Origin of the sequence: Anaeromyxobacter sp. SG64 (assembly GCF_022690745.1) — a bacterium.
GTDB lineage: Bacteria > Myxococcota > Myxococcia > Myxococcales > Anaeromyxobacteraceae > Anaeromyxobacter > Anaeromyxobacter soli.
This window is the reverse complement of the sequence record NZ_JALCZB010000003.1, coordinates 1-115,343: the sequence shown is the minus strand read 5'-3', so window position 1 is coordinate 115,343 and position 115,343 is coordinate 1. Positions and strand designations below refer to the sequence as shown.

General features: G+C 72.4%; 80 protein-coding genes and 1 tRNA gene. 54 read left to right on the top strand and 27 right to left on the bottom strand.

Annotated features, from left to right (window positions below):
* Positions 1-88: 88 nt before the first annotated feature.
* From MNZ29_RS01810 to MNZ29_RS01785, 6 genes are read left to right on the top strand one after another with little or no spacing between them, the layout of a single operon-like run.
* Positions 89-1,129: a cytochrome c3 family protein gene (locus MNZ29_RS01810; protein WP_242352496.1), complete on the top strand. Its 1,041-nt coding sequence runs from the start codon at positions 89-91 to the stop codon at positions 1,127-1,129.
* A complete protein-coding gene (locus MNZ29_RS01805) occupies positions 1,126-1,869 on the top strand; it encodes a formate dehydrogenase subunit gamma (RefSeq protein WP_242337888.1) in 744 nt (247 codons plus the stop codon). The genes MNZ29_RS01810 and MNZ29_RS01805 overlap by 4 nt, the downstream gene beginning before the upstream one ends.
* On the top strand, positions 1,847-2,836 hold the full coding sequence (locus MNZ29_RS01800; RefSeq protein ID WP_242352494.1) for a M56 family metallopeptidase: 990 nt from the start codon (positions 1,847-1,849) through the stop codon (positions 2,834-2,836). Before MNZ29_RS01805 ends, MNZ29_RS01800 begins: the two co-directional genes overlap by 23 nt.
* Positions 2,833-3,414, top strand: coding sequence for a hypothetical protein (locus MNZ29_RS01795; RefSeq protein WP_242352492.1), 582 nt, complete (start codon positions 2,833-2,835; stop codon positions 3,412-3,414). The genes MNZ29_RS01800 and MNZ29_RS01795 overlap by 4 nt, the downstream gene beginning before the upstream one ends.
* Entirely contained in the window at positions 3,411-5,312 is a 1,902-nt protein-coding gene (locus tag MNZ29_RS01790) for an ATP-binding protein (RefSeq protein WP_242352490.1), read from the top strand. The genes MNZ29_RS01795 and MNZ29_RS01790 overlap by 4 nt, the downstream gene beginning before the upstream one ends.
* Positions 5,309-5,965: a response regulator transcription factor gene (locus tag MNZ29_RS01785; RefSeq protein WP_242352488.1), complete on the top strand. Its 657-nt coding sequence runs from the start codon at positions 5,309-5,311 to the stop codon at positions 5,963-5,965. Before MNZ29_RS01790 ends, MNZ29_RS01785 begins: the two co-directional genes overlap by 4 nt.
* A 119-nt stretch (positions 5,966-6,084) precedes the next feature.
* Here MNZ29_RS01785 and MNZ29_RS01780 read toward each other — a convergent pair whose 3' ends face one another.
* Positions 6,085-9,216 carry a fused MFS/spermidine synthase gene (locus MNZ29_RS01780; RefSeq protein WP_242352486.1) on the bottom strand — a complete coding sequence of 1,044 codons (3,132 nt, stop codon included), beginning with the start codon at positions 9,214-9,216 and terminating at the stop codon, positions 6,085-6,087.
* Between the two features lie 194 nt (positions 9,217-9,410).
* Between MNZ29_RS01780 and MNZ29_RS01775 the strand changes: the two genes are divergently transcribed.
* Both MNZ29_RS01775 and MNZ29_RS01770 read left to right on the top strand, forming a co-directional pair.
* Positions 9,411-10,208, top strand: coding sequence for a glycosyltransferase family 2 protein (locus MNZ29_RS01775; RefSeq protein WP_242352484.1), 798 nt, complete (start codon positions 9,411-9,413; stop codon positions 10,206-10,208).
* Positions 10,205-11,653, top strand: a complete 1,449-nt coding sequence (locus tag MNZ29_RS01770; protein ID WP_242352482.1) for a hypothetical protein — start codon at positions 10,205-10,207, stop codon at positions 11,651-11,653. Before MNZ29_RS01775 ends, MNZ29_RS01770 begins: the two co-directional genes overlap by 4 nt.
* Positions 11,654-11,846: 193 nt before the next feature.
* On the opposite strand, the gene MNZ29_RS01765 is transcribed toward MNZ29_RS01770, so the two are convergent.
* The 4 genes from MNZ29_RS01765 to MNZ29_RS01750 form a co-directional block, all read right to left on the bottom strand.
* Positions 11,847-12,914 carry a cytochrome c3 family protein gene (locus tag MNZ29_RS01765; RefSeq protein ID WP_242352480.1) on the bottom strand — a complete coding sequence of 356 codons (1,068 nt, stop codon included), beginning with the start codon at positions 12,912-12,914 and terminating at the stop codon, positions 11,847-11,849.
* 242 nt (positions 12,915-13,156) lie between these two features.
* The gene (locus MNZ29_RS01760; protein ID WP_242352478.1) at positions 13,157-15,181 is read right to left on the bottom strand and encodes a CxxxxCH/CxxCH domain-containing protein; all 2,025 of its coding nucleotides are present in this window, start codon (positions 15,179-15,181) and stop codon (positions 13,157-13,159) included.
* A 74-nt stretch (positions 15,182-15,255) separates the two neighbouring features.
* A complete protein-coding gene (locus tag MNZ29_RS01755; protein WP_242352477.1) occupies positions 15,256-21,291 on the bottom strand; it encodes a CxxxxCH/CxxCH domain-containing protein in 6,036 nt (2,011 codons plus the stop codon).
* Positions 21,292-21,550: 259 nt separating this feature from the next.
* Positions 21,551-22,900 carry a cytochrome C gene (locus MNZ29_RS01750; RefSeq protein WP_242352475.1) on the bottom strand — a complete coding sequence of 450 codons (1,350 nt, stop codon included), beginning with the start codon at positions 22,898-22,900 and terminating at the stop codon, positions 21,551-21,553.
* A 421-nt stretch (positions 22,901-23,321) separates the two neighbouring features.
* Here MNZ29_RS01750 and MNZ29_RS01745 point away from each other — a divergent pair, with 421 nt between their 5' ends.
* A complete protein-coding gene (locus tag MNZ29_RS01745) occupies positions 23,322-24,713 on the top strand; it encodes a hypothetical protein (protein WP_242352473.1) in 1,392 nt (463 codons plus the stop codon).
* A gap of 43 nt (positions 24,714-24,756) precedes the next feature.
* Here the strand turns inward: MNZ29_RS01745 and MNZ29_RS01740 are convergent, their stop codons facing one another.
* Together MNZ29_RS01740 and MNZ29_RS01735 are read right to left on the bottom strand one after the other, a co-directional pair.
* Positions 24,757-26,373, bottom strand: a complete 1,617-nt coding sequence (locus MNZ29_RS01740; RefSeq protein WP_242352471.1) for a hypothetical protein — start codon at positions 26,371-26,373, stop codon at positions 24,757-24,759.
* On the bottom strand, positions 26,370-28,040 hold the full coding sequence (locus MNZ29_RS01735; protein WP_242352469.1) for a glycosyltransferase family 39 protein: 1,671 nt from the start codon (positions 28,038-28,040) through the stop codon (positions 26,370-26,372). Before MNZ29_RS01735 ends, MNZ29_RS01740 begins: the two co-directional genes overlap by 4 nt.
* 261 nt (positions 28,041-28,301) lie before the next feature.
* On the opposite strand from MNZ29_RS01735, the gene MNZ29_RS01730 reads away from it, so the two are divergent.
* From MNZ29_RS01730 to MNZ29_RS01670, 13 genes are all read left to right on the top strand, one after another.
* Complete coding sequence (locus MNZ29_RS01730) at positions 28,302-29,996, top strand: tetratricopeptide repeat protein (protein ID WP_242352467.1); 1,695 nt, start codon at positions 28,302-28,304, stop codon at positions 29,994-29,996.
* Between the two features lie 329 nt (positions 29,997-30,325).
* The gene (locus tag MNZ29_RS01725; RefSeq protein ID WP_242352466.1) at positions 30,326-31,252 is read left to right on the top strand and encodes a hypothetical protein; all 927 of its coding nucleotides are present in this window, start codon (positions 30,326-30,328) and stop codon (positions 31,250-31,252) included.
* Between the two features lie 117 nt (positions 31,253-31,369).
* Positions 31,370-32,713, top strand: coding sequence for a cytochrome C (locus tag MNZ29_RS01720; protein WP_242352464.1), 1,344 nt, complete (start codon positions 31,370-31,372; stop codon positions 32,711-32,713).
* A 148-nt stretch (positions 32,714-32,861) separates the two neighbouring features.
* A complete protein-coding gene (locus tag MNZ29_RS01715; RefSeq protein ID WP_242352462.1) occupies positions 32,862-34,277 on the top strand; it encodes a hypothetical protein in 1,416 nt (471 codons plus the stop codon).
* Entirely contained in the window at positions 34,274-36,472 is a 2,199-nt protein-coding gene (locus tag MNZ29_RS01710; RefSeq protein ID WP_242352460.1) for a hypothetical protein, read from the top strand. The genes MNZ29_RS01715 and MNZ29_RS01710 overlap by 4 nt, the downstream gene beginning before the upstream one ends.
* A 32-nt stretch (positions 36,473-36,504) precedes the next feature.
* Positions 36,505-37,089 carry a GNA1162 family protein gene (locus MNZ29_RS01705; protein WP_242352458.1) on the top strand — a complete coding sequence of 195 codons (585 nt, stop codon included), beginning with the start codon at positions 36,505-36,507 and terminating at the stop codon, positions 37,087-37,089.
* On the top strand, positions 37,061-38,353 hold the full coding sequence (locus tag MNZ29_RS01700) for a hypothetical protein (protein ID WP_242352456.1): 1,293 nt from the start codon (positions 37,061-37,063) through the stop codon (positions 38,351-38,353). The genes MNZ29_RS01705 and MNZ29_RS01700 overlap by 29 nt, the downstream gene beginning before the upstream one ends.
* A 267-nt stretch (positions 38,354-38,620) precedes the next feature.
* A complete protein-coding gene (locus MNZ29_RS01695; protein ID WP_242352454.1) occupies positions 38,621-40,450 on the top strand; it encodes a peptidyl-prolyl cis-trans isomerase in 1,830 nt (609 codons plus the stop codon).
* Between the two features lie 32 nt (positions 40,451-40,482).
* Positions 40,483-42,432, top strand: coding sequence for a cytochrome c3 family protein (locus MNZ29_RS01690; RefSeq protein ID WP_242352452.1), 1,950 nt, complete (start codon positions 40,483-40,485; stop codon positions 42,430-42,432).
* A gap of 9 nt (positions 42,433-42,441) precedes the next feature.
* Complete coding sequence (locus MNZ29_RS01685; RefSeq protein ID WP_242352450.1) at positions 42,442-43,710, top strand: cytochrome c3 family protein; 1,269 nt, start codon at positions 42,442-42,444, stop codon at positions 43,708-43,710.
* Positions 43,710-44,624, top strand: a complete 915-nt coding sequence (locus MNZ29_RS01680) for an NHL repeat-containing protein (protein ID WP_242352448.1) — start codon at positions 43,710-43,712, stop codon at positions 44,622-44,624. The genes MNZ29_RS01685 and MNZ29_RS01680 overlap by 1 nt, the downstream gene beginning before the upstream one ends.
* A 236-nt stretch (positions 44,625-44,860) precedes the next feature.
* On the top strand, positions 44,861-46,639 hold the full coding sequence (locus tag MNZ29_RS01675; RefSeq protein WP_242352446.1) for a fibronectin type III domain-containing protein: 1,779 nt from the start codon (positions 44,861-44,863) through the stop codon (positions 46,637-46,639).
* Positions 46,640-46,995: 356 nt separating this feature from the next.
* The gene (locus MNZ29_RS01670; RefSeq protein ID WP_242352444.1) at positions 46,996-49,011 is read left to right on the top strand and encodes a CxxxxCH/CxxCH domain-containing protein; all 2,016 of its coding nucleotides are present in this window, start codon (positions 46,996-46,998) and stop codon (positions 49,009-49,011) included.
* 722 nt (positions 49,012-49,733) lie between these two features.
* On the opposite strand, the gene MNZ29_RS01665 is transcribed toward MNZ29_RS01670, so the two are convergent.
* From MNZ29_RS01665 to MNZ29_RS01640, 6 genes are all read right to left on the bottom strand, one after another.
* Complete coding sequence (locus MNZ29_RS01665) at positions 49,734-52,541, bottom strand: CxxxxCH/CxxCH domain-containing protein (protein ID WP_242352442.1); 2,808 nt, start codon at positions 52,539-52,541, stop codon at positions 49,734-49,736.
* A 170-nt stretch (positions 52,542-52,711) separates the two neighbouring features.
* Positions 52,712-54,625: a tetratricopeptide repeat protein gene (locus MNZ29_RS01660; protein WP_242335395.1), complete on the bottom strand. Its 1,914-nt coding sequence runs from the start codon at positions 54,623-54,625 to the stop codon at positions 52,712-52,714.
* Positions 54,626-54,847: 222 nt separating this feature from the next.
* Positions 54,848-55,270 (bottom strand): hypothetical protein, encoded by a 423-nt coding sequence (locus tag MNZ29_RS01655; protein ID WP_242335392.1) that lies wholly within the window; start codon positions 55,268-55,270, stop codon positions 54,848-54,850.
* A gap of 36 nt (positions 55,271-55,306) precedes the next feature.
* Positions 55,307-55,732: a hypothetical protein gene (locus tag MNZ29_RS01650; RefSeq protein ID WP_242335389.1), complete on the bottom strand. Its 426-nt coding sequence runs from the start codon at positions 55,730-55,732 to the stop codon at positions 55,307-55,309.
* A gap of 318 nt (positions 55,733-56,050) precedes the next feature.
* On the bottom strand, positions 56,051-57,754 hold the full coding sequence (locus tag MNZ29_RS01645) for a tetratricopeptide repeat protein (RefSeq protein WP_242352440.1): 1,704 nt from the start codon (positions 57,752-57,754) through the stop codon (positions 56,051-56,053).
* A gap of 123 nt (positions 57,755-57,877) precedes the next feature.
* The gene (locus MNZ29_RS01640) at positions 57,878-58,300 is read right to left on the bottom strand and encodes a helix-turn-helix domain-containing protein (protein ID WP_242352439.1); all 423 of its coding nucleotides are present in this window, start codon (positions 58,298-58,300) and stop codon (positions 57,878-57,880) included.
* A gap of 351 nt (positions 58,301-58,651) precedes the next feature.
* Here MNZ29_RS01640 and hemA point away from each other — a divergent pair, with 351 nt between their 5' ends.
* From hemA to MNZ29_RS01625, 3 genes are all read left to right on the top strand, one after another.
* On the top strand, positions 58,652-59,923 hold the full coding sequence (gene hemA, locus MNZ29_RS01635; RefSeq protein ID WP_242335381.1) for a glutamyl-tRNA reductase: 1,272 nt from the start codon (positions 58,652-58,654) through the stop codon (positions 59,921-59,923).
* Between the two features lie 80 nt (positions 59,924-60,003).
* Entirely contained in the window at positions 60,004-61,509 is a 1,506-nt protein-coding gene (locus MNZ29_RS01630) for a sensor histidine kinase (RefSeq protein WP_242352437.1), read from the top strand.
* Positions 61,506-62,885, top strand: coding sequence for a sigma-54 dependent transcriptional regulator (locus tag MNZ29_RS01625; RefSeq protein ID WP_242352435.1), 1,380 nt, complete (start codon positions 61,506-61,508; stop codon positions 62,883-62,885). The genes MNZ29_RS01630 and MNZ29_RS01625 overlap by 4 nt, the downstream gene beginning before the upstream one ends.
* Before the next feature lie 27 nt (positions 62,886-62,912).
* On the opposite strand, the gene MNZ29_RS24795 is transcribed toward MNZ29_RS01625, so the two are convergent.
* Together MNZ29_RS24795 and rpoH are read right to left on the bottom strand one after the other, a co-directional pair.
* On the bottom strand, positions 62,913-64,619 hold the full coding sequence (locus tag MNZ29_RS24795; protein ID WP_242352434.1) for a tetratricopeptide repeat protein: 1,707 nt from the start codon (positions 64,617-64,619) through the stop codon (positions 62,913-62,915).
* A 137-nt stretch (positions 64,620-64,756) separates the two neighbouring features.
* On the bottom strand, positions 64,757-65,680 hold the full coding sequence (gene rpoH, locus MNZ29_RS01615; protein WP_242335372.1) for an RNA polymerase sigma factor RpoH: 924 nt from the start codon (positions 65,678-65,680) through the stop codon (positions 64,757-64,759).
* A 300-nt stretch (positions 65,681-65,980) separates the two neighbouring features.
* Between rpoH and MNZ29_RS01610 the strand changes: the two genes are divergently transcribed.
* The 3 genes from MNZ29_RS01610 to rplC all read left to right on the top strand — a co-directional run bounded on the left by MNZ29_RS01610 (position 65,981) and on the right by rplC (position 67,940).
* Positions 65,981-66,703, top strand: a complete 723-nt coding sequence (locus tag MNZ29_RS01610; protein ID WP_242335369.1) for a sensor histidine kinase KdpD — start codon at positions 65,981-65,983, stop codon at positions 66,701-66,703.
* Positions 66,700-67,077 (top strand): response regulator, encoded by a 378-nt coding sequence (locus tag MNZ29_RS01605; RefSeq protein WP_242335366.1) that lies wholly within the window; start codon positions 66,700-66,702, stop codon positions 67,075-67,077. The genes MNZ29_RS01610 and MNZ29_RS01605 overlap by 4 nt, the downstream gene beginning before the upstream one ends.
* Positions 67,078-67,229: 152 nt before the next feature.
* Positions 67,230-67,940, top strand: coding sequence for a 50S ribosomal protein L3 (gene rplC, locus MNZ29_RS01600; RefSeq protein WP_242335363.1), 711 nt, complete (start codon positions 67,230-67,232; stop codon positions 67,938-67,940).
* A gap of 194 nt (positions 67,941-68,134) precedes the next feature.
* Here rplC and typA read toward each other — a convergent pair whose 3' ends face one another.
* Positions 68,135-69,988 carry a translational GTPase TypA gene (gene typA / locus MNZ29_RS01595; RefSeq protein WP_242335361.1) on the bottom strand — a complete coding sequence of 618 codons (1,854 nt, stop codon included), beginning with the start codon at positions 69,986-69,988 and terminating at the stop codon, positions 68,135-68,137.
* A 168-nt stretch (positions 69,989-70,156) separates the two neighbouring features.
* Here typA and MNZ29_RS01590 point away from each other — a divergent pair, with 168 nt between their 5' ends.
* From MNZ29_RS01590 to MNZ29_RS01560, 7 genes are all read left to right on the top strand, one after another.
* Positions 70,157-73,477 (top strand): response regulator, encoded by a 3,321-nt coding sequence (locus MNZ29_RS01590; RefSeq protein WP_242352432.1) that lies wholly within the window; start codon positions 70,157-70,159, stop codon positions 73,475-73,477.
* A complete protein-coding gene (locus tag MNZ29_RS01585; RefSeq protein ID WP_242352430.1) occupies positions 73,474-75,276 on the top strand; it encodes an ATP-binding protein in 1,803 nt (600 codons plus the stop codon). Before MNZ29_RS01590 ends, MNZ29_RS01585 begins: the two co-directional genes overlap by 4 nt.
* A 4-nt stretch (positions 75,277-75,280) precedes the next feature.
* Complete coding sequence (locus tag MNZ29_RS01580; RefSeq protein ID WP_242352428.1) at positions 75,281-76,240, top strand: hypothetical protein; 960 nt, start codon at positions 75,281-75,283, stop codon at positions 76,238-76,240.
* A 140-nt stretch (positions 76,241-76,380) separates the two neighbouring features.
* Entirely contained in the window at positions 76,381-77,973 is a 1,593-nt protein-coding gene (locus tag MNZ29_RS01575; protein ID WP_242352426.1) for a hypothetical protein, read from the top strand.
* 11 nt (positions 77,974-77,984) lie between these two features.
* Positions 77,985-79,763, top strand: coding sequence for a hypothetical protein (locus tag MNZ29_RS01570; protein ID WP_242352424.1), 1,779 nt, complete (start codon positions 77,985-77,987; stop codon positions 79,761-79,763).
* Complete coding sequence (locus MNZ29_RS01565; RefSeq protein ID WP_242352422.1) at positions 79,760-83,194, top strand: hypothetical protein; 3,435 nt, start codon at positions 79,760-79,762, stop codon at positions 83,192-83,194. The genes MNZ29_RS01570 and MNZ29_RS01565 overlap by 4 nt, the downstream gene beginning before the upstream one ends.
* The gene (locus MNZ29_RS01560; protein WP_242352420.1) at positions 83,191-85,506 is read left to right on the top strand and encodes a hypothetical protein; all 2,316 of its coding nucleotides are present in this window, start codon (positions 83,191-83,193) and stop codon (positions 85,504-85,506) included. The genes MNZ29_RS01565 and MNZ29_RS01560 overlap by 4 nt, the downstream gene beginning before the upstream one ends.
* On the opposite strand, the gene MNZ29_RS01555 is transcribed toward MNZ29_RS01560, so the two are convergent.
* On the bottom strand, positions 85,499-86,800 hold the full coding sequence (locus MNZ29_RS01555; protein WP_242335339.1) for a DUF4388 domain-containing protein: 1,302 nt from the start codon (positions 86,798-86,800) through the stop codon (positions 85,499-85,501). The two genes, MNZ29_RS01560 and MNZ29_RS01555, sit on opposite strands and share 8 nt — an antisense overlap.
* A gap of 65 nt (positions 86,801-86,865) precedes the next feature.
* Here MNZ29_RS01555 and MNZ29_RS01550 point away from each other — a divergent pair, with 65 nt between their 5' ends.
* From MNZ29_RS01550 to MNZ29_RS01505, 10 genes are all read left to right on the top strand, one after another.
* Positions 86,866-87,261, top strand: coding sequence for a VOC family protein (locus MNZ29_RS01550; RefSeq protein WP_242335337.1), 396 nt, complete (start codon positions 86,866-86,868; stop codon positions 87,259-87,261).
* Positions 87,262-87,293: 32 nt separating this feature from the next.
* Positions 87,294-88,076: a hydroxyacylglutathione hydrolase C-terminal domain-containing protein gene (locus MNZ29_RS01545; protein ID WP_242335334.1), complete on the top strand. Its 783-nt coding sequence runs from the start codon at positions 87,294-87,296 to the stop codon at positions 88,074-88,076.
* A gap of 26 nt (positions 88,077-88,102) precedes the next feature.
* A complete protein-coding gene (locus MNZ29_RS01540) occupies positions 88,103-88,705 on the top strand; it encodes a CDP-alcohol phosphatidyltransferase family protein (protein ID WP_242335331.1) in 603 nt (200 codons plus the stop codon).
* A gap of 57 nt (positions 88,706-88,762) precedes the next feature.
* Complete coding sequence (locus MNZ29_RS01535; RefSeq protein WP_242335328.1) at positions 88,763-89,839, top strand: metallophosphoesterase; 1,077 nt, start codon at positions 88,763-88,765, stop codon at positions 89,837-89,839.
* Between the two features lie 134 nt (positions 89,840-89,973).
* A tRNA-Val gene (locus tag MNZ29_RS01530) sits at positions 89,974-90,045 on the top strand.
* 327 nt (positions 90,046-90,372) lie between these two features.
* Positions 90,373-90,942, top strand: coding sequence for a hypothetical protein (locus MNZ29_RS01525; protein WP_242352418.1), 570 nt, complete (start codon positions 90,373-90,375; stop codon positions 90,940-90,942).
* A complete protein-coding gene (locus MNZ29_RS01520) occupies positions 90,939-91,193 on the top strand; it encodes a hypothetical protein (protein WP_242352416.1) in 255 nt (84 codons plus the stop codon). The genes MNZ29_RS01525 and MNZ29_RS01520 overlap by 4 nt, the downstream gene beginning before the upstream one ends.
* 92 nt (positions 91,194-91,285) lie before the next feature.
* Positions 91,286-91,855, top strand: a complete 570-nt coding sequence (locus MNZ29_RS01515; RefSeq protein ID WP_242352414.1) for an HGGxSTG domain-containing protein — start codon at positions 91,286-91,288, stop codon at positions 91,853-91,855.
* 37 nt (positions 91,856-91,892) lie between these two features.
* On the top strand, positions 91,893-92,360 hold the full coding sequence (locus MNZ29_RS01510) for a hypothetical protein (RefSeq protein ID WP_242352412.1): 468 nt from the start codon (positions 91,893-91,895) through the stop codon (positions 92,358-92,360).
* Between the two features lie 476 nt (positions 92,361-92,836).
* Positions 92,837-93,829: a hypothetical protein gene (locus tag MNZ29_RS01505; protein WP_242352410.1), complete on the top strand. Its 993-nt coding sequence runs from the start codon at positions 92,837-92,839 to the stop codon at positions 93,827-93,829.
* A 214-nt stretch (positions 93,830-94,043) separates the two neighbouring features.
* Here the strand turns inward: MNZ29_RS01505 and MNZ29_RS01500 are convergent, their stop codons facing one another.
* The 5 genes from MNZ29_RS01500 to MNZ29_RS01480 form a co-directional block, all read right to left on the bottom strand.
* Positions 94,044-94,844, bottom strand: coding sequence for a hypothetical protein (locus MNZ29_RS01500; protein WP_242352408.1), 801 nt, complete (start codon positions 94,842-94,844; stop codon positions 94,044-94,046).
* A 104-nt stretch (positions 94,845-94,948) separates the two neighbouring features.
* Positions 94,949-95,149, bottom strand: a complete 201-nt coding sequence (locus MNZ29_RS01495; RefSeq protein WP_242352406.1) for a hypothetical protein — start codon at positions 95,147-95,149, stop codon at positions 94,949-94,951.
* Positions 95,150-95,339: 190 nt separating this feature from the next.
* Complete coding sequence (locus MNZ29_RS01490) at positions 95,340-95,627, bottom strand: AlpA family transcriptional regulator (RefSeq protein ID WP_242352404.1); 288 nt, start codon at positions 95,625-95,627, stop codon at positions 95,340-95,342.
* Between the two features lie 107 nt (positions 95,628-95,734).
* Complete coding sequence (locus MNZ29_RS01485; protein ID WP_242352402.1) at positions 95,735-96,058, bottom strand: hypothetical protein; 324 nt, start codon at positions 96,056-96,058, stop codon at positions 95,735-95,737.
* Positions 96,059-96,219: 161 nt separating this feature from the next.
* Complete coding sequence (locus MNZ29_RS01480) at positions 96,220-97,656, bottom strand: site-specific integrase (RefSeq protein WP_242352400.1); 1,437 nt, start codon at positions 97,654-97,656, stop codon at positions 96,220-96,222.
* A gap of 711 nt (positions 97,657-98,367) precedes the next feature.
* Here MNZ29_RS01480 and MNZ29_RS01475 point away from each other — a divergent pair.
* Positions 98,368-98,625 (top strand): DUF2917 domain-containing protein, encoded by a 258-nt coding sequence (locus MNZ29_RS01475; RefSeq protein ID WP_242335270.1) that lies wholly within the window; start codon positions 98,368-98,370, stop codon positions 98,623-98,625.
* Between the two features lie 6 nt (positions 98,626-98,631).
* Here the strand turns inward: MNZ29_RS01475 and MNZ29_RS01470 are convergent, their stop codons facing one another.
* The 5 genes from MNZ29_RS01470 to MNZ29_RS01450 form a co-directional block, all read right to left on the bottom strand.
* Entirely contained in the window at positions 98,632-100,932 is a 2,301-nt protein-coding gene (locus MNZ29_RS01470; RefSeq protein WP_242352398.1) for a YfhO family protein, read from the bottom strand.
* Positions 100,929-101,552, bottom strand: a complete 624-nt coding sequence (locus MNZ29_RS01465) for a bifunctional 2-polyprenyl-6-hydroxyphenol methylase/3-demethylubiquinol 3-O-methyltransferase UbiG (protein ID WP_242335264.1) — start codon at positions 101,550-101,552, stop codon at positions 100,929-100,931. The genes MNZ29_RS01470 and MNZ29_RS01465 overlap by 4 nt, the downstream gene beginning before the upstream one ends.
* On the bottom strand, positions 101,549-102,697 hold the full coding sequence (locus MNZ29_RS01460) for a glycosyltransferase family 2 protein (RefSeq protein ID WP_242335261.1): 1,149 nt from the start codon (positions 102,695-102,697) through the stop codon (positions 101,549-101,551). Before MNZ29_RS01460 ends, MNZ29_RS01465 begins: the two co-directional genes overlap by 4 nt.
* 103 nt (positions 102,698-102,800) lie before the next feature.
* Entirely contained in the window at positions 102,801-103,754 is a 954-nt protein-coding gene (locus MNZ29_RS01455) for a glycosyltransferase (protein ID WP_242352396.1), read from the bottom strand.
* On the bottom strand, positions 103,751-104,797 hold the full coding sequence (locus MNZ29_RS01450; protein WP_242352393.1) for a lysylphosphatidylglycerol synthase transmembrane domain-containing protein: 1,047 nt from the start codon (positions 104,795-104,797) through the stop codon (positions 103,751-103,753). Before MNZ29_RS01450 ends, MNZ29_RS01455 begins: the two co-directional genes overlap by 4 nt.
* A 242-nt stretch (positions 104,798-105,039) precedes the next feature.
* Here MNZ29_RS01450 and thrS point away from each other — a divergent pair, with 242 nt between their 5' ends.
* The 8 genes from thrS to infC all read left to right on the top strand — a co-directional run.
* The gene (gene thrS, locus MNZ29_RS01445) at positions 105,040-107,001 is read left to right on the top strand and encodes a threonine--tRNA ligase (RefSeq protein WP_242335251.1); all 1,962 of its coding nucleotides are present in this window, start codon (positions 105,040-105,042) and stop codon (positions 106,999-107,001) included.
* A gap of 528 nt (positions 107,002-107,529) precedes the next feature.
* Positions 107,530-109,095: a 2-isopropylmalate synthase gene (locus MNZ29_RS01440; protein WP_242352392.1), complete on the top strand. Its 1,566-nt coding sequence runs from the start codon at positions 107,530-107,532 to the stop codon at positions 109,093-109,095.
* Positions 109,095-110,534: a 3-isopropylmalate dehydratase large subunit gene (leuC, locus tag MNZ29_RS01435; RefSeq protein WP_242352390.1), complete on the top strand. Its 1,440-nt coding sequence runs from the start codon at positions 109,095-109,097 to the stop codon at positions 110,532-110,534. Before MNZ29_RS01440 ends, leuC begins: the two co-directional genes overlap by 1 nt.
* Before the next feature lie 4 nt (positions 110,535-110,538).
* Positions 110,539-111,111, top strand: coding sequence for a 3-isopropylmalate dehydratase small subunit (leuD, locus tag MNZ29_RS01430; protein ID WP_242335242.1), 573 nt, complete (start codon positions 110,539-110,541; stop codon positions 111,109-111,111).
* 105 nt (positions 111,112-111,216) lie between these two features.
* Entirely contained in the window at positions 111,217-112,929 is a 1,713-nt protein-coding gene (ilvB, locus tag MNZ29_RS01425) for a biosynthetic-type acetolactate synthase large subunit (protein WP_242335239.1), read from the top strand.
* Position 112,930: 1 nt separating this feature from the next.
* Positions 112,931-113,464 (top strand): acetolactate synthase small subunit, encoded by a 534-nt coding sequence (gene ilvN / locus MNZ29_RS01420; RefSeq protein ID WP_242335236.1) that lies wholly within the window; start codon positions 112,931-112,933, stop codon positions 113,462-113,464.
* A gap of 13 nt (positions 113,465-113,477) precedes the next feature.
* Positions 113,478-114,506, top strand: a complete 1,029-nt coding sequence (gene ilvC, locus MNZ29_RS01415; RefSeq protein WP_242335233.1) for a ketol-acid reductoisomerase — start codon at positions 113,478-113,480, stop codon at positions 114,504-114,506.
* A gap of 177 nt (positions 114,507-114,683) precedes the next feature.
* Positions 114,684-115,343: translation initiation factor IF-3 (gene infC / locus MNZ29_RS01410; protein WP_242352388.1), on the top strand; the 660-nt coding region annotated here is incomplete at its 3' end.

Sequence of the window (115,343 nt, the reverse complement as noted above, 5' to 3'; positions counted from 1 at the left end):
CCGTTGGACATCCCCCCGGATTCCCTGGTAGGAATCGCTCGTCCGTTTCGTGCAACGGATTGTGACGACTCCCTCCAGGGTGGGGCCAATGAAGAGATTTCTGCTGCCGCTCCTCGTCGCTTTCGCCGCATCCCCGGCCTGGGCCGGAATCCCGGCGGAGTCCGAGGACTGTCTGGGCTGCCACAGCGACCCGGACCAGACGTACGACCTGCCGAGTGGCGAGAAGCTGTCGCTCTACGTGAACCAGGAAGCGTTCGCCAAGTCGGTGCACGGCGAGATGCTCCGGTGCACCGAATGTCACACCGACAAGACGAGCGACCACGCGACCGGCGAGCTCAAGTTCAAGACGCGTCGCGAGGTCACCCGCGCGTATTACGAGCAGTGCAAGGGCTGCCACTTCGCCAACTACACGAAGACGCTCGACGGCGTGCACTTCGCCGTGATGGCGAAGGGCAACGACAAGGCCGCCCTGTGCGTCGACTGCCACGGCGCTCACGACATCTCCCGGCCCGGGCAGCCTCGGGCGCGCATCTCGCAGATGTGCTCGGGCTGCCACGGCAAGGAGGCCGCCATCTACGCGCGGAGCGTGCACGGCCGCCTGGCCGGCTCGAGCTCCGACGTGCCGGTCTGCACCGACTGTCACCGCGCGCACGACACGACGGATCCGCGCGACGGCGCGCTCGCGGCGCGGACCCCGGAGATCTGCGGCCGCTGCCACACCGACGAGAAGCTCATGAAGCGGTACGGCCTCTCGACGAAGGTCGTCGACACCTACCTCGCCGACTTCCACGGCATGGCCGCGAGCCTGCAGCAGGGCAAGAAGAAGGGCCCGGGCGTGCGCCTCGCCGCCGTCTGCACCGACTGCCACGGCGTGCACGACATCGAGAAGTCCGACAGCCCGAACTCCTCCGTGATGGCGGCGAACCTCCAGAAGACCTGCGCGAAGTGCCACGAGGGGGCGAGCGAGAGCTTCCCGAAGGCGTGGCTCTCGCACTACGAGCCGACGCCCGAGAAGGCGCCGATCGTCTGGGCGGTGCAGCTCTTCTACAAGCTGATGATCCCGTTCATGGTGGGCGGGCTCGTGCTCCAGATCGCGCTGCACCTCTGGCGCGTCGTGGTGAATCGATGAGCAACTACATCGTCCGTTTCAGCCTCAAGCAGCGGATCGAGCACTTCGTCACGATGACGACCTTCGCGGCGCTGTGCCTCACCGGCCTGCCGCAGAAGTTCTACACGACGGGGTGGGCGCACACGTTCGTCGACCTGTTCGGCGGCATCGACAACACGCGCTGGATCCACCGCTTCTTCGGGGTCGTGCTGGCCCTCTCCACGATCGTGCACTTCGCGAGCGGCATCGCGGCGATCCTGTCGCGCAAGATCGGCTTCTCGATGGTCCCGACCAAGCGGGACTTCGAGGACGCGATCCAGCAGCTGCGCTACTACCTGGGGATGACGGATCAGCACCCTCAGTACGATCGCTTCACGTACAAGGAGAAGTTCGAGTACTGGGGCCTCGTCGCCGGGAACGTGATCATGGTCGTCACCGGGTTCATGCTCTTCTTCCCGGTGAAGGCCGCGACGCTCATCCCTGGCCAGATCATCCCGGCCGCGAAGGTGGCCCACTCGAACGAGGGCCTCATGGCCTTCTTCGTCATCACCGTCTGGCACATCTTCAACGCGCACCTCAACCCGGACGTCTTCCCGTTCGACGCGTCGATCTTCACCGGCAAGGTGAGCAGGGAGCGCTACGTGCACGAGCATCCGCTCGAGCTCGCGCGCCTCGAGGGCGGGCTGCCGCCGGACGCGCACGGGCACGCCGGGCACGGGGATGCGCCGCCGGGGCACGGTGGAAAGCGCGTCGTGGGCTGACATCCTGGCGCAAGCCATCTTCCACACCCTCGTCGCCTCGCTGTTCGTCGAGGCGCTGGTGCGGAGCTGGGGCGTGCGCGAACCTCGCCAGCGGATGGCCCTACGCCTCACGGCGCTGGGCTATCCGCTGGTCCTGTTTCCGGCGCTCGTCGCGCTCTTCCCCTCCCGCGGGGAGGAGGGGTTCCGGGAGGACCTCGCGCTCTTCGACGCGCGGAGCTGGGAGACGGTTCGGCTCCTCGGCGTCGGCCTGTTCTGGTGGTGGCTCGCCGCCTTCGCGGCCGCGGGGGCGGGGCTGTTCCTCATGGACCTCTGGCCGGTGCTGCGCGGCCGCGGCCGCCGCGCGCCGGCGGGCGAGCTGCCCGATCCCGCCAGCGCGGCCGTCCTCGCCGCCGAGCTCCCGCGCGCCGCGGCGGCGCTCGGCGTCAGGGAGCCGCCGCTCGTCTTCCTCGGCCGCGACCTGCCGGTGCTCTTCTGCACCGGCGTCCGGCGTCCGGCCCTCGTCGTCTCCGGGGGGACGCTGTCCCGGCTCGATCGCGACGAGCTCGCAGCCGCGCTCGCCCACGAGCTCGCTCACGTGGCGGGTCGCGACCCGCTCAAGAGCTGGGTCCTCATGGGGCTCCGGGCGGTGATGTTCTGGAACCCGGCGTTCCAGGTGGTCTCTCGTGCGCTGGCGCGCGACGCGGAGTGGCTCGCGGACGAGCGCGGCGCCGCCGCGTGTGGCGACCGGCTGGCGCTCGCGAGCGGGCTGCTCAAGCTGCACCGCGCGACGGCCGGCGCGAGCGGGGTGCCGCGCTCGCTGCCCTTCGCCGCGGCGCTCGCCGAGCCGCTCGCGCGGGTCCGCTCGCACGACATCGAGGTCCGGTGCCGGCGGCTGCTCGACGGTGCGCCCGCCCGGCTCCCGTATGCTGGCGTCCGCGTGGCGCTCGCGGGCGGCGCCCTCGCGGCCCTGCTGTTCTTCGTGATATGACCGAGCGTACGGCCATGGGCGCGGTGCGGGCGAGCGGCGCGGGCGTGGAGATCGCCCGGATGCTGGTGACGCTCGCGTACGTGCTGGCGGGGACCGCGGCGGCGATCGTCGGCCTCGGCGCGCTGCCGCGCCTGCTCGCCGGCGACACCGGGCCGCACCGGGCCGCGTCGATCCAGGAGGCGGAGCGCCGCCTCGGCGCGCGCATCCTCCTCCCCGGCTACTACCCCGAGCGCCTGGCCTGGCCGCCCGCGGCGATCCACGTGGCGGGCGGGCGCCACGGCTCGGTGCGCCTCGCCTTCGCCGCACGCGACGGCGGGACCGGCCTCGAGCTCGTCGCCGCCACGGACGCCGGCGTGGACATCGCGCCCGCGCTCCTCTCGGATCGCACCGTGCTCGGCGCCCGTCCCACCGTCGTGGGCGGGCACCCCGCGACGCTCGCGTCGGTGCTCGTCGAGGGCGTGGCGTGGCAGGAGCTGTCGTGGTCGGTGAACGGCCGCGCGGTGGTGCTCCGGTCGCAGGGAGATCTCGACGAGCTCGTGCGGATCGCGCGGAGCCTGCACGGGGTGAGCGGGCGATGAGCACGACGAGCCACGCGGTCGGCGGGATCTCGCTGCGGACGCGGGTGTACCTGCTCATGGCGATCGGGATCTTCTTCCCGATCGTGCTCCTGGCGGCCGCCGGCCTCTACTGGATGCGCGGCTTCGACGAGCGCATCCTGGCGGGCCGCAACGCCGCGGCGACCGCGGTGGCCGCCCACTTCGACGAGGGGCTCACGGCCGACCTCGAGTCGCTGCAGCGGCTCGCCTCGGCGCTCTCGGCGGGGTTCGGCGACGCGGATCTCTCCGACGAGCGGCGCCTCGTCCGCACCGGCCACGAGTCCTTCCGGCACCGCGACACGATCTTCCTGCTCGACCGCGAGCAGAACGTGATCGCCGAGGAGCCGATCGGTGCGGTCACCGAGGTCCCGCTGGCCGCCCAGGCCCTGGTGGAGGAGGTGCTCGCGAGCGGCCGCCCGCGGCTGTCGGGGCTCGTCCTCGAGCCGCGCGGGCAGGTGATCCACGAGCTCGTCCCGGTGCGCAGCTGGAAGGGCGAGGTCGTCGGCGTCATGGGCGGGACCTTCCGGCCCGACCGGCGCGACTTCGGCCGCATGCTCCAGCATCTCCGCCGGGGCCGGACCGGCTTCGCGGATCTCCTCGACGCGGATGGCCACGTGATCGCCTCGAGCGAGCGCGGCCGGGCGGGGCGGGCGGCCGGATGCACGGGCGGCGTCCGAAAGCTGCTCGAGGCGCGCCGGACCACGTCCGTGAGCTGCCGGGAGTGCCACGAGGACGGGAGCACGCCCGCCACCAACGACGAGCTCATGACCTTCGCGCCGCTCGGGAGCGCGCCGTGGGCCGTCGTCGTGCGGCAGCCCATGGCCGAGGCGCTGCCGACCCAGGGCGCGGTGCCGTGGTACATCGTGGGCTTCGGGCTCTTCCTCCAGCTCGCGCTCGTGGGCACGTTCGCGTGGGGGGCCGCGCAGAGCGTCACGCGCCCGGTGGGCGTGCTCACCTTCGAGGCGGAGCGGATCGCCCGGGGCGAGCTCGGCTGGCCCATCCCGGATCTCGGCTCGGACGAGGTCGGCCGGCTCGGCCAGGCGCTGGAGCGGATGCGCGGGGCGCTGCGCGCGACGCTCGCGCAGGTGGCCGAGGTGAACGCGCAGCTCGAGCAGCGCGTGGAGGAGCGCACCCGCGAGCTGAACGACGCGCTCGGGCAGGTCCGCGAGCGCGACGCGGATCGTGGCCAGCTCCTGAGCAAGGTGATCACCGCGCAGGAGGACGAGCGGAAGCGGATCGCCCGGGAGCTGCACGACGAGACGACCCAGAGCCTCGCGGTGCTGGCCATGGGGCTCGAGGCCGCGCAGGACGCCATGCGCGCGGGAAAGACGCCGCGGCTCGACGAGGTGAAGGCGGTCGCGGTGCGCACGCTCGAGGACGTGCACCGGCTCATCCTCGACCTGCGGCCCTCGGTGCTCGACGACCTGGGCCTCTTCTCCGCCATCCGCTGGTACGCGGAGCGGAGCCTCGAGACGCGCGGGATCTCGGTCCGCTGCGAGTTCGGCGAGCTCGACCGCCGCCTGCCGCCCGAGCTGGAGACGGCGCTCTTCCGCATGTGCCAGGAGACGATGAGCAACGTCGCGCGCCACGCCCAGGCGACCGCGGTGCTCGTCCAGGTGGGCGTCGAGGGCGACCAGCTCCAGATCGAGATCGAGGACGACGGGCGCGGCTTCGACGTCGAGGCGGCGGCGCGGCGCGAGGGGCGCCGCCCGTGGGGGCTCCTCGGAATTCGTGAGCGAGCGGAGATCCTCGGGGGCTCGGCCCGGATAGACTCCGCGCCGGGGAAGGGGACGCGGGTGCAGGTGCGCGTCCCGCTGCCACCGGCCGAGCCGCCGCGGCCCGAGGGAGCGAGGGAAGGGCGGGGAGGAGTCGTCGCATGAGCAAGATCCGCGTCGTCATCGTGGACGATCACGCCATCCTGCGCGAGGGCATCCGCGCGCTCCTGCAGCTCCACCCGGACATCGAGGTGGTGGGCGAGGGCGCGAACGGGACGGAGGCCATCGCCGCGGTGGAGCGGCTCGATCCCGACGTCCTCCTCATGGACATCGCCATGCCCGGGCTGGGAGGCATCGAGGCCGCGCTCGAGATCCACAAGCTCGGCCGGCGCACGCGGATCCTCATCCTGTCGCAGTACGAGGATCGCGAGTACGTCCGCAGGCTCCTCAAGGCCGGCGTCGCGGGCTACGTCCTCAAGAAGTCGGCCGGCTCCGAGCTCGCGAACGCGATCCGCGCCGTGAACCGCGGCGGCCTCGTGCTCGATCCCGAGGTGGCGCGCACCGCCATGGCGGACGCCGGGCAGGCGACGACCGGCGGCGCCGCCGATCCCTACGAGGCGCTCACCGACCGCGAGAAGCAGGTCCTGAAGCTCGTCGCCGAGGGACGCAGCAACAAGGAGGTCGCCGACGTGCTCGGCATCAGCGTGAAGACCGCCATGAGCCACCGCGAGCACGTCATGGAGAAGCTCGCCGTGCACAATCGGACCGAGCTCGTGCGCTTCGCGCTGAAGCGGGGCGTCATCCGGGTGGACGAGTGACCGGCGGCCGCGTGGCCTCCGGGCGCCTGGCGCTTCGCCCCGGAGCCTGACGGTCCAGGGCATCCGGAGCCGCGATCGCCCGGCTCCGTCGCCCGCAGCGCTCCGCGCCTCGCGTCACCTCAAGGAGAGGCGCGTCCGGAGTCACGCGCGCCGCCGTCGGCGCGCAGGGCCATCAGCCGTTCGCGGGGCGCTTGCCAGGATGGTGCGAGCCGCGCCGCCGCCTCGTACTCCCGGGCGGCGTCCGGCGGCGAGTCGTCCTCGTACAGGAGGCCGAGGAAGTAGTGGGCGTCGGCGCTCTTCGGCTCCAGCTCGGCTGCCCTCCGCAGGACGGGCTCCGCGACGCCGCGCCTCCCCATCGCGAGCAGCACCTTCCCTGCGCCCACGTAGAAGGACGCGGTCCCTGGCTCGAGCGCGCTCGCGGCCTCGAACTGCTCGAGGGCGACGGGCAGCAGCTCCGGCGCGCGCTCCGAGACCGCGACCGTCATCAGAAGATTACCCAGTCGGTGAAACGCCCAGGCAGGACCGGTGGTCTCGAGGCGCCACGGGCCGACCTCGTGCACGATGCGCCGGCCGAGCGCGTGATCGGCGAGGTAGCGCGCGGTGGAGCGATAGCCCTCGAGCCGCTCGTCTCGCGTCCGCACCCCGTCGAGGAGCCGGGCCGCTTCATCCGGGTTGCCGAGCGCGATGAGCAGGCGCGCGCGCTCGACGAGGATGCCGGGCTCCGAAGCGGCCTGCAGCTGCTGGAGGTGGTCCCGGGCGGCCTCGGGATCGCCGCGCAGCCAGGCGGCGCGTGCAGCGCGCAGCCGTCCCTCCGGGCCGTCGAGCCGCGCCGCCGCCGACGCTCCGACCACGGGCGGAAGGGTCGCGCGCTGGAACGAGCGGAGCGAGCGATCGTTGTCCTCGTCGGTCGAGGCGTACATCGCGCGCGGCGCGGCGAACTCGAGCAGCGGGAGGTCGTCCGTGTTCAGGGACGCGCCCTCCGCGAAGCGGCGCGTGTCGTCCTCGGAGAGCACGAACTGCTGCAGCACGTCCTCGGGGTCGCCCCAGTACCGCGCCAGATCGGCGCGCGCGCCCGGCGATTGGGCGATCCGGCGCGCCGCCGCGTCCAGGTCGACCCGGAGCGGCTTCTTCCCGCCCACGAGCAGGTAGTCGCCTGCGCCGCCGCGCCACACGGTGACGTCCGGGAACACCTCCCGGAACGTCCGGACCACCATGCGGATCTCGCTCGGGAAGATCGCGTACGACTGGAGCCACTGCACCATGACGCCGTCGTCCGAGAGGTGCTCCCGTGCGACGCGGTAGAACTCGCGGGTGAAGAGGTTCGCCACCCCGGCGATCCACGGGTTCGAGGGCTCCGAGACGATGAGGTCGTAGGGCTGCGCCGCGGCGGCGAGGATGTGTCGCCCGTCTCCGGCGATCACCCGGAGCCGCGCATCGCCGAGCACGTCGTGATTCTCGCGCGCGAACAGCCTCGCGGCGTCGACGACCGCCGGCTCGAGCTCCGCGACGTCGATGGCGCGGAGCGGGTACTGCGCGAGCGCGCCGGCCGTGATGCCGCTGCCGAGCCCGATCACGAGCGCGCGGCTCGCGTCGGGCGCGAGCAGCGCGGGGAGGTGACCCAGCAGGAGCTGGGTCCTCATGTCGAGACCGTTCGTGCTCGCGTCGGTCTTGCCGTCCACCGAGAGGAACAGGTGCTCGCCGGTGCGCGTGACCGAGACGGTCGTGGTCAACCCCTCGGCATAGAACAGGAGCTCCTTGGAGGCGGACTTCTCGCGAGGCGACTGCGCCCCTGCGTCCTTGCCCAGGTGGCGGGCGGCGTAGATCGACACGCCGCTCGTCATGAGGAGCCGGTCCCAGCGCGGCACGGCGAACACGGCGATCGCGAACGCCGAGGCGGCCGCGAGCGCGGCCAGCCATCTCCTCGGCCGCGCGTCCAGGGCGAGCAGGAGGCCGAGGCCCGCGGCCAGGTTCGCGGCCGCGGCGGCCACCACCGTGCCGTGGATCCCGATCTGCGGCACGAGCACGAACCCGGCGCCGACCGAGCCGACGATGGTCCCGATGGTGTTCGCGCCGTAGACGCGCCCGACGTCGTCTCCCACGCTCGAGATCCCGCGCGTCAGCCCCGCGAGCACGAGCGGGAACGTCGCGCCGATCGCGGCGGAGGGCACGATCATGACGAGGAAGCTCGCGCCGAACTGCGCGAGGAGGGCGCTCTCGTGCGAGAGCCCCAGCCGCCCGAGGATCTGGAGGACGATCTGCGGCAGCATCCCGAGCACCGGGAGCGTCGCGACGGCCAGCGCCGCGACCGCGCACTCGAGGACGCCGAACGCGGTGAGCCGGAGACGCCACCGCCGGAGCGCCTGCGAGGCGGCGAACGCGCCGCCGGCGAGCCCGACGAGGAAGGTGGCGAGCATCGCGGTGAACGCATAGGTCGAGCTTCCGACCGCGAGGCAGAGGGCCCGCGTCCAGGCGACCTCGTAGGCCATGGAGGCCGCCCCGGAGATCCCGATGGCCGCGAGCGCGACCCGCGCGGCCACGCGGGAGGGGGCGGGCTCGTCTCCGGCGACCGGGGGCGCCTCGGACCTCGATGGCGCCTCGGATGGCGCCGGCACAGGAGGGCGACCGCGGCCGGTGCGCTCGAGCAGCAAGGCGGCGATCCCGACGCCCAGGTTGAGCGCCACGCCGATCCAGACCGTCGCGCGCAGGCCGAAGGTGGGGAGGAGGCCGAACCCGGTGGCGACCACCCCGAGCACGGCGCCCATCGTGTTCACGGCGTAGAGGAGGCCGACCCGGGATCCCGTCGTGCCGGACCGCTCGACCACTGCCCGGCTCAGGAACGGCAGCGTGGCGCCCATGACGGCGGTGGCGGGCACGAGCAGCAGGGCGGAGAGCGAGAACTGGAGCAGCGTCGCGCCGACCGGGCCGGGCTCCAGGACCCGGTGCGCGGCGATGTAGGCGGCGTCCGCCCCAGCGAACAGGAGCGGCGTGGTGAGGCAGTAGAGGCCGATGACGATCTCGGCGAGCCCGTAGACGAGCAGCGGCCTCCGCGAGCCGTCCGCGCGCTTCCCGAGGAGCAGGCTGCCGAGGGCGAGGCCGCCCATGTAGGCGGCGAGCACGGTCGTCACCGCGAAGACCGTGTGGCCGAACGTGAGGGAGAGGAGCCGGAACCAGACAACCTCGTACAGCAGCGCGGCGGCGCCGGAGGCGAAGAAGCACGCCGCCGCGACGCCCGTGGAGAGTCGTGTCTTCATTCCTGTCCCTCTGTCCGAAACGAAACGCCTAGGAACGCCTCCGCGCCCGTCTTTGTCAACCGTCGGGAAGCGCGCGCCGTTCCGCGCTCGGCACTGGAGGTGCGCGTGCGGGGGCGACCCTCGGAAGCGGGCGAGCGTGCGTGCCCGGCGCGGTGCGCGGTATCATGCGCTCCCTTCGAGCCAACGGGAGCGGCATGATCTCCGGGAAGCGCGTGTGCGTCGTGATGCCGGCCTACAACGCCGCGAAGACGTTGCGGCGCACGGTCGACGAGCTCGATCGCACGGTGGTGGACGACGTCATCCTCGTGGACGACGCGAGCCCGGACGAGACCGTGGCCGTCGCTCGCGAGCTCGGGCTCCACCACGTCGTGCACGCGAAGAACCGCGGGTACGGCGGCAACCAGAAGACGTGCTACGCGGAGGCGCTCGCGCGCGGCGCCGAGATCGTGGTGATGCTCCACCCCGACTACCAGTATTCGCCCGCGCTGGTCCCGGCGATGGCGGCGATGGTGGCGAGCGGGCACTTCGACTGCGTCCTCGGCTCCCGCATCCTGGGGGTCGGAGCGCTGCGCGGCGGCATGCCCCTGTGGAAGTACGTGGCGAACCGCTTCCTGACGTTCTTCGAGAACGTGCTGCTCGGCTACAAGCTCGCCGAGTACCACACCGGCTATCGCGCGTTCTCGCGCGAGCTCCTCGAGGCGCTGCCGCTGGAGGAGAACTCCGACGACTTCGTGTTCGACAACCAGTTCCTGGCGCAGGCGCTCTGGTTCGGGTTCGACATCGGCGAGATCTCGTGTCCGGCGCGCTACTTCGAGGAAGCCTCCTCCATCAACTTCCGGAGGAGCGTGAAGTACGGCTTCGGCGTGCTCGGCACGGCCATCGAGTTCCGCCTCGCGAAGATGGGGCTGCGCAGGTCCGCGCGGCTGTCGGACACGGGTCGCAAGCTCGCCGTGGTGCCGGCCCCTGCGGCGTCCCGCGGCGGCGCCGCGTGAGGTCTTCCGTCGCCATTTCGGACGGAGCGCCCGAGGCCGAGCACGAACCCGCCAGGACGGCCCCCGGCTCCGTCCTCGTCGCGGTCGCGGCGCTCTCCCTCGGCTTCGCGCTCGGCGTGTCGGACGGGAACTTCGATCCCTTCGCGCTGCTCCTCGTGACGGGGAGCGCGTTCGCGAGCGTCGCAGCCCTGGTCATGGAGCGCCGGCGCGACCGAGCGATCGGAGCCGGAGCTCCGGGGCGGGACTGGCGCGCTCGCGTCCTCTGCGGCGGCGTCCTGGCGAGCGTCGCGTTCGACGCGCTGCGCCAGCCCGGGATCTTCGTCCCTCCCGACACGCTCGGCTTCTTCCGGCCGGTGCTCGCGGTCGCGGGGGTGGCGGCGCTCACCTATCTGTGGACGGGGGCACCGGCGCTCGTGGCGCGGTTGCGGTTCCCGCTGCTCGTCGCCGCCGCGGCCGTGCTCGCCGGCTTCGTGATCCGCACCACGCCCGGTCCGCCGATCGACGTCTGGTTCTTCCAGCAGATGGGCTCGTTCGCGATGATGCAGGGAGTGGACCCGTACGCCGTCGCGTATCCGAACATCTACGGACCGTTCACCCCCTTCTATTCGCCGGAGGTGTTGAGCCCGGACCAGGCGTACGTGCTCGGGAATCCCTATCCCCCGCTGACGCTGCTCGTGGCGGTTCCCACGACGCTGCTCCACGCCGACGTGCGGTGGACGCACCTCGCGCTCGTGCTGTTCTCGGCCTGGGCCATTCGCCGGCTCGGCAGGGGCTCGCGTGTCGCCGAGCTGGCGGCGGTGTTCGTCCTCTTGCAGCCGAGGACCTTCTTCGTCCTCGAGCAGTCGTGGACCGAGCCCATCGTGCTGGCCTCGGCGCTGCTGGCGCTCGTCGTCGTCGACGCCACGTACCGACGCGACGGCGCCTCGGGAGAGGGCCCGCTCGGCCCCATCGTCACGGGGATCGCGGGGGCGTTGGCGCTGAGCAGCAAGCAGTACGCGCCCGTCCTGCTCGCACCGATCCTCCTCGCGTTGCCTCCGGCGCATCGGTGGAAGAGCGCGGCCACCGCGGTCGCCGGCGCGGCGCTCGTCATGCTGCCGTTCGTGCTGTGGGATGCGCCGGCGCTCTACCGGGGGGTCGTCGCCTTCCAGCTCCAGCAGCCGTTCCGCGCGGACTCGCTCTCCTGGCCCGCGGCCGTGGTGAGGATGGGAGGGCCGGTCCTCTCGCCATGGATCGCGCTCCCGGCCGCGGTCGCGGTGCTGGCGCTCGGCGTGGCGAGACGCGCGTCGCTGGAGCGGGCGGTGCTCACCGGCGCCGCGGCGTGGCTGGCGTTCTTGCTCTTCAGCAAGCAGGCGTTCTGCAACTACTACTGGCTGGTCGCCGGTCTCCTCTGCGCCGCCGTCGCGCTGCGCGCGGGGAGTGACTCCGGCTCGACGCGAATGCCCTGATTCCGCCCTCGTGCTGGAGCCAGTCGGCGCGAGCTTCGTGGCGAAGGGACCTCGACCTGACGCTGGGACGGAATGGGACGGGAAGCGGCACCTTCACCGTCACGTCTGGTGAGGTGGCGCTGTTCGAGTGCGCCGTGGACCGACGAACACGTCCTGCGTGAACGCGGCGCCGCGCGCCTCCGGACTAGCGAGCCTATCGCGGCCCGAGGGGCACGCCCGCCGCGATCGTCGCGAAGAAGGTCGCACCCCCGACCTCCTGGCCGAGCGCGTGGCTGCGCGCCAGGTCGGCCACGCCGGTGAGCGAGAAGTCGATCGTCTCGATGAACCGGTGCCGCACGGACCAGAGCACGCCGATGCGCGCCCCCGCGGCAGGCAGCAGCGTCGCCGTCGAGCTCTCCACGACGTCGATCCCGCCGAGCCCGAGGGCGACCACCTCGACGCCTTCCTGAACGGGAAAGCCCTTCCCGATCCCGAGGAGCCCGAGGCTCCTCGCCTGGCCGCCGCCGACCCGGTCGAAGCTGTGCGACAGGACCATGTGCTCCTGGCGCGAGAGGAGGCGCACCGCGGGTCCGAACCCCGAACCGCCGGCGAAGCCGACCTCGAGCACGCGCCGGAGAGGCACGTCGACGGGGCTCGATTCGGCGCTCGCGACCTCCGCGATCCGCGCGGGCGGCGCCGTACGCGTCGGTCCCGGCGACGTCGCGGCGACGCGGATCGTCGCCGGCGAGGTCGCCGGACCGCGCGAGGCCGCCGTCGGCGAGCTCGCCGGTGCAGCGCTCGCGGCCATCCCTGCCGCGGCGCCGGCCGGCGTCCCGGAGCTGGCGCTTGCGCCCACGACCGCCGGCGTGTCCACTGCGGGTTGCGCCACGAGCGGCTTCTCCGCGGCGGGGGGTAGGGCGTGGCAGCCCCGGCACGTGAGCGGCCCCGCCTGCTGCTCCTTGTGGCAGCCCCGGCAGCGCTCGTGGGCGAGCTTCGGGGTGAACTCGATCTTCTGGATCGGTCCCTCGCCGTGGCAGCTCACGCAGTGCGCCCTGCGCGCGAGGTGCGCGGGGTGGTCCACGGTGACCGTCCCGAAGGTGCGTGTCTTCAGCGCGATCTGCTGAGGCGCCGCCGGGAGCGCCTGCTCCGCGAGCTCGGGCACGAGCCGGGGTCCGGCGCCGAGCATCGCGACCCGCTGGGCGTCCGTGGGCGCGTCGAGCGCCGCGGCGGCGCCGACCGATAGGAGCGCCGCGAGCGCGATGACGAGCAGCCCCCTGGGCATGGCGCGGCAAGGTACACGAACGTGCGGACCGAGACGAGAGAGCGGCCGCCGCGCCGGATCGTACTCAAACGCAGCGCCTCGCGAACGTCCGGCGATCGCGGGACGGGGCCGCGGCGCGCAGGGAGAGAGGCGACCTCACGTGCGCGGCTGGCGAGCCCGCTGCCGTCAGCCGGCGGCGCGACGGGTCCGTCGAGGCGCCTGGCGCCGCGTGCCGCCCCGGCGGACGGCACGCGGCGCTCGCCTCAATGACAGTTGAAGCAGGACGCGTCCCACGCCGGATTCACGTCCACGGCGCCGTTCAGGTGCAAGGCCGGGTTGGTGATGGCCGTGCCGGTCGCGTTGGCGTCCGCATGACACAGGTCGCAGTTGCTCCCGCCCCCGTGGGCACCCAGGTGCCACGAGCCCGTCTGCGGTGGGTTGCCGTGGCACGACCCGCATGTCGCCGGCCCGTCGCTCCAGCGCGGCGCCGCTCGCTTCCCGGCGTAAGGCACGCTGTAGTAGCCGTCGAAGAAGAAGTACGTGAAGGTGCCGGCGTAGTTGCCGTGACAGTACGTCGCGGCGCAGGTGCCGGCCGTGCGGTCCCAGCTCGGCGCGGCGCCGCCGGTCCGCGCCAGCCCGCCCCAGGTCACCGTCACCGTGGAGCCGTCCATGTGACCCGCGTCGAGCGCGTCGGCGGGCTTCACGTGACACTCCGTGCACGCGTAGGCGGCCGCCGTGGCGTTCGCGCTCACGTGCGCCGTGTGCGCCCCCACGCGAAGCGCGTCGGTCTCGTGCCCCCAGGTGCCGGAGGGCGGCGCGCCGGTCGCGTCCGCGACGCCGCCGTGGCACATGAGGCAGCTCGTGCGCCAGCCCGCGCCGTGGCAGGTCGCGCAGGACGTCGTGGCGGAGCCGCCCACGCCGTCGAGGTTCGTCCCGTGGCAGCCCTGGCACCCGGCTATCCCTGCGTTCGCCGAGTACGCGTGGAAGCCCGCGCTCGCGGTGTCCATCCATCCGGCCGGGTGGCCGCCCGACGCCTGCACGAGGCCGTCGAGGTGCTTGCCGCCGGCCGAAGGCGCGATGACGACGCCGCCCGCGTCCATGGTGTCCGGATGACAGGAGGCGCAGCGCGTGAGATCGGCGGCGACCGTCGGGTGCGGCGACGGAGGCGGCAGCCCGTGGCAGGTGCCGCAGGCGGCCTCGCCCAGGCCGACGCGGGTCCAGACGGGCGCGGTCTTCGTGCCGCCTCCCATCGTCCCTCCGTGACAGTAGACGCCGGAGCAGGTCGCGGTCGCGCGATCCCAGGACGGCGCCGCGTTGCGCGCCGTGGCGACGCCGCTGAACGTCAGCTCCGCCGTCCCGCCGTCCACGTGGCCGCCCGCGAGCGCGTCGGCAGGCTTCACGTGGCAGACGCCGCAGTCGTAGGCGGGCGCGATGGCGCTCCCGGCGCCGTGGATGGTGTGGGCGCCCACCCGGACGGTGTCGGCCGCGTTCCCCCACGTCGCCTTCGGCGGCGCGCCCGACGCGGTCTCCGTCCCGCCGTGGCACATGACGCAGCTCACCTTCCAGCTCGCGATGCCGGCGGGCAGCCCGACGTCGTGGCACGTCGCGCACGCCGAGCGCGCGGCCCCGCCGGCGAGGTCGGCGCCATGGCAGTCCTGGCACGCGCCGAGCCCGGCGTTCGCCTGGAACGCGTGGAAGCCGGGGCTCGTCTTGTCCGACCACGCCGTGTCGTGCGCGACGAGCGCGACCGTGCCGCCGAGGTGGTTGCCGAGCGTGTGGCAGCGCTGGCAGTCGGTCCGGGTCGCGTTCGCGGCCACCGCGGGGTGACCGGCGGGGAGCGAGGTCGTCGCGTGGCAGTCGACGCAGGCGAGCGGGCCGGGCGCGTCCCAGGCCACCGACTTCGCCGGCCCGCCCTTCGGGAAGTGGCAGGCGACCGTGCAGGTCGTGGCGGTCGTCGCGGTGTGCAGCGCGATCGTGCCGCCCGCGGTCGTGGTGCCCCCCGGGAACGTGTAAGGCACCTCGAACCCGAACGTCGCGCCCGTCGGGTGACAGGTCGCGCACGCGAACATGTTGAGGTGCCGCGCGTGGACGCTCGTCTCGGGGCAGCTCGTGCCCGACGAGAGCGCGGACGCGTGGGCCGCGCGCGGGCGGAGCGCCGACGCCGACGCAGGCTCGGGCGTGGCTGGCGATCCACCCCGACCGCACGCGCCGAGCGCGACGAGCGCCGCCGCCGCGAGCGCGAGACCCCGCGCTGAACGGAACTCATCCCACCCACGCCTGCGCTTCATGGCGGCCCCTTCGTGGCGCTCCGGAAGCTCTCTCCCGACACGGCTCGGCATCGCGTCCACCCTCGGCATCGACGTCACCATGTCTCGCTCCCGTGGCAGCTCAGGCTGGAGCACGACCGCGTCGAGGCGTTCCAGGTTCCGGTCACGGTACGGCCGCTGTAAGTGCCGCCGAGCTTGACGTTGTCCGCGCCGTTCACGTGGAGCGTCTTGTCCACGAACCCGTTCGACGCGTTCACCACCGCGTTGTGGCAGTTCGTGCAGGGCACGCTCCTGCTCTGGTGCGTCGAGTGCCGGCCGGTGCTCGGCGGGTTGCCGTGGCAGGACGTGCAGCCGACCTGCGTCGTGCTCGTCCACGCCACGGTCGCGCCCGAGCCGGAGTTCACGCCGCCCGAGAAGCGGCCGTGGCAGTACGTCGAGGCGCAGGTCGCGCTCGTCGCGCTCGTCCGTGTGTAGGTCGCCGGCGCGCCGCCCGTCTTGGCGAGCGTGCCGAGGACGACCTCGGCGATCCCGTTGCCGTCCACGTGGGCGGTGTCGGTCCGGACGCTCGCGGTGCGCGCCGGGTGGCACTGCACGCAGGTGAGCGGCGCGGAGATGGTCGTCGTCGCGTGCGCCTCGTGGACGCCCACGCTCACGTTCGTCGTGACGGTCCGGCCCTGGATGTCCACCGGCGGGTTCTGGCGGCCCGTGGTCGTGCTGCCGTGGCAGAACGTGCAGCTCGTGTCCCACGTCGCGAAGCCGGCGCTCGTGTGGCAGGTGCCGCACGAGGTGCTCGCGCCGAGGTCGCCGTGGCAGCTCTTGCAGCCCGCGAGGCCGGTGAGGTTCGCCTGGTAGCCGTGCTGCGCCTTGTCGGCCCAGCCGGGCGCGTGCGGCGAGGCCTGCGCCTCGACGATCCCGTTCACGTGCGTCGCGAGGTTGACGCTCGTCTGCGTGTAGCCCTCGTGGCAGCTCCCGCACGCGGTGTTCGCGCTGTGCGGCGCCGGCGGCGGCGCGCCGTGGCAGGTGCCGCAGGCGGCCTCGGTTCCGTTCACCGTGGTCCAGGACGGCGCGTTGAGCAGGTCCCCGCCGACGAACTGACCGTGGCAGTAGCTCGAGGAGCAGGTGGCCGTGACCGGATCCCAGGCGGGAGCCGCGCCTCCTGTCTTGGCGAGCGTGCCGAAGGCGAGCTGCACCGCGGCGTCGGCGTGGCTCATCGCCGTCGGGACCACGTGGCACTCGGAGCAGGCGATCGGGTTCGAGTAAGCGCCGCCGGCGAGGTGCTGCTGGTGGGCGCCGACCGCGAGGGACGTCGTGAGAGTCTCGCCATCCGTGCCCACCGGCGGAGCCGCGTTCTGCGCGGAGCCGTGGCACGACGTGCAGGAGAGCGGGACCACGTCGAGCGTCCCGTTCACGTGCGTCGCGAGGTTCACGGTCGTGGCCGTGTAGCCGGTGTGGCAGTTGCCGCAGCTCGGGTTCGAGCTGTGCGGCGCGGGCGGCGGCGCGCCGTGGCAGGCGCCGCACGCGGCCTGCGTGCCGTCCACCGCAGTCCACAGCGGCGTGGTGTTCGAGCCGCCTGCCGCGAGCGTCGCGCCGTGGCAGTAGTTCGTGCAGGTGAGGGCCGTCGTGTCGAACGACGTCACCGCGCCACCGGCCGACGCGAGCGGACCCCAGGCGAGCTGGGCCACGCCGTCCTTGTGGTTCATGCCCGTCGGCACCACGTGGCACTCGGCGCAGGCGACCGGGTTCGCGATCGCCCCGCCGGCGAGGTGCTGCTGGTGCGCGCCGACCGCGCGCGCCGTCGTCGCCGTCTCGCCCGCCGTGCCCTGCGGCGGCGCGGCGTTCGAGGCGTTGCCGTGGCAGGAGTTGCAGGCCATGGCGCTGATCTCGACCGTGCCGTTCACGTGCTGCGCGAGGTTCACGCTCGTCGCGGTGTAGCCCTCGTGGCAGCCGCCGCAGCTCGTGTTCTGGGTGTGCGGCAGCGGCGGCGGTGCGCCGTGGCAGGTGCCGCAGGCGGCCTCGGCCGCGCCGCCCGTCCAGGTGGGTGCGTGGCTCGTGCCGCCCGCCCCGAGCGTCGCGCCGTGGCAGTAGGTGGAGGCGCAGGAGACGGCGACCGGATCGAACACCGGCGCGGCGCCCTTCAGCGTCGCGCGCCCGCCGAAGGCGATCAGGACGGCGCCGTTCGCGTGATCCATCGCGGTGGGCACCGGGTGGCACTCCGAGCAGGCGGCGGGCCCGGCGAGCGTGCCGGCGGCCGGGCTCACGTGGGCGAGGTGCGCGCCCACGGCGCGGGTGGTCGGCTCGGTCTCACCGCGCGTCCCGAACGGCGGCGCCGACTTCACGTTCGCGTCTGCGCCCGCGGGAGCTTGCCGGGCCTGATCGCCGTGGCAGGTCTGGCAGCCGTAGGTGCCCACGCCGCCGCCGCCCACCTGGACGTAGCCGTCGTTGTGCGTGCCGTCCGGCACCACCTGGTTGCTCGAATTGACCGTGGTCGGGTGGCAGCCGTAGCAGTTCGAGTCCGCGGGGTGCGTGCCGCCCTTGCGCGTGGCCGTCGGGGGGAAGCCGTGGCAGCTCTGGCAGCCCTGGCCGGAGATGTCGAGCGTACCGTTGTTGTGGGTGTCCGTGAGGACGCCCGACGGCAGCATGCTCGGGTGGCAGCTCTGGCAGGCCGTGTCCTGCGGGTGCGGCGCCGCCGGCGGGAAGCCGTGGCAGTTCGCGCAGTTCGGCGTCACCGGGGAGGGCGTGCCCCAGCGCTGGTAGCCGTGGCAGCCGGTGTTCGAGCAGGTGTGCGTGGTCCGGTCGTAGAACGCGAACGGCACGTCCGCGACGCTGTTCATGTGCGTCGCCGTGTTCGTGGTCGTCGTCGAGTAGCCGGTCCCGTGGCAGCGGCTGCACGCGTACTCGCTGTGCTCGAAGTGCTCGCCGGACGCGGGCGGCACGCCGTGGCACTGGTTGCAGCTCTGCCGCGCGGCCTGGCCGGTGCGGCCCCAGTACTCGCTCCCGTGGCAGCCGATGTTGTTGCACGTGCGGCGCACCGGGTCCCAGCCGGAGAGCGTCACGTCCTGGCGAGCGTTCCGGTGGAGGACCGGGTTCTCGCTCGTCGTCGTGTAGCCCGCGTGGCACCGGTCGCAGGTGATGCGCTCGTGGAGGTGCTCGAGGTGCTCACCCGTCATCGGCGGGATGTCGTGGCAGCTGTTGCAGCCGCTCGGGAAGTCCGAGACCCCGTTCACGTGCGTCGCCTTGCGGACGCTCGTCGAGGTGTAGCCCGGGTGGCAGCGGATGCAGTCGGAGTCCTGCGGGTGCGGCGCCGGCGGCGGCGCGCCGTGGCAGGTCGTGCAGGTCACGGGCGCCGGGTTCGTCCAGTTCGGGCTGTGGTCCGTGCCGCCGCGGCCGAGCGTCGAGCCGTGGCAGTAGGTGTTCGAGCAGGTCTGGCCGTCGAAGGTGGGCGTCGCGCCGTCCATCGTGGCGAGGCTGCCGAACGTGACCTGCGCGACCCCGTTCGCGTGATCGAACGTGGTCGGGACGGCGTGGCAGTAGCGGCACTTGTTCGGGATGGAGAGCCCGTTGCCGCGGTTCACGTGCGCCTGGTGCTGGCCGACCGAGCGCGAGGTGGAGAGCGTCTCGCCGCGCGAGCCGTACGGCGGCGCCGCGATGGCGAGCGGGTCCGCCTGCATGACGAGCACGCGCGAGTTGTCGCCGTGGCAGGAGGAGCAGGTGAGGTTCGTGGCCTCCACCACGCCGTTCACGTGCTTCGTGAGATCGACGCTGGTGATCGTGTAGCCCGGGTGGCAGTTGTCGCAGATCTGCGTGCGCGGGTGCGGCGGGGGCGGAGGCGTGAGGTGGCAGGTGCCGCAGGCCGTCTGCGCCGTGCCGCCCGTCCAGACCGGCGCCTGGTTCGTGCCGCCGCCGCGGAGGAGCGCGCCGTGGCACCAGGTGGAGGAGCAGGTGAGGGTCTGCGGGTCCCAGATCGCCGCCGCGCCGTCGGTCCTGGAGAGGGTGCCGAAGGTGATCTCCGGTGTGCCGTTGGCGTGGTCCATCGAGGCCGGCACGACGTGGCACTCCGCGCAGTCCATCGGGCCGCGGAGCGGGCCGCCCGCGAGGTGCTTCTGGTGCGCGCCGACCGCCCGCTGCGTCTCGAGCGTCTCCCCGTGGGTGCCGGCCGGCGGCGCCGCGTTCGTCGCGGAGCCGTGGCAGGAGTTGCAGGACAGCGCCACCTCGACCGTGCCGTTCACGTGCGTCGCGAGGGCGACGGAGCTCGCCGTGTAGCCGGGGTGGCAGCCCCCGCAGGCCGCGTTCGCCGGGTGGGGCGCGGGAGGCGGCGCGCCGTGGCAGGTCCCGCAGGCCGCCTGCGTCCCGTTCACCGTCGTCCAGGAGGGTGCGTTGAGCGGGTTACCGCCCACGAACTGGCCGTGACAGTACGTCGAGGAGCAGGTCGCGGTCGTGCGATCCCACTGCGGGATTGCGCCGTTCTTCGCCGCGAGGGCGCCCCAGGCGAGCCCCACCCCGCCGTCGGCGTGATCCATCGCCGCCGGCACGAGGTGGCACTCCCCGCAGGCGATCGGGTTCGAGACGAGCCCGCCGGCGAGGTGCTGCTGGTGGGCGCCCACCGCGAGGTCCGTGGTGGCCGTCTCTCCGCGCGTGCCGTAAGGCGGCGCGGCGTTCTGCACCGAGCCGTGGCACGAGGTGCAGGTCATGCTCTTCACGTCGAGCGCGCCGTCGAGGTGCGTCGCGAGGTTGACCGACGTCGCGGTGTAGCCGACGTGGCAGAGCTCGCACGCGGGGTTCTGCGTGTGCGGCGCCGGCGGGGGCGCGCCGTGGCAGCTGCCGCAGGTGACCTGCGTGCCGTCCACCTTGGTCCAGAGCGGCGTCGTGCTCGCGCCGCCGGCGGCGAGCGTCTGGCCATGGCAGTAGTTGGCGCAGGTGAGGGCCACCGGGTCGAAGCCCGGGACCGCGCCGCGCGCGGAGGCGAGGGGACCCCAGGCGAGCTGCACGGGCCCGTCGGCGTGGCTCGTCGCGGTGGGGACGACGTGGCACTCCGCGCAGGCGATCGGGCTCGCGATGGGGCTGCCGGCGAGGTGCATCTGGTGCGCGCCCACCGCGCGCTGCGAGGTGAGCGTCTCACCGCGGGTGCCGCGCGGCGGGGCCGCGTTCGCCGCGGAGCCGTGGCAGGAGGTGCAGGTGACGGTCGCGTCGACCTTGCCGTCCACGTGGAGGGCCGCGTTCACCGTCGCCGCCCCGTAGCCGCTGTGGCACTCGCCGCAGGCGGGGTTCTGCACGTGCGGCGGGGGCGGCGGGGCGCCGTGGCACGCCGAGCACGCGCGCTGCGAGCCGTCGGTGACCGTCCAGATGGGAGTGCGGCTCGCGCCGCCGGCGAGCGTCGCGCCGTGGCAGTAGGTGTTCGCGCAGGTCGCCTGCGCGCGGTCCCACGTGGGCGTCAGGATCACGCCCTGCACGGCGAGGCCGGTGAACGCCACGGTCGCCGTGGTCGCGTCCGCGTGGCCCGCGGAGAGCGCATCCGCGGGGACGGGGTGGCAGATCGCGCAGCCCACCGGGCCCGCGAGCGCGTGCGCCGCGGCGACGTGAGAGGTGTGCGTCCCGATGCGGACCGCGTCCGAGGCATTCCCCCACGTCGCCTTCGGCGGCGCGCCGGTCGTCCCGTCCGTGCCGCCGTGACACAGCGTGCAGGTCGTCTTCCAGGAAGCGCCATGGCACTGCGCGCAGGACACCGTGACCGAGCCGCCGACGCCGTCCAGGTTTGCCCCGTGGCAGGGCTTGCAGCTCGCGAGGTCGCGGTTGGCAGAGGCGGCGTGGAACTCGGGGCTCGCCTGGTCCATCCAGGTGACGCCGTGACCATCCGGCGAGCGGGTGCCGCACGGGTGGCAGGCCTCGCAGCTGAAGCCCTTCGAGGCGTAGAGCTCGTGGGCGGGCGATCCCGCGCCGGCGACGAGCGCCGCGGACTGGGCGCGCGGCGCCGCGCGGTCCGCGGGGCGCTGTGCGCCGGAGTCGCCGCAGGCAACGGAGAGGAGGAGCGTGAGGGCCGCCGCGAGCGGCGGGAGCGAACGAGGCGCGCGTGCGCGGCCGGAGGGCTGGCGCAGCGCGGGGCGCGACGCGCGAGTGCGTCGGGTCGTGTCGGGCACGGCGACCTCTCCCTCACGCGCCGGGGGAGATCTCGGCGTCGTGAAACTGACCACACGTGGAAAGGCCGACCCTACTGAACGGGAGTGAACCCAGAGTTGACCGCGGTCACACGGTCAGTGCGGCCATGCGTCGCATGGCTGGGCGAGCACGACTCCCGAGAGCCGGCGCGAGGGATATGAGGCGGGCGCCCGGGCAGGGAGAGCGGCGGCGACGACCTATGGTCGATGATGCGATTGATTCACTGCCTACAGCACTGGATCAGTCCTTCGCGTGGCACTTGTTGCAGAGCGAGCGCTGGAAGAAGGCGTAGCGCGTCGCCGGGCGGTCGTACATGGCCGCCTTGTACTCGGCCTGCGTCAGGCCCTGGTTGAACTCGCCGTTCGCCATCTCGGTGCCCGCGGCGGCGTCCTTGCCCGGCCACTGGCCGTCGACGGCGACGAAGGGCGCGTTGTTGTTCCAGCGGGAGAGCTGCGGGAACGCAGTGGCGTGCGCACGGTGGCAGGAGAGGCACATCACGTTCTCGTTCCCCGTCACTGGACCATCCTTCACCGAACCGTCGATGACGGCATGCGAAGCCAGCGTGGCGATGTCGGTGGTGCCCTCCTCGAACGGGACCATCGAGTCGTACGAGGAGGTCTGCGTGCCGGTGAGGTCGCCCGAGCCCTTGTACGCGTTGTAGATGGCCGCGATCGTCGTGCCGAGCGGGTTGCCGGCGAGGTCGTTCGCCTGCGCCGTCAGGAGCGCGCCGTTGCCGGCCGGGTGGATGAGCTTCGTGTTACCGGCGTTGACGCCGTTGTTGTGGATCGAGGCGTGGCAGTTCGCGCACCACTCGGACATGCCCGAGCCGTAGGCGACGCGCGTGTCGAACGTCCCCTCGGAGCGGTTGTAGGTCGACGGAGCGACCGCGATGGGCGGGTCGGCCGTGAACGCCGTGGCGGTCGGGACCGACATCGGAACGTAGCCAATGGGGGCGAGGAGGCGGTACACGCCGACGGCCGCGTCAACGGTCGGGGTGGCGCCGTAGGAGCCGGAGCCGTCGATCGGGAGGACCTTCGCGCCGAGCGCGGAGGACGCGATCGTGCCGGCCGCGTCGACGATGCGGGCGCGGCTGTGCGGATCGTGGCAGGAGATGCAGGAGAGCTTCGTCGCGTCGTAGTTGCCGCCCGGCGCCGTCGTCAGCTTCGTGTCGGCGCTGAGGCCGTAGTCGGCCGCGATGACGTTGTGGCCGTGCTTGTCGGCCGCGTTAGTGGGGGGCGCACCACGGATCGGCGTGACGTAGCTCTTCGTCAGGTAAGCGAAGTCGCCGCCGGGGGTCATCTCGACCACGCCGCCGCCCGTCGTCATGACGTGGTAGCTCTTCGGCGCCGTGTCGGCCGCCGCGTGGCAGTTGAGGCACGTCGAGCTCTGGTCGCTACCCTGGAGCAGGTAGGCGAAGCCCTGGAACTGCGTGCTGGCCCCCTTCTTGGCCATCGCAGTGTTGCCCTTCGAGTTGTGCATCGTGTGGCAGCCGTCGCAGGTCGCGACGCCGCCGTCGTGGAACGCGAGCACGGAACATGGCACGGCCAGGGCGAGCGCGACGAGCGCGCCCGCGGTCCTCTTGAAACGCATGGGTGGTCCCCCAGATTGCTGCGAGTTGAGGGCGCGGAAGATACCGGGCGGTCGGACATCCGCGATACGAAAATGTCCCGGCACGCAATTGCACGAGCCATTGACGGTTGCGGCGCTACCGTTGCTCGTCGCCGTCGGATTGCGTTGAGTCCCAGGCCTATCGCGAAGAATAGCCGTGCTCGCAGATGACGGTAAGTGAACAGGCGTGTGCCATCGTCACGGGACTCGAACATTTGACTGTGGTCAGCCTTCGGGCAGGAGCCTCCCGCCCGTGCGCATGGACAAAGCCGGCGAACACGTCCACGCCTCACCGCTGGCTCCGCAGCGCAGATGGCGGACGTCCCGGCTTCCCTCGCCGCTTGACGCTGCCGAGAGGCCCACGCGATAACGGCTGCGTCCCAGGGGGGCGGACGGGAGCGCGATGAAGCTGAATCTGGGTGGGGCCGGGGCTGCGACGGAGCGCCTTGTTCTCGCGGCGGCGGGCGTGGTCGTGTTCGCGCTCGCCATCTCCTTGCTCTCCGCGCACCGCGACCTCGACTACATCGTCTGGGCCTCCCACTACGTCGCGGAGGGACGCTGGAACGTCTACCAGGCCGTCTACGACGGCCCCGCGCGCCCGTTCATCGAGGGGTTCACGTACCCGCCGCTCGCGTATCTGTGGTTCGGCGCGATCGTGGCGGTGGGAAAGCTGTTCGGGCTCTACGGCTACGCGCCCTGGCTCGTGCCGCAGCCGCTCACCGCCGCCGAGTACCTGCTGCCGAGGCTGAGCTACGTGCCGGCGCTCCTCCTCGTCGCGTGGACCGCGCGCCGCTTCTGGGAGCAGTTCCTCCGCAAGGACGGGGAGGACCTGGGAGGCCACGCGTTCCTCGCGGCCCTCACCTCGCCCATCCTGCTCTTCGTCGGCTTCGTGTTCGGGCAGTTCGACCTCTTGCCCTCGGCCGCGACCTTCCTCGGCGCCTACCTCGTCGCGACGCGCCGCCCCTTCGTTGGCGTGCTCGCCCTGTTCTTGGGCATCTGGTTCAAGAACTTCCCGGTCGTGTTCCTCGTCGTCCTCCTGCCGGTGCTCGTGACCGAGTTCGGCTGGCGGCGCGCGCTCGCCCCGCTCGCCGTGGGCGCCGCGGTGAGCGCCGCCATCGTGGCGGCCTTCTGGAGCCCGGGGTTCCGGGAGGGCTACCTCGCGTTCCGCAACCACGGGTACGACGCGATCTTCTGGGACGGTCCGGTGCGCACGACGCTGACGGAGTGGCTGCTCGCCGGGCTCCTCGTCGCGAGCGTCTGGATGAGCCTCTTCCGTGGGTTCGCGCTCTGGCAGAAGGTCGCCATCCTGTACGCCGGCAGCGTGGTGTTCCTGCTCGCGCCGCGCTACTGGTTCCCCCAGTACATGGCGTGGGCCGCGCCGGCGCTCGTCCTCTTCGTGCTGGCGGCGCTGCGGCACCGCTCCGCTTTCTTCCCACTCGCCTACGGCGGCCTGAACGCGCTCTACCTCGCCGCGACGTTCGTGCTCTTCCCGGACAACGTCGACACGAACATGTTCCGCGCGCTCGATCCCGCCGTGCCCGGGCTCACGGCGAGGCTCCACCTCGAGGCGCTCGCGGGTCCGCTCTGGACCGCGATCGCGGTGCTGCTGCTCGCCCTCACCGGGTTCTTCGCCGCCGACGTGGCGCTCGACGATCGCCCGGGCCGCCGCCCCGAGCCGGTGCGCCCGCTTCCGCCGAAGCTCCAGCTCACGGCAGTGGCGGTCGCTTCCATCGCGCTCGTGGCGCTGTACGTCGCCGCCCACGTGGCGAACGTGTTCGCGCCGGTCGCGGGCTGAGCCGCCGGCGTGCCGCCGGTCGCCGGGGGACGTCGCTCGTCCGCTAGGGCCTCGCCCCGTCGCGCTCCGACTCCGCAGCACGCGCGCCGGTGTCGGGCTCCGCGCGCGCTCTCTTCCTGTAGAGCCACCAGGGCCCCTCGCGCGCGGCGAGCTCGAGGGGCTCCGTCGCCTCCCGGAACAGGAACCCGCCGGTGTCCTCGAAGGAGCGCGCGAGGAAGTAGTCGTACCAGCCGTCCGTCGCCCAGGTGAACTGGTCGGGCCGGAGGTTGAGCGTCGGAGTCATGGGGGGCTTCGCGCCGGGCCGGTACCGCACCACCTGCGCCGAGGTCTCGGCGAACGAGTACCCGAGCACGCCGCCACGCCTCGCCTGGATCCACGCCCCGAAGTGCAGGTAATAGGGCGCGCCCGGCAGGGCGTCGCTGTACGAGCGCCACGGCAGCGCGACGAGGCGCGGGGCCGGCGGCACCGCGTCCACGATGCGGTCGAAGCCGCGCGCCTCCGCGTCGAACCTCCGGAAGCGGGCGGTCCACACCGACATGCAGGCGAGCGTGAGGAGCACGAGGCCCGCCCGCGCGAGCGCCGTCCTCCTCCCGGGACGCGCCGGGGCGCTCAGCGCGAGGAGCGCGAAGGGCACCATGAACACGGTCAGCCGCTCGTAGATGAACGAGACCGCGAGCGCGTGGTGGGGCAGCGCGAAGTAGAGCGCGAGCACGAGGGCGAGGGGGGCGAGGCGCCCGAGATCCCGCGGCCGCGGCGCCCGCGCGAGGAGAACTAGCGCGGCGAGGGCGAGCGCGATCGTGACGGAGAGGATCCCGGAGGTCTCGCCGTCCCGCAGCACGTCGGGCGCCGTCCCGAAGATCATCCCGGGGAGATCGGTGATCCGCCTCGCGGTGTCGACCCAGATCGTCGCCTCGTCGGCGTGCCTGGAGGCCGCCGCGAGATCGCCCATCCTCGCGCGCGCGATCCAGATCATGAGCGGGACGGGCGCGGCCAGGGGGAGCGAGCGGAGCAGCGCGAGCCGCCAGCCGGGCGCGCGGTGGACGATGACGGCGAGCGCCGCGCATGCGGCCACGGCGAGCGCCATGGCGTGCGCGAAGAACACGAGCACCGTGAGGAGGCCGAGCTCCAGCGCGCGCCGGGGCGAGGGGCTGGAGGAGCTCCGGATCGCCGCCGCGACCAGCGCGACGGCGAGCGGCGCCGCGACCAGGTACGGGAGGAAGCCCCAGTGGAACGAGAAGCTGAACGCCGCGGGGAACGCCGCGAGCGAGGCCCACGGATCCCCGTCCGCTGCCCGGAGGAGGCGAGCGGCGGCGAGGGGAAGCGCGATCACCGCCAGGCTCACGACGAGGTGCAGCGCCGCCGGGATCCCCGCGAGCTCCGCGAGGGCGCGCACGAGGAGCGGCGAGAGCACGTAGGGCGTCGCGAGGTCGAGCCGGACGCGGTCCGCGAATCCCCACCCCGGGTCGCGCAGGTGCATCCACATCGACGCTCCTGCGGCGTGCTGGGGGAGATCGACCATGGGCAGGTAATCGACCGACCAGATCGGGACCAGCGTCGCGATCGCGCACAGCAGGAAGGCGGCCGGGTAGATCGGCTCGACCCGGATGGCTCGCGGCGCGGGCCGCGCGCCGGCGTCTCCTGCGAGCGGCGGCGTTCTCATGGCCCGGCGCGCAGGCGGCCTCGCACGAGCGCCAGCGCCTCCTCGATCTCCGCGTCCGTCCCGCGCGCGATGCGCGACGCCTCCGCGAGGACGTCCGAGGCCTCGGCGAACCGCCCGGCGCGCGCGAGCGCCGCGCCGAGCCAGTAGCGGTAGTCGACGTTCTCCGGATACCGCCGGACGAGCGGCTCGAGCGCGGCGATCCCCTCCAGCGGCGCGTTGGAGACGGTGAGCATCCGGCCCAGGTCGCGCCGGAACTGGCGGTCGGGCCGGAGGGCGTCGGCGGCGTCGCACTCGGCGACGGCGGCCGCGAACCGGCCGGTGCGGAGGAAGAGCAGGCTCCGGGCGCGGTGTCGGGAGGCGGGACCGCGGACGGTGCGCGACGCCTCCTCCAGGTCCGCCACGGCCTCGGGGAGACGGCCGCGCGCGGCGAGCTCCTCCGAGAGCTGCCAGTGCGCCATGAGGCTCTCCGGTGCTGCGCGCACCGCGGCGGCCCAGAGGGTGAGGTCGTCCTGGAACGCCGCCGCGCGCGTGGCGGTGACGACCGCGAGGAGCGCCGCGACCGCGCCCGCTCCGGCGAGCGTGGCGCGGCGGTGGCTCGCCGCGAGCCTCGCGAGACCCGCCGCGGCGAGCGCGACGGGACCCATCAGCGCGACGTACTGCAGGTGGTTCGAGGCGGGGCCGAAGCGCAGGTACGCGATGTCCACGAGCCCGAGGACGGGCAGGAGCATGAGCGCGTGGAAGCCGAGGGCGAGGAGGACGGGCCGACCCCAGCTCGCGCGGCGCGACCACAGCAGCGCGAAGCCGGCCGCGAGGCCTAGGAGGGGCAGGTAGAACGCGGGCGATCCCGCGGCCACGGGCCACTCGGGGTAGACGAACGCGAGGCGAACGGGGAGGAGCGCCCGCTCGAGATACGACACGAGCGCCCAGCCCGCGCCGCCGAGCCGCTCGCCGAGGCCGCGCTCCGGCAGCCACCCGTCGGTCATCGCCCGGACGCGCTGGAACCAGATCGTCGCGAGCCCGGCCGCGAGGGCCACGGCGAAGAACGGGGCCGTGCGCACGAGGTCGCTTCGATCGATCCGGCCGCGCCGGTACCAGGCGAGGAGGAGGAGCACCACCGGCAGCATGACCACGGACGTCTTCGCGAGGAGCGCGAGCGCGAACAGCAGCAGGGCGACCGCAAGCTCGCGCCGGCGTCCCCTCCGCTCGCCGTGAAGCCACGCGAGCGCGCTCCCGAGGAACAGCGGCGCGGAGAGCGTGTTCTTGAGCTCCGAGAGCCAGGCCACCGACTCGACCGTCACCGGGTGGACCGCGAAGAGGAGCCCAGCGAGCCACGCGCCGGGGATCTCGAGCGCGCGCAGCACGCGCCACAGGAGGATCGCAGTCGCGGCGTGGAGGAGGACGTTCGTGAGGTGGTAGCCGAGCGGTGCGCTGCCGAACAGGCGCGCCTCGACCCAGAGGACCGTGTACGTGAGCGGCCAGTAGTCCTTCGCCGCGGCGCTGAACCAGATGTCCGCGAGCGGCCCGCGGACGATGGGTCCGTCGGGGAGGAACTGGTGGTCGTCGAACACGAACCCGGCGCCGAGCGCGGGGAGGTAGGCGAAGAGCGCCGCGATCGCGATGGCGCCCGCCGCCCAGGCCGCGGCGCTGCGGGTGTTCCTCGGGAGCATGAGGGCGCCGAGTATACCGGCAACGGGACGGGTCGATTTTCTCGGGCGCCGCGCGGAGCGGGCTGCCGCTCGACCGCCGGCGAACCCCCGCGACGCGCCTCCGGTGACCCTGTGCGACTCGGTACGCCGCCGCGAGTCGAGAGCGGATCGCGCTCGGAGGCGAGACGCGCTGCGCCTCGTCCGCCCGGTCGCCACGACCTTGGGGTAAGCTGCGCGCCTTCCAAAGGAAGCTGCGGAGCACGCGCAGCGTTCAGGACGAGGATGGCCCGAACCCAGGAGAGCGCTGGCGGTCGTTCGCCGGCGACCGCCGGCGAGCCGAGCGCCGCGCGACCGCCGCATCGCGCCGACGAGCCCTTCACCGCTTCCGCGGCGCGCCGCTGGGCCGTCCCGGCGCTCCTCGTCCTCGCGATCGCGCTGACGTACGGGAACGCGCTCCGCAACGGCTTCGCGTGGGACGACCGGCAGATCATCGTCGAGAACCCCACCGGCCACTCGCTCTCGAACCTGGGCGCCGTGCTGACCGAGTGCGACACGACCGGCGGCTCGACCCCGTACTACCGCCCCTTGAACCGGGCGCTCTATCTGCTCGATTACCAGCTCTTCGGGCTCGGCGCGTGGGGCTACCACCTCGTGAGCGTGCTCTGGCACGCGGCCGCCGCGCTCCTCCTCTTCGTCGCCGCGCGCCGGCTGTTCAGGGCCGAGCTGCCCGCCGCGCTCGCCGCGCTCCTGCTGGCCGTCCACCCCATCCACGCCGAGCCGGTGAACTTCATCTCCGGGCGGAACAACGTGGTGGCCACCGCGTTGGTGCTGGCGGCGCTCGCCGCGTACCTCCGGGCGCGGGACGAGGGGAGGCGAGCGTGGTACGGCGTCTCGCTCGCTGCGTTCTTCATGGGCCTCCTCTGCAAGGAGCCCGCGATCATGCTCCTGCCGCTGCTTGGCGTTTTGGAGGCGCTCTCGGGAGCTCCCTGGCGCGAGGTGGTGAGGAGGCGGGGCCCCATCCTCTCCGCCTTCGCGGGCGTCGCGGCGCTGTACCTGGGGCTCCGCGCGGTCGTCCTGTCCTCGGCGCTGGGCGCGCAGGTGTCCTACACGCGTCCGGGCGAGGTCCTCTCGAACGTCCTCCACATCGTTCCGAAGTACGCGGCGGTGACGCTGTTCCCGCGCGAGCTCACGGCCGTCTACTCGCGCCCGGGGAGCTATTTCTCCCACCCGCTCGCCCTCCTGCTCGCCTGGCTGCTCCTCGCGATCGGGACGTTCGCAGTCCTGCGCCGCAACAGGCTCGTCACCCGGTTCGGCGTGGCCTGGGCGGTCCTCAGCTTCCTGCCGGTGAGCACGATCGTGTGGTTTCCCAGCGCGGAGCTCGCGGAGCGCTACCTGTACCAGCCGCTCGTGGGCGTGTGGCTCGTCCTGGCGGATCAGGCCTGGCGCCTCTGGCAAGCCCGACCGCAGTTGCGGAGGGCGCTCGGGCTCGCGGCGGTCTTCGTGCTCGTCGCGCTCGCGGCACGCACCGTGGCGAGGAACCCCGACTGGCGCGACGACCGGACGCTCTTCGCGAGCGCCGTGCGGGTGGAGCCGGACAACGCCGACGCTCACTTCGCGCTCGGCGACGCCCACGCGCGCGCGGGCGAGCTGGGGCGCGCGAGACACGAGTGGGACGAGGCGCTCCGCCTCGATCCCAGGAACGTGCTCGCGCTCACGAACTTGGGCACCTACTACGCGCAGCGCGGCGACTCGGCGCGCGCGGAGCAGTACTTCAGGCGCGTGCTCGAGGTGGACGAGCGCGACGACGTCGCCCATTTCAACCTCGCCTTGATCGCGGAGCGGGCCGGGCGGGTCGACGAGGCCGTCGCCCATTACCGGCGTTTCGTGGAGACCGAGCGCAGCGGCCGAGCGGAGCTCGTCGCGAAGGTCCGCGAGCGCATCTCCGCCCTCGAGGGCCGTCCCGCGGCAGACCAATAGGTGCGCAGCGCGCCGACGGCGCCCGGCCGCGTGCCCTCGCGTTCGTTCATGGGTCGCGCGCCCCGGCTCGCGCGGCGACCCCTCCCGACGCGAATGTCCTGTTCTCGGGTCCTCCCAGTGCTCCCGGTGCGTGTGCCGGTCACGTGTACGACATCGCCGCACCTCGTCTTCTGCGGTGGCGCTGGGTGTGGCGCATGCCCCAACCACATGTACCGCTGGGTCAAATGGCGCAGCGCACGCTGTCCCCGAGATGTGGGAGACGCGGATCTGCCTGGATTTTGGTGCTTCCTGGCTCGGTATCGCCCTTGCACAGTGGGCTGCCAACGAACATGGCCCGCCTCTCGACCGCCATCCTCGCCGTCTTCCTCGCCGCCTCCGCCCACGCGGACGCGCCGGCGGGCCTGCGGACCCGGTATGGCTACGACCTGTCGAGCCTGAGCGGCCGGATCGCCTCGAGCTGGGCAGCGCTGTCGTACGACCGCGAGAACCGCGAGCTCTTCATGGTCGACCGCTCGCAGGGGATCGTCCACGTCTTCACCGACCTGGGCATCGAGACCTACAGCTTCGGCGACGAGTCCGACATCGGGACCATCATCGGCGCCGTGCCGCTCGAGAGCGGCGAGCTGCTCGTGCTCACGTCGGTCGGCAGGACGTGGGCGCTGTGGCGCTGCAACTTCCGCGGCGAGCCCATCGCCAAGATCGAGATCAAGGGGCTGCCGGAAGGCTTCGCGAAGGACTTCGCCCCGAACGCGCTCCAGCGCGCGGCCGGTCGGACCTTCCTCGCCGACAAGGGCGGGATGAAGGTGCTGGTGACGGACGACGCGGGCGCGACGGTCGCCACGTACGAGCTGCGCGACCTCCTCCAGTTCGACAAGCGCCACCGCGAGGACGCGATGAGCGGCTTCAACGTCGATCGCGACGGGAGCCTCCTCATCACCGTCTCGCCGATGTTCCAGGCCTTCGTGGTGTCGCCCAAGGGCGAGGTGCGGAGGTTCGGGACGCACGGCAGCGTGCCCGGCAGGTTCAACATCGTCGGAGGAATCGCGACGGACGAGAAGGGCAACTACCTCGTCACCGACCTCCTCCGCGCCGTCGTCATGGTCTTCGATCGCGAGTTCGAGTTCCTGGGCGAGTTCGGGTACCGGGGGGACGACCCGGAGAACCTCCTCGGCCCCATGGACCTCGTCGCCGCGAACGGCAAGGTTTTCGTCGCGCAGTCCGGAAACCGAGGAGTGAAGGTCTTCCGGTACGAGTGACCGAAGGTGTTGCAGCAGGAGTTGCAGTGCAGTGAGCAGAAGTGAGTGCAGGGGAGTGGTACCCGCAGCAGTACGGCCCCGTGAAGTCGCAGAGGGCCACAACACAAAGGGGAAACAATGAAGTTCACCAAGTTTGCCGTTGCAGCGGTCGCCGCGCTGAGCTTCTCCAGCGCGTACGCGTTCCACGACGGTGGCGTCGCGACCTGCGACGGCTGCCACACGATGCACAACTCGAAGGGCAACACTGCGATGGCCAAGAAGGGGGCCAGCACGCAGTTCCAGGGCTTCGCCTACCTGCTCCAGGGTAGCGACCAGAGCTCGACGTGCCTCAACTGCCACGCGGCGGCCGACACGGCGCCGAAGAGCTACCACGTCATGACGACGGGCGGCGGCGTGGTCGAGATGACCCCTGGTGGCGACTTCGCGTACCTGACGAAGAGCTACGTCACGACGATCCGCGGCGCGCCGTACACGAACGCCGCTGACAAGCACGGCCACAACGTCATCGCGGCCGACTACACCCTCGGCGCCGACACGAAGCTGACGACGGCCCCGGGCGGCAACTACGACGCGACGAAGCTCTCCTGCATCTCCTGCCACGATCCGCACAGCCGCGCCCGCATCGTCGACGCGGCCGGCACGATCGCCTCCTCCGCGCTCGGCGCGAAGGTCCTGCCGATCGACGGCTCCGGCTCCTACGGCGCCGCCCCGACCGTTGACGCGGCCGTCGGCGTGTACCGCCTCCTCGCCCCCATTGGCTACGTTCCGATGTCGGTCCCGACCGCCACGGCGTTCACGGCCGACCCGCCCATCGCGGTCGCTCCGTCGACCTACAACCGCTCCGAGGGGACGTTCGACACGCGCGTCGCCTACGGCTCGGGCATGTCCGAGTGGTGCGCGAACTGCCACGCCTCGATCCACAACAACGGCGTCAACGCCGGTAACACGAAGCTCATCCACCCGGCCGGCAACGGCGCGCTCCTGACGGCGCAGGCGAACGACCTCGCCGGCAACCCGCTCGGCACGACGATCGCGGCCATCTACAACGCGTACAAGGGCTCGGGCGACCTCACCGGCACGCAGGCCACCTCGTACGACTCGATGATCCCCTACGAGGAGGGCTCGGCGAACGTTGCTGCGCTCGCCGCGCACGCGGTCATCGACGGCACGCAGCTCGGCGGCCCGACGACCGGCACGGAGAACGTGATGTGCCTCTCCTGCCACCGCGCGCACGCCACGGCGTTCCCGCAGCTCTCCCGCTGGAACAACAACGCGCCCTTCGTCGCGGTCGACGGTCAGTGGCCGGGCAAGGACGCGGCTGCGGGCACGGAGATGGCGAACGGCGAGTTCAACCAGGGCCTGACGCAGGCCGAGTACGCGGCGGCGATGTACAACCGCCCGGCGACGCGCTACGCCTTCTTCCAGCGCTCGCTCTGCAACAAGTGCCACGCGAAGGACTAGTCAGCTCGCGCAGCACGCTGGTGTAGTATGAGGAGGGGCCGCGCGAGCGGCCCCTCCTTTCTTGTCAGGGCGATTCATTTCGTCGCGGGTGCGAATAGGTCGCCAGTCCGGTTGTTCGCCGAGGGAAGCTCGCGAGATCGGAGCGCGCATGCGAACACGAACCGTCCTCCAGGCCGTGGTCCTCGCGTCGGTGCTCCTCGCCTGCGCCGCCCGGCCACGGGTCGCGGCCCGCGAGCCGCTCTCGGGCGAGGGCGACCTCTTCGTCTACGTGCAGCCGTTCTCCCCGGAGGCGGAGAAGCTCGCCGTCACCGTCCGCTCCGTCGCCGTCGTGACGCAGCAGGGCGAGAGCGTCGCGCTCGAGCTCGTCCGTCCCGTGCTCTCCGGCCGCGATGCCCGCCACCAGCGCCTCTTCGCCCACGGGCGGCTGGCGCCGGGGCAGTACGCCGGGCTCCTCGTGGACGTCTCCGACGCCAGCCTGCGTTCCGACGGCGGGATGTCGAACCTGCTCGTGCCGCAGGCGCCCACGCGAATCGATGCGCGGTTCGACGTCCGGAGCGGTGGTGCGCGAGTCCTCCTGCTGTACCTCAAGCCGGCGGAGGCGATCGAGCGCAACTACGGCTTCACCCCCGCCTTCGCCGTGGCCACCCCCGAGATCCCCGTGACCACCCTCGCCGGCGCCTCGGCGAGCACTGCCTTGAACGACGTGTTCGTCCTCGACAAGAAGGCGCGGCAGGTGGTCGCGGCAGTCCCCACCGGCCGCGAACCTCGCGGGATCGCCCTCGACGAGCGCCAGCGCCGCGCCTACGTCGCGCTCGCCGGCGACGACGAGGTCGCCGTCGTGGACCTCGTCTCGGCGGAGACGCTGTCGCGCGTCCGGCTCAGCGCGGGAGATCGGCCGGGTCAGGTGGCGCTCGCGCAGAACGGCCAGGTGCTGATCGTGCTGAACGAGGGCTCCTACACGGTGAGCTTCGTCGACACCGTCAGCTGGACGGAGCTCGGCCGCACCGTCGTCGGTCCGGAGCCCGAGTGGCTCGTCCTCGATCCTTCTGGAAGGCGCGCCTACGTCCTGAGCCGGCGCACGAACACGATCACCGTGGTGGACACCGTCGCGCGCACGACGCTCACCACGGTTCCGACGGAGCCGGAGCCGCTGCGTGCCACCCTCAACTCCGCCGGGAACCGGCTCTACGTCACGAACGCGAGCTCTCCCTACGTCAGCGTGCTCTCCGTCCCGGACCTCGCGACGTCGGATCGGATCTTCGCCGGGCTCGGGGCGGGCGCGATCCTGGTCGATCGACGGACGGACCTGCTCTACGTCGCGATGCGAGGGGAGCCCCGCATCCAGGTGTTCGATCCTTTCTCGCTCCTGCCGGTCGACACGCTGGAGCTCCCCGGCGCCGCCTCGTGGATGGTCATCGACGACGTCGAGAACACGCTGTTCCTCCTCATGCCCGAGTCCCGCGCGATCGCGGTCCTGGATCTCGCGAGCCGCTCCCTCCTGTCCGTCATCGACGTCGGCGACGATCCCTACGGGCTCGCGATCGCGGGGGCGCGTGGGCGATGAGGTGGCTCTCGCGAGCCGCGCTGGGTGTCCTGCTCGCGGCCTGGGCGACGGCAGGCCGTGGGGACGGGTGGTCGGCCGTCATCGAGGAGCAGTACACGAAGACGGAGTCCACGGTGACGGATCAAGGTGCGGAGGCGCGCACCTCGTCCGTCGACACGGTGCTGCAGCGATATCGGCTCGCGCTGGACAAGTCGTTCTTCCCTTCCTTGAGCCTCGCAGGAGGTGGCCAGTACGAGGACGCCAAGACCTGGCAGGGCGGGATCGGCTCGGCCGACACCTCGTACTCGAGGCTCGCGAGCATCTTCGGACGGCTGAACGTCGGCGGCCCGACGCTGAATGGCCGCGGAAGCTACGACCGCCGGCAGGAATGGGCGCGCACGCTCGATGTGCGCTCGCCAGCCCTGGTCCTCGAGACGCTCGCTTTCGACAGCGCCTGGAGACCGCTCGACCTGCCCCTCATCACGTTCCGGGCGAGCCGCCAGAACTCGTTCGACGTCGATCGGGCGTCCCAGGATTCGAGGAACGACGCGTTCCTCCTGACCGCCTCGTACAAGGCCTCGAAGTCGCTGCTGGTCGGCTACTCCGCGCGGTACGACGACAACGAGGACCGCCTCCACGGCGCCGAGCAGACCGCCGTCGGGCAGACCGGGCGGGTCACGTACGAGGACCGCTGGTTCTCGCGGCGCACGCTCGTGCACCTGACCTACGACGTGCAGTCGACGTTCGCGAACACCACGGTCCGCGACACCGGGGCGGAGATCCCGACTGCGCGGATCCCGCTGGCTGGGCTGTCGCTGGTGGAGAGCTTCCCGACGCCCGAGACCGCGACGCTCGTCCCGAACCCCGCGCTCGTCGACGGAAACACCACCGCGGCAGCGGGGCTCGACATCGGGTTCTCTCCCCGGACGAAGGGCGACTCGAACGCACGCGAGATGGGCGTCGAGCTGCCCACCGTCCCGGCGACCCCGGTCAACACGATCCACGTCTGGGTCAACCAGCCGCTCCCCCAGCTCGTCACGAGCGCGTTTCGCTTCAGCGTGTACCAGAGCGACGACAACGAGCGCTGGACGCCGGTCGCGCTCGTCGGCCCGGTGGTGTTCGGGATCTTCGAGAACCGCTTCGAGCTCCGCATCGAGGAGATCACCGCGAGGTACGTGAAGGTGGTCACCTCTCCCCTCGACCCCGCGGTCACCATCGATCCCAAGTACGCGGACATATTCGTGACCGAGCTACAGTTCTTCCAGACGGTCCCGGCCGAGGCCATCCGTGGGCACAGCAGCTCACTGCTCAACTCGGCCAGCGCGAGCGCGAGGACGGTCTTGCTCCAGTCGCCGAACCTGTCACATGATTTCTCGCTCCAGGTCGCTCGCTCGGACACGAGGACCCCTGGGCGCGACACCTCCGAGAGCCGGCTGGCGCTCACGAACGGGCTGTCGCTCGCCCACAAGCTCGCGCAACCTCTTGCGTTGAACGCACGAATTGCGCGTCAGGATTTTTTCGCTGAGGAGACGCACAGCGGCATCCTGACCTACGGCGCCGGTCTCGCGTACACGCCGCTCCCGGCGATGAGCCACGCGATCAACTATTCCGGCGCCTGGCGGCAGGGCACGACCGGAAATTCGCTCTCGAACGCCCTCACGATGTTCAGCAGGGCGGAGCTCTATCGCGGCGTCAGCGTCTCCGGCAATGGGGGCTACACCCTGTCGCTCCTCGAGCGAGGTCAGCGATCGACCGGGCTCATCGGTGGAGCGACGGCGAGCCTCCGACCTCACCGGGTCTTTCAGCTCTCCGGGGGTTATCGCATTGCGAGGAACTCCACCTCGGGCGGTGGAGTGCCAGCGAGCACGACCACGCTGGAGCAGGCCGATGCGAGCGCCTCGTTCAGTCCCACCGAGGCGCTCTACGCGAGCGCGTCGGTGACGCGGATCATTCGTGGGGCGCGTCCCACCACGCTCGCGACCTTCGGGCTCGGATGGTCGCCCCTGCAGGGCGGAGATCTCACGCTGCACGCGACGTACTCGAAGACCCTCGACACGTCGGCCGAGGCGGTGACCCAGCTCGTCTCGCCGTCCGCGCGCTGGACCATCCGCCCCGGCACCTTCCTCGATCTCGTGTACGTCTTGAGCGACTCGAGCGCGCCGGCGCAGGACGCGATCTCGCACCTGTTCACCGCGAACCTGACGGTGACGCTGTGACGGTGGCCTGCATATTGCACTGGAGCCGCGACATGCTGATCCCGCGCAAGAATGCGTGCACCCTGATCGCGACCCTGCTCGCGATCTCGCTCGTGGCGTGCTCGGGCCCAGGCGCGCGCCGACGCTATCAGAACGCGGAGATGGACTTCGGCTCGGTGCACACGGTGCTCGTGATGCCGTTCTCGAACCTGAGCCGCGACTCGATGGCAGGCGAGCGCGTCCGGGACGTGTTCGTCAACATGCTCCTCGCGAGCGGCTCGATCTACGTCCTCCCGCACGGCGAGGTGATCCGCGGCGCGAGCCGGGTGGGCGTCGTGAATGCCTCGGCTCCCAACGTCGAGGAGGCGGTCAAGCTCGGCGGTCTCCTCAAGGCGGACGCCGTGATCACGGGCGTCGTTCGAGAGTACGGCGAGCTGCGATCCGGAACCGCGTCCTCGAACGTCGTATCGCTCAGCCTGCAGCTCATCGAGACGCAGACCGGGAAGGTCGTCTGGTCCGCCTCCACCACCAAGGGAGGGGTCGGCTTCGGCGCGCGGCTGCTGGGCGGAGGCGGCGCTCCGTTGAACGACGTGACGGAGGAAGCCGTCGATGACCTCCTCAACAAGCTGTTCAAGTAAGGTCGCCCTCGCCTTCCTGGCGCTCGCGGTCTCCGTCGCGTGTGCCGGCTCTCGGGCCGCGGCGCCGTCGCCCGGAGCGGCGCGCGCTGCCGTGATGGGGGCAGATTCAGCTGTCCCGCGGGCGGAGCCCGAGAAGCCGCGAGAGCGGCCGCGCCTCGCCGGCCGGCGCATCGCGGTGCTCCCCATCGAGAACCTCAGCGGCGGCGTCGTCCCAGGAAAGCACCTCCTGAAGCTCCTCTCGCTCGCGGCTGCCCGCGCGGGCGCCGACGTGGTCGAGGGGAATCCCGTCGACGAGTTCCTCTCCCGCCACCGCGTCCGCTTCACGGGGGGCATCGACGCCGCCACCGCGAGCGCCGCCCGCGACGAGCTCGAGGTGGACGCGGTGCTCGTCACCTCGGTGCTGCTCTATCACGCGGGAGCGCCCCCGAAGATCGCCGTCACGATGCGGCTCGTCGCGACGGGAGAACGACCCGAGATCCTGTGGATGGACGGCGCGGTGCTGAGCGGCAACGACGAGCCGGGCCTCCTGGATCTCGGGATCATCTCGAAGATCGAGCGGCTCGAGCGAAACGCGCTCGCGCGGCTCACGGGCTCGCTCGCGGGGTTCCTCTCCGGTCAGGGCTCTCCCGTCACGACGTGCCCGGCGGAGCGCCGCTTCGAGCCCAGGGTCAGCTTTCGCTCGCGCCGCTTCGCGCCCGGCGCGGCCTCCGTCGCGGTGCTCCCGTTCGTGAACCAGACGGAGCGAAGAGGGGCAGGCGAGGCCCTCGCGGTGGAGTTCGTCCGGCACCTGTCGTCGCTCGGGACCGTCACGGTCGCCGAGCCCGGCGTCGTGCGCGACGCGCTCATCCGCTACCGGATCGTCCTCGAGGGCTCGCTCTCGCTGCTCGCGGTGCGCACCGCGACGGAGGTGCTCGGGACCGATCTCGTGCTGACCGGCGTCGTCCGCGAGTACGACGACGTGGGCCCCGTGCCGAAGGCGGACTTCACGGTGACCCTCATCGACACCCGCACCGAGGAGGTGGTCTGGGAGGCGACCTCCGACCACCGCGGTGACGACGACGTCGTGCTCTTCGATCGCGGGCGGGTGAACACCGCGACCGCGCTCGCGTGCCGCATGGTCCGCAGCGTGGTGGACGGGATCGCCGCCGCGACGAAGCCCGGCCCGCGTGATCGCTCTCCTGCGCTGGAGCGGCGAACCGTGGAGCGCCCGCCGCATGAGCAGCGCGCCGTCGGCGCCGTCCGCCGCGAGCCGCACGAAGGCTGATCGGGCGGATGTCGCGTGGGGCTCTTCCCGGGGCCGAGGCCGGCAGCGAAAAACGATCGAATCATCGAGGGGCCACGCAACGCTTGCGCAGCACGCTTTGCGTGGAGTGGGACAAATCGGGAGCGAATCCACGGAATTGCAGTGGTTAGAGACGGCCCGGCAGGGGGCACACGCGTTGCAGCCACCGGCACGGCCAAGCGGAGCTGGACGGCGGGGAGAGACCGTCGAACGACGTGGCCGCGCCGGAGCGCGGTCGAGAGGAGCGACATGACGACGCGTGCAGTTCTCGCAGCCGTGCTGGCCTCGTTGCCTGCGTGGGCGTTCTCGGCGGCTCCCGCTGCGGCGACGAAGGTGCCGCCGGCGGCCACCGCGCCGAAGACCGATGCCGCCAAGGGTGACTCGGGCGTGGCGAAGAAGAGCGCTCCGACCGCCCCCGCGAAGAAGACCGCCGAGCCGGAGGGGGCGAGCGCCCTCCTCAAGGTGCCGTTCCTGTCGCCCCGGTTCGCCTCGACGCCGGCGGCGGTGGTCGACGGCGACGTCATCACGATGGGCCAGCTCGTGGACACGCTGGCCCTCGAGCACGCGCCGCGATCGCACGAGGAGGGCGAGGCGGGCGAGGAGGCGGCCCCCGCCGCTCCCGCGAGCCGCAGCGACTTCACGCGAGTGCTCGAGCGGCTCATCGACACCCGCGTCGTCGCCTCCGAGGCGCGCGACATGGGCATCGACGATCTCCCCCAGCTCAAGGAAGAGCTGGCGAAGTACGAGGAGACCGCGCTCCGGAAGGTCTTCGAGCAGACGGTCTCGAAGGACGTGAAGGCCGATCCGGCCGCCGTCGAGAAGATCTTCCAGGACTCGGTCCGCGAGTGGAAGCTCCGCTCGATCGTCCTCGACAAGGAGGAGGACGCGAAGGCGGTGGCGCCCCTCGTCCGGGACGCCAAGGCGTTCGAGGAGACGGCGAAGCGACTCGTCGCCGAGAAGAAGGCGCGCGGCAACGAGGAGCCTGTCTTCGTCCCCGAGTCGAAGCTCCTCCCGCAGATCGAGATGGCGGTCGCGGCGCTCAAGCCAGGTCAGGTGAGCCCCCCCGTCAAGATCCCCTCCGGCTGGACGGTCATCAAGGTGGTGGACGTCCGGTACCCGGAGGATCCCGAGGCGCGGGCGATCGCCGAGGAGCGCTCGCTCGCGGCGAAGCGGCGCGAGGCAGTGCTCAAGGCCTACGAGGCGCTCGCGAAGAAGTACGCGACGGTCGACGAGAAGCTCATCGACCGGCTCGACTACGAGGCGAAGAAGCCCGGCTGGAACGCGCTCTACAAGGACAAGCGGGTGCTGGCGCGGATCCGCGGCGAGGCGCCGATCACCGTCGGCGACCTCGCGGCCGGGATCTCGCTCAAGTTCTTCCACGGCATGGAGGGGCCGATCCGCGCGAACCAGGTGAACGTCGTGAAGCGTCAGACGTTCGAGGGGATGCTGATGCGCCGGCTCTTCAAGAAGGAGGCGCTCGCGCAGAAGCTCGACCAGAGCGAGGAGTACAAGGCGGTCGTCGCCGAGTACGAGACCTCGCTCCTCTTCGGGATGTTCGTGCAGCGCGCGGTGGTCCCCTCGGTGAAGGTCACCGAGGGCGAGCTCATGGACTACTACGAGAAGCACAAGGCGGAGTTCAGCACCCCCGCCTTCTACCGGCTCGACGCCCTCGCGTTCCGCAACGGCAAGGCCGCGCAGGCCGCGCTCGACAAGATCAAGTCGGGCACGGATCTCAAGTGGCTGAAGTCGAACGCGGCGGACCTGGTGCCGGCGGAGGAGCGCGACCTCGACTTCGGCGGCACGATCTACAGCGCGAAGGGGTTGCCCGAGGAGCTCGCGAAGCTGCTCGCTGGCGCCAAGAAGGGTGAGTTCCGGCTCTACTCGTCACACGGGGGCCAGGCCTACGTCGTCCAGCTCCTCGACGTCACGCCCGGGAAGGAGCAGCCGTACAAGGAGAGCCGCGAGACGATCGGCAAGAAGGTGTTCGCCAGCAGCGTCGAGAAGGCGCTCAAGGAGTGGGTGGCGAAGCTCCGCAAGGAGCACGACGTCAAGGTCTACATCACGCGCGTCGACGGGTGAGCGCGGTCCACGACTTCAGCGAGGGCACGGCTGTGACCAGCAAGACCAACCGGTGGACGCTCGCGCTCGCGGCCCTGTCGGCGGCGTTCCTCGCCGCCGCGCCGGGCCGGGCGGAGGCGGCGCGACAGTTCAAGTCCAAGGACTGCATCGACTGCCACAAGCCGTTCGCGGAGAAGTACGACTCGGTGAAGTTCACGCACCCCGCGGTCAAGCAGCGGAAGTGCGAGGACTGCCACCTGCGCCACGGCGTGGTGCCGAAGCTCGTGCTGAAGGAGGCCGGCGCGAACCTCTGCTTCCGGTGCCACAAGCGCGAGTCGATCGGCCTCGACAAGCCGAACGTCCACAAGGTGCTCCGCACCGGCGCGTGCGGCCAGTGCCACGACGTCCACGGCTCGAACGCGCCGCACATGCTGAAGGCGGAGGGCAGCCAGGTCTGCTACGCCTGCCACGACAAGTCGGCGTTCGAGCGCAAGAACGTGCACAAGGTGCTCGCGAAGGACGGGTGCCAGGCGTGCCACGTGGCGCACGCGTCCGACCAGAAGAACCTGCTCGTCGCCGAGGAGGGGAAGCTCTGCTCGAAGTGCCACTCGGCGAGCGCCGGCGGGTTCGTGAAGGCGCACGGCGGCTACCCGGTGGCCACCTGCACCGGCTGCCACGATCCGCACTCCGCTGATCGCGCGAAGCTCCTCAAGGCCTCGCTCCATCCGCCCGTCGCGGAGTCGTCCTGCTCCGACTGCCACGCGCCCGCGAAGTCTGCGAAGCCGTTCGCCGTCCAGGAAGCCGGCGCGAAGCTCTGCGCGAACTGCCACGACTCTGGCAAGCTGCTCGGCGGCGGGACCGTGGTGCACAAGCCCGTGAAGGACGGGCAGTGCGTCGCGTGCCATGATCCGCATGCGTCCGGCGCGCCCAAGCTCACGCACGCCCCCGGCGCGAAGCTCTGCCTCGGGTGCCACCCGCAGATGGGCCAGAAGGTCTCGGTCGCGCACGCGCCGATGTCCTCCCCCGGCGCGTGCGGCTCGTGCCACAAGCCGCACGCCACGAAGGAGAAGAAGCTCCTCGCGAGCAACGTCGCGACGCTCTGCGGCGCGTGCCACAAGAAGACGTTCGAGGAGAAGCGCAAGATCGCGCACCAGCCGTTCGTGGACCGGGACTGCGCTGCCTGCCACGACCCGCACGGCTCCAACCTGCCGGGCATGGTCAAGTCCCGCCTCGACAAGGTCTGCTTCGCCTGCCACGCCGAGGAGGAGACGCGCTTCATCAAGACGCACACCCACAAGCCCGTGCTCGATGGGCGGTGCGGAGCGTGCCACTCCGGGCATGGCTCCGACGAGCCGAAGCTCCTCAAGGCCAGGGGCGCGAAGCTGTGCGAGCCGTGCCACGCCGGGATGATGAAGGCGGACGCGAGCGGGACGACGCACGCGCCGTTCGCGAAGGGTGACTGCCTCACCTGTCACGACGCGCACGGCTCGAACACCGCCGGCATGCTGGTCTCCGAGGAGAAGCAGCTCTGCGCGCGCTGTCACGAGAAGACCGAGAAGGCGGTTCAGGGCGCGACGAGCATCCACGCTGCGTTCAGCGCGGGTGACTGCACGAAGTGCCACAGCCCGCACCAGGCGAAGCTCAAGAAGCTGATGCTCGCGCAGACTCCGGACGTGTGCGTCACCTGCCACACGAAGATGAAGGAGAAGCTCGCGGCGGAGAAGCCTCACCAGCCGGTCGAGGACTGCCTGGCGTGTCATGGCCCGCACTCGGCGAAGCAGCCGAAGCTCGCCGTGCAGCGGGCGGCCGAGCTGTGCGGCCAGTGCCACGACGAGAAGGAGGGCAAGTTCACGAAGGCCCACCTCGGCATCGCGGCGTCCGACATGAGCTGCACGAGCTGCCACGATCCGCACGCCTCCAAGGACCCCAAGATGTTCAAGGACCTGCAGCACGCGCCGTTCGCGTCGCGGGACTGCGGCAACTGCCACGTCGTCGAGAAGTAGAGGACAAAGATGAGCGCGAGACCTTTCATCCTCGTCCTGGCGGTCGCCGCCCTGGCCGGGCCTGCGGCCGCGGCGCCACCTGCCCCGAAGTTCAAGCTGAAGCCGGGGGCGGCCGGGCAGGTCTGCCTCGAGTGCCACCCGGACTTCGCCGACCGGCTCAAGAAGCCGTTCGTCCACACGCCGGTGCGCTCGAAGGACTGCGTCGGGTGCCACAACCCTCACGCCTCGGACCACGGCAAGCTCCTCGCGGCGGACGCGAACGCGATCTGCGCGACGTGCCACAAGGACGTGGTCGCGAAGAACGCCAAGAGCACCCACCCGCCGGCCACGCAGCAGAAGTGCGGCGAGTGCCATGATCCGCACGCCTCGAACGCGAAGGCCAACCTCGTCAAGGCCGGCCCGGACCTCTGCGCGACGTGCCACAAGACCCTCGTCGACGGGGCGAAGGCGTCCAAGTTCAAGCACCGAGCGGTCGAGAACGGCTGCGGGAGCTGCCACGAGGCCCACGCATCGGCCACCGGCCTGAAGCTGCTCAAGGCCGACGTCCCCCAGCTCTGCCTGGGTTGCCACAAGGTGGACGGGCCGATCCTGATGAAGAAGCACATGAACTACCCCGTCGCGAAGGCGAGGTGCACGAGCTGCCACGACCCGCACGGCTCGAACGTGCGCGGCATGCTCTACAACACGGTCCACGCGCCGGTCGCGAAGGGCATGTGCGGCCAGTGCCACGAGGCACCGGGGTCTCCCAGGGGCTTCGAGCCGAAGCAGGCGGGGCTGGCGCTCTGCCGCGGGTGCCACGTCCAGAACATCAACAAGATGATGGACAAGAACCGCCTTCACCGACCGGTCACGGAGGGCGCCGCCTGCCTGTCTTGCCACGGCCCCCACGCGTCCAAGGAGAAGGGCCTCCTCAAGGCGGACATGCGGACGGTCTGCGGGAGCTGCCACGCCGACACCATCAAGCGCGGCGACATGTCGGTGACGAAGCACGAGCCCATCAAGAACTCGGAGTGCACGAGCTGCCACGATCCCCACGGCTCGGACGCCGCGCTCATGCTCGTCAAGGCCGAGTCGCCTGAGCTCTGCGGGAAGTGCCACGACTGGCAGAAGCACTCGTCGCACCCGGTCGGCGCGAAGTACGTCGACCCGCGCAACAAGAACCTGACCCTGCAGTGCCTCAGCTGCCATCGCGCGCACGGCACCGAGTTCAAGTCGATGATGCCCTACGCGACGGTCCCCGAGACGTGCACGAAGTGCCACGAGAAGTTCACGAGGTGATGACCGTGCTGAGAGCCATCGACGCGAGGGTGATCGTCTCGCTCGTCGTCGTCCTCGCCGCGAGCGGGGCACGCGCGCAGAGCGTCGCGTTCAAGCACCAGGCCACGGTGTACAGGGACGCGAAGGACGGCAAGCTGTCCGCGCCCGAGGGCGTGGCCTGCAACGACGCCGGGCTGCTCGTGATCGCCGACACCGGGAACGCACGCCTCCTCACCTACTTCGTGAAGGAGGGGGCCGTGACGCCGGCGGCCGAGGTGAAGGTGCCGCAGCTGAAGCACCCGGTGCGCCTGCAGCTCGACTCGAAGGGCAACATGCTCGTGCTCGACCGCAAGCTGCGGAAGATCGCACGGCTCGATGCCAAGGGCGCGTTCCAGGGGTACGTCGACCTGAAGCCCGCCGGCGTGACGGAGGTCGTCCCGACGAGCTTCAAGGTGGACCGCGGTGACAACCTCTACGTGCTCGACACGGCCGCCGCGAAGGTGTTCGTGGCGGATTCCTCGGGAGCGGTCACGGCGACGCTCCCGCTCCCCGCCGACGCCGGGGCCTTCATGGACGTCGCCGTGGACGCGGGCGGGATCGTCTACGTGCTCGACGCGGTGCGCGCGACGGTGTGGTCCGCCGCCAAGGGCGCGACGGCGTTCTCCCCGCTCGGGAAGAGCTTCAAGGACTACGCGAGCTTCCCGACTTATCTCACCGCGAACAACCGGGGTGTCCTGCTCGCGGTCGACCAGAACGGCGCGGGTCTCGTCCTGCTCGGGCAGGACGGGAGCTACCTGGGGCGCCAGCTCAGCCTCGGCTGGACGGACGGGCTGCTTTACTATCCGTCGCAGATCTGCCTGGACGCTCAGGGGGACGCGTTCGTGGCCGATCGCTCGAACAACCGCGTGCAGATGTTCACGAGCATCGCCCAGTAGACGCCTGGTATCGGATCGAAGGGGCGCGCTCCTGCGGGGCGCGCCCCTTCAGTTTTGACGCGCATCAATGAGAGGATTGCGTTGCATCAATTCAGGCAACGCGACCTCGTGCCGCGGCGAACGCCATCAAGCAAGCGCTCGGACCCATGATACCCTCGTGACCTACCTATTTCACGGTACGTCTTGCTGGCCGCCCGAAGTGGGGCGGCGGCTCGTCCGTGAAGAGGAGGGGAACGATGCGATCTCTCCTGGGGCGTCCGATCGCCCTGGCTGCGCTGTCGACCATCCTGGTCATCGCCTGCGGTGAGGATGAACCATCGAGTGGCGCTCCGGCGCCCGCCTCGGTCCGCCGGACACGCGCCGCAGCGACCGCGACCGCCGATGGCCCGGTCTGCCGCGGCACGGGTGCCCACGACAAGCATGGTCTCGTCGGGTTCCAGTGCGCCACCTGCCACGAGTGCGGCGGGCTCATGCAGTTCTCGAGCACGTACACGCTCCCGACGAGCGGAGCGTCGATCTCGGGGCCGGAAAACGTGGTGACCGTCGGCGCGAACGGAACGACGTGCAGCGTGGCGTGTCATAACGTCGGCGGGCTCGCGACGACGCAGCCCGTCGACTGGAGCGCTCCGGGCCCGCTCGCCTGCAGCTCGTGCCACTCGCAGGGTCAGGCTGGAGCGTTCCCGGTGAGGTCGAGCCACGGCGTGGACAGCTCCAGCGCCACGGCGAACCGCGCCGCCTGCCAGAACTGCCACGACACGAGCAGGCACGTCTCCGGGACCGTGGTCATCCAGGGGGTCGGCGCGCTCGACCCGAATGATCCGGCCCAGGTGGACGGTGCGTGCAAGAAGTGCCACGGCGGACGGGGAACCGCGGTCGCGGGCAAGACGCCGCCGCTCCTCGTCGGCTACGCGTCCGCCGATGGGGACTTCCACGGCGCGCGCGCCGGCACGGGGTTCGGAGGGTCGCTCATCGGGTACGCTCGGGGCGCTGGTCCGCTTCCGTGCGTGACCTGCCACGACGCGCACCAGAGCTCGAACGCGTTCCTGTTCGCGTCGAACGTGAATACGTCGCCGGTGGCGGATGCGACGATCAACCGCGCCGGAGTGGGAGCGGAGGCGCTCTGCGAGCGGTGTCACTCCGGCGCGCGCCACGCGGGGTGCAATGCAGCCGGGTGCCACACGACGGACCCCGTCCCCGGCGGCGCGAACAAGCCCTGCTTCTTCTGCCACGGCCATGAAGGCATCGTGAACTTCAAGCTTCCCACCTGGGCGGACCACCCCGTGCCCGGCGTGGCGATCAGCGACCCGAACGCCTACTGCTGGCACTGCCACACCGCGGGATGGTTCCCCGCGGCGCCGGAGTACGTTGCCCCCACGGTGACGAACGTGGTCGTCACGGAAGTCACGGGGACGAGCGCGAAGGTGTCCTGGACCACGAACGAGAAGGCCACCTCCTACGTCGAATGGGGCGTGGGGACGCCTTCGAACGTCGATGGCAACGGCTTGCTCGTGACCCAGCCCTGCGGGCCAGGCGTGAGCACCCCCTGTCGCGAGGTGACGCTCACCGGTCTCGCTCCGCTCACGCAGTACGCGTACCGGGTCCGCTCGTCGGACGCGATGCGGAACGCGACAGTGTCGCAGATCTACACGTTCACCACGCCCGACCCCAACGCGCCTGGGCAGCCTGCGCTCACGCCGGTGGATGACGGCGCCGTTCCGTACCCCGAGACCGCCGTGCCGGTCACGTTCCAGTGGGCCGCCGTCGCGGATCCCAACGGGGATCCCGTCGAGTACCGCATCCAGATCTCCTCGAACCCCGGCTTCACCGCTCCGCTCGTGTTCGACGGGCCCTGGACCCCCTCGACGACGTACGCGAAGACCTTCACGGCCACCGAGTGGCCGGGCGCGACCTATTACTGGCGCGTCCAGGCGCGGGACGCTGCGCACGATCTCCGTTCGCCGTGGTCGAGCGTCGATGCATTCGGGATCTGGTGGTACGACCCGATGCCTTATTGATCAACGTCAACGTCGTTGGTCCGGAACGGGGCTGCCGCGCAATGCGCGGTGGCCCCCCGTTCTTTGCCGAGCGCGGACGTCGCTGGAGCCCGACGCCTGGTCGCGCCTCGTCTCGAGCATCGGAGCGCGGCGCGAGGACGCAGGGATCGCCACCCAAGCGCGTCGCGGCACCACGCCCCCTCATGTACTGAAGGTTGCTGACACACATCAAAGGGATTGTGCGAGATTGAGATCGGGCGGACTAATGGGTTGCGTCCAACACGTGCACCCGAACGCTCTCTCGTCGTGAGCCATCGAAGTTGCTTTCTTTGGCCGAGGCGGTTCAGTCGTTCGCGACCAGGGTCTGGGGGATCCGCATGCGCTCGTGGCAGCTCGACCGAAGGCTCGGATCGGCGATCGTCGCCGGCATCGCCATGCTGTCGTCGCTGGCGTGCGGGAGCGGAGCGCAGGAGGCAGGGCAGGGTGGCCTCGCGAGGACACCGCGCTCCTCCGCCATCACCGCGACCGCTGCGGTGTGCACCGGCACCGGGTCGCACGACAAGCACGCCGCTTACGGGATCGGCTGCGCGGTCTGCCACCCCTGCGGCGGCGCGTACCAGTTCGACGCCTTCACCTATACCCGCGGGACCTCGACATCGGGCGGCACCATCACGCTCACCGGGACGGATCCGGCGACCTGCTCCGTGGCGTGCCACTTCCCGATGGGCACGCAGCCCCACTCGATCACCTGGGGGACGCCCGGTCCGCTCGACTGCACCTCCTGTCACGCGGTGGCTGCGCTCCCGTCGGTCCACCCGACGCTCGTCGTCCAGAACCCTACGCGCGCGGACTGCGAGGCGTGCCACCGGATGGGCGAGCACACGAAGGGCACCGTCGTGCTCGTGAGCCACGGCGTCGATTGGATGAACTCCGCGAGCTCCGGGTTCCACGCGTACTCCGCCAACGCGCGCATCGCGAGCTGCCAGGCCTGCCACGGCGCCGATCTCACCGGCGGCTCCACCAGCACCGGCTGCCGTGACTGCCACGATCGCAACCTCCCGACCGGCGTCACGAGCTGGCGGACGAACTGCGTGATGTGCCACGGCGACAAGGCGACCGGGCAGTCCTCGCCGCCGAGGGCGACGTGGGGAAACAACGTCCCGAGCGACACCGCGAACGTGCGGATCGGCGCGCACGCAGCCCACCTGACCGGCAGCGCCATCGCGCCGCCCTTCGACTGCGCCGTCTGCCACGTGAAGCCCACGGACGCACTGTCGGACGGCCACGTCGACGAGGCGACCGCGAAGGTCGTGTTCAGCGGCCTCGCCGCGAACCGCGGGGAGCCGGCCGCCGCGTGGAGTCGCGACACCGGGACCTGCAGCAGCACGTATTGCCATGGCGCCACGCTCGGCGGCGGGACGAACAAGTCGCCCACCTGGACGCGCGTCGGCCAGGGCGAGGCCGGGTGTGGCACCTGCCACGGCCTGCCTCCTCCCGCGCCGCACCCCTCGGTCTCCGGCGGCCTCTCCGGGTGCGCCGTGTGCCACTCGGACACCGTCGACTCGAGCGGCGCGCTCATCCCGCCGAGCGCCGGCGGGCTCCACCTCGACGGGTTCGTCGAGGGCGGGCATGACAAGGACTGGATGGACAAGACGAGCACGAAGTTCCACGCGTACTCTGCGAACCGCGGCCTCGGCCCCTGCCAGGCGTGTCACGGCGCGGATCTGAGCGGCGGCGCGACGCAGGTCGGCTGCGCGAAGTGCCACGGGGCCGGCTGGGAGCGGAACTGCACCATGTGCCACGGCGACCCGGCGGACGGCACGGGCGCGCCGCCGCGAACGACGTGGGGCAACTCGGGCGACCCGCTTCGGGTCGGGGCGCACACCGCGCACGTCAAGGGGACCTCGGTCGCGGCACCGCTCGATTGCGACCAGTGCCACGTCGTTCCGGCGGACGCCTTCTCCCCGGGTCACATCGACGACGCAGCCGCCAAGCTCACCTGGGGCTCGCTCGCGACCGTCGGTGGGGCCGCTCCTGCGTGGGACCGGACGGCGGGGACGTGCGCCAGCACGTACTGCCACGGCAACTACGCGGGCACGTTCTCGTACTACTACTGGGACGGCACCTACGATGCGCGGTACGCCGGAAAGCGCGCGACGCCTTCGTGGACGGGATCGCCGACGGCGTGCGACTCGTGCCACGGAAATCCGCCCAGGGAGAACCTCTCCTGGCACGGCTATCACAACGGCGGAAACCAGTGCCAGCTCTGCCACCCGGACGCGATCGGTACCGTGGCCGGGGTGGGCATCGGCATCACCAACCGCGCGCGTCATGCGAACGGCGTCGTCGACGTGGAGCCGCAGTGGGACGCCCAGTGCTTCAATTGCCATTGATGCGCTGAGAGAGCGGTGAAGATCCGGCCGCGCCCCGTCGTCCTCGGGGCGCGGCCTTGATCTGCCGGCCGCGTGCGCGAGCGGAACGAACCTCGGGCCCAGGGGGGGGACGAAGTCCTCGGCCGGCATGCGCACGACGCGGAGCTCGGGGATAGGTAACCCCGCGACCCGCGCTTCCTTACGCTCGAGAACGACGCCCGCGTGATGGGCGCCTCCTCGACGCGGCCCGGCCGCGGTTCCTCCCGGTCGAGCGACGCGGTGCATCGGGCCTGTAGACGAATGATGCGGACGGCTGGCGCAGGCAGATGCTGGACGACGTCGAGGGGCGGAGGGAGCGGTCGCGGCGCGAGGCGTGAGGCGGACTGCGCGAGCCCGCGCGCCGACTGGGAGCGTCGGCGGTACCATGCTGCGAAGAGTTCGGAGCGAACCCGACTCGCCGACGGCGGACTCTGAGCCTCGCGCAGAGTCGAAGGATGTCGCAGCCGGTTGCGGCCTGCTCGCACGCTCACCTTCGAGGTGCGCCGCGCTCACGCCCGTCGGAGCAGCCGGCACGGAGCCCGCCCGTCGACGCGCTGCTGAGTTGCGCGTAGTCCGCGGGTACCGGTCCTCAGCCGTTCCAAACATGGAGCCCCTGGTCGCGAAGGTCGCGACCAGGGGCTTGTATCCAGATCAGCAGTGACCACCTCGACCGCCAACGGCGCGGCCCTCGAGGCGGCCTACGACTACCCCGCGCCGTGACACGCCAGCGTGTCGCAGGAGGGCTGCGACGTCCAGCCGGTGTTGATGACCGTCCCGGTGTAGAGCACGACGTCGCGCCTGCCGTTCACGTGCTGCGTGCTCGTCGTGGCGTGGCAGGCGCCGCAGCCGATGCTCAGGACGTTCACGTGGAAGACGTGCCGATCCAGTCCGCCGTCGTTCGGCGGATCCCCGTGACAGCTGCCGCACGTCGCCTGGCCCTGGCCGACCTTCGTCCAGATCGGGGTGGGGTTCGAGCCGCCGTTCGCGCCATGGCAGTAGGTCGACGCGCAGGTCGCCGTCGTACGGTTCCAGCTCGTGCCCGTCACACCCTGCGTGGCGACGCCGGTGAACGTGACCGTGGCGGTCGCGGCGTCGACGTGGCCGGGCGTGAGCGCGTCCGCGGGCTTCGGGTGGCAGACCGCGCAGTCGATGGGCGCCGAGTTCGCGGTGCCCTTCACGTGCGTCGCGTGCGCGCCGATGCGGACGTTCGTCGTGCCGCTCTGGACGTTGTTCCCCCACGTCGCGCGCGGCGGCGCGGCGAGGCCCGTCGTCTTGTCGCCGTGGCACATGACGCAGCTGTTCCAGGCGGGCCGGTTCACGCCGTCGTGGCAGGACGCGCAGCTCACGCCGGTCGAGCCGCCGGAGAGGTCCGCGCCGTGGCACCACTGGCAGGACGCGAGCCCCTGGTTCGCGGAGTACGCGTGGAACTTCGGGCTCGAGGTGTTCATCCAGTCCGCGTCGTGGCCGCTCGCCGCCTGGATGGTGCCGTCGATGTGCTTGCCGCCGGCGCTCCTGGGCACGATCGCGCCGCTCGCGGAGACGGTGTCGGGGTGGCAGGGGTTGCAGCCGGCGAGGTTGCTCGACACAGGCGGATGGACGTCCGCCGGCGGCGGGACGCCGTGGCAGGTCCCGCAGTCGGCCTGGCCCGTGCCGGTGCTCGTCCAGACGGGGGACGTCTTCGACCCGCCCGACAGCGTGGCGCCGTGACAGTACGTCGAGGCGCAGCCCGCGGTCGCGCGGTCGAAGGTGGGGGTCACGCCGGTCGGCACCGCCACGCCGGCGAACCTCACCGTCGCGGTCTCGCCGTCGATGTGGCCGGGCGTGAGCGCGTCGGCGGGCGTCACGTGGCACACGCTGCAGTCGAAGACGGCGCCGTTCGCTCCCTGCGTGACGTGCGCCGTGTGAGCGCCGGTGCGGACCGGATCGGCCTGGCGTCCCCAGGTCGCCTTGGGCGGCGCGCCCGTCGCGTTGTCCGTCCCGCCGTGGCACATCGTGCAGTTCGTGGCCCACGGCTGCCCGGGGCGATCGTGGCAGCGGCCGCACGAGCCGCCGAATCCGGTGCTGCCGTCGAGGTTCTGCCCGTGGCAGACCTTGCACGACGAGAGGCTGCGGACCGCCGTGTTGGCGTGGAAGTTCGACGAGGTCGTGTCCATCCACGAGGCCTCGTGGCCACCGGAGAACTCGATCGCGCCGTCGAGGTGCTTGCCCCCCGACGACGGCGAGATGAGCGCGCCCGTGGCGGAGATCGTCTGGGGGTGGCAGGCGTTGCAGCCGGCGAGATCGGCGGGAACCACCGGGTGCGGCGCGGGCGGCGGCACGCCGTGGCAGGTCCCGCAGTCCGCCTGGCCCTCGCCGACGCGCGTCCACACCGGCGCGTTCGTCGCGTTGCCGTTCTGGAACGCGCCGTGGCAGTAGGCGGTCGCGCAGCTCGCCGAGGCGGGCGCGAAGCCCGGGTCCTTCGCGGAGGTCTTCCAGACGCCGTCGGCGCCCGTGTAGCCCGTGAGCTCGACCTGGCCGTCGAGGTGCGTGGCGTCGAGCACGGTGCCGGGCTTCGGGTGGCAGAAGCTGCAGTCGAACGCGGGCGCGAGCGCGCTGCCCCGCACGTGCTGCCGGTGCGCGCCGACGCCGAGCGCGGTCGTCGCGGTGTTGCCGGCGAGGTCCTGCGGCGGAGCGCCGGAGGGATCGGTGGCGTCGCCGTGGCAGGTGTTGCAGGTCACCGTCCAGTCCTTGCCTCCCGCGAACGCGTCGTGGCAGCTCGCGCAGACCACGCCCGTCACGTGCGGCTCCCCCTTCACCGCATGGCAGGCGAGGCACGCCCGAACGTCCTGAGCGGCGGCGGCGCCGTGGAGCGACGGCGAGGCCCAGCCCTGCGGGTGCTTCGCCTCGGGGCGCACGTCGACCTGGCCGTTCACGTGCTTCCCCGTCTCGACCCGGATCTTCCCGTCGGAGCCGACCGTCTCTCCGTGGCACGCGGCGCAGGACGTGATGTCCGTCGCCGCTCCGGGGGCGAGGCTCGGGTGCGTCGCCGGCACGGGGTTCCCGGGAGTCCCGTGACAGGCGCCGCACGCCACCGCGGCGCCGTCCAGCGCGGTCCAGACCGGGGACGTGGTGGCGGTTCCGCCGTGGCAATAGACGTTGGAGCAGGTCCCGCTCGAGCGGTCGTAGGCCGGCGAGGCGCCTCCCGCGCGCGCGAGCGCGCCGAACGAGACGTCCACCTTTCCGTTGCCGTGCTGCGACTGGTCCGTGCGCGGGTCGAGGTGGCACTCGGAGCAGGCGAGGGCGCCGGCGAGCGCGCCGGCCTCGACGTGCGCGGAGTGCGCGCCCGCACGCGAGGGGTCGGACCCGATCATGCGGGGCGGCGCGCCGGTCTGGTTCTGCTCGCCGCCGTGACAGCGGGTGCACTGGGCGGTCTCGGCGCTCTTGCTCTCCTCGATCGTGCGAGCCTGACACGCGAGGAGGGTGATGAGAGACGCCCCCAGCAACGGGACGATGAACGGGCGCAGCATGGCCATCTCGAAGCCCTCGGAATTACGCAGGCCGTTTGCACGCACCGGCAGCGCTGCCTTTGCGTGTGACCCGGTGGAGGTCGCCCCAGTGTACCTGCCCCTGAGCGCGGTACAACTGGGGCAAATCGCTTGATCTGTGTCACGCGCAGTGCCGACGCCGACCGCCGGCGCGCGGCTCAGCGGTTCGAGAGCTGAGCGACGTAGGCGGAGAGCTGCCGCGCTCGCTCGGGCGCGAGCCGGCTCAGCGCAGCGGTCTCGCGCTGCGCCGCCGCGTAGTTCCCCACCATCGCGTACGACACGCCGAGGTTGAAGCGCGCCTCGGCGTTCTCGCTCAGCCTGGCCGCGGCGGGCTCCAGCCGCGCGATCGCCTCCGCAGGGCGACCGAGCCGGTTCAGCGCCGCCGCATAGTTCGCGTACGCCGCCGCGTAGTCGGGCCGCAGCGCGATGGCTCGCTCGAAGAGGGCCGCGGCCTCGGCGTAATCCCCCGACCTGTCCATCAGCAGCGAACCCAGGTTGAAGTAGGCGTCGGGGTACTCCGGCGCCTGGCGGATCGCGGCGCGGAACCAGTTCGCGGCCTCCTCGTCCCGGCCCAGCTTCCGCAGCGCGGCCCCGATGTCGCTGTAGACGTCCACGCGGGTGGGGTCGGCGCGGTTCGCGTTCGCGAAGGCCTGGAGCGCCTCCTCGTGCCGACCCGCAGCCGCGAGGGCGAGGCCGAGGTTGTGCGCCGGCCGGACCTTTGCCGGCGACTTGAGCGCCGCGTCGCTCCAGAGGGTGATCTCGTCCTTCCAGACGCGGTTCCGCGCGAGCGTGAGGCCCGCGAGCACGACCGCGACGAGCGCGCCCGCCGTCATGAAGGCCCGCGGCTTCCAGCCGAGCCGGCGCGAGAGGAGCGCGCCCGCGGTCGCGACGGCCGCGAAGGCGCCAGCGGAGGGCAGGTAGACCCGGTGCTCGAACATCACGTCCACGATCGGGATGAGGCTCGACTCCACCGAGAGGGCGAGGAAGAACCAGACGATCCCGAACGCCACCAGGCGCCACGCCGGGTCGAGCGGGCGCGCCGCGGCGCGGGAGGTGCGCCGGAGCAGGAAGGCGGCGAGCGCGACGAGGCCGAGGAGCAGCACGCCGCAGCCGACCACGGGGAGCGAGAGGAAAGAGCGCTCGATCGGAACGTCGTGATCCACGTTCTGGCCGAGCGGCAGCACGAGCAACCGGAGATAGCTCGCGACGACCGGAAGCTGGGTGGCGAGGTAGTCCGACCGGGAGAGCTCCGTCTGCACGCGCGCGACGTCGCCCGCGGCCGAGAGGACGTCCGACAGCGGTGTCCCGACCCCGAGCCGTCCGAGCGGGATGATGGGGAGCGTCGCGAGGAGCGGCGCCAGGAACCTCGCGCGCAGGGCCACCGGCGCGTCGAAGAACACGAGCTCGTAGGCGATCACCGCGAACGGCAGCGTGAACGCGATCTCCTTCGTCTTCATCGCCAGGAGGGTCGCCGCGAGGATGCCGGCCCATGCCGCCACGTTCCGCGCGAGGGGCAGGGGACCCTGATCACGCCGCAGGCGCCAGCGCGCGTACTGGAGCGTCGCGAGGAGGCAGAAGAGCGCCGCGAGCGACGTGAACCGCTGATAGACGTAGGTGACGGCCTGCGTCTGTAGCGGGTGGGCGACGAACGCCGCCGCCGCCACGAACGCGATCGCCCGGGACCAGGAGACCACGAGCGACCCGCGGAGGCGCGGGGTTCCGAACGTCGTCGCGACGAGCGCGTAGACGACGAGCGCGTTGACGGCGTGGATCGCGATGTTGACGAGGTGGTACGCGGCGGCGTCGGCTCCGCCGAGCCGCTCGTTCAGCGCGAACGTGAGGTACCCCACCCACCGGTTCTCGTGGAGGATCCAGCCCGGATCCGCTGCGAACGCCGTGAGGTCCCGCCGCAGGCGCCCGTCCCCGATGATGCCGAGATCGTCGAAGACGAACCCCGCGCCGAACGCGTTGGCATAGGCCGCGAGCGCGAGGACCACGAGCATGACGAGCGGGAGCGCGCGCTGCAGGAGGGTCGCCGCGGCGGAGCCAGACGAGTGGTCGGAGGCGGCCATCGGGGAGCGTCTTTCATCCTGCGGGGAGCCGCCGACGAGGACCGTCGTCGAGCGCGACCCGCGGGGCGACGATAGCATGCGCCGGCGCGCGTCCGGAGGTCACTCGACGAGCGCCGGCCCGCATGTCGGGTGATGGAATGCAGCCTCGCGGGCGGGCGCGAAAAAGGCTCGGGCCGGCGGGATCGCTCCCGCCGGCCCTCGCTGCTTCGGTCCCACCCCCGACTACTTCTTCTCTTCCTTCCGGGCGGCGATCTCCTTCTCGAGGCGCTCGAGCTCCGCCGTCGCCTTCTCCTCGTCCGCGCCCTCCTTCTCGCCGGCCTTGCCGGTCAGGTGCGCCTCACCCGGCGTCCACCCCGGCGAGACGGTCGAGGCGAGCTCGGTCGCGCCGCGCTTCACGCCGCCGGTGAGCTTCTTCACGAGGGCGTTCGCGAAGAGATAGAACCCGATGAACGGCAGGAACATCAGGAACACGAGCCCGGCGAGCGGCACCACGGCGAGCACGAGCAGGAACGGCAGCCTCAGGTACCTCGCCGTCGCGTCGCCCGGAAGCCGTCCGCCCTCGGGCGGCACCACCTCGACTCCCCACCGCCTCGGGCTCCAGTAGTAGCCGCTCTCGACCTTCGAACCGCCGGTGTGCCGCGTCATGATCGCCTCCTCGCGTGCTCGGGAACCGTGTCCGCGCTAGCTCTTCCGCTTGTCGCCGATCTCCTTCTCGAGGGCGTCGAGCCGCGCCTCGGCGCCCGTCGGCCCCTTCTCCTCGGTCCCGGCGCCCTCCGCGGGCTTGCCGGTGAAGTGCGCCTCGCCGGGCTGCCAGCCGGGGCTCACGGTGGACGCCAGCTCGGTCGCGCCGCGGTGGAACATGTTCACGATCGGGCTCACGAGGGCGCGGGCGAAGATGACGAACCCGATCATCGGGAGGAACATGAGGAAGGTGAGGCCGAGGATGGGGATGAGCGCGAGGGCGACGACCGTCGGCACCTTCATCCACTCGCCCTTGCCCTCCGGCAGCCGGTCGCCGTCCTTCGCGATGGGCTCGACGTGCCACTTGATCGCGTTGAAGTAGTAGCCGCCCTTCACTGCGCTTCCGCTCTTGAACTTGTTGGCCATGGTGTTTGGCTCCTTTCGATGCTCAATCTCGCTCAATCACGGCCGAACCGAAATGCGGACGAATGCCCAATCGTGAGGGAAATAGTCCGGTCTGCGGCCGGCGCGTCGCCCGAGAAGAGCAGCGCGCGGCGCCGGAACGGGCCGGTCGCGGAGGCCGGAGCGAGGTGGGGTGGCGAACCGGCGTCTTCCGTCGCCCGATGCCGGAGCGGACACGCTCCGACTCCGGAGGAGACGTGGGGCGAATTCCCGATGCGCGGGAGAGCCGCAGCGGCCGCGGCAAGCTGCCACAACGCGAGGCGTGCGGCTCCCTCGGTGGGGTTACTTCCCCTCGGAGCGCAGCTGCATCCCGAGCTGCATGTGCTGCCGTGCGAGGTCGATGCGACCCTTGCGCCCGTAAGCGAGGCCTAGGTTGTACTGGGCGTTCGCGTCGCTCGGCAGCAGCGCCACCGCGAGCTCGAGGTGCGCGATCGCCTCGTCGACCTGCCCCTTCTCCACGAGGGCCACCCCGAGATTGTTGTGCGCCTCCACGTACTCGGGATCGGCGCGCAGCGCGAGCCGGTACTGCGCGATCGCGGCGTCGACTTCGTGCTTCGCCATCAGCGCCTGGCCGAGGTTGAGGTGCGGCCTGGGCTTGTTCGGAGCCTTCGCCGCCGCGTCGCTCCAGAGGGAGAGCTCGCTCCTCCACACCTCGTTCCGCACGAACGTGGTCACGGCGAGGACGAGGACGATGGCGCCCACGACGGCGAGCGCGATCGCTTGCGCTCGCGCGTTCCCGGCGCGGGCCACGACGAGCGCGCCGCCGGTCGCGAGCGCGGCGAAGAGTCCCACCGACGGCAGGTAGACCCGGTGCTCGAAGAACACGTCGCCGATCGGGATGAAGCTGGACTCGACGGAGAGCGTGAGGAAGAACCACGCGATGCCGAGCGCGACGATCCGGGCGGCGGGATCGAGCGGCGCCGGTGCGCTCGCTCGGGAGCGCCGGAGGAGCCACACCGCGGAGCCCGCCACCAGCGCCAGCAGCGCGGCCGCTCCGATGACGGGCGCCGCGAACGAGCTGGTGAAGAGGGGGAAGTCGTGATCGACGTTCTGCCCCACCGGTACGAGGACGAGCCGCAGGTACGTCGCGACGGCGGGGAGCTGCGTGATGAGGTAGTCCCAGCGCGAATGGTCCGTCTGGTTCGTCACCGCCGCCGCCTGGCCAGCGAGGCTCGCGGATCCCCCCAGATCGATCATCGTGAGCGGGATGATCGGGAGCGTGGCGAGGATCGGTCCGACGTACAGCGCGCGCTTCCTCGCGTCGCCCTGGAACAGGACGGCCTCTAGGAGCGCGACGCTCAGGGGCAGCGTGAACGCGATCTCCTTCGTCTTCATCGCCACGATCGTGGCGAGGAGGATCGGGACGTACCCCGCGACCGCTCGGAGCGCGCCCGGCGGCCGCGCCTCCCGCGCGATGCGCCAGCGCAGGTAGAGGACGACCGCCAGGAGGTAGAAGGTCGTCGCGAGCGACGCCATGCGCTGCGCGACGTACGCGACCGCCTGCGCTTGCAGGGGGTGCGCCACGAAGAGCGCCGCCGCGACGAGCGCTATCCAGTGGCCCGAGTCCGCGAGCGCGGACCGCTTCAGGGCGGTCGTGCGAAAGAGGAGGCACACGAGCGCGTAGGCGAGCGATCCGTTGAGGAGATGGATCGCGATGTTCACGACGTGATAACCGGCGGGATCGAGGCCGCCGACCGCATGGTTCAGCGCGAACGAGGCGAAGGCCACGACGCGGTGCGGGCTCGCGCGGTACCCCGCCGAGCTCGCGAAGTAGTTCGAGAGATCGCGGATGACCGGGTTGTCGACGATGAACTGGAAGTCGTCGAAGACGAAGTCACCCCGGAAGGCGTTCGAGTACGCCAGGAGCCCGAGGGTGACGAGCGCCGTGACGGCGACGAGATGGTGACGGGCCGCAGGGAAAATCTTCGGTCGCGGCGGCGTCGAGCCTGGCGTGGCGGCCTCGGAGGTGGGTCGCGAGAGAGTCATCGGTGCGAGGGAATCTGGTCGCAGGAAACGGCCCAGCATACACCCGGGGTCGGGGCTCCGGACCGGCCCGGCGCCCGCCTGGCGCCGCACGCCGCGAGCGAGTGACCCGACTGCCGCGGCCGCTCACCTGAGCCGCTGTCCGCGTTCGCGCCGCGTCAGCCCGAACTGCGTGAGCGTGCGCTCCACGCTGCGCACCGAGACCTCGTGCCCGAGCCCGGCGAGCTCCTCGGCGATCGCGGCCGCGCTCCGCTCCGGCTCTCGCAGGCGAGCGCGGACGATGTGGCGGACGACCTCGAGCGGGCGCCGCCACGCGCTGCGCGGGCCCGGCGGCCGCGCGATGAGCCCCTCGAGCCCGTTCTCCCGGAAGCGGCGAAGCTTCTCGTAGTAGGCGCTGCGGGATCTGCCGAAGCGGGCCAGCACCTCGTCGAGCGGCGCGCCGCTCGTCTCTCCCTCGATCAGCATGAGCAGATCGAGGGAGGCCCCGTCGCTCGCGGGTAAGGAAAGGATCCCGCCGGGGCCGCGGATGACGTTGCTCTCGGGCTTCATGTAACTGGGGCTCCTCCGGTCCGTCCGGCCGATGCTGGCGGCAAACTGCCGCGGGAAAGCAAGGCGGGTGCCGCACCCAGGGTCACGAGATGTCAAGGGAAATCCCGTAACCGATGCGTGACGATTGGGGATCTCACCCACCGTGTTGGGGCAGGTACCCCAGCCGTGCCCCACGCACGCCCCGCGCGCCGGCTGCCCAGCGCGCATGCAGGGGTTTCGCCTCCCTCGGCCGTGTGGGAGGTAGCGCGCAAGGCTTGCGCAGACCGGCTCGGGACTCCTGGGAAATCTGGCGGGGATACGGGGGGCACGGCGCTTGCTCGCGTGGGCCGGAAGATCGCGAAAGGAGCCGCCGTGCTCGTCGCAGTCGGGCTCAACCAGAAGGGCGCAACCGTGGCGGACCGCGAGGTGCTCGCGCTGTCACCGGACGACCTGCAGCCGGCGCTCGCCAGCTACGCGGCGCTCGACGGCATCGAAGAGGTCGCGGTGATGTCCACGTGCTACCGCGTGGAGATCTTCGCCGCGACGCGCTGTCCCGCGGCCGCGACGCTCGCGCTTCGCCAGGCGCTGAACGCCCGCGCCGGCAGGGAGCTGCCGCTGTTCGAGGTCCAGGGCGAGGAGGCGTTCCGGCACCTCGTGCGCGTGGCCTCGAGCCTCGAGTCCGCCATCCTCGGCGAGCCGCAGATCCTCGGGCAGTTCAAGGACGCGTTCCAGCGCGCCATCGAGCTCGGCGTCGCGGGCAAGGAGCTCACCGCGGTCCTGAACCGGGTGCTGGCCGGGGCGAAGCGCGTCCGCACGGAGACCGCGGTCGGGCGCGCGGGCATCTCCTGGGGGAACGCGGCAGCGACCCTCGCCGAGAAGGTGATCGGCCCGATGCAGGGCCGGCGCGTGGTCGTGGTCGGCGCCGGCGAGATGGCGCGGCTCTCCGCGCAGCACCTCCGGGACCAGGGCGCCCGAATCGTCGTGCTGAACCGCACGCTCGCGAACGGCGAGGCGCTCGCGCAGGAGGTCGGCGGTACCGCTCGGCCCCTCGACGCGCTCGAGGAGGAGCTCGCGGAGGCGGACGTCGTCGTGTCGGCGGCCCCGGTCGCGCCCGCCGCGTTCCAGCCCGAGGCCATGGCCCGGCTCTCGCGCGCGCGGCGGCGGCCCATCGTCCTCGTGGACCTCGCCGTCCCGCGGGCGATCCCCGCGGCGACCGGCAACGTGCGCGACGTGTACCTCTGCGACGTCGACGACCTCGATCGGGTGATGAAGGCCGCGATGACCGAGCGCGTGGCCGCGGTCGCCGAGGCCGAGCGGATCATCGCGGACGAGGTCGCGAAGTACGTGCGGGCCGAGGCGGAGCGCCGGGCCGCGCCGCTCATCCAGGAGATGCGCAGCCGCGCGAGCGCGATCGCCCGCGAGGAGGTGGAGCGCACCCTCCGCAGGCTCGGGGAAGATCCGGAGCTCGAAAGGAGGCTCGACGCGATGGCCGGCTCCATCGTCTCGAAGATCCTCCACGCGCCGAGCACCAAGCTGCGCCAGGCGGTGTGCGAGGGATGCGCAGGAGAGGCGCTGGTCGCCGCCGCTGTCGAGATCTTCGAGCTTTCTGCCGACATCCGCGTACATCGCGGAAACGCTGCGTGAACATCCGCCGGGGACGGCGCCTTCCCGTCCGTCGCTGTCCTTGCAATGATGGCGGTGGGCCGAACGTTGTCCCCTAGCGGATGAATCCACTCGAACGCCTCTTCAAGCGGCTCGACTCGAGCATCCGGGCGCGCATCCTGCTCCCGACGGCGCTCCTGTTCGCCTTGACGATGGCGGCGATGGTCGCGGGGGCCGTCCACCTCTACGGCTCGGACATCGAGCGCGGACGCCGCGAGCGCGCCCAGATCTTCACGGAGATGGTGGCGTCGGGCGTCTCGAACACCATGCTCTCGGGCCAGCCGAACGCCGTCCCGGCGCTGCTCGGGACCCTGATGGCGCACAACAGCGAGCTGCTCGCGGCGAGCCTCGTCGCGCCGACCGGCTACATCTCCGTGTCGACCGCGCCGGCCCTGATCGGCGCGGTGCCGTGGCCGGATCTCCGCAAGTTCGAGACCACGACCGTGGTGCAGTCGCCGAACGGGAACGAGCTGGAGTACGCGGTCATCCACCCGATCCCGAACGCCACCGCGTGCGCGCGCTGCCATGGGACCCACTCGCCCGTGAACGGCTGGCTCGACCTCCGCTTCAGCCGCGATCCCATCGAGCTGTCGGAGTCCCGCCTCGCGAAGACCCTCCTGTTCGCGGCGTCCGGAGCGCTCGTCTGCCTGCTCGCCATCCTGCTCTGGCTGCTCGGGCGCGAGGCCGTGAGCCCGCTGCAGCGCCTCGTCGCCGCGATGAAGCGGGCCGAGGCCGGCGAGCTCACGGTGCGCGCCGACGAGGGGCGCTCCGACGAGCTCGGCACCGCCGCCCGGGGGTTCGACGCGATGCTCGCCGCCCTCCGCCGGAGCCAGGCGGAGCTCGAGGCGTTCTACCGCGAGCGGATGGTGCGGGCGGACCGGTTCGCGGCGGTCGGCGAGGTCGCGACGGGCCTCGCCCACGAGATCAAGAACCCGCTCGCCGGGCTCTCCGGCGCGCTCGAGCTCCTCGCGGAGGACCTCGCCGAGGACCCGCAGCACGCCGAGGTGGTCGGCGAGATGCGCCACCAGGTGCAGCGCCTCACGCACACCATGGAGAGCCTGCTCAGCTTCGCCCGGCCTCCGAAGGCGAGGCTCCGCTCCACCGACGTGAACGGCACGCTCGAGAAGGTGCTCTTCCTCATCCGCCAGCAGTCGCGAAACGGCGTGGTCGTGGTCGCCCCGGAGCTCGCGCCGGAGCTGCCCCCCGTGCTGGCCGATCCGTCCCAGCTCGAGCAGGTGTTCCTCAACATCTGCCTCAACGCCTGCCAGGCCATGTCCGCCCAGGGGAAGGGGACGCTCACGGTCCACTCGCGGATGGGCGACGGGAACGTCGTCGTCGAGATCGCCGACACCGGTCCCGGCATCCCCACCGACCTCCGCGCCCAGGTGTTCAAGCCGTTCTTCACGACCAAGCGCGAGGGGAACGGCCTCGGCCTCGCGATCTCCGCCCGCATCGTGGCGGAGCACGGGGGGCACATCGGTTACCGCTGTCCGCCGGATGGAGGGACGGTGTTCACGGTGACCCTGCAGCTGGCGCGCCCCGTGCGCGCGACGGAGCACGCCGCATGACGATCCCCTCGGCCCGCGTCCTCGTCGTGGACGACGAGAAGCTGATCCGCTGGTCCGTGTCGGAGCGCCTGCAGCGCAGCGGCTACGAGGTGCTGTCGGCCGAGTCGGGCGAGCAGGCGCTCGAGATGCTCGCCGCGAACCCGCCCGACGTCATGCTCCTCGACGTGCGGCTGCCCGGGATCGACGGGGTCCAGACGCTGCAGCGCGCGCTGGCGGACAACGCGGACCTCATCGTCCTCATGATGTCCGCCCACTCGACCGTCGACATCGCGGTCGACGCCATGAAGCACGGGGCGATGGACTTCCTCGTGAAGCCGTTCCCGTTCCAGGCGCTCGACGCCGCGGTGGAGCGGGCCATCGCGACCGCGCGCACGCGCCGGCAGATCGCGGCGCTGGCGAGCGAGCGCCGCGGCGGGACCGCGCTCGAGGCGATCGTCGGCGCGTCGAGCGCGATGGAGCAGGTGCGCTCGATGATCTCGCGGCTCGGCGCGTCGGACACGACGACGGTCCTCATCGAGGGGGAGAGCGGCTGCGGCAAGGAGGTCGTCGGCCGCGCCATCCACTTCCAGAGCGCGCGCGCCGAGCGGCCGTTCCTCCAGGTGAACTGCGCCGCCCTCCCGGAGCACCTCCTCGAGTCGGAGCTCTTCGGGCACGAGCGCGGCGCCTTCACCGACGCCCACGCCCAGAAGCGCGGCCTGTTCGAGAGCGCCGAGGGCGGCTCGGTGATGCTGGACGAGATCGGCGACCTCCCCCCCGGCGGCCAGGCGAAGCTCCTGCGCCTGCTCGAGAACAAGACGTTCCGGCGCGTCGGCGGCGTCCAGGAGCTGCGCAGCGACGTGCGCGTCATCGCCGCGACGAACGTCGACCTCGAGCAGCGCGTCGCGGAGGGCCGGTTCCGCGCGGACCTCTTCTTCCGGCTGAACGTCGTCCGGATCGTGGTCCCGCCGCTGCGCGATCACGTGGAGGACGTCGGCGCGCTCGCCGCGCACTTCATCGCCCGCTTCAACTCGGAGATGAAGCGCCAGGTGCGAGGCGTCACGCCCGCCGCGATGGAGCTCCTCAGGGCCTACCGCTGGCCGGGCAACGTCCGCGAGCTGCGCAACGTCGTCGAGCGCGCCTTCATCCTGCACGCAGGGGTCGAGGAGATCCGCCCGGAGCACCTCAGCCCCGAGCTGCGCCGCGCCACACCGGCGAAGCGCACGGACAAGCTCGTCCCGAGCGTCACGCCGGACGGCCTCGTGCTCGACGACGTCGAGCGCAAGCTCATCGTCGAGGCGATGGAGCGCGCGAGCGGCAACCAGTCGAAGGCCGCCCGTCTCCTCGGCGTGTCGCGCGACACGCTCCGCTACCGGCTGAAGAAGCACGGCATCGGGTAGGCACGCCCGAGGTTCCCCCGCCCCCGGTCACTGGCCCATCGCGAGGGCCAGGTTGCGTGCGTACTGGGGATTGCCAGGGTCCAGCCTGACTGCTTCCCCGAAGTGCAGGACGGCGCGGTCCATCCGCCCGAGGTTCGCAACGCATATGGCGAGCCCGTTATGCGCCGCCGCCGCGCTGGGATCGAGCTCGAGCGCGCGTTCGTACGCGGCCGCTGCCTCCGAGAATCGGCCGCTCACCGACAGCGCGTAGCCGAGGACCGTGTGGGCGGAGGCGTTCGCCGGCCGCTCGGTGACCGCCAGCTCCGCAGCGCGAGTCGCCTCCGCTGCGTTCCCCGTGGAGGCGAGCGCCGAGGCGAGGTCGAGCCGCGCTTCGTGGTGCGCAGGGTCGAGCGCGAGGGCGCGCGTCAGGGCCGGGATGGCCCCCGATGCGTCGCCCGACGCGAGCAGCGCGTGTCCCAGGTATTCTTGCGCGGCGGCGCTTAGAGGTTCCTCCCGGGCTGCGTCGCTCCACAGCGAGAGATCGCTCCGCCAGACCTCGTTTCGCGAGAGGGTCCCCGCGGCGAGGAGGCCGATGACCAGCACCGCAGTGGCGGACCTCAGCGCCACCGGCGCTCGACGAGCGAGCGGATGCTCGAGTGCGATCGCGACGAGCAGCGCCGCGCCCGCGAGGGGCAGGTACAAGTACCTCTCCGCGACCAGTCCCTCCCCGAGGACAGGAACGTACAGCGCGGGCAGGAGCGGGAGGACGAGCAGGGCGACTCCCACGACCACGCCGGCGCTGCGGCGGCCGAACCAGGCGATCGCCGCGAGCGCGGCAAGGGTGAGAACGCCCCCCACCACTCCGGGCGTCAGTGTCGTCACGACCCCGCGCGCGTGGACCGCGCTGAGGCGCTGCGGCCACACGAGCAAGGCCGAATAGTCGGCGAGCAGCGTCAACGCCGTCAGGACGCCATCGACGACCCCGACCTTTACCCGATGTGCTCCTCCCGTCCCCATCAGGCCGCCGAGCGCGTTCACGCGGAGCAGCAAGTACAGGAACGTAGCCGCGGAAAGCGAAGCGAGGATTCTCCAGGCTCGGACGCGCTGCGTCGGACACCACAGGTCGCCGCGGATCCCGAATGCCACCACGACGGTGGGGAGCAGCATCACCGCGGGCTCCTTCGCCAGCAGTGACGCCAGGAACAGGACCCCGGCGATGGCAGGGCCCGTCCACGACGACGACCGCCTGCTCGTCGCGACGAGGAGAGCGGCCAGGAAGAAGAAGCCGAACGACAGGTCCACGATCCCCGAGATCCACGCCACCGCCTCGGCGTGGACCGGGTGGACCGCGAAGATGAGCGCTCCGATGGCGGGTCCCGAGATGTACAGGCGACTCGCCGAGATGGCGTCGGGAGCGCACGTCTGCTGCGCGGCGTCCTGACGGGCCCAGCGGACCAGCAGGACGTACACCGCGGCGGATGTCCCGGCGTGCAGGAGGACGTTCGCGGCGTGAAAGCCCCACGCTTCTGGACCGAACACCGCTCGAGACGCCCACAGCAGGACGTGCATCACGGGCCGGTAGTAGCTCGTGTCGAGGCCGGCCGCGAAGCCAGCCATGTGGTGCGTGAACGCGTCGCCGAGAGCGGGGAACGCGATGATCCACGGGTTGTGGAGGACGTTGTAAGCGTCGTCGAACACGAACCCGTTTGCGATGCTGTTGGCGCTCGCGACGAAGGCGATGACGGCGATGCCCACGGCTCGGCTGAGCGTCTGACGCGGCGCGCCCTCGAACATCTCCTGGGTTGTACACGATCCCAGGCTTACGCGGCGTGGCGCCCCTCAGGCGAGGGACGCCGCCGTCTCACGTGCCGCCATGGAAACGATGCCGCGTGTCAGGCGAGCGCGGCGTCGTCGACGTCGACCGGCGTCCCATCCGTCGGCCACTCGATCTCGCTCGCGAGCGCGTGGAGCTCCTGCTTCAGCTTCTCCTTCGCCCGGATCTCCAGCTGGCGGGCGCGCTCGCGCGAGAAGCCGAAGTGCTCCCCCAGCTCCTTCAGCGTGAGCGGGCGATCGGCCATGACGCGCTGCTCGATGATGTAGCGCTCGCGCTGATCGAGGCGCGCGAGGGCCGCGGTCACCTTCGAGGCGACGATCTGCTGCTCCTCGGCGACGGAGAGCTCGTCGTCCTGGGCTGCCGCCTTGCCGGCGACGAAGTCGATGTGCGAGTAGCCGCCGTCGTCGCCCATCGGCGCGTCGAGGGAGAGGTCGCGGCCGTCCATCCGCTGCTCCATCTCCTCGACCTCGGCGGGCTTCACGCGGAGCTTCTTCGCGATCTTGCCCTTGTCCTGCGCGTCGGAGTCCAGACCGTGCTCGACGGACATCTTGTCGAGCTCGCGCTTCGTCCGCGCGAGGGAGAAGAACAGCTTCCGCTGGGCCTGCGTCGTCCCCAGCTTCACGAGGGACCACGACTTGAGGATGTAGTTCTGGATGTAGGCCCGGATCCACCAGACGGCGTACGAGATGAGCCGGATGCCCTTGTCCGGATCGAACTTCTGCACCGCCTTCATGAGGCCGATGTTCCCCTCCTGGATGAGGTCGGCCATCTTGAAGCCGTAGGAGCGATACTCGTACGAGACCTTCACCACGAACCGCAGGTTGGCCGTGACGAGGCGGTGCGCCGCGCGCGTGTCCCCCTGGTCGCGGTAGAGCCGAGCGAGCCGCTGCTCCTCATCCACGGTCAGGAGAGGAAAGCGATTGATCTCCGATAGATACAGCTCGAGGGAGCTGGTGGTCGTCGGGATCGCGATGCGCTTCATTCGGCCTCCGGAAGGTTGCCTAGTGACGGGAGCTGGAGAAAGCAAAGGACGTGCCGCAAAGGGGTAGGGAAAAATTGTGCGCGATTCCAACGGCTTGGCTGTTAGGACAGGAGCCGCTCGGAAACCGGGTGGGTGTAGAAATGACAGGCAACGCGCGAGCCCCCGGCCCCGTTGGGTTTTTTCCCTGTAATTCGTTCTGCAAGACCTACGGGGTGGTTGCAGAGCTCACTTGCGCGTGACAGACGGGGTACCCAGGTTGTGGCTGCACGCTCGTCGGGATGGCGGCCAGGCAGGTGGATCGTGGAGCGCGAGCAATCGGAACAGCCCAAGAACGCATCGGACTCGGAGGAGAGGGCGGACGCGAACGAGCGGCGCAGCGGGTATCTCGGCTTCGTCGCCCATGAGGTCCGCAACCCGCTCTCGACCGCGCTCTGGACGGCCGAGCTCCTGGCTCGAATGTCGCCCGAGGAGCGTGGCGGGGCTCGCGGCGACAAGCTCTCCGCGATGTGCCTGCGCTCGCTCTCCCGCGTTCGCCAGCTCGTCGAGGATCACTTCCTCTGCGAGCGGCTCGACGTGGCGGGCATCCCCGTGCGCGCGGAGCCGCTCTCCCTGGGCGAGATCCTCGAGGGCCTGCTGGAGCGGCGTCCCGCCGACGCCCCGCCCGTCACCGTCGAGCTCGACGGGCCGATCACGGTGGCCGCCGATCGCTCGCTGCTCGAGCGGGCGATCGAGGCGCTGCTCGCCGTCGCGGGCAGCGAGGGAACGCCCGTCCGCGTGGTCGCACGCACGGGGGAGGACGTCTCGATCTCGGTGTCGGGTCATGCGGTGCCCCCCGAGGCGCTCGAGGATCCGCGCAAGGGCTCCCCCAGTGATCCGAAGGGGCGGGCCCTCGCGCTTCCGGTCGCCCGCCGCGCGGCGGGGGCGCTGCACGGCAGCCTCGCGCTGTCCGAGGATGGTTACCTCCTCACGCTCCCGCGAGTGAGGGCATATACTGCCCCGCCCGATTCACCCCGGGAGCCATGACCGATCCCCTCGTGCTGGTCGTCGACGACGACCCCGACATCCTCGACGCCATCTGCGACATCCTCGAAGGCGAGGGTTATCGCGTGGCGCGCGCGCGTCACGGGGTGGAGGCGCTCGAGCGGGTCGAGGCCGAGAAGCCGGCCATCATCCTGCTGGATCTGATGATGCCCGTGATGGACGGGCTCGCCTTCGCCCAGGCGCTCCGGGAGCGGCCGGGCAGGGCGGAGATCCCCATCGTCGTCATCTCGGCGGACGGCAACCCGCAACGCGCCGCGTCGGTCGGGGCCGCTGGCTACCTGGCGAAGCCGTTCGACATCGACGCGCTGCTCGCGCAGGTCGCGCAGATGACCTCGTCGGAGTGCGCCTCGCTCTGACGGCGAGATCACCCGACCGCGCCCGGAAAACCGGCGGCGGTACGCGGGCTTCCCTTGACACCCGACCGCCGGACGGGTAGAAACCGCCCCTTTCCAACGGCACGTCCTCCGCGGCCAGTCGTGACGCGCGGCGGACCAATGCGAGGTGACACATGGCGACAGGGCTTCTGGCGAAGAAGCTTGGGATGACGCAGATCTTCACCGCCGAGGGCGACTGCATCCCGGTGACGGTGATCGAGGCGGGTCCCTGCACGGTGGTGCGGCGCAAGACGGCCGAGAAGGACGGCTACGACGCGGTCGTGCTCGGCTGGGGTGAGGTGGACGAGAAGCACGCCCACCGCCTCACGAAGTCCGAGGTCGGCGTCTTCAAGAAGGCCGGCACGCCCATCTTCCGGCACGTGAAGGAGATCCGCGTCAAGGACGCGAAGCTCCTCGGCGAGCTCAAGGCCGGCGACGTCCTCACGGTCGACAAGGTCTTCAAGGAGAACCAGCGCATCGACGTGGCCGGCATCACGAAGGGCCGCGGGTTCACCGGCGTCATGAAGCGCTGGAACATGAAGGGCGCCGCGCGCGACTCGTCCACGGCGCACGAGCACCACCGGCACGTCGGCGCGATCGGTCAGCGCAAGACGCCGGGCAAGGTCTGGAAGGGCAAGCACCTCCCCGGCCACTACGGCGTCGACAACGTCACGGTCCAGAACCTCACGGTCATGGGCGTCGAGGCCGACAAGAACCTCCTCCTCGTGAAGGGGGCAGTGCCGGGCCACAACGACGGCCTCCTCTTCGTCAACACGGCCGTGAAGGGCCAGCCGCGCGCCAAGCAGGTGCAGGAAGTCCGCGCCCGCGCGAAGCCGAAGGTCTAGCGACCTCCGCCGCACGCCGGTCGAAGGACACGAGACGCCGCTCCGGGAGACCGGGGCGGCGTCTTCGTTCGTGGCGCTCGCTCGTGGCGCTCGCGCTCGCTGCCCGCGCAGGGGCCGGAGACGTCGACGCCGCCCGCGGGCGGGGCCCGGGGCGGCGTCGGTGACGGCTGGCTGCTCGAGGACGGCCGAGCGCCTCAGGCCTGCGCCGAGGCGGAGCCGCCCTTCTTGCGGTCGCGCTCCAGCTTGTAGCGCAGGGTCGGGTCGAGGAACTTCTTCCGGAGCCGGATCGAGAGCGGCGTCACCTCGACGAGCTCGTCCTCGGCGATCCACTCGAGCGCCCGCTCGAGGCTCATCTCGCGGGGCGGGGTGAGGATCACGTTCTCGTCCCGGCCCGCGGCGCGGATGTTCGTGAGCTTCTTCTCCTTCGAGATGTTGAAGTCGAGGTCGTTGTCGTGGCTGTGCTCGCCGACGATCATGCCGGCGTAGACCTTGTCGCCGGGCTTCACGAACAGCGCGCCGCGCTCCTGCGCGTAGAAGCAGGCGTAGGCGACGACGTCGCCGATGCGGTCGGCCACGATGGCGCCGCTCTTCCGCTTCTCGATGCGCCCCTGCCACGGCTCGTAGCCGTCGAACTGCGAGGACATGATGCCCTCGCCGCGGGTGAGCGTGAGGAACTCGCCGCGGAAGCCGATGAGGCCGCGCGCCGGCACGCGGAACTGGAGGCGGGTGCGGCCCGAGCCGAGCGGCTGCATGTCCACCATCCGCCCCTTGCGCGACCCCATGCTCTGCGTGACGCCGCCGACGCCGTCGTCGGGCAGGTCGCAGACGAGCAGCTCCATCGGCTCGTGGACCTCTCCCTCGATGGTCTTGAGGATGGGCTCCGGGTTCGAGACGGTGAGCTCGTACCCCTCGCGGCGCATGTTCTCGACGATCACCGCGAGCTGGAGCTCGCCGCGGCCGACCACCTTGAAGGCGTCCGGCGTCTCGGTGTCCTCGACGCGGATGGAGACGTTCTTGTACGCCTCGCGGTAGAGCCGCTCGCGGATGTTGCGGCTCGTGACGTACTTGCCTTCCTTCCCGGCGAAGGGGCCCTCGTTCACCTTGAAGACCATCGACATGGTCGGCTCCTCCACGCTGATGCGGGGGAGGGCCACCGGATTCGCCGGGTCGGCGATGGTGTCGCCGATGCCGATCTCCTCGGCGCCGGCGATGCAGACGATCTCGCCCGGGCCCGCGTCCTTCACCTCGACGCGCTTCAGCCCGTCGTAGGCGTAGAGCCGGACCACCTTGGCCGGGACGATCTTGCCCTCCTCGCGCATCACCGCGATCGCGTCGCCCTCGTGCAGCACGCCCGAGGAGATGCGCCCGATGGCGAGGCGGCCCACGTAGTCGTCGTAGTCGAGGTTGTCGACCAGCATCTGGACGTGGGTCCCGTCGCCGCCCGGCGGCGGGGGGACGTGGGTGAGGATGGCGTCGAAGAGCGGCTTCAGCGACTCGGCCTCGAAGGCGCCCTGGACCGTGTGGGCCGCCTTGCCCTCGCGGGCGATGGCATAGATGACCGGGAAGTCGATCTGGTGCTCGTTCGCGCCGAGGTCGATGTAGAGCGAGTAGACGAGGTCGAGGACCTCCTTCGCCCGCGCGTCCTGGCGGTCCACCTTGTTGACGACGAGCACGGAGGGCAGCCCGAGCGCGAGCGCCTTGGAGAGGACGAAGCGCGTCTGGGGGAGGGGACCCTCGGCGGCGTCCACCAGCAGGAGCACGCCGTCCACGAGGCGGAGCGCGCGCTCCACCTCGCCGCCGAAGTCGGCGTGGCCGGGCGTGTCGACGATGTTGATCTTCACGCCCTTGTAGGTGACGGCCGTGTTCTTCGCGAGGATGGTGATGCCCTTCTCGCGCTCGAGGTCGTTCGAGTCCATCACCCGCTCGACGAGCTGCTCGTTCGCGCGGAACACGCCGGCCTGGCGCAGCATGAAGTCGACGAGGGTGGTCTTGCCGTGGTCGACGTGTGCGACGATGGCGACGTTGCGGATCTGCTCGCGGGGGGTCATGTAGGACTCTTTGCGTAAAAGGCCGGGACTTATAGTCGTTTCCAGCCGCGCAGGGCAAGCTAAACCGCGATGTCGGGCGATAGCGGGAAAATCGGCCAAGCGCCCGCCACGTGGTAGGATGGGCGCGTTCAGCAATTTTTCTCGCTCGCCGGGGGGCGCGCTTCAGGAATGCCTCACGTCATCCTCTTCGTGGACGACGAGCCGGAAGTGCTCGGCCTCTTGCGGCGCACGTTCCCGCCGCAGGATGGCTACGAGGCGCTCACGGCGGGCGGCGCCGAAGAAGCGCTGAAGATCCTCTCCGAGCGGGAGGTCGAGCTCCTCGTCACCGACCAGCGCATGCCGGGCATGAGCGGGGTCGAGCTCGTCTCCGAGGCGCGGCGAAAGCGCCCCGACCTCTGCGCCATCCTGCTCACGGCCTACACCGACCCGCGCGAGCTCGTCGAGGCGATCAACCGTGGCGAGGTCTACCGGTACCTCGTGAAGCCGTGGGAGAGCGCGGATCTCCGCCAGACGGTGGTCCGCGCCCTCGAGCAGGTCCACCTGAAGCGGGAGCACGCGCGCCTGCTCGCCGAGGCGGAGCGCCGGCTCCAGGCCCTCCAGGTCGCCGCGGAGGTGGCCCGGGAGGCGAGCGTCGCGGAGAGCCACACGAGCCTCCTCGAGAGCGTCGTCGAGCGGCTCCCGCGCATCGTCCCGTGCGACGTCGCCGCCGCGCTCTTCGCTCCCCCCGGCAGCGCCCCCCTCCTGCTCCTCAAGCCCGTGGCGCGGCTCTCGGACTCGGCGCTCCTGCAGGTGAAGGAGGACGCGCTCGCCGCCTACGCGGAGCACTCGGGATCACGCCTCGCCGAGTCGTCGCTGCAGATCCGCGTGCTGGGCGGCGCCGGCCGGGCGAGCGCGTTCGGCTCGCGCCTCGCCGTCCCGCTCCAGGTCGACGGCGCCACGGCGGGCGTCGTCCTGCTCGAGAGCGCCGCCCCCGGCGCGTTCGGCGACGGCGACTCGCGCATCCTCGACGTCTTCGTGAACGAGCTCGGCGCGGCGCTGCGGGCCTTCGGCGCCAAGCACGCCGGCGAGCGGCAGCGGCTCGAGCGCGTGGTCGAGTGCATGGCGGACGGCCTGCTCTTCGCCGCGACCGGGTCCGACGAGGTGATCGCGAACCCCGCCGCGCGCCGCATGCTGGGGGCCGCGCTCGAGGGGCCGCTGCCGGTCAAGTGGCTCAAGGACGCGCTCGGCTTCTACCCGTTCGACCTCGTGCGCGGTCTCGAGCCCGATCCGTCGGGCCGCGCGTTCGTCCAGGAGGAGGTGCACCTCCTCGACCGGACGCTCTCGTCGATCGTCTCGCCGGTCGCCGAGCCGGACGGCCGGCTCGCCGGCGTCGCCATCGCCCTGCGCGACGTCACCGAGCAGAAGCGGCTCGAGGAGCGCAAGGAGGAGTTCGTCCAGGTCGTGAGCCACGAGCTGCGCACGCCGCTCACCTCGATCACCGGCGCGCTCGATCTGGTGCTCTCCGGTCTCGCCGGGGACCTGGAGCCGAAGCAGGGGCGCTACCTCCGCATGGCGCGGGAGTCGACCGAGAAGCTGAACGGGCTCGTCGACGACCTCCTCGACCTCGCGCGCCTCGCGAAGGGCAGGCTCGAGATGTCGCCGGAGGTCACGCGCCTCGACGAGCTCGTGCGCGCGACCGTGGAGCGGTACCAGCCAGCCGCCGCGGAGCGCGGGCAGGAGGTCGCCGTGGAGACCCCGCCCGCCCCGGTGCGGCTCCTCGCGGATCCGGGCCGCGTGGGCCAGGTGCTGTCGAACCTCCTCACGAACGCCATCAAGTTCGCGCCCGAGAACAGCGTCATCCGCGTGCGGCTCTTCCGCTCGCCGGCGCTCCCGGGGATGCTGGGGCTGTCGGTCTGGAACGCCGGCGAGGCGATCTCCGAGCCCGACCTGGAGCGGATCTTCGAAAAGTTCGAGCAGGCGCGCACCGATCGCAACCGGCGCGTGCGCGGCACGGGGCTCGGGCTCTCCATCTGCCGCGGCATCGTCGAGGCGCACGGCGGCGCGATCTGGGCGGAGAGCCCGGGCGACGGCGTGCGCTTCGTGGTCGTGCTGCCGGAGGAGCCGCCCGCGACGCCGGTCGACCGCGGGCCGATCGCGGCCGAGGCGCCGCTCGTCCTCGTGGTCGACGAGCCCGACGCGGCGACGCTCACCCGCGGCGTGCTGGAGGCGCGGGGGATGCGGTGCCACGCGACGAGCGATCCCCACGAGGCGCTCGCGGAGGCCCGCCGCCGCCGCCCGCGCCTCGTCGTGTACGACCCGCGGGTCGTCACGCTCGCGGGCGTGCCCCTCGCGGACATCCTGCGCCACGACGCGGACACGCGGCAGGCGGCCGTGCTCGCCTTCGCCGACCCGAGCCAGCGCGAGGCGGCGTTCCGGGCCGGCGCGGAGGCGTTCGTGACGAAGCCTTCCTTGCCCCCGGTGCTCGCCGCCGCCGCGGAGCCCTTGCTCCGGCGGGGGCGGCCTGCCGGCGGGCGCGTGCTCGTCGTCGACGACGACCCCGCCATCCGCGCCATCTCGGCGGAGGTGCTCGCGAGCCAGGGCTACGAGGTCCTCGAGGCGGACACCGCCGCCGAGGCCCGCCGCATCGTGCAGGAGAAGCGGCCGCAGCTCCTGCTCGTCGACGTGCAGCTGCCGGACGGGAACGCCTTCGCGCTGCTCGAGGGGCTCGCCGAGGAGCGCGCCTCCGAGCCCTTCGCGGTCGTGTTCCTCTCCGCGCGCGGCGAGACCGCCGACAAGGTGCGCGCGCTCCGGCTCGGGGCCGACGACTACCTCACGAAGCCCTTCGACGCGCAGGAGCTCGTCGCCCGAGTCGACGCCGTGCTGCGCCGGCGCGAGGCGACCCTCCACGCCTCTCCGATGACGCGGCTGCCGGGTGGACGCGCCATCGATCAGGAGGTGGAGCGGCGGCTCGGCGGGCGCGTCCCGTTCGCGCTCACCTACGTCGATCTCGACAACCTGAAGGCGTTCAACGACCACTACGGCTACGCCAAGGCCGACGGCGTCATCATCCAGACGGCGGGCATCCTCCGGCACGCGGTGACCGAGCACGGCGGCGAGGCCGCGTTCCTCGGGCACATCGGGGGGGACGACTTCGTCGTGCTCACCGCGCCCGAGCGCGCCGGGGCGGTGTGCCGGGAGATCATCTCCACCTTCGACCGCGTGATCCCGCTGTACTACGACCGCGAGGATCGCGAACGCGGCTTCATCGAGGCGGCCGATCGCTTCGGCGTCCCGCGCCAGTTCCCGATCCTGTCGCTCTCCATCGCGACCGTCGTCGCGCCCCCCGGTCGGTACGCCGCCCACGCGGACGTCGCCCGCGCCGCCTCCGAGCTGAAGGAGCGAGCGAAGCAGGTGCCCGGCAGCGTCCACCTCTGCGACGACCCGGCCGCCACGGCGGGCCCGGTCGTCGTCGCCGGGGGCGCCACGGGCGGCGGCGGGGCGGCGGCATGACGCTGCAGCGCAAGCTCGCGCTCGTCCTCCTCGCAGCCTCGCTCGCACCCGTCGTCGGAGTCGGCTTCCCGATCGCGGCGTGGGCCCAGCGCGAGCTCGTCCGCCGCACGTCCGCGGAGCACCTCGCCCGCGCTCGCTCCGGCGCGGCGAGCGTGGCCGCGGAGCTCGCCCAGATCGACGCGACCCTCGGCGCGGCGGCGGAGAGCTGGCGGCCCGACCGCCTCGACGAGGCCGAGCGGCGCTGGCTCCTCGTCGTCCTCTCGCGCCAGCTCCCGGCCGCGGAGGCGAGCGCGATCGTGGACGCGAGCGGCAGGACGCGCGCGCTGGTCACGGGGTCGGGGGCGGCGGCGGACGCGTTCCTCGCGGCGGTGCGCGCCGCCGGGGAGCGCGCGCTGCCCGGGCTCGTGCTGCTCGCGTACGACGAGCCCGGGGCGGGCGTGCACCTCGCGGCCGTCCGCGCCCTGCCCGTCCGCGAAGGGCGCACCTGGCTCGTGGGCGTGCGGCTCGGGACGGAGCTCGTGCAGCCGCGGCTCGACGCCGCGGTGCCCGAGGGCGGGGCGGTCTACCTCGTCGACGGGGCGCGAGTGGTCGTCGCGTCCGCGGGCGCGCCCCCGCTCGAGGAGGCGGCGCGCGCGGAGCTCGCGGGCCGGCTCGATCCCGCGCGCGCGGGGACGCTCCAGGGCCGGAGCGCCCTCGCGGCCTGGGCGCCCCTCCGCAATTCCTCGGGGTGGAGCGTCCTCGTCGTGGTCCCCGCGAAGGTCGCGTACGGCTCGATCGTCGGCCTGCGCCACGCGGCGCTCACCGCCTGCGCGCTCGTGGCGCTGGGCGTGCTCGCGATCTCGTTCCTCGTCGTCCGGCGCACGGCGGTCGGCCTCTCGCGCATCGACGCGGCCGCCCGCGCGCTCGGCGCGGGAGAGGTGGCGGTCCGGCTCCCCGCGGACGGGCGCGACGAGGTCGCGGCGGTGTCGCGCACCTTCAACGCGATGGCGGACGAGCTCGGCACCGCCCGCCAGCGGCTCGAGCGCTGGAACGAGGATCTGCAGCGCGAGGTGGAGCTGCGCACGCGCGAGCTGCGCGAGGCCCAGGCGCAGCTCCTCGAGGCCCAGAAGCTCGCCGGGATCGGCCAGCTCGGCGCGGGCGTCGCGCACGAGATCAACAACCCGCTCACGGGGATCCTCGGGAACGCGCAGCTCCTGCTCGAGGCGATGCCCCCCGGGCACCCCGACCGCGAGTCGCTCGAGAAGATCGAGACGCTCGCCCGGCGCTGCCGCGACATCACCCAGAAGCTGCTCCGCTTCAGCCAGCAGCGCCCCGAGCCCGACTTCCGCGACCTCGACGCGAACCGGGTGGTCGCGGAGTCGCTCGCGCTCGTCGAGGGGCACCTCCGCGAGGCGGGCATCCCGATCGACGTGTCGCTCGCCTCGCCCCCGCCGCGGGTGCGAGGGGATCCCGGCCACCTCGCGCAGGTCGTGCTGAACCTGCTCTCGAACGCGCGGACCGCGTGCCTGGGGAGGCCTGGCGGCGCGATCCGGATCGCGACGCGGAGCTCCGGGGGCGAGGTCGAGATCGTGGTGCAGGACGAGGGGAAGGGGATCGCCCCGGAGCACCTGCCGCGCATCTTCGAGCCGTTCTTCACGACGAAGGATCAGTGGAGCAACGTCGGGCTGGGGCTGTCGGTCTCCTACCGGATCGTCGCGGAGCACGGCGGCCGGATCGACGTGGAGAGCCGGACGGGCGACGGGAGCACGTTCACGGTGCGGCTGCCGGCGGCAGGCTCCTCCGCGGCGACGGCGGCGTAGGGTCATGGACGACCGGCGCGAGCGCACGATCTTCTGGACCCTCGTCGCGGCCCTGCTGGCGGCCACCGGCGGCGCCTACGCGCTCATCCTCGGCCCGCCGCCGGGGGAGCGCGACCCCGTCGTCGTCCTCGCCGACGAGCCGCCTCCTCCGCGGGCAGGTCCGGAGGGTCCCGCCCCGGCTCACCCGTCGCCGGGCCGGCTTCGCCTGGCGGTCGCGGAGGTCGTCGGTGACGTCGCGCTCGTCCGCGGCGGCGTCGCGGCCCCCGCCCGGACTGGCGACGCGCTGCAGCTGGAGGACGCGCTCGTCGCGAGCGCGGGCGCGCGCGTCAGGATCTCGGGGGGATCGTACGGGGTCGTCCTCGAGGAGGCCGGCCAGCTCGAGGTCGGGACGGCGTCGGCCGAGCTCGCGCTGCTGCGCCTGGGCGCCGGATATCTCAGCGCGACCGTCGCGGGAGGCGCGCTGGAGATCGCGGCCGCTCCGGGCGCGTCGGTGCGGAGCGAGCGCGGCACCCTCTCGGTCGCGCGGCAGGGCGGCTCCCTCGCGGTCGCCGTTCGCGAGGGCGGCGCCGTGCTCGGCGCCGCCGGCGGCGCGGTCGCGCTCACGGCGGGTCAGCAGTCGCTCGCGCTCGAGGGGCGACCGCCGCAGGCCGCGACCTCGATCGCGTCATCGCTGCCCCTCGAGGTGAGCTGGCCCGCCCTGCGCAGGACGAACCGGGGCAGCGTGGTCGTGACCGGCCGCACGGCGCCCGGGGCGATCGTGGTGATCGGCGGCGCCTCCGTGAAGCTCGAGCCGGACGGTCGCTTCACGCACGTGATCGTGCTGCACGAGGGTGAGCAGCGCCTCGCCGCGCATGCGCGCGCGGTGGGCGGGCTGGAGGCGGCGGCGCACGGGCCGATGCTGGTGCTCGACACGCACGCGCCGGACGCCCGCTTCGACACGCAGGATCTCTGGGAAAAGCCGTAGCGCCGGCCTCGCCCCGCCGTTCGGCGGTATCTCACCTTTCCCCACGAGTCCGACGAAACCCATCGCCCGGTCGGTGACCTGGGGTGGGTTGGGGCGGACAGGGGGTCGCGATATCCTCCGATATCCACCTCGGGGGAAGCTTGCTCACTCGCAGCCACATCGCCGGCCTCGCGCTGGCGCTCGCGGTGCCGTCCGCCGCGGTCGCGGCGCCCGGCGGAACCTTCACCTGGATCGCGACGGGCCCTGGCGATCAGCGCGACCCGGCCATCGACGGTCGGTTCGTGGTCTACACCGACGCCGGCGGTACGAGCCGCGACGTGCTCGCGTTCGACCTCCTCACCGGCACGACGCGCGCCGTCGCCGCGGGGCCGGGCGACGCGGATTCGCCGGACGTCGCCCGCTCCGTCGTCGCTTACCGCGTGCCCGCCGGCGTGGCGGTCGCGTACCTCGCCACCGGCGCCCTCCTCCGCGCCGGGTCAGAGCCGGGCGCGGCGGCGCCGTCCGTGTCCACCTCCGTGGTGGCCTGGGAGGAGGGCGCGCCGGGCGAGCGGGACATCGGCTTCTTCGCGTTCGGAGGCGGGACGGCTCGCGAAGGCACCCTCGCCGCCGCGGGAGACCAGCGCCAGCCGGCCGTGAGCGGCACCTCCGTCGCCTTCGTCGACGACGCCTCGGGCGGCGCGGTCCGGCTGGAGGACGTCGCGCGGGGCGAGTCGAGCGTCGTCTGCGAGGGGCGAGCGACGGGCGTCGCGATCGACGGCGGCCCCGGAGCGCTCCGGATCGCCGTCGCGCGGGCGACCACGGGCGTGGACGCGGACGTCGAGGTCTACGACGCGGGCGGGGCGCTGCTGGCGGCGCTGCGCCTGCCCGGCGAGCAGCGCCATCCGCGCCTGTCGGGCGACTGGGTCGCGCTCGAGGATCTCTCCACCGGACGCTCCCGGGTGCTGCTCTGGAACTTTCGCACGGCGTTCCTCGACGTGCCGCGTCCATCCACGGCGGAGCAGCTCCTGGGCGACGTCTCGGGCGACGCCGACGCGGTCCGGGTGACCTTCGCGGAGCGCAGCGCGGACGGGCTCGACGTGGGGCTCTACACGCTGCCGCTCGCGCTCGCGGGCGGCGGGGGAGCGACGATCCCGCGTGGCGCGCGCTGCGACGACCCCGCCGCGGAGGTGCTCGCGGAGCTGGCGCTGTCACGCGCCCCCGGCGCGCGCGTCGAGGGCGAGCTCGCCTTCTCGGACGGGGCCGGCGCCGATCTGCCGGTCCTCGTCTGCATCGACGCGTCGCGCATCACCGCCGCGTGGGTCGCGCTGGACGGCGATCGCCTCGCCGGTACGGCGGACCTCCTCGGCGACCGGGCGCACCTCGAGCGCAGGACCGTCGCGCGCGGGGGCGCCGGCCTGCTCTCGGGCGGCCTCTCGGGGAGCCGCGGGGCGTCGCTGCGGGTGCGGGTGCTCGCCGATCGCGCGCGCGATCCAAATGACGGCGACGCGGGCCCTCCGGAGGCGCCGCCGCCGCCCGCGGAGCCACCCGTCGCCGGTGAGCCTCCGCCCGACTCCGACCCCGGCCCCGGCCCCGGCCCGGTCGAAACGGGCACCCCGGGAACGGACGGCGGCGGGGCTGGCCCGAAGGCGCCGCCTCCAGGCTCGGGTTGCGCGAGCGGGGGCGGCACCGGTGGGCTCGCGCTCGCGGGCGCCCTGGCGCTCGTGCGGCTGCGGCGCCGCGCGGCGCGAGACTGACGGGAGCCGACGTGGCTGCGCTGCTCGCGCTCGCGCTCGCTGCGGGAGGCATCCTCCTCCCGCCCTGGCCGCTCTCGCCCGACGGCGAGCTCGTGGCGGTCCAGGGCGGCGGCGAGCTGTCCGCGGAAGGCGCCGCCGTCGCGCCTGCCGGAGAGGGCCTCTGGCGCGTCACTCCGGCCGCGGACGCGCGGCGCGTCGCGCTCGCGGCGGGTGGCGCGCGAGCCTCCGCGGAGGTGGGGCCGCCGCCCGGCGAGATCGCCATCAGCGCCGAGCCCGAGCTGCCGGTGAAGGGCAGGGACGCGACCGTCGCGATCGCGCTCGAGGTCCGCGGGCCCGACGGCGCTCCCGACGTCGAGGCGCCCGCGCCCATGCTCGTCGCCTCGCCAGGGCACGTCTCCGCGCCGGTTCCCGCGGGGCCCGGGCGCTGGCGCGCGACCTACGAGCCGACCGCCGGCGCCGTGCCCGAGGTCGCGGCGATCCTCGCCCTCGCGCCGCGCTGCCCGCTCTGCCCGACGCCCCGGGCGATCGGCGGCGTCGCCATCCCGATCGCCGCGGCGGTGGAGCTCCCCGGGGAGGCCGAGCCCGGCACCCGGACCACGGTCGTCGTTGGCGGCCGCGCGTTCGGCCCGGCGCGGGCGGACCGTCGCGGCCGCTTCAGGATCCCACTCGTCGTCCCCCCGGGCGTGCGGAAGGCGCGCGCGATCACCCTCGATCCGGCGGGGAACCGCAGCCGGACGGAGCTCGACCTGCGACTGCGCGGAGAGGCGCGGCTCGTCTGCCTCGCGTTCCCGCCCGCGCTGCCCGCCGACGGCGCGAGCGAGGCCTCCCTGCACTGTCTCGCCGCGAACCCGCGCGCCGAGCTCGACCCGGAGGCGCCCCTCGCCGCCGCAGCGCGCGCGGGCACGGTGGGTGCCGTCGTGCCATGGCGCGGGGCGCTGCAGCGCGCTCGCTACCGTGCGCCCGCGGGCGGCGCGGGGAAGGACGACGCGGTGGTGGTGCGGCTCGCGCGCGTGGCGGAGACCGCGGTCCCGGTGGCGCTCGTCGCGGGTGCGCCGGAGCGGATCGACCTCGCCCTCGCGCGAGAGCCGGTGCCACTCGGCGCCACCGTGCCCGCCCAGGCGACCGTGCGGGACGCCCGCGGCGATCTGCTGGGCCACGCCGTCGGTCCGCCCCGCGCCGAGGCCGGGCTGCTCGTGTGGGATCGCTTCGTCGCGCCGCGCGCGTCCGCGGACTGGAAGTTCCGGGCGCCGCTGCGCTTCGAGCTCCCGCCCGGACGAGAGGCCGCGACCCTCACGCTGCGGCGCGACGGGAGCCGCTGGATCGCCACCGCCCGGACAGTGGACGCGCGCCCCGCCGCCGGCGTCGCGCTGCGGTTCGGCTCCGGCGAGGGCGCCGTGACGGACGCGCGCGGCGAGGCCAGCGCGCGGGCGCGGGGCCCCACCGAGACCGTCACCGCGCCGGGTGGGGCGCGTGCGGCGGGCTGGGCCGGGGCCGTGCCGGTGGTCCCCACCTTCGCCGTGGCCCGCGAGGTCGAGGTGGCGCTCCGTCCGGCCTCGCCGGTGAACGTGGTGGCGCAGCTCGAGGGACGTACCATCGCCTGGCGGATCGAGGACGCCGACGGTCGTCCGCTCCCCGGACGGCGGGTCGTGCTTCGCGCGCGCGGGGTGACCGTGGGACCGGCGGAGCCCGCGGGCGACGGCGGCCGCGCGGCCATCGCCGAGGGTGCGGGGACCGTGGCCGTCGTGGACACGGAGACCGGCGTCGCGGCCGTGCTGGAGGTCGGTCCTTGATCCGCGCGCTGCCCTGGCTCGCGGCGCTCGTGCCGGCGGTTGCCCTCGCCCAGGCGGTGAGCTTCGGCGCGGCGCGCGAGCCGGGTGGGGCGGTGCTCGGGCGCGTGTGCGTGGATCTCGATGGCGACGGCCGCTGCGGCGCGGACGAGCCCGGGGTGGCGGGCGCGCGCGTGCTCTCCGAGGACGGTGCCATCGCGATCGCCGACGGTCGCGGGGGCTATCACCTGCTGGAGGTGCCCGGCCGGATCGTGCTCCGCGACCGGACCGCGTACGGGGGGCACCTCGTGACCGCCGAGGGGCTCGGCGCGAGCCGCGCCTTCGAGCTCGGGTTCGCGGGCGCCGCCGCGGTCGATCTCGCCGTGCCCTCTCCTCGGGCCGCCGCGCCGACGCTCGAGCCCGCGCCGCCGGACGACCCGCGCGCGTCTCGCGCGCCGCCCCCGCGCCAGGACGGGCGCCTCGGGTGGACGCTCGATGGCCGCGCCGCGCCCGGCGCGACGGTGACGGTCGCGGGCGTGCGCGCCGAGGTCCAGGAGGACGGCACGTTCCACGCCGAGGTCGAGCTCGCTCCCGGCGACAACGCCTTCCCCGTCGTGGTGCGCTCGGCCGACGGCGGGCTCTCGGTGTACTCGTGGACCGTCCAGCGAGTCGCGCGGGCGCGCGGCGGGAACCTCGTCCTGCCCGTCGCGCCGGTGCGCGTGGCGGCGCTGGCGGTCGGCGCCGCCGCGGGCGGCGGCGTGCTCGTGCTCGGGTCCGTCCCGCGGGGAGCGCGGGTGGTCGTCGCGGGGATCGTGCCGGCGCCGCTCCGCTCCGGCGCGTTCGCCGCCTTCGCCCCGCCCGGCGCTGCGGCCGCGACGCTCGAGCTGCGAACCGGCCATGCGCCGCCGCTCGTCGTCCCGCTGCCGCTCCCCGGCGGGAGCGGGCTCCGCGCAGGGGTGGCGCTCGCGGAGCTGGAGCTGTCGCTCGGCGGCGACGCGGGGTTCCTCGTCACGGCGCGGGGGGCCGGGACGGCGGCGGGGAGGGCCGGCCCGGTGGAGTACGCGGCGGGTCTCGACCTGGACGATCGAGAGGGATCGCTCGCGGACCTGGCGCGGCCTCGCGACGCGCTCGCGGCCGAGCACGCGCTCGATCCGGAGCGGACCTTCCTCACGGCGGGCGACGACTCCGCCGCCGACGACCGGAACCCCGGCCGCGGCCGCATCTGGGCGCGCGTGGAGGCGCCCGGCGCGAGGCTCGACCTCGGCAAGAGCCGCGCCGGGCTCACCGGCGCGGAGCTCGGGCGCTACGATCGCGCGCTCTTCGGCGCGAAGGCTCGCGGCGAGCGGGAGCTCGGGCCGCTGCGCGTCGAGGCGAGCGCCTTCGGCGCGACCCTGCGGACCGACGCCGGCGGGAACGCGCCGCCGCAGGTGGCGCACGACGTGCTCGCCGCCACCGGCGGTGCGTTCTTCTGGCTCTCCCACGGAGAGATCGTCCCGGGGAGCGAGGCCGTGCGCGTCGAGTGGCGCGATCCCCTCACCGGCCTCGCGAGCGGCGGGCGCGTGCTCGTCCGCGGCGAGGACTACGAGGTGGACTGGGCGAGCGGCAGGATCGTGCTCGCGCATCCGCTCTCGTCCGCCGCGGCGCCGCCCGTGCTCGCGACCGGAGAGCCGTTCTCGGCCCAGCGCGCGATCGTCGTCGTCGACTATCAACACGCCGCGACCGGTCCCGGCGGGGAGGACCTCGCCGGCGGCCGGGTCGGCGCGGCGGCCGGACCGCTCACGCTGGCCGTGCATGGCGCGAACGAGGAGCGCGCCGGCGGCTACCGCCTCGCCGCCGGGGCGGCGTCGCTCGACCTCGGTGCGCCGCTCCTCCTCCGCGCCGAGGCGGCCCGGAGCCGGGGCACGCCCTTCGGCGAGGCGGCGGGGAGCGCGTTCGGGAGGAGCGCGGACGGCGGGATCATCTTCGCGCCCGTGGCGGCGGGCGAAGGCGAGGCCGGCGCGGTGCACGTCGAGGCGCAGGGCGCCATCGGGCCGGGGCGGTACGCGGCGTGGTGGCGCGAGCGCGAGGCGGGCTACGTCGACTTCGAGTTCGCCGAGCCGGTCGCCGCGCGCGAGCGCGGGGTCGAGGCCGGGGGGCACGCCGGGATCTTCACCGCCACCGCCATCTACGCGGAGCGCGAGGGCGCGGGTCCGGCGGAGGAGGGCGACGCCACGCCGAACGAGGCGCGGCGGCTCGTCGGCCGCGGGACGGCGCGGGTGGGCGGCGTCGCGCTCACCGCCGAGGCGGCGCACGCGCGGCTCGTCGCGCCCGAGCCCGGCGAGGAGACGTCCGCGGGCGTTCGCGCGAGCTGGCGCGCCGCGCCGGGCCTCTCGCTCGACCTCTCCCACCACCAGGGGCTCGCGGTCTCGGGCGCCGGCCGCGATCCCACCTTCACCGCCGCGGGCGCGACGGTGCACCGGGGCGACGGGCGGCTCTCGGTGCGGGGCGGGTGGGGCCCCGAGCTCGGCCCGCGGGTGCTCGTGGGCGGAGAGCGCGGCCGCGACGGCGAGGCGGTGTACGGCACCTACACCGTGGATCCCGACGCGCCCTCGGCGTTTCGCGAGGCGGGGAGCGCCCTCGGTGCCCGCCGCCGCGCCGGCGCGACGGAGGTGTTCACGGAGGAGCAGTTCGTGCGCGACGCGCTCGGGCTCCGCGCCGCCCGCGTGGTGGGCGCGAGCGTCTCGCCGCTCCGTGGTTTCACGCTCACGGTGACCGGCGAGCGCGGGGCGCGGCTCCGACCGGACGGGAGCGACCTCGAGCGGTCGGGGGCCGGCGGCGCCGCGGCGCTCGTCCGCGGGCCGGTGCGGCTCGCGCTCCGCGGCGAGGCCCGGCGCGACGGGGGCGACGCTCGGGTGGCGACGGGTGGGGCCGCGGAGTGGAGCGCGCTCTCCCGGCTCACGCTCTCGACCCGCGCCGCCTGGGCGCACGCCGCGGGCGCGCGCGAGGCGCTCGCGTTCGAGGCCGCCGCCGGCGCGGCGCTCCGGCTCGAGCGCGCCGGGATCCTCGTCAGCCTCGCGCGGCTCGCCGATCAGCGCCCGGGCGCGATCCGGCGCGACGCGCTCGTGGGACGCCTCGCCGGGACGGCCGACGTGGCCGAGCGCCTCTCGCTCGGCGCGGGGGCGGCGATCGGGTGGCAGCGCGCGGAGGGCGTACGGGACGAGCGCGCGTCGGGGAGCGTCCGCGCGGTCGTGCGCGTCGGGGGGCCTTTGGACGTCGGCGCGGAGTACGCGCGCCGCGCCTCGCTCGAGGGCCTGCCGATCGGTGATCTCGACGCGGTCCGCGCCGAGGCCGGGGTCCGGGCCGGCCAGAGCCGCATCGCGCTCGGCTACACGTTCCTCGGCTTCTCCGGCGACGGGATCGCGCCCCGGGACGACGGCCGGATCTTCCTGCGCGCCCAGCTCGCCTACGGCCCATGACGCGCCTCCTCTGCACCGCGGTCCTCGCCGCCGTCCTCGCTCCCCCCGCGCGCGCACAGCTCCGGGCCGATCCCATGCGGATCGCCGTCCCCGACGGCCGCGCCGAGCTGGCGGTCGCCCCCATCGCGAGCGACGCGCCCGCGAACGACGTGCTCCTCCTCTCGTCCACCGGCGCCGGGGCGGAGGCGAGGCTTCATCGCCAGCTCGCCGTGGCGGCGGCGCCGGGTCGCCCCGTGGACGCGAGCGCCCGCGACGTGGCCGCCGCGTTCCTCCGCGGCCCCGCCGCGCGCGCGGATCTCGTGTTCGCGCGCGGCGACGGGGTGTCGGTGTCGTGGGGCGCCTCGGCGAGCCCGCTGTGCGTCGTCCCGGGGCTGTTCACCGGGGGCGCGCCCAGCGTGACGGCGGCGCGGCTCCGGGCCGGAGCTGACGTGGCGGTGGCGCCCGTGGGCACCGGCGGCTGGCTCCCCGGCGTGGTCCAGGCGGTGGACGTGAGCGGCTGCAGGCGCGCGGACGCGGCGGCCTGGACGATCGGGGTGGTGCTCTCGCGCGTCGGGCTCGCGGATCAGGTGTACCCGCTGCGGCTCGGGCCCACGGCCCGGGCGCTCGGGCTCGACGATCTCGCGCTGCCCGGGCTCGGAGAGGTGCAGCTCCTCGTGCACGGGCGGGCGCCCGACGCGGGCGTCGGCCTCGCGGGGGTCCACCTGACCGCCGTGAAGGTCGGCGATCACGTCCCCGAGTGGCAGGCGACGTGGCTCCCCTCCGGCGTGCGGCAGGGGGACGTCCAGGGCGTCGCGGCCGTCGACGTCGATCTCGACGGCGTGCCGGAGCTGGTGATGTCGCTCGCCGTCTGGGCGACCGCGCCGGGCGCCACCGGCGCGCTCGTCTCCGTCCGGAACCCCGGCGATCCCGCCGCCCTGGCCACGGCGCCCTGGACGAACCTGACCCGGCGTCCGGAGCTGCAGCCGCTCGTCGATCCCGTCACGCTGCGCGCCGTGGCGATCGACGGCGTCGGCGGCGCGGCTGCGTGGGACCGCAGCCTCGGCGAGATCGTCGTGTTCTGGCCGGAGGGCGGGCGCCTCGCGAGCTGGCGCGGCGACGCGCTCGGCCTCGCGGTGAGGGAGATCGTCGCGGCCGACGTGGTCGGCTCGGGCGCGCCCGACCTCATCGCGCTCGCCGAGGATCCGCGCACCGGCGCGGGCGCGCTCCTCGTCTACCCCGACCTCGCCGACGGCTCGCCCACCGTCGCCTGGGCAGCGGGGAGCCCGGGCGAGTCGGAGCGCGGCGTTGATCACGCGCTCGCGGTGGAGGCCCAGGATCCGGAGGGTCCCGTCTCGATCGAGTGGTTCGTCGGCGCGGGCGCGAGCCCCGCCGGTCTCGGCCCGGCGGTGACGATCCCGGGCGCGCTCCTCTGCGGTCCGGAGGGCGACGTGCCGGTGGTCGCGCGCGCGACGGACGCGGAGGGCGTCTTTCGAGAGGTGGCGGGGACGGTGAAGGTGCGGCTCGCCGCGCCGCGCCTCGCCGTGGCGGGCGGGCCGGGGCACGAGGCGATCGCGCTCGCGCCCGGCGGGGCGGGGGCGGTGCTCGAGGGCGAGGCGTGGAGCGGCTGCGGGCGTCCGGTGCGCTTCACCTGGACGACGAGCGGGTTGCCGGCGGGCGCCCTGCGAACGCTCGACGCCGGTCCGACCGAGTCCCGGCGGGCGCTGGAGCTCCCCGAGGCAAGCTACCCCTCCGTCCTCGCGGGCGCGCCTGCCGTCACGCTCGTCGCTTCCGACGACACGGGCGTCACGAGCCCGCCGGCGACGCTCCCGCTCGTCCTCGACGCGACCGGGCTCGTCGAGGTCACCCACGACGCGGACGCGGCGGCGCTCGCCCGGGGAGAGGTGGCGATCCTCCGCACGCGGCTCCGCAGCCGGATCTCCGCGGCGTTGCCGCGCGTGCGGATCGTGGACGTGCTGCGCGGGGTCGCGCCGGTCGGGGCGCCGCGCGTGAAGGGGGCCCACGCGGCGGAGGTGGCCGCCGGGGGCGCCGAGCTCGTGCTCGACGCGCTGCCCCCCGCAGGCGGAGAGGTGACCATCGAGCTGGCCGTGAGCGGCGACGGGGGTCCGGGCGGCTCGGCGGTGGAGGTCCGCTCCGAGGGCGGACACCTCCTCGCGCCGGCCGCGGCGGCGAGCGACGGCGGCGCGCGGCTCCCGGGCCGCGGCTGCGCCTCTGGCGGTGGCGGCGGCGCCGCCTCGCTGCTCGCCGTCGCGGGGCTCGCGCTCGGGCGGGCGCGGGGCGGTCGGGACAGGCGGGCGCGCCGGCGCGTCACATGAAGCCGATGCGGCGGGTCCCTGCGAGGACGCGCGCGACCTCCTCGAGGACGCGCATCACCCGGCACGCCTGGAGGAACGCGAGCGCATCGCGCTCCGGCACCTCCGAGAGGCGGACGAGGTCCGCGACCGACTTCGTGCCGTCCGCGAGGGCGAGGAGCTTCGCCTCCTCGCGCCGGAGCTTCAGGGCGTAGAGCTCGAACGCCGGATCCGGCGACGGCGCGAGGTGGACGTGCGAGGGGAGCTCCTCTCGCAGGCGCGAGAGCGTCGCCGCGCGGCGCATGCCCTCGAGGACCAGGTCCGCCATGGGGAGCCGCAGGTCGAGCCGGTCCGGCGGCGGCCGCCCGGGCTGGAACGCGTAGCGTCCCTCGCGCCACTCGAACGTGGACCACACGATCGCGCGGACCTGCGCCTGGACGATCTCCAGGCGCCTCCCGGCGGAGACGAGGCCGCGCGAGACGAGCGCCGCGCCGAGCCGCTCCTCCGGCGCGGCGCGCGCCATCGTCTCGATCGCCTCGGCCGTGGCGTCGCCCAGCCGGACGCAGATCGCGCCGAAGCGCTCCGCCGCCACGTTGGAGGCCGCGTACACGGGCACGCCGCGCTCGACGAGAAGGAGCTTCCGCACCGGGCCGCGCTCCAGGGTGAGCGCGCCGGTGGCCTGGCCCACGTGGAGCGCGACGCACAGGCGCGGCACGCTCGCCTCGGAGAGCTCTCCGCTCGGCCGGGGCGGCGCGTCGAGCGACGGGACGCGCGCGGAGGAGCCGGCGGGGAGGGGCAGCGCGAGCCCCGCGAGCAAAGCCGGTGTCGCGCCGGCCGCGTCCTCGCCGGCGAAGGAGGCGGCGATCGCGTCGGGCACCTCGTGGCGCTCGAGCGGGCGCGCCCCGGTGACCTCGTCGGGCGCAGGGGCGTCGAGCGCCGGCGCCTCGGCGCCCACCGCCCGCGCGACCGCGGCGACGAGCGACTCCACCTCGAAGGGCTTCTCGAAGAAGTCCCGCGCGCCCAGCCGCCGGACCTCCTCGGCGGCGCGGGTGCCACGGTGCACGCCCGAGACCACGATCGCGGCGACGCCCGCGCGCGCGAGCGCGTCGATGAGCTCGTTGCCGCGGACGTCGGGGAGCGGGAGATCCAGGACGGCGGCGTCCGGGGCACGTTCGGCGACGGCGGCGAGCGCTGCCCGCCCGGACTTCACGCCCGCGACCTCGCCGCCGAGCCGCGCGGCCGCGCCGGCGACGATCGCGGCGAGCTCGCGATCCTCGGCGACGAGCAGGAGACGCTTGCCGGAGAGGGGGCCTCGCACGTTGCGCGGCAATCTATCACGCACCGGGCGTGGCGCCTCGTCCGAGGCGGCGCTAACCTCGCGCCGTGCCGCTCGCCTTCCACCACCTCGCGATCCAGTGCGCCGACCTCGACCGATGCGAGACGTTCTACCGGGACCTGCTGGGCCTCCCCGTGCTGAAGCGGTGGCCGCGCGAGGAGGGTGGCGGGGACCGGAGCGTGTGGCTCTCGGTAGGAGAGGGTGAGGGGGCGTTCCTCGCGCTCGAGCGGGCGGAGGAGCGGCCCGAGCAGCGCCCGTGGCGGGACGGCCGGGCGGGGCTGCACCTGCTCGCGCTCCGCATCTCCCCGTCCGAGCGGGGCGCCTGGGAGGACCGGCTCGACGAGGCGGGTGTGCGCGTGATCCACCGCACCCGCTGGACGATCTACTTCCACGATCCGGAGGGGAACCGGATCGGGCTCACGCACTACCCGCACGACGTCTGACGGCCGCGGCGGCTCCGCGGTAGGAGAGAGAGGTGCTCTTCGACCGCCGCCGCTACCACCGCGACAACTACGTCTACCTGCTCGCCGAGGGGGACGACGCGGTCCTGGTCGATCCGGGCGACGCGCGGGTCGCGCTCGCGCTCGCGGCGGACCACGGCGTCCGCCCGCGCTTCATCCTCCACACGCACGGTCACGCCGACCACACCGGCGGCTCGGCCGAGGTGCGCGCAGCGCTCGGCGCCCCCGCGGTCGAGGTCTACGGCCACGGCGGCGACGCGGCGTGGTTCGCGCCGGACGTGGAGGTCTCCGGCCGCCGGACGCTCTCCCTGGGCGCGGTGCGGGTAGACGTGCATGCGGCGCCGGGGCACACGCCGGGGTCGGTGCTGTACGCCTGGCGCGGCAAGCTCCTCACCGGCGACACGCTGTTCTGGGGAGGCTGCGGCAACTGCCGGCACGGCGGGGATCCGGCGCGGCTCGCGGAGAGCTTCCTCGGGACCCTCGCCGCGCTCGACGGCGCGCTCGAGGTCCACCCCGGCCACGACTACGCGGAGGCGAACCTGCCGTTCGCGCTCGCGCTCGAGCCGGGAAATGCCGCCGCCCGCGCCCGGCTCGCGCAGGTCCGGGCGGCGCACGCGGCCGGCGCGGAGCCGCCCGCGTGGACGCTCGCCGAGGAGCGCGCGGTGAACCCGTTCCTGCGCGTGGGCGCGCCCGAGATCCGCGAGGCCGTCGCCGCGCGCGCGTCCGGCGCGACCTACGTGGACGACGTGGCGCGGTTCGTCGCGCTCCGCGCGCTGCGCGACCGGTTCCAGGCGTGATGGGCGCTTCGCGGAAGGGAGGGCACGTGCGCGATGGGCAGGAGAGGGGAGGAGACGGGGAGGCCCGCGAGCCCGGGCCGTACACGCTCGCGAACGGGCTCACCGCGCTCCGGCTCGTGCTCGCGCCGGTGTTCCTCGTCCTCTACGTGAGCGGCGATCGGCTCCGTGCGCTCGCCGCGTTCGCGGCCGCGGCGGCGACGGACGTCCTCGATGGCCTCGTCGCGCGCGCGCTCCGCCAGCACACCCGCCTCGGCGCAGCCCTCGATCCCATCGCCGACAAGGTCCTCGCGGCGTGCGCCCTCGTCGCGCTCGCGGCGACCGGGAGGCTCCCGCTGTGGTTCCCGGTGCTCGTCGTCTCCCGCGACGCGCTGCAGATCGCGGGGGCGGTGCTCCTGCGGACGACCCACCGGCCCGTCCCCATCGCGCCGACGCGCATCGGCAAGTACGCCACGTTCGGGCTCGCCGCCACGGTCGTGTTCGCGCTGGCCGCCGACTACGGCGCCTACCTCCGCGCGGTTACCGGCCCGTACGTGGCGGCCTGGGCCCTCCTCACCGCGCAGTGCGTGGCGGTGTCGTTCGGCCAGTACTTCCTGCTCTTCGTCCGCGCGCTGCGCGCCCCATCACGGTGACCCGGAACGACAGCCGGTCGCTTCCCGGACGAGCGGCCATGAATAACTTACCGGCGGATGCCCTCCCGGAAGCTCAAGCTCGTCATCTCCGACTTCCACCTGGGGAAGGGGCCCTATCGCGAGGACGGCTCGGTCAACGTGTTCGAGGACTTCCGCCAGGACGGGAAGTTCGCCGAGTTCCTCGACTACCACCGGGAGGGCGAGTTCGCGGGCGCCGAGACCGAGCTCATCGTGAACGGCGACTTCTTCAACCTGCTCTCGGTCGACCTCGACGGCCGCCTGCAGGAGGCGATCACCGAGCGCGTCGCGGTCGAGAAGACCGAGGCGATCCTGCGCGGTCACCCGCACGTCTTCGACGCGGTGGCGCGCTTCGCGGGCGACGCCCGGCGGAGCGTCACGTTCCTCATGGGCAACCACGATCCCGGCCTGCTCTTCGCCGGGGTGCGCGAGGTCATCGCGCGGCGCATCGGCGGGACGCACCGCTTCCTCCTCGACGGCTACGACTTCGACGGCGTGCACGTCGAGCACGGCATGCAGCGCGAGCCGATGAACGCCTTCAACCCGAACCGCTACTTCCGCGAGCGCAAGGGCGAGCTGTTCCTCAACCTGCCGCTCGGGTCCCGCTACATCATCTCGGTGCTGAACGAGGAGAAGGCGCAGCGCCCGTACATCGACAAGGTCGCCCCCTTCGCGAGCTACTACCGGTGGGCGCTCCTCAACGACCCCGAGGCGGTCTTCCGCATCTCCCTGCGGTCGATCCGCTTCGCCGCCGCGGCCGCGCTGAAGAAGATCCCCCACCTCGACCCGATGCCGCTCGCCGACCTCGCGAAGCGGCTCGTGCGCTACACCGCGTTCCCCACCCTGGAGCACGAGGCGCGCCACCTCCTCGCGCGCAAGGGCTACCACACCGTGATCATGGGCCACACGCACGTGCCGATCTACCGTGAGTACGCCCGCGACAAGGTCTACCTGAACACCGGCACCTGGAACGCGATGACGTCGCTCGACGTCGGCAACCTGGGGCGAACGGAGCAGCTCACGTACGCCCACGTAGAGTACGTCGACGGCCGCCCCCGCGCCCGGCTCCGCGAGTGGCGGGGGATCGCTCGGCCGGCGGAGGACGTGTTCTTCTGAAGGGTCTTTTCCCGCGCCGAGGGGAGCACTCCGCGGCCACCCCGGCGGCCGTCGCGGGGCACGCTCCGAGCGTTCGCCTTCCCCGTTGACTCCGGCGGAAAGTGGGCTATAAACGCGCCTCGCCGTTGCGGAACAGGCCCGTAGCTCAGTGGTAGAGCACTACCTTGACACGGTAGGGGTCGTCAGTTCAATCCTGACCGGGCCTACAAGGAAAACCAAGGGGTTGGCGGAAACGCCAGCCCCTTTTTTCTTGCCGGCGATCGCGCGGGGTCACACGCGGGGTCACAACGCGGAAGCGTTGCATCCGGGTTCCGACCGCGGACGCGATTCGCACTCGCGCCCGCTCGTCCCGGCGCCTACCGATGCCCGCCGGTCCCGCTCCCTCCATCGCGAGGGCGCGCAATCCTTCACCACCTCTGCCGGCTCACTTGAGAGAGGACAGGTGCGCGCGATGGTCTTAACTAATAGTCACGTCAGAGGAGCCTGCCAAACTCGTCGTCAGCGCCGGTGCGGGCGCGAGAAAGAGGACGGGAATGAACAGGTACCTGATGAAGGCGGCACTCCACGGGATCCCGGGAGCCGATGCGGACGCGGTCATCCGCGCGGCCGAGGCGCGCGGCGTGGAGACGGCGGACGACCACCTCGGCGCGCTGACGCTCGCTGCGATGTTCCCGGAGCATATGCGCGCTCCGCTGTCGCTGACCCCCGCCGAGCGGTTGCAGGTCTTCGAGCGGCTCGTCCTGCTCGACCCCCGGCGCGCGGCCGCGTTCCGGGACGACGTGCCGGGTGCCGACTCGGCTCTGAAGATCGCGACGGAGGCCCGCGACCGCGACCGCGCGGCGATCGACGCGAAGCGCCGGGACGCGGACGCGCGGGCGTGGTCGGCCGAGCGCCGGCTCGTGGAGGCGCGGGAGTCGCTCCGCCTGGAGACGCTCCGGATCCGCGATCTGGAGGCGCAGCGGGGCGGGCCATTCGACATCAGGGCGGCGCTCGACACCGCGATCACCCGCGGCGTGGCGCTCACGCGTGAGGTCCAGGCGCTGGAGACGACGGCGCACGCGGCGAGGGAGGAGTCCGCGCGCCTCACCACGGCGCGGCCGTGAGAGCGTCGGTCGAGGATCCCCGGGTCCATACGGAGCGCGAGCGGCGCTACGTCGCCCGCGAGATCCGGACGACCGAGCAGGTGCTGCGCGCCGTGACGATCCGCATCGGCGAGATCGCGCCGAAGCTGGCGAGCGGCGCGGTCGGGGGCCTCACGACGCCCGACACGTACGCGGCTCTCGTCGAGCGCCAGGGAATGCTCCTGCGTCGGATCGGCGACCTCCGCGCAAGGCTTCATGCGTTGCCCGCGTGATTCGCGGGCCCGGTGCCCCCGGGGGACTCCCCCCTCGCGCCGTCGAGGTGCCCGGGGGCACCGCGTTCATTCGGGAGGTTCGGGAGCCACCCGTGTCTGAGATCCACGATGGCGAGCCCTCGGCGAAGGGCGGCCGCGCGCCCGAAGGCGACGCCCGCCGCTGCACCGCGAACAACCGCGCCGGCGTGAGGTGCGGGCGGTGGGCCGCGCCGGGCATGAGCGTCTGCCACAACCATGGCGCCCGCTCGACGGGCCCGCGCACCGCGGCGGGCAAGCTGCGGTCCCTAGCGGCGGTCGTGAGGCACGGCGGGCGCGCGACGTCGGACCTGTACCGCGAGGCGCTCCGCTCGGCGAATCCGGGCGTCTACGACGCCGCGGGCGGGCTCGACGTCGAGCGCGAGCTACGTCTTGCGCGTGTCCGCCTCGTCGAGGCGTCGCACGGCGCCGACGACGAGACGATCGCGACCCTCCTCGGCGTCGTTGCGCGCCTCGTCGCCGTCCAGGCAGCGATGCAGCGCGAGACGTCCGCCGCCGCACCGCCCGCGCCGTTCCGCCTGACGTTGGAGGTCGTCGAGCCGCGGCGGTTGTCGCCCGTCGCTGAGGCGTCCGAGGCGCCGCCGGACGACCCCGTGGATCCCCCGGTCACGGTCCGCGGTTCTTAGCGACGTACGACGCCAAGTCGCGGTAGTGATACAGCCCGTGGACGACGCGATCCGGGAAATACTCGCGGCGCTGGGAAAGCTGGACCTGAGCGATTGGGTGGCCGTTTACGGCGCCGTTCTCTCGACCGTCCTTGGCGTGCGCGAATGGCGAAGGCGGAGCCGCATTCGAGTCACCATAGAGGCTGGGCAGACGGTTCAGATCGGGGGAGACGAGCGCCGGCAGCGGTTCGTGCGCATCGACGTGATCAACCGGAGCGACTACGCGGTCCGGGTGGTGTCCGCGGGCCTCTACGCGGGAGGGCAGTCCCACCTGTTCAGCGGGACGCCACACATGAACCTCCCTGCGGATGTCCGACCGCACGACGCGGCGACGTTCCTGATCCCGTTCGATCCCCTCATGGACCTACCGCAGTTCCGAAACCGGCGCGTGCGCGCGTTCGCGGCGCTCTCGACCGGCGAGTCCTACCGCTCACGGCGCAGGACGCTTCGCCCGTTCGAGAGCTAGGCGCCGCGCCGGGATCTGTGAACGTACGCCGCGACGTCCTCTGGACGGACGCGGATCGCGTTCGACACCCGGACATGCGCGAGGTCGCCGCGCCCGCGCGCTTCCTAGCGTCGTACGACGCGAACAAGCTGCGGGCGATCGTTGCCTCAGCCGGCGCGACGTCGGCCCCTCGGTGAACCGCGTCGCGCCTCGCGCACGGGCTTCGCGCAGGAGCGGCGATCGGCAACCGGGGAGGGGGGACGTAGCGGCCCGGCGCTCTCGCGCGTCCTGCGGGCTCTTTCGCGCTCGCCGCTCGTCGACGTCGGCTCCATGGCGCGGTTCCTGCCGTCCCACGACGGTAACAGTCGGTGCGCCGTGACCCCACGGGACCACGTCAATGTGACCCCGCGCCGCGTGAACGCGCAGAATCAGGCCCGGACCTCTACCAGTGCAAGGTTCCGCAACCAGTAGCGACGGGCGTCCGGTACACTCGCAGGATGCAGCTTCGATTCGAGACGCAGCTGAATCCGGTTGCCGACGAGGTCTCGGCGATCGCTGCCGTCGCACGGCCGATCCTGCTCGGCACCTTGTTCGCGCTGAAGCGCGATGTCGTGGACAGCCTCCGTGGGTACGACGCGATCTCGCTGAGGATGCTGGCCCGGGTCTACCGGGCTGGCGACGGCGACTGCGGCATCTGTTTCGAGTACGCGGTGCACGATGCCGTGAGGCGGCACGACGCGATGATCATGGATCGCGTCGCGGATGTGCTCACGCGCCATTGCCGCGTCCCAGGTGCGGACGTGAACTCGATCCTCTTCGGCGCGGAGAAGGCAGGCGCGCAGCAGTTGATCGAGACGGCCACGTCGCTCCTAACCGACGAGTCGCTCCTGTTGTACGGGACGCGGGGGCGCCCGGTCCGCCTGAAGCGGCACATCACCACGGTGGCGTCGGCGTTCCGCAGGCCCGCGGAGCGGCAGAACCTGCCGCAGTGCATCGCCGGCCTGTGGAAGGCGGACCTGTTTCTCGGAAAGGCCGATAGCGACAAGTGGGTTGGGACGACCGTTAAGATCAACCCCGCACACCTGGAAGGCGCGCGCGGGCTTCGCATCGGCATCGTCCCCGCGAATCAGGGTGAGACTGACGCGCCACGGCGCGACGAGAATCGAAACCTGATCGTGTGCCCGCTGCCATACGACGGCAGCTTCATGCAGGTGTTCTACGAGGGGTGGCAGGTCGTGAAGGCCGTTCTCGCTGCGGATGCGGACATGCCACGCGAGGCCGCGCTACCGCGGCCCCCCGCGCGTCAGGTTGCCCGTTACCTGATCGACAGACGCGATCATCCCGTGCTGGACATCTACGAGGCGATGGACCCGCTTTCGCAGCCGGAACTGCTCGACGGACAACAGAAGGATGCCGAGGTCGTTCTGACGCGCACGGGACAGCCGGAGGTCGGTGCCGTCGTCGCGCCCTTCCCGAGGACGACAACCTAGTTCGCACGGCGCGACGGCGCGCGGTCGAGGTCGAGCGCGGACAACGGCGCGCGGCTGTCCTCTCTCAATGTGAACAGCCACGCCACTCGTCGTTGCGCATCCAGGGTTCGCGCTCCTCACCCGCGCGCCGAAGGCGTCGCGGCCGCGGGTTCGCGCCGGATGTCGTCGGCCAGGGCGCCGGGGGCGAGCGGCGCGGGCGCGCGTGGTTCGTCCGTCACGTGGGCGTCCACTCCTTCACCTTCGGGTCGTCGAAGTTCGTCACGTCGGCGATGACGCGCGGCTTCCCCGTCGACGTCACGCCGCGCCCCGGCGGTGCGCCGGCGCCCGCGAGGTCGTTCCATCGGTCGCGCAGGTGAGCGATGGTCGAGCACCCCGGCCATCGCGTCCCGAGCGTCAGCGCCCGCTGCCACCGGCGCTCGACCTCCGCGATGTCGCCGCGTGAGAGGCGCAGCAGGTCCGCAACGGCTCTCGCGTCCCTTCCGCCGTTGTGGCCATAGGGCACCCCCCGCATCGCGAGGAAGGTGGCCGCGAGAGTCTCGGTCAACGCATGCGCTCCGTCGCTGGGCGGATCCGTGTTCTTCGTCGCCGCGTCGCCTTCCGAGCCAAAGGCGAGGAGTGGAGATCCCTTTCTCTCGTTCTTTCCCTTCTTTCTATCGGTGCCCCTATCGTGCCCCGACCGTGCCCGAATCGTGCCCGCCTCCGTGCCCGCCTCCGTGCCCGCTGCCGTGCCCGTCGCATCGCACGTCAGCCGAGAACGCGGGTAGTGAAGGAGGGTTATCAGCCGAGTCCGCGTGCCCGCGTCCGTGCCCTCCGGAACGACCGCCAGCGGCCCGAGTCCATCCCGATCGCTTCCCGCCGCGAGCCGGCGAAGCGTCGTGCGGACGACCTTGATCGACGTTCCCGCCTCCTGCGCGATGCGGCTGAGGCTGCACGCGACCTGCCCCACCTCGACGACAGCGCCCGATGCGAGGCGGCCCGGCCGGTAGTTCGCGAGCCGGTAGAGCGCGTGGAGCACCTCGCGCTGCTCGGGCGTGAGCGAGCGGTAGAGGTCCGAGCGATGGACGGCGCGCGGTTCCTCAACCCAGCCCTCCGACCAGATGCTGTCGCGGGCATCGTTGCTCATGCCGTGCTCCGCGACGAGGCGGTCGGGTCCGCGCTGATCGACCAGCGACGCGGCACGGCGCTGATCTCGTCGGCGCCGCCGTCGTCTCGGATGCGGAGCACCTCGCCCCCGAGGCCGATGATGATCGTCCCCGGGACGGCGTACGCGATGCCGCCGAGCGCGGGCCACGCGGCGCGCGCGCGGGGGTCGACGGGCACGATTCCGTCCGATGGTAGGGGTCGGGCCTGTAGTCTCAGGCGGTTGCAGCTGATGTTCGCGCCGGGGTCACAGGACGGGGTCACAACGCCCGCCGGATCGCGCGTCGGAGGGGTCGAGTAGCATCGTCGAGACATCGTGAAGGTCTCCTCACCCCGGCGGCGCGTCCCGGCGCTCCGGGGCCGTCGCTTTTCAGGTCGTGGAGCCGGCCGGGTTCTCGGGCGTCGCCGCGTCCTTCGCGTGCAGGTTCCGCGCGCCGCGGCGGGCGTCGGGGCTCGCGAGCGCGGCCATCCGGCGGGCCTCCCACGCCTCGATCTCGCCGAGGAACCACGACCGCCGCTCGCCGAGGTAGTGCGGCGCGGGGAACTTGCCGGCGCGGTACCAGCGCCAGATCGTCGTGCGGTCCACGCCGAGGCGCGCCTCGACCTCGGCGATCCCGAGGCGTCGCGGACCGGGGGTGTTGCTGCTCGTGCTCGTCATCGCTCGTCTCCATGCGCGCCACGTCGTGCGACGCGCCCAGTTGCGAGCAATGTCGGCGAGGTGCTGCGCCGCCCTGGAACCAGAGCGGCGCAACTTTCGAGCCCGTCCTACTCGTCGGCGAGGCGCGCGGCGCGCGGGCGCCCGATCCCGAGCCGCTTCGCGATCGCGCTCACGGACATCCCGCGGCGGCGCATCCGGCGCACGTCGTCGTGGATCGTGTCATCACGCGCCGCAGCTGCGGACGCGCGCGCCTTGCGGGCGGCCGTCGTTCCCTTCGCTCGACCCCACCGCGCCTTTCCGACCGAGACCGATTCCGTCGCGAGCCGTCGTGCGAGGCGCTCCGCGACCTCGTGCCGGTGCTCGGCGAGCAACGCGCGCGCCTTCCACTTCGCCACCTCAGCGCGGAGCGCCGCGGTTCCTGCGGCGGCCACCCTCTCGTCGCTCGCGCCACTGGCGACGAGCCCGCGCCAGCTTTCGACGGCGCGGCGCCACTCCCCCGTTGCGTCGTGCATCCCGCACGCGAGGTGGACCGCCGCAGCCGCGTCGTGCTCGGCGCGAGCGTTCGCGGCCGCGTCGCGCTTCGCCGGACGCTTCACGCCGCGCCCCCGGCGGCCGTGGGCAGCGTCACGACGTTCGAGGCGGGGTCGAGGAGGCGCGCGACGTACGCGTCCCACTTTTCGAGCGCCTCGCGCCGCTCGTCGAGGTAGTCGCCCTGGTCGTAGGTCTGCACGATCCGGCCGAGGCTGTGGTTGAGGCACCGCTCGACGATGTGGAGCGGCACGCGCAGCTTGCCGAGGTGCGTCCGCATCGTCCGGCGGAGGTCGTGCGGAGTCGCCTCGCCGCCCGGCAGCTTCAGGCGCGGCGCCTCGCCCTTGAACATGCGGCGCATGGCGCGCCCGAGCGCCTTGTCCGTGTACCCGCCGTCGTGAGACTGGCCGCTCGCGACGACCCACGGCGACGGCTTCCCGGCCGCGTCCTTGTGCTTCTCGGCGATCTTCTGAAGCTCGCGGAGCAGGCCGACCGTCGTCGAGGGGAGGGGAATCACGAACGGCTTCGCCTTCCGCGCCTGGTCCTTCGTGAGCTTCTGGTTCGCGACGGGGATAGTCCACGCCGCCGCGTCGAGATCCACCTCGGCCCACTTCGCGCGGAGAAGCTCGCCGCTCCTCACGCCCGTCAGCAGGAGGAGCCGCAGCGCCGCCGCGGTCGCGGGCGCGAGCTTCGCGTACCCCTGCTCGTACTTCTGCACCTTCCCCGTGCGCGGATCGGGGCGTTCGACGGACGTCGCCTCGTGCTCGGCGTCGAGAGACCGCCAGAACAGCACGATCTCCTCCGCCGTCAGCCAGCGGTCGGAAACGTTGTTCTCCACGCCGAGATCCTTCGGGTCGAGCGGGCCGGCGGGGTTCCCGACCCGGTATCCGCGCGCCTCGGCGAAACGGAGCAGCTGCTTGAGGAGCGCGAGCACCTTCCCGGCGTGGACCGGCGCGCCACGATCGACGACCCGCTCGATCGCGACGGCGCACTCGCGCGTCGTGAGCGCCTCGATCGGCCGCGCTCCGAGCACGGGGATGATGTCGAGATCGAGGATGCGCCGCGCGGTCTCTGGGCTCTTGCGGTGCGGCATGATCCGCCGCTTGTAGAACTCCTCGGCGACGGTCCCGAGCGTCGCGACGTTCGTCGTCGCGGCCGGCGCGGCCGGCACGTACGCGGGCCGCATCGCGGCCTTGATCTCCGCCTCGACAGCGTCGATCGCGCCGCTCACGTGCGCGGCCTTCAGCTTGTCGAGCCACTCGCGCGCCTGGGCGAGCGTCACGAACCCGGGCATCTCCGAGAGCGACCACGGGCCGATCGTGTAGACCTGCCCGCGCGCGTTGCAGACCCAGCGGAACACCTTTCGGCCGGTGGGCAGCACGCGCAGCCGGAGCCCGGGGGCGCGGCGGTCAGGGACGTCGTAGCGAGTCTCGCCCGGCTGGAGCGATTCGATGAACTTCGGTGTCAGTCCGCGCGCCGGGGTAGTGTTCGGGGCAGGCATCGTGAACCTCCTTCTCAGGCTCGCGGGCCAGGGCTCCGGGGTCGGTTGCAGCCGCCCCGGGGCCCGTTTCGTTGTGTGACCCCGAGGCCCGCCGCGGGGTCACAACGCCCCCGGGATTCGCTCCCGGAAGCGGTCGGTTGCAAGTCACGCTAGCAACGACCTCTGACGCTCGTTTTCCGCTCGGCTCTGGGGTTTCCTGCACTTGCCTGCAATCCGGCGCGAGGGTATAGGAATGCGGCCCGGCGGGCTTGACACGGTAGGGGTCGTCAGTTCAATCCTGACCGGGCCTACAACAATGACGGGGACCTGGCTCGCGCTGGGTCCCCGTTTTTGTTTCCGGCCGCGGCTGGGTGACGAACCGGTTAACGGCGTCTTCCGATCGCGGTTACCGCTCGCCCGGCGGTTGGTCACGTGTGGCGGCAGAGAGCGCGCCGCTGCGGTGTGATCGCCCGTTCGTCGCGAGTTGCCCGGCTCTCTCGGTTCACGTCGAACACCTTCGGAAAGCCGCGGCTCGGAACCGGCGGCGCGCCGCTCCCGCTTCGCAGCGGCGATGCCGGTGCGTAGCCGCGAAAGGGCCGGGCAACGGCGCGCACCCCGTGCGCAGCACCGAGCGGTGCCGGCGCACCCTTCTCGCCGCCACTGTAACCAGTGAGCCCGCTCCACGTAGTGCCGACGGGCGTACGCGGGAGAGCGGCGTCGAAAGGGCGAGCCATGACGACGAGCAGGACGACGACCAGCGAGATGTGGGAACTCCCGGAGAACGCGGCGCAGCGGCTGCCCGCGGGGATCGGGATCGCCGTGCGGGTCGAGCGCGGCACCGTGCTCGTCACGCAGGAGGGCGACCTCGACGACCACGTGCTCGAGCGGGGCGACGAGTTCGTGCTCTCGCGTTCCGGGCTCGCGGTCGCCTGGGCCTTGAGCGAAGCGGCCCTCTCGATTCACCCAGCGGTCCACCGGATGGCGGCGTGAACCTCGTCACGCGACGGATGAAGGCGGCTGTCTCCGGGCGTTACGCACCATGAGGGCGCCTCCGCCCACGACGCTGAGCACCAGAGCGATCGCCGAGAGCGCCACGAGCGGCCACCAGCCCCGCGGCTGGTACTGGAACACCACCCGGTGCCGCCCGGCCGAGACCGCGGCGCCGCGGAACCAACGGTTCACGCGCAACACCTCCGCGGGGGCGCCATCGATCTCGGCGCTCCAGCCCGGCGCGTAGCGCTCGGTGCTCGCGAGGACCGCTCCGCGTCCCGCTGGCACGTCCAGGTCGAGCACGACGCGCTCGGGAGCGAAGGACGTGATCCTCACGCCGCCGTAGGTCCCGGGGCGGACCGGATCGCCGGGGAGCACGGGCCCCCGCCCGTCGACCAGCACCGGCACCGGGGAGTCCGCGTCGACGTTCGAGAGTATCGCCGCCTCCCATCCCGCGGGAGGCGCCTCGGAGGTGTGCGGCGACAGCCAGAACCGGTTCGCCGCGAGCACCGCGGCGAACCGGCTCTGCACGAGCCCATCGTTGAAGCCCTGTGCCGTCATCGTGACGTATCCCTCGACGACGGGCAGGCGGAGCACCTGCTGGTAGTTCAGGCACCCGAGCTGGATGCCGAGCGCTTCCTGCTCCGCCGGGAGCAGCCGCCGCGCGGTCGCCGGGATCGCGATCGACGTGCGCTCGAGCTCCGCGATCGCACCCGGGACCGTCCACACCGTCTTCGCCTGGGAGTGGACGTGGATCGCGAGATCCCCAGCGAACAGCAGCGCCACGATCGTCAGGCCGGCCCGCGCCCGCGTCGCGGACGGTGCGCCTGCCGCCCACGCGATCGCCGCGCAGCCGAGCGCGACCACTGCGAGCCCCGGGACGAGGGCGAGCGCCACGACCTCCTGGGTCACGTCGTGGCGTGAGAGCGCGCTCGCGACCCAGACGGCGAGCGCGATCGCGCCGGCGAGCCACGCGACCGCCGCACGCGTGGTCCAGCGTCGGAGCTCGGCGCGCCGGAAGATCGCGGTGAGGCCGGCCCCTGCCGCCGCGGCGAGCGGCAGGATCCAGAAGATCCGGAACCCGGCGTTGTGACGCATGTAGCGCGTCGGAGGCACGAGATCGTACAGCAGGGTCCGTACTCCCGCGGCGCCTCCCAGCGAGACGGCGAACATCAGCGCCGCGAACGCCACGATCCACCACGCCCGTCTCAGGCCGCGCGCGCGGACCCACGCGGCGGCGAGCAGGAGCGCGAGGGCGCCGGCGTACCCGTCGAGCATCGAGACGTCGGAGTCGAAGGTGTCCCGCAGCTCGAGCACCGCGCGCGGAAAGAGCAGAGACACCGCGGCGCGGAGGGTGAATGGGTTCTGATAGTTCGCGACCTCGCGGGGGAGCGGCCCGGCGCGGTCCGTGTACTGGGCCGCGTGGGTGAGGAACGCGTGCAGCACGGGCGCCCAGATCGCGACGAGCACGACCGTCACCACGGCGACGATCGCGGCGGCGCGCGCGAGCGAACGCCAGAGGTCCGCGCCGCGCGCGTCCGAGGCGGCGGCGGCGGCGAACAGCCAGAGGGCGAGCGCGAACACCTGGAAGCTGACGAGCCCCGGATACCCTCCGAGCGCCGAGAGCCCCGCGGCGGCACCGGCGAGCAACGCGAGCCCCCAGGATCGCCGGAACAAGGCGAGGTGCGCGAGGCCGAACGTCCAGGGCAGCCAGCTCGCGGTCACGATCCACGTCGTGTGCTGCGCGTTCCCGACGAAGAACCCCGAGAAGGCGTAGGCGATCGCGGCGACGAGTCCGCCCACGGGCCCGGCGCCGAGGGCGAACGCGAGCAGGAGGGCGCCGAGCCCCGCCCACGCCCAGTGAATGCTCCAGTAGAGAGCGAACCCCTGCGAGGCGGACGGCGCTGCGGGCGCGAGCAGGAGGGCGAGCGGATCGAGGAGCGGCGCCTGCGGATCGGCGTGGAACGGGAGCCCGCAGTTCGTGAACGGATCCCAGAGCGGCGCTCGGCCGTCGAGGAGCGCGTCGCGGGTGAAGGCGAACGCGGGATAGAAGTAGTTGACGGCGTCCCACTTCGGCTCGACCCGCTGCAGCCAGATGGGAGAGAGCAGGGCGGCCGCGTAGACGAGATAGCCGGCGATCGCAGCCGTCCAGAGCGCCGAGCGCCGGCTGAAGGCGGGGAGCGCCCCGCGAGGCTCGTCGCCCCGGCGGTGAGCTCTGCCGCCGCCGCGCGGCGAACGAGGACCGCGCGATCCCCGGCCATCCGGATCCGTGCCGGGCGGGCGCTCGCGACGGGGCTCGGTGCTCATCGGTGCTTCCGCGCGATGCACACGAACTCGTTGTACTTGAACACCCGCCCGACCGCGCGCGGGAAGGGGAACGAGTACCGCTCCGAGAGCTCGAGGCCGGCGCCCTCCAGGACCGTCGCGACCCGGGTGAAGTCCATGAACTCGACGTGGGTCGGGTCCGAGCGGAAGCCCGCCTCCTGCGGCGTGATGGCGACCACGCGCGCGTCCGCACGCAAGAGCGGCAGATACCTGCGGACGAGGGCCTCCGCGTCGCCGAGGTGCAGGTGCTCGAGGACGTGGGACAGGAGCAGCGCGTCGAACCGACCGGCGACCGCGAACGCGGACGCGTCGAGCTCCTCCGGGGTGAACGCGACGAGCCGGCGCGCGCGCGCGATCTCGACCGCCCTCGCGTCGACGTCCACCCCGACGGCAGCGCCGGGCCCGAGATGAGCCAGGTTCCGCCCGATGCCGCAGCCGACCTCGAGGACGAATCCCAGGTTCAGCCGACGAAGGTGCTCCCGGTACGGGCGCTGCACGTCGAGCAGCCGCTTCCACCAGGCCTGCTGGAGCCCCACGAGCCGGTCGGCGTAATCGCCCTTCCGATCGCGCGGCGACTCCAGGCGCGGGTCCGCGGACCTCACCGGTGCTTCCTGAGCGCCGCGTGGAGGAACGTGGCGAGCCCGATCTCGGCGCCGATGGTCATGAGCAGGAGCCCGAGGATGCTCCTGCGCGGCTCGTTGAGGGCCCCGAAGTGCTCGGCGATCCACGAGAAGAGCACGACGGCGTCGATGGCGAACCCGCACGCGAACAGCAGGGCCCCCGCAGCCAGACCCCGCCCCATGGTGAGGTGGCGCGCAAGGCCGGACAGCAGGGCGTTGGGACGCAGCACGCGCCCGCGCGCCACGTCCCGCACCAGGATGGCGCCCAGCAGGCCCTGGAGGCCGATGAGGGCCATCGAGCCGCCGAGGAAGAGGAGGTGGAAGTCGAACGTGCGTCCCAGCAGGTGCACCGGTCCGAAGCTCACCGGGACGGAGAACAGCAGCCCGAGCGCCAGCAACAGGACGCCGGGCACGAACAGCAGCTGATCCGGGGCGTGGAGCAGCATGAACTCGAGGTGACGCCAGCCGTCGCTCCACCTGCGGAGGTGAGGCGGACGTCCGCGGCGGTCCGGGTGCAGCGTGACGGGAACCTCCGCGATGCGGAGCTTCTCGACCGCCGCCTTGATCAGCATCTCGGAGGCGAACTCCATCCCGCCGCTCCGCAGGTCGAGCTGCGAGAACTTGTCGCGGGCGATCGCCCGCATCCCACAGTTGACGTCGCGGATGCCGGTCCCGAACAGGCGGTTCAGGATGAACGTGAGGACGGGAGTGCCGACGCGGCGGTGCATCCAGGGGTTCGCGCCGGGGAGGATGCGCCCCGGAGGCAACCGCGTCCCCATCACGAAGTCGGCGCCCCCGTCGAAGGCCTCCACGAATCGGCCGAGCTCGCCGAAGTCGTACGTATCGTCCGCGTCCCCCATGACGAGGAGCCGTCCCCGGGCAGCCGCCATGCCATGGCGGAGCGCGTTCCCGTAGCCGCGCTCGGGAACCTTCACGACGCGCGCCCCGAGGCCGGTCGCGACGTCGATGGAGCCATCGGTCGAGCCGTTGTCGGCCACGACGACCTCTCCCTCGAGCCCGAGCGCTGCGAACGCACGCTGCGCCTTCTCGATCACGGTGCCGAGCGTCTTCACCTCGTTCAGGCAGGGGATGACGACGGAGACGTCCAAATCGTTCGTGGGCGCCATGTCGGAGCGCGCCGTGCTTTCTCTTGGGCTCATCGAGATCCCGCTGCGGGTGAGTCGGCTCGCGCAGTGTACCGGACCTCGGCGGCAATGGAATTCACCGCGATCACCTTCGGAGCTGCAGCCGGGCGCCTACCCGCTCGAAGATCCGGGAGTCGCGCAGATACCGGGTCCATCCAGCCGGCCCGAGCGCGACGAACGATCTCGCCAGCCCGGCGACGTCCAGCCGCTCGCCTCGGTACGCGGCCGCGAGGGCGCTGTTCACCTGGATCGAGAACTCGGCGGCCCGGCGGACCGATCTCGCGCGCCGTGGAGGAACGTCGCGCGCCCAGGCCTCGAGGTGGCGCTCGAGGGCGGCCGACAGCTGCTCCTCGAAGGCACGCCGGGTGCGGTCCTTCGCCATCGTCTGCGAGCCGGGGTGCACCCGGAAGCCGGTGAGGCGTTCGCGGAGGACGCGCACGGGGCCGAGCCGCGCGAGGCGCAGCCAGAAGTCCCAGTCCGCCGTGTACCACAGCGACTCGTCGAGGCCACCGAGGTCCAGGGCGGACGCGCGGTCGAACACCGGCGCGGGGATGGCGAGGAAGTTCTGGACGAGCAGTCGCTCGACGAACGCGCTGGACGCCACCGTCCCCCCCGCGCGGAACGGCGTCCGCCACGCGCCCAGCGGTGCGCCCCCTGGATCGAGGAACGTGGACGCGTGAACGAGCAGCGGGCCCTCGAAGGTGGCGAGCTCGCGCCGAAGCGCCGCGACGCGCCCGGGGAGCCAGACGTCGTCCTGGTGCAGGAAGCACGCGAACCGGCCGTTCGCGGCCCGCAGCGCCGTGTTCGTTCCCACGACCCAGTTGCCGACGCGCTCACGGCTGACGACGCGCAGCGCGACGCGCGCGCCGTAGCTCTGGACGACGTCGAGCGTCGCGTCCGTGGAACCGTCGTCCGCGACCACCACCTCGATGTCGTCGGCGGCCTCCCGGCAGACGCTCTCCAGCGCCGCGCCGACGTAAGCGGCGCCGTTGTAGGTCGGCATCACGACCGACAGCCACGGGCGTGAGTCGCGGCTCATTCGCGTGGCAACGCCTCCGCCGTCCGAACTGGACCGAGCTGCCGGCCGATCCGGTGCAGGTCGACGTGGCGAGAGAAGAGGAACGGTACGCCCATCGCGACGACCTGGAGGAGCTGCGCTCCCCACAGCACGTTCGCGAAGGCGAGGCCCTGCGCCCCGGCGAGCGCTCCGGGCGCGACGAGCGAGAGCCCGAGGACCGCAGACGCCTGGAACGTCCCGAGCATCGCGGGTCCGGCGGGGATCATCATCCCCACGGAGAGGACGCCGAGGACCGTGAACGCCTGGAGCGACGAGAGGCCGAATCCGAAGCCCTGCGCCAGCACCGCGATGCTCCAGCCGCCGAGCGCCCAGAACACGACGGTCAGGGCGAGGAAACAGGCGAGTCCCCGGCGGCGAGGCAAGCGGCGGAGACCCTCGACGAAGGTCGTCGCGACGGCGGAGACCCGCGCGGCGACGCGCGGCGAGAGGGGGTCGAGCGCCAGATGCGCGAACCGGATGGCGGCGGCCCCATTCGCCGCGGCGATCGCGAGGAAGGCGACGGCGCCGGCGAACGCGAAGAAGACGGCCCAGCCGCCGGCGCGCAGCAGGGCGACGCCGGGGGCGGTGCTGGGGAGGAACGGCAACGTCCCGACGAGTACGAGCGCAGAGAACAGGCCATCCACCACGCGCTCCACGATGACGGTCGACAGGGCCGCCGGCAGCGGCACCTCGTGCGGATCGGCGACGAGCGCGGGCCGGACGAGCTCTCCGAGCCGGAGCGGAAGGATCAGCGTCGCCATGAACCCGACCGCGCTCACCGCGTTCACTCGCGCGAAAGGGATGCGCGCGCTCGGCTCGAGCAGCAGGGACCAGCGAGCGGCGCGCAGGAAGTGCGAGGCGACGAGGATCGCCAGGTACGCCGCGAGGTACCGCGGGTCGGCGGCGCGGGCGGCTCGCCAGATCGCGCCGAGATCCCGGTTTCGCAGGGTCAACCAGAGCGCCGCGGCGGACACGGCCAGGCCGGCCGCTACCCGCAGCGAGCGTTCCCACGAGGAGCGCTGCACACCGCCGCTTATAGCAGACCCGCGCGCTGCTCGACGCGCCACGGATAGAACCCGTCCAGCTCCACGCCGCTCCGGCCACGGCATGGGAGCGGCGCTCTCGAGCGAGCGCGATCGGACCGGGTCGAGAACGCCGCATCCCCTCGCTCATCGGCTCGCGGGGAGTGCTTGATGGCGACCGTCCCGTGGGCTACAAGCGCGTCGCCGCTGGCCTTTCGCGCCGCGCGCGGTTAAGGAAGACGACCATGTCCGATCTCGTGAAGGTGACCCTCCCCGACGGCAGCCAGAAGGACGCGCCGCGCGGCACCACCGTCCTCGACTTCGTGAAGACGTCGATCGGGCCCGGGCTCGCCAAGGCCGCCTACTTCGCCAGGCTCGACGGCGAGGCGGTGGACCTCTCGCGCGCGATCGACCGCGACGCGAAGCTCGAGATCGTCACCACGAAGAGCCCCGAGGCGCTCGAGGTCGCGCGCCACGACGCGGCGCACGTCATGGCCTCGGTCGTCCAGAAGCTCTACCCGGGCACCCAGGTCACCATCGGCCCGGCGATCGAGGACGGCTTCTACTACGACTTCGCGCGCGAGACGCCCTTCACGCCGGAGGACCTCGAGAAGATCGAGAAGGCGACCAACGAGGCCATCGCGGCCGACCTCCCGTTCGTCCGCGAGGAGATCTCGATGGACGCCGCGCTCGGGCTCTTCGAGGGGTTGGGCGAGAAGTACAAGGTCGAGATCGTGAAGGACATCGCCGCGCGCGGGGCGAAGACGCTGACGCTCTACCGCCACGGCGACTGGGTCGACTTCTGCCTCGGCCCGCACGGTCCGTCGACCAAGCGCATCGGCGTCGTGAAGCTCCTCAACGTCGCGGGGGCGTACTGGCGCGGCGACGCGCGGAACGCGATGCTCCAGCGCATCTACGGCACCGCCTTCTTCGACAAGAAGGAGCTCGAGGCGCACCTCGCGAAGCTCGAGGAGGTGCGGAAGCGCGATCACCGCAAGCTCGGGCCCGCGCTCGGCCTGTTCGCGTTCCACGAGGTCGCGCCCGGCGCGGCGTTCTGGCTGCCGAACGGGACCACGCTCTACAACGTCCTCGAGGACGCGATGCGGCGCCTCGTGACGAAGGGCGGGTACCAGGAGGTGAAGACGCCGCTCCTCTTCAACAAGCGGCTGTGGGAGCAGAGCGGCCACTGGGGCGTCTACCGCGAGAACATGTTCCTCGTGTTCGACAAGGAGTCGGACCCGGCGCTCCCCGTCGACGAGCGGCTCTCGATGAGCCTCAAGCCGATGAACTGCCCCTCGCACCACCTGCTCTACAAGATGGGGAAGCGCTCGTACCGCGAGCTCCCCATCCGCTACTTCACGGTGGACACGCTGCACCGGAACGAGCTCTCCGGCTCGCTCGGCGGGCTCACCCGCGTCCGCCAGTTCGCGCAGGACGACGCGCACCTCTACCTCATGGAGTCGCAGATCCCGGAGGAGGTCAGCCGGATCGTCGAGCTCATGAAGACGGTGTACGGCGCGTTCGGGCTCGAGTTCTCGCTGCTCTTCTCGACCCGCCCGCTGAAGCCCGAGGACCGGATCGGCGACGACGCGCTCTGGGACAAGGCGGAGGGCGCGCTCCGCGCCGCGCTCGACAAGATGGGCCTGCCCTGGGAGCTGAACCCGGGCGACGGCGCGTTCTACGGCCCGAAGATCGACTTCGTCGTGACCGACTCGCTCGGCCGCAAGTGGCAGACCTGCACGATCCAGCTCGACTACGCGGCGCCGGAGCGGTTCGACCTCACCTACGTCGGCGACGACAACCACGAGCACCGGCCGGTCGTCATCCACCGCGCGGTGTACGGCTCCTTCGAGCGCTTCATCGCCATCCTCACCGAGCACTACGCCGGCGTCTTCCCGGCCTGGCTCGCGCCGGTGCAGGCGCGCGTCGTGACGGTCTCGGACCGGTTCGACGCCTGGGCGCGCGAGGTCCAGGCGAAGCTCGCGGCCCAGGGCTGGCGCGTCGAGCTCGACGAGTCCTCCGACAAGCTCGGCGCCAAGATCCGCAACGCGCAGCTCGCGAAGATCCCCTTCTCGCTCGTCATCGGCGAGAAGGAGGTCGAGGCGAAGGGCGTCGCGCCCCGCCGCCACGGCGGCGAGGATCTCAAGACCATGTCGCTCGACGCGTTCGAGGCGCTGCTGCGCCGCGAGGCGACGCCGCCGTACTAGGCGACGGCCGGCGATTCGAGAATCACCTCGGGTGATTCGCGAATCACGCCGTCGTTTGGCGATCATCCGAGCGTCCACGCGGAGTGACGGGCTCGAGGCCCATCGCGTCGTGCTCGCCCTTCGATCAGCGATCGTGCGCCCGCTCCTTCGCAGGGAGCGCGGCGGCCCGCCGTGCGCGTCGTGCGCCCCGCTTGACAGGTCCGCTCGCGGATCGCTAGGCTCGTTTTTCTGATGTTCCTCGTACGCGCGCACCGACTTCTTAGCCTGGCGGGAGAGGTATCCCGGTCAGGCTAACGCCGCGCCGCGACCTCTTCCGCCGAACCGGCCGGAGAGGTTGCCCCCGACAGGCGACGTTCTCCGGCCCCAACGAAACAGGAGCCAGGAGACCGCATGTCGACAGATTCCCCCGAACAACGGACCGTTTCTTCCCAAGCCAGCACGAGCTCAGCCGCCGATCGTTCCCACCGCAGCTCAGAAGCGAGCAAACCCCAGGGTTCCCGTCGCGAGGGCGGCGGAGAAAGCGTTGCCGTGAGAGACGCCGACAGGGTCATCATCTTCGACACCACGCTGCGCGACGGCGAGCAGTCGCCCGGGGCGTCGATGAACCTGGGGCAGAAGCTCCAGGTCGCGCGGGCCCTGCGGGATCTGGGCGTCGACGTCATCGAGGCCGGGTTCGCGGCCGCCTCGCCGGGGGATCTCGAGGCCATCCAGGCCGTATCGCGCGAGGTCGAGGGCCCCAGCATCGCGAGCCTCGCCCGCTGCACGCGGGGCGACATCGACGCCGCGTGGAAGGGCCTGCAGGACGCCCCGCGCCGCCGCTGCCACGTGTTCCTGGCCACCTCGCCCATCCACCGTGACTTCAAGCTGAAGCTCGCGAAGGACGAGATCATCCGCCGCGCGGTGGACGGCGTGAAGCTCGCGCGCGAGCGCTTCGACGACGTCGAGTTCTCCACCGAGGACGCCGCCCGCACGGAGCTCGAGTTCCTCGCCGAGGTGGTCGAGCGGGTGATCGAGGCCGGCGCCGGCACGGTGAACATCCCGGACACGGTGGGGTACGCGCTGCCGACCACCTACGCGGACACCCTCCGTTACCTGAAGCAGCACGTGCGCGGCATCGACGGCGTGGTCATGTCGGTGCACTGCCACAACGACCTGGGCCTCGCGGTGGCCAACAGCCTCGCGGGTGTCATGGCGGGGGCGCGCCAGGTCGAGTGCACCATCAACGGCATCGGCGAGCGCGCCGGCAACGCCTCCCTCGAGGAGGTCGTGATGGCGTTCCGCACCCGGCAGGACGTCCTCGGCGTGCGCACGGGCGTGAAGACGGAGCGCCTCTACCCGACGAGCAGGCTGGTCTCGCAGGTGACCGGCCTCCACGTGCAGCGCAACAAGGCGATCGTCGGCCAGAACGCGTTCGCCCACGAGGCCGGCATCCACCAGCACGGGATGCTCACCCACCGTGAGACCTACGAGATCATGCGCCCCGAGGAGGTCGGCTTCACGAAGAGCCAGCTCGTCCTCGGCAAGCACTCGGGCCGGCACGCGCTGAAGGAGCGGCTCGTGGCGCTCGGCTACGTGCTCGAGGACGCCGCGGTGGACAAGGTCTTCCAGGACTTCAAGGTCCTTGCCGACAAGAAGAAGGACATCTACGACGCCGACATCGAGGCGCTCGTCGTCCACGGCCAGATGCTCGCCCAGGGCGGCCGCGCCTGGGAGCTCGAGGCGCTGTCGACGACCTCCGGCACGGGCACGCTCCCGGTCGCCTCGATCGCGCTCCGCTCGCGCGGCGGCGAGCAGCGCCGCGAGGCGGCCACCGGCGACGGGCCGGTCGACGCCGTCTACCGCGCCATCGAGAAGATCACCGGCATCCCGGTGAAGCTGCGCGACTACCAGATCGTGAGCGTCTCGACGGGCGAGGACGCGCAGGGCGAGGTGTCGATCGAGGTCGAGCACGCGTCCGGCGTCTACCGCGGCCGGGCGCTCTCGACCGACATCGTCGAGGGGTCGGCGCGCGCGTTCCTCGACGTCGTGAACCGCATCGCGCTGAAGACGCCGGCGACCGACGAGGCCCGCCGCGAGGAGATGGGTACCGTCTGATGACCGCCGCCACCGACGCGCGCCGCGCGCGCACGCTGTTCGAGAAGGTCTGGGACGCCCACGTCGTCCGCGCCGAGACGCCGGAGACGCCCGCCGTCCTCTACGTCGACCTCCACCTCATGCACGAGGTGACGAGCCCGCAGGCGTTCTCCATGCTGCGGGAGCGGAGCCTCAAGGTCCGGCGCCCCGACCGCACGCTCGCCACCACCGACCACTCCACCCCGACGCTCCCGCGGCTGCCCGACGGCCGCTGGCCGTTCTACGACGCGCAGAACGAGGCCCAGGTCGCGCAGATCGAGCGGAACGCGCGCGACTTCGGCGTGGAGCTCCACGGCCTCGGCGATCCGCAGCAGGGCGTCGTGCACGTCTTCGGGCCGGAGATGGGGGCGACGCAGCCGGGCATGACGGTGGTCTGCGGCGACAGCCACACCGCCACCCACGGCGCCTTCGGCGCGCTCGCCTTCGGCATCGGGACGTCCGAGGTCGGCCACGTCCTCGCGACGCAGTGTCTCCTCCAGCGCAAGCCGCGCTCGCTCGCCATCCGCGTGGAGGGGGCCCTGCAGCCGGGCGTCACCGCGAAGGACCTCGTCCTCGCGATCATCGCCCAGATCGGCGTGGGCGGCGGCACGGGGCACGTGATGGAGTTCACGGGCCCGGCGGTGCGCGCGCTCACCATGGAAGGGCGCATGACCCTCTGCAACATGGCGATCGAGGGCGGCGCCCGGGCCGGGATGATCGCGCCCGACGACGTCACGTTCCAGTGGCTCGCCGGGAAGCCCCGCGTCCCGCAGGGCGCCGCGTTCGAGGCGGCGGTGGCGCGCTGGCGAAGGCTCCCGACGGACGACGGCGCGGTCTACGACCGGGAGGTGACGGTGGACGTCTCGCGCCTCGAGCCGATGGTCACCTTCGGCACGAACCCGGCGCAGGGCATCCCCGTCACCGGGCGCATCCCGGATCCGGGGGCAGAGAAGGATCCCGCCGCGCGCGCGACGCTCGAGAGCGCGCTCCGCTACATGGCGCTCACGCCGGGGAAGCCCATCCTCGGGCAGAAGATCGACGTGGTGTTCGTGGGGAGCTGCACGAACGGCCGGCTCGAGGATCTGCGCGAGGCGGCGAGGGTGATGCGCGGCCGCAAGGTGAGGACGCGGACGCTCGTCGTGGCGGGCTCCCACGCCGTGAAGAAGGCGGCGGAGGCGGAGGGGCTCGACCGGATCTTCCGCGACGCGGGCGCCGAGTGGCGCGAGCCGGGCTGCTCGATGTGCCTCGCCATGAACGGCGACATGCTCGAGCCCGGCCAGTACTGCGTCTCGACGTCGAACCGGAACTTCGAGGGGCGCCAGGGGCCCGGCGGGCGGACGCTGCTCGCGAGCCCGGCGACGGCGGCGGCGGCGGCGGTGTCCGGCGCGGTCGCCGATCCGCGGCGGCTGGTGGAGGGCTAGGACCATGGAACCGATCCGCACCATCGAGAGCCGCACGGTCGTCATCCCGCGCGAGAACATCGACACCGATCAGATCATCCCGGGGCGCTTCCTCAAGGTCACCGACAAGCAGGGGCTCGGGAAGGCGCTCTTCTCCGACTGGCGCTACGACGCCGGCGGGAAGCCGCGGCCCGAGTTCGTGCTGAACCTCCCCGAGGCGCAGGGCTGCACCGTCCTCGTCGCGGGCGACAACTTCGGCTGCGGCTCGTCGCGCGAGCACGCGCCGTGGGCGCTCGTCGACCACGGCATCCGCGCGGTCGTCTCGACGCGCATCGCCGACATCTTCCGCAACAACGCCCTCAAGAACGGGCTCGTCCCGGTCGTGCTCGATCCCGCGAGCCACGCGAAGCTGCTCGCGGCGCCGGGCGCGAAGGTCCGCATCGACATCTCCTCGCAGACGGTCGCGCTGCCCGACGGCACGACCGCCTCGTTCCCCCTCGACGGGTTCGCGAAGTACTGCCTGCTGAACGGCGTCGACGAGCTCGGCTTCCTGCTCTCGCAGGAGGAGGCCATCGCGGCGTTCGAGTCGAAGGTATAGCGGCGGGCGCCTCGCCCCGGCGCTCGCCGGGGCGGGGAGGGCCCGCCGTCTCCGTCTCGCGAGCTGCGGTCTCACACGGAACGTAAAGCGCTTCACGAGGAAGACATGGCCAAGGAGAAGATCACGGGCGCGATGGCGGTTCGCCGCGCGCTCGAGGCCGAGGGCGTCGACTACGTCTTCGGCATGCCCGGCGGGACGATCCTGCCGATCTACGACGCGATGTGGGGGTGCGAGCGCCCGAAGCAGGTGCTCATCCGCCACGAGCAGGTGGGCGGGCACGCGGCGGAGGGGTACGCGCACGCGACCGGGAAGGTCGGCGTGTGCTTCGGGACGTCCGGCCCCGGCGCGACGAACCTCGTCACCGCGATCGCCGACGCGTACATGGACTCGGTCCCGCTCGTCGCCATCACGGGCAACGTCGCGACCTCGCTCATCGGGTCCGACGCCTTCCAGGAGGCGGACATCACGGGCATCACGATGCCCATCACGAAGCACAACTGGCTCGTGACCGACGTGCACGACCTGCCGCGCATCCTCAAGGAGGCGTTCTACGTCGCGCGCACCGGGCGGCCGGGCCCGGTGCTCGTGGACATCCCGAAGGACATCCAGAACACCGAGTTCGAGTTCGAGTACCCGGAGACCGTCGAGATCCCCGGCTACCACCCGCCCGTGCGCGAGGAGCCGCGGCTCAAGGACGCCGCGGTGCTCATCCGCGGCGCGACGCGCCCGATCATCTACCTCGGCGGCGGCGTCCGGATCTCGGACGCGCACAAGGAGGTCTCGGCCTTCGCGGAGCTCGTGGGGGCGCCGGTCGTCACGACCGTGCACGGGAAGGGCGCCTTCCCCGAGACGAGCTCGCAGTGCCTCGGCATGTTCGGCATGCACGGCTCGCGGTACGCGAACTACGCCGTGCAGTACTCGGACCTCATCATCGCGCTCGGCGCGCGCTTCGACGACCGCGTCACGGGCAAGCTCTCGACCTTCGCGCCCGAGGCGAAGATCGTCCACCTCGACATCGACCCCGCCGAGATCTCGAAGCTCGTCACCGCGACGGTCCCGCTCGTCGGCGACCTGAGGCGGCTCCTGCCGCAGCTCACCGACGAGGTGCGCCGCGCGGAGGCCGCGCACGGCAAGCCCGACCTCTCGGCGTGGTGGAAGCGGATCGACGAGTGGAGGAAGAAGTACCCGCTCAAGTACGAGCAGGACGGGCAGAAGTACCTGCTCCCGCAGTACGTCGTCGACACGCTCTGGAAGAAGACGGGCGGGAAGGCCATCGTCACGACCGGCGTCGGCGAGCACCAGATGTTCGCGGCGCAGTGGTGGCGGACCTCCGAGCCGCGCCAGTTCATCACCTCGGGCGGCCTCGGCACGATGGGCTTCTGCCTCCCGTCGGCGATCGGCGCCCAGCTCGGCCGGCCCGGCGAGCTCGTGATCGGCATCGACGGCGACGGCTCGTTCCAGATGACGCTGCAGGACCTCGCGACCGCGGTGGACCTCGAGCTGCCGATCAAGATCTTCGTCCTCAACAACCTGTTCCTCGGCATGGTCCGGCAGTGGCAGGAGCTCTTCTACGAGCGCCGCTTCGCGCAGACGCCGCTCACGGATCGCCCCGATCTCGTGAAGCTCGCGGACGCGTACGGCTGCCTCGGGCTCCGCGCGCGCACGCCCGAGGAGCTGGACCAGGTCATCGATCAGGCGCTCGCGAACTCGAAGGGCCCGACCATCGTCGACGTCCGGGTCCGCCGTCAGGAGAAGGTGTTCCCGATGGTGCCGGCCGGCGCCCCCTTGAACGACATGATCGACGGCGGAGGTGACTAGGATGGAACGCACCGAAGAGAAGCCCAACGGGTCCACCCACACCATCAGCCTCCTCGTCGAGAACAAGCCGGGCGTGCTCCACCGCATCTCCGGCCTCTTCTCGCGGCGCGGGTACAACATCGCGAGCCTCACCGTCGGACCGACGGAGCGGCCCGAGTACTCGCGCATGACCATCGTCGTGCGCCTGGGCTCGAAGACCGTCGAGCAGGTGGTGCGGCAGGTCCAGAAGCTCGTCCCCGTCGTCGAGGTCCGCGAGCTCTCGGCGGCGGACCTCATCGAGCGCGAGCTCATGCTCGTGAAGATCCACACCCCGGAGCGCAACCACGCCGAGCTCCGGGCGCTCGCCGAGACCTACGAGGCGACCATCGTGGACGTCTCGCCCGACGCGCTCGTCGTCGAGGCGAGCGGCAACGCCGGGAAGCTCGACGCGCTCGAGGACCGGCTGCGCCCCTTCGGAATCCAGGAGATCTGCCGCTCCGGACGCATCGCCCTCGAGCGCGGTTTCAAGACGCTCGCTCCCCCCAATCTCAAGTAGCGAGGAACCAAGAATGGCTGCCACCATCTATTACGACAAGGACGCGAACCTCGACCTGCTCAAGAAGCGCAAGGTCGCCGTGATCGGCTACGGCTCGCAGGGCCACGCCCACGCGCTCAACCTCCGCGACTCCGGGGTCGACGTCCGCGTCGGCCTCGGCGCGGGCTCGCGCTCGAAGGCGAAGGCCGAGGGCGCCGGGCTGCGCGTCGTCTCCGTGGCGGAGGCCGCCCGCGAGGCCGACGTCATCATGGTCCTCATCCCGGACCAGACGCAGAAGAAGGTCTACGACGAGGAGATCGCGCAGCACATGACGAAGGGGAAGGCGCTCCTCTTCGCGCACGGGTTCAACGTGCACTTCGGCCAGATCCGCGCCGCCGAGGGCGTGGACGTGCTCCTCGTCGCGCCGAAGGGGCCGGGCCACATGGTGCGCCGGCAGTACCAGGACGGCCGCGGCATCCCCGGCCTCATCGCCGTCCACCAGGACGCGAGCGGCCAGGCCAAGGCCGTCGGGCTCGCGTACGCGCGGGGGATCGGCTGCACGCGCGCCGGCGTCCTCGAGACGACCTTCAAGGAGGAGACGGAGACCGACCTGTTCGGCGAGCAGGCGGTCCTCTGCGGCGGCGCCTCGGCGCTCGTGAAGGCGGGCTTCGAGGTGCTCACCGAGGCGGGCTACCAGCCGGAGAGCGCCTACTTCGAGTGCCTGCACGAGCTGAAGCTCATCGTCGACCTGATGTACGAGGGTGGGCTCGCCTGGATGCGTCACTCCATCTCGGACACCGCCGAGTACGGCGACTACACCCGCGGCCCGCGCGTGGTGACGAGCCAGACGAAGGAGGAGATGCGGAAGATCCTGCGCGAGATCCAGAGCGGCCAGTTCGCGAAGGAGTTCATCATCGAGAACCAGGTCGGGCGGCCCATGTTCGACAAGATGCGCGAGGCCGAGGCCCAGCATCCCATCGAGGAGGTGGGCAAGCGCCTGCGCGACATGATGAGCTGGATCCGCGAGGCCAAGAAGGACTCCTCGGACCCCAACGCGAGGTAGGGGAGGGTGGGCGCCGGGCGCGGCGGCGGGTCCCTCCCTCGCCGTCGCGGCCCCGGCGCACCGCCGCGTTTGACTTCGCTCGTGAAATCCTTATCCTACAGCGTCTTTTCGGCCCCGCTCCCGGGGCCTCGTCCTTTGAGGCCACCTGGGGAGCGACGGCGACCGTAGTGGAGGAGCATGGCGATCCAGCAGCGAGACAGCCGAGGGGGAGGGAACCGGGACGCGCGCACCAACCGCCGCATCAAGGCGCGTGAGGTCCGTGCGATCGGTCCCGAAGGCGAGCAGCTCGGTGTGCTTCCGATCGAGCAGGCATTGGCGCGGGCGCAGGAGCTGGGGATGGACCTCGTCGAGGTCAGCCCCATGGCCAAGCCGCCAGTCTGCAAGATCATGGACTACGGCAAGTTCAAGTACCTCGAGAAGAAGAAGCAGAACGAGGCCAAGAAGAAGCAGGTCGTCGTCCAGCTCAAGGAAGTGAAGCTCCGCCCGCGCACCGAGGAGCACGACTACGCGACCAAGATCAAGAAGGTCCGCGAGTTCCTCGCCGAGTCGAACAAGGCGCGCATCACGGTGACCTTCCGCGGCCGCGAGATGTCGCACCGCGAGCTCGGGCAGAAGGTGCTCCAGCGGATCATCGAGGACCTGCGCGAGGTGGCGGTGATCGAGGCGGCGCCCCGCATGGAAGGGCGCCAGATGTTCATGATCCTCGCCCCGAACCCGAGGATGCTCCAGGCCCAGCGCGACCGCGCCAAGGCCGCCGCCCAGGCCGGTCCGGCCGCCGGGGCGCAGCCCGGCGAGACCCCCGCGCCCGCCCCTCAGCCCGCGCCGCCCCCGGCGGCG

What these genes read in the sequence shown, in the direction of transcription:
- MNZ29_RS01645 (WP_242352440.1), bottom strand. Translation starts at nt 57,754, where the DNA reads ATGACTCTCTCGCGACCCACCTCCGAGGCCGCCACGCCAGGCTCGACG.
- MNZ29_RS01790 (WP_242352490.1), top strand. Translation starts at nt 3,411, where the DNA reads ATGAGCACGACGAGCCACGCGGTCGGCGGGATCTCGCTGCGGACGCGG.
- leuC (WP_242352390.1), top strand. Translation starts at nt 109,095, where the DNA reads ATGACCGCCGCCACCGACGCGCGCCGCGCGCGCACGCTGTTCGAGAAG.
- MNZ29_RS01525 (WP_242352418.1), top strand. Translation starts at nt 90,373, where the DNA reads ATGAACAGGTACCTGATGAAGGCGGCACTCCACGGGATCCCGGGAGCC.
- MNZ29_RS01640 (WP_242352439.1), bottom strand. Translation starts at nt 58,300, where the DNA reads ATGAAGCCCGAGAGCAACGTCATCCGCGGCCCCGGCGGGATCCTTTCC.
- MNZ29_RS01720 (WP_242352464.1), top strand. Translation starts at nt 31,370, where the DNA reads ATGAAGTTCACCAAGTTTGCCGTTGCAGCGGTCGCCGCGCTGAGCTTC.
- MNZ29_RS01785 (WP_242352488.1), top strand. Translation starts at nt 5,309, where the DNA reads ATGAGCAAGATCCGCGTCGTCATCGTGGACGATCACGCCATCCTGCGC.
- thrS (WP_242335251.1), top strand. Translation starts at nt 105,040, where the DNA reads ATGTCCGATCTCGTGAAGGTGACCCTCCCCGACGGCAGCCAGAAGGAC.
- MNZ29_RS01480 (WP_242352400.1), bottom strand. Translation starts at nt 97,656, where the DNA reads ATGCCTGCCCCGAACACTACCCCGGCGCGCGGACTGACACCGAAGTTC.
- MNZ29_RS01810 (WP_242352496.1), top strand. Translation starts at nt 89, where the DNA reads ATGAAGAGATTTCTGCTGCCGCTCCTCGTCGCTTTCGCCGCATCCCCG.
- MNZ29_RS01560 (WP_242352420.1), top strand. Translation starts at nt 83,191, where the DNA reads ATGACGCGCCTCCTCTGCACCGCGGTCCTCGCCGCCGTCCTCGCTCCC.
- MNZ29_RS01700 (WP_242352456.1), top strand. Translation starts at nt 37,061, where the DNA reads ATGACCTCCTCAACAAGCTGTTCAAGTAAGGTCGCCCTCGCCTTCCTG.
- MNZ29_RS01795 (WP_242352492.1), top strand. Translation starts at nt 2,833, where the DNA reads ATGACCGAGCGTACGGCCATGGGCGCGGTGCGGGCGAGCGGCGCGGGC.
- MNZ29_RS01780 (WP_242352486.1), bottom strand. Translation starts at nt 9,216, where the DNA reads ATGAAGACACGACTCTCCACGGGCGTCGCGGCGGCGTGCTTCTTCGCC.
- MNZ29_RS01655 (WP_242335392.1), bottom strand. Translation starts at nt 55,270, where the DNA reads ATGACGCGGCACACCGGCGGTTCGAAGGTCGAGAGCGGCTACTACTGG.
- MNZ29_RS01455 (WP_242352396.1), bottom strand. Translation starts at nt 103,754, where the DNA reads ATGAGCCGCGACTCACGCCCGTGGCTGTCGGTCGTGATGCCGACCTAC.
- MNZ29_RS01805 (WP_242337888.1), top strand. Translation starts at nt 1,126, where the DNA reads ATGAGCAACTACATCGTCCGTTTCAGCCTCAAGCAGCGGATCGAGCAC.
- ilvB (WP_242335239.1), top strand. Translation starts at nt 111,217, where the DNA reads ATGGCCAAGGAGAAGATCACGGGCGCGATGGCGGTTCGCCGCGCGCTC.
- MNZ29_RS01670 (WP_242352444.1), top strand. Translation starts at nt 46,996, where the DNA reads ATGCGCTCGTGGCAGCTCGACCGAAGGCTCGGATCGGCGATCGTCGCC.
- MNZ29_RS01765 (WP_242352480.1), bottom strand. Translation starts at nt 12,914, where the DNA reads ATGCCCAGGGGGCTGCTCGTCATCGCGCTCGCGGCGCTCCTATCGGTC.
- ilvN (WP_242335236.1), top strand. Translation starts at nt 112,931, where the DNA reads ATGGAACGCACCGAAGAGAAGCCCAACGGGTCCACCCACACCATCAGC.
- MNZ29_RS01680 (WP_242352448.1), top strand. Translation starts at nt 43,710, where the DNA reads ATGACCGTGCTGAGAGCCATCGACGCGAGGGTGATCGTCTCGCTCGTC.
- MNZ29_RS01710 (WP_242352460.1), top strand. Translation starts at nt 34,274, where the DNA reads ATGAGGTGGCTCTCGCGAGCCGCGCTGGGTGTCCTGCTCGCGGCCTGG.
- MNZ29_RS01630 (WP_242352437.1), top strand. Translation starts at nt 60,004, where the DNA reads ATGAATCCACTCGAACGCCTCTTCAAGCGGCTCGACTCGAGCATCCGG.
- rplC (WP_242335363.1), top strand. Translation starts at nt 67,230, where the DNA reads ATGGCGACAGGGCTTCTGGCGAAGAAGCTTGGGATGACGCAGATCTTC.
- MNZ29_RS01775 (WP_242352484.1), top strand. Translation starts at nt 9,411, where the DNA reads ATGATCTCCGGGAAGCGCGTGTGCGTCGTGATGCCGGCCTACAACGCC.
- MNZ29_RS01725 (WP_242352466.1), top strand. Translation starts at nt 30,326, where the DNA reads ATGGCCCGCCTCTCGACCGCCATCCTCGCCGTCTTCCTCGCCGCCTCC.
- MNZ29_RS01580 (WP_242352428.1), top strand. Translation starts at nt 75,281, where the DNA reads ATGGACGACCGGCGCGAGCGCACGATCTTCTGGACCCTCGTCGCGGCC.
- MNZ29_RS01760 (WP_242352478.1), bottom strand. Translation starts at nt 15,181, where the DNA reads ATGAAGCGCAGGCGTGGGTGGGATGAGTTCCGTTCAGCGCGGGGTCTC.
- MNZ29_RS01705 (WP_242352458.1), top strand. Translation starts at nt 36,505, where the DNA reads ATGCTGATCCCGCGCAAGAATGCGTGCACCCTGATCGCGACCCTGCTC.
- MNZ29_RS01650 (WP_242335389.1), bottom strand. Translation starts at nt 55,732, where the DNA reads ATGGCCAACAAGTTCAAGAGCGGAAGCGCAGTGAAGGGCGGCTACTAC.
- typA (WP_242335361.1), bottom strand. Translation starts at nt 69,988, where the DNA reads ATGACCCCCCGCGAGCAGATCCGCAACGTCGCCATCGTCGCACACGTC.
- MNZ29_RS01605 (WP_242335366.1), top strand. Translation starts at nt 66,700, where the DNA reads ATGACCGATCCCCTCGTGCTGGTCGTCGACGACGACCCCGACATCCTC.
- MNZ29_RS01505 (WP_242352410.1), top strand. Translation starts at nt 92,837, where the DNA reads ATGCAGCTTCGATTCGAGACGCAGCTGAATCCGGTTGCCGACGAGGTC.
- MNZ29_RS01740 (WP_242352471.1), bottom strand. Translation starts at nt 26,373, where the DNA reads ATGAGAACGCCGCCGCTCGCAGGAGACGCCGGCGCGCGGCCCGCGCCG.
- MNZ29_RS01660 (WP_242335395.1), bottom strand. Translation starts at nt 54,625, where the DNA reads ATGGCCGCCTCCGACCACTCGTCTGGCTCCGCCGCGGCGACCCTCCTG.
- MNZ29_RS01460 (WP_242335261.1), bottom strand. Translation starts at nt 102,697, where the DNA reads ATGGCGCCCACGAACGATTTGGACGTCTCCGTCGTCATCCCCTGCCTG.
- MNZ29_RS01745 (WP_242352473.1), top strand. Translation starts at nt 23,322, where the DNA reads ATGAAGCTGAATCTGGGTGGGGCCGGGGCTGCGACGGAGCGCCTTGTT.
- MNZ29_RS01675 (WP_242352446.1), top strand. Translation starts at nt 44,861, where the DNA reads ATGCGATCTCTCCTGGGGCGTCCGATCGCCCTGGCTGCGCTGTCGACC.
- ilvC (WP_242335233.1), top strand. Translation starts at nt 113,478, where the DNA reads ATGGCTGCCACCATCTATTACGACAAGGACGCGAACCTCGACCTGCTC.
- MNZ29_RS01750 (WP_242352475.1), bottom strand. Translation starts at nt 22,900, where the DNA reads ATGCGTTTCAAGAGGACCGCGGGCGCGCTCGTCGCGCTCGCCCTGGCC.
- leuD (WP_242335242.1), top strand. Translation starts at nt 110,539, where the DNA reads ATGGAACCGATCCGCACCATCGAGAGCCGCACGGTCGTCATCCCGCGC.
- MNZ29_RS01475 (WP_242335270.1), top strand. Translation starts at nt 98,368, where the DNA reads ATGACGACGAGCAGGACGACGACCAGCGAGATGTGGGAACTCCCGGAG.
- MNZ29_RS01735 (WP_242352469.1), bottom strand. Translation starts at nt 28,040, where the DNA reads ATGCTCCCGAGGAACACCCGCAGCGCCGCGGCCTGGGCGGCGGGCGCC.
- MNZ29_RS01685 (WP_242352450.1), top strand. Translation starts at nt 42,442, where the DNA reads ATGAGCGCGAGACCTTTCATCCTCGTCCTGGCGGTCGCCGCCCTGGCC.
- MNZ29_RS01625 (WP_242352435.1), top strand. Translation starts at nt 61,506, where the DNA reads ATGACGATCCCCTCGGCCCGCGTCCTCGTCGTGGACGACGAGAAGCTG.
- MNZ29_RS01535 (WP_242335328.1), top strand. Translation starts at nt 88,763, where the DNA reads ATGCCCTCCCGGAAGCTCAAGCTCGTCATCTCCGACTTCCACCTGGGG.
- rpoH (WP_242335372.1), bottom strand. Translation starts at nt 65,680, where the DNA reads ATGAAGCGCATCGCGATCCCGACGACCACCAGCTCCCTCGAGCTGTAT.
- MNZ29_RS01695 (WP_242352454.1), top strand. Translation starts at nt 38,621, where the DNA reads ATGACGACGCGTGCAGTTCTCGCAGCCGTGCTGGCCTCGTTGCCTGCG.
- MNZ29_RS01665 (WP_242352442.1), bottom strand. Translation starts at nt 52,541, where the DNA reads ATGGCCATGCTGCGCCCGTTCATCGTCCCGTTGCTGGGGGCGTCTCTC.
- MNZ29_RS01585 (WP_242352430.1), top strand. Translation starts at nt 73,474, where the DNA reads ATGACGCTGCAGCGCAAGCTCGCGCTCGTCCTCCTCGCAGCCTCGCTC.
- MNZ29_RS01590 (WP_242352432.1), top strand. Translation starts at nt 70,157, where the DNA reads ATGCCTCACGTCATCCTCTTCGTGGACGACGAGCCGGAAGTGCTCGGC.
- MNZ29_RS01470 (WP_242352398.1), bottom strand. Translation starts at nt 100,932, where the DNA reads ATGAGCACCGAGCCCCGTCGCGAGCGCCCGCCCGGCACGGATCCGGAT.
- MNZ29_RS01715 (WP_242352462.1), top strand. Translation starts at nt 32,862, where the DNA reads ATGCGAACACGAACCGTCCTCCAGGCCGTGGTCCTCGCGTCGGTGCTC.
- MNZ29_RS01490 (WP_242352404.1), bottom strand. Translation starts at nt 95,627, where the DNA reads ATGACGAGCACGAGCAGCAACACCCCCGGTCCGCGACGCCTCGGGATC.
- MNZ29_RS01730 (WP_242352467.1), top strand. Translation starts at nt 28,302, where the DNA reads ATGGCCCGAACCCAGGAGAGCGCTGGCGGTCGTTCGCCGGCGACCGCC.